At 63.1% G+C, this 114203-nt stretch carries 102 protein-coding genes and 1 other RNA gene (2 of these 103 only partly in view); 56 read left to right on the forward strand and 47 right to left on the reverse strand.

Going from position 1 to position 114203, the window contains the following annotated elements; genetic code table 11:
* Window positions 1-591: the start of a cytochrome-c oxidase, cbb3-type subunit I gene (gene ccoN, locus BM173_RS09170; RefSeq protein WP_090480492.1), read on the reverse strand. 1056 nt of this gene lie to the left of the window's left edge; the window shows 591 of its 1647 coding nt (coding positions 1-591); its start codon is at window positions 589-591; its stop codon lies beyond the left edge, outside the window.
* A gap of 110 nt (window positions 592-701) precedes the next feature.
* Window positions 702-1403: a helix-turn-helix domain-containing protein gene (locus BM173_RS09175; protein WP_090480494.1), complete on the reverse strand. Its 702-nt coding sequence runs from the start codon at window positions 1401-1403 to the stop codon at window positions 702-704.
* 143 nt (window positions 1404-1546) lie between these two features.
* Between BM173_RS09175 and BM173_RS09180 the strand changes: the two genes are divergently transcribed.
* The 4 genes from BM173_RS09180 (at window position 1547) to BM173_RS09195 (ending at window position 6581) form a co-directional block, all read left to right on the forward strand.
* Window positions 1547-2221: an OmpW/AlkL family protein gene (locus tag BM173_RS09180; RefSeq protein ID WP_090481532.1), complete on the forward strand. Its 675-nt coding sequence runs from the start codon at window positions 1547-1549 to the stop codon at window positions 2219-2221.
* A gap of 147 nt (window positions 2222-2368) precedes the next feature.
* Window positions 2369-3589, forward strand: coding sequence for an MFS transporter (locus BM173_RS09185; RefSeq protein ID WP_090481535.1), 1221 nt, complete (start codon window positions 2369-2371; stop codon window positions 3587-3589).
* A gap of 46 nt (window positions 3590-3635) precedes the next feature.
* Window positions 3636-5657 carry a TonB-dependent receptor gene (locus tag BM173_RS09190; protein ID WP_090480497.1) on the forward strand — a complete coding sequence of 674 codons (2022 nt, stop codon included), beginning with the start codon at window positions 3636-3638 and terminating at the stop codon, window positions 5655-5657.
* A 30-nt stretch (window positions 5658-5687) separates the two neighbouring features.
* The gene (locus BM173_RS09195) at window positions 5688-6581 is read left to right on the forward strand and encodes an HpcH/HpaI aldolase/citrate lyase family protein (RefSeq protein WP_090480500.1); all 894 of its coding nucleotides are present in this window, start codon (window positions 5688-5690) and stop codon (window positions 6579-6581) included.
* Here BM173_RS09195 and BM173_RS09200 read toward each other — a convergent pair.
* The 6 genes from BM173_RS09200 to BM173_RS09225 all read right to left on the reverse strand — a co-directional run bounded on the left by BM173_RS09200 (window position 6578) and on the right by BM173_RS09225 (window position 17207).
* Window positions 6578-7312 carry a 3'(2'),5'-bisphosphate nucleotidase CysQ gene (locus BM173_RS09200; RefSeq protein WP_090480503.1) on the reverse strand — a complete coding sequence of 245 codons (735 nt, stop codon included), beginning with the start codon at window positions 7310-7312 and terminating at the stop codon, window positions 6578-6580. The two genes, BM173_RS09195 and BM173_RS09200, sit on opposite strands and share 4 nt — an antisense overlap.
* Before the next feature lie 91 nt (window positions 7313-7403).
* Window positions 7404-8834, reverse strand: coding sequence for a sugar MFS transporter (locus BM173_RS09205; RefSeq protein WP_090480506.1), 1431 nt, complete (start codon window positions 8832-8834; stop codon window positions 7404-7406).
* A gap of 102 nt (window positions 8835-8936) precedes the next feature.
* Window positions 8937-11315: a glycoside hydrolase family 3 protein gene (locus tag BM173_RS09210; RefSeq protein ID WP_090480509.1), complete on the reverse strand. Its 2379-nt coding sequence runs from the start codon at window positions 11313-11315 to the stop codon at window positions 8937-8939.
* A gap of 86 nt (window positions 11316-11401) precedes the next feature.
* The gene (locus BM173_RS09215) at window positions 11402-12631 is read right to left on the reverse strand and encodes an MFS transporter (RefSeq protein ID WP_342741975.1); all 1230 of its coding nucleotides are present in this window, start codon (window positions 12629-12631) and stop codon (window positions 11402-11404) included.
* Window positions 12603-13652, reverse strand: a complete 1050-nt coding sequence (locus BM173_RS09220) for a LacI family DNA-binding transcriptional regulator (protein ID WP_090480514.1) — start codon at window positions 13650-13652, stop codon at window positions 12603-12605. The genes BM173_RS09215 and BM173_RS09220 overlap by 29 nt, the downstream gene beginning before the upstream one ends.
* Before the next feature lie 168 nt (window positions 13653-13820).
* The gene (locus BM173_RS09225; RefSeq protein WP_090480519.1) at window positions 13821-17207 is read right to left on the reverse strand and encodes a TonB-dependent receptor; all 3387 of its coding nucleotides are present in this window, start codon (window positions 17205-17207) and stop codon (window positions 13821-13823) included.
* A 154-nt stretch (window positions 17208-17361) separates the two neighbouring features.
* Between BM173_RS09225 and BM173_RS09230 the strand changes: the two genes are divergently transcribed.
* The 6 genes from BM173_RS09230 to BM173_RS09255 all read left to right on the forward strand — a co-directional run bounded on the left by BM173_RS09230 (window position 17362) and on the right by BM173_RS09255 (window position 23645).
* A complete protein-coding gene (locus tag BM173_RS09230) occupies window positions 17362-18864 on the forward strand; it encodes a tryptophan halogenase family protein (RefSeq protein WP_090480522.1) in 1503 nt (500 codons plus the stop codon).
* Window positions 18865-18905: 41 nt separating this feature from the next.
* On the forward strand, window positions 18906-19496 hold the full coding sequence (locus BM173_RS09235; protein WP_090480525.1) for a flavin reductase family protein: 591 nt from the start codon (window positions 18906-18908) through the stop codon (window positions 19494-19496).
* 60 nt (window positions 19497-19556) lie between these two features.
* On the forward strand, window positions 19557-20534 hold the full coding sequence (locus BM173_RS09240; protein ID WP_090480527.1) for an NAD(P)H-dependent flavin oxidoreductase: 978 nt from the start codon (window positions 19557-19559) through the stop codon (window positions 20532-20534).
* Window positions 20535-20546: 12 nt separating this feature from the next.
* Window positions 20547-21689: an acyl-CoA dehydrogenase family protein gene (locus BM173_RS09245; RefSeq protein ID WP_090480530.1), complete on the forward strand. Its 1143-nt coding sequence runs from the start codon at window positions 20547-20549 to the stop codon at window positions 21687-21689.
* A gap of 10 nt (window positions 21690-21699) precedes the next feature.
* A complete protein-coding gene (locus BM173_RS09250; RefSeq protein ID WP_090480533.1) occupies window positions 21700-22437 on the forward strand; it encodes an SDR family NAD(P)-dependent oxidoreductase in 738 nt (245 codons plus the stop codon).
* A gap of 182 nt (window positions 22438-22619) precedes the next feature.
* Window positions 22620-23645 (forward strand): aldo/keto reductase, encoded by a 1026-nt coding sequence (locus BM173_RS09255; RefSeq protein WP_090480535.1) that lies wholly within the window; start codon window positions 22620-22622, stop codon window positions 23643-23645.
* 93 nt (window positions 23646-23738) lie between these two features.
* Here the strand turns inward: BM173_RS09255 and BM173_RS09260 are convergent, their stop codons facing one another.
* The 5 genes from BM173_RS09260 to BM173_RS09280 all read right to left on the reverse strand — a co-directional run bounded on the left by BM173_RS09260 (window position 23739) and on the right by BM173_RS09280 (window position 28136).
* On the reverse strand, window positions 23739-24302 hold the full coding sequence (locus BM173_RS09260; protein WP_090480538.1) for a fasciclin domain-containing protein: 564 nt from the start codon (window positions 24300-24302) through the stop codon (window positions 23739-23741).
* 88 nt (window positions 24303-24390) lie between these two features.
* Complete coding sequence (locus BM173_RS09265; protein WP_090480540.1) at window positions 24391-25329, reverse strand: cation diffusion facilitator family transporter; 939 nt, start codon at window positions 25327-25329, stop codon at window positions 24391-24393.
* Window positions 25330-25425: 96 nt separating this feature from the next.
* A complete protein-coding gene (gene mtgA / locus BM173_RS09270) occupies window positions 25426-26094 on the reverse strand; it encodes a monofunctional biosynthetic peptidoglycan transglycosylase (RefSeq protein WP_090480543.1) in 669 nt (222 codons plus the stop codon).
* A 69-nt stretch (window positions 26095-26163) separates the two neighbouring features.
* Window positions 26164-27069, reverse strand: coding sequence for an RNA polymerase sigma factor RpoH (gene rpoH / locus BM173_RS09275; RefSeq protein ID WP_177201865.1), 906 nt, complete (start codon window positions 27067-27069; stop codon window positions 26164-26166).
* 122 nt (window positions 27070-27191) lie between these two features.
* Window positions 27192-28136: an RluA family pseudouridine synthase gene (locus tag BM173_RS09280; RefSeq protein WP_090481538.1), complete on the reverse strand. Its 945-nt coding sequence runs from the start codon at window positions 28134-28136 to the stop codon at window positions 27192-27194.
* A 17-nt stretch (window positions 28137-28153) separates the two neighbouring features.
* Between BM173_RS09280 and BM173_RS09285 the strand changes: the two genes are divergently transcribed.
* The 4 genes from BM173_RS09285 (at window position 28154) to rnpB (ending at window position 30429) form a co-directional block, all read left to right on the forward strand.
* Entirely contained in the window at window positions 28154-28549 is a 396-nt protein-coding gene (locus BM173_RS09285) for a M67 family metallopeptidase (RefSeq protein ID WP_090480548.1), read from the forward strand.
* Between the two features lie 37 nt (window positions 28550-28586).
* On the forward strand, window positions 28587-29246 hold the full coding sequence (locus tag BM173_RS09290) for a histidine phosphotransferase family protein (RefSeq protein ID WP_090480550.1): 660 nt from the start codon (window positions 28587-28589) through the stop codon (window positions 29244-29246).
* Between the two features lie 86 nt (window positions 29247-29332).
* Complete coding sequence (locus tag BM173_RS09295; RefSeq protein WP_090481541.1) at window positions 29333-29968, forward strand: N-acetylmuramoyl-L-alanine amidase; 636 nt, start codon at window positions 29333-29335, stop codon at window positions 29966-29968.
* Between the two features lie 42 nt (window positions 29969-30010).
* Window positions 30011-30429, forward strand: an RNA gene (gene rnpB / locus BM173_RS09300) — RNase P RNA component class A.
* An 18-nt stretch (window positions 30430-30447) separates the two neighbouring features.
* Here the strand turns inward: rnpB and BM173_RS09305 are convergent.
* Entirely contained in the window at window positions 30448-31239 is a 792-nt protein-coding gene (locus tag BM173_RS09305; RefSeq protein ID WP_090480553.1) for a metallophosphoesterase family protein, read from the reverse strand.
* Between the two features lie 268 nt (window positions 31240-31507).
* On the opposite strand from BM173_RS09305, the gene BM173_RS09310 reads away from it, so the two are divergent.
* Both BM173_RS09310 and BM173_RS09315 read left to right on the forward strand, forming a co-directional pair.
* On the forward strand, window positions 31508-32257 hold the full coding sequence (locus BM173_RS09310; RefSeq protein WP_090480556.1) for a TorF family putative porin: 750 nt from the start codon (window positions 31508-31510) through the stop codon (window positions 32255-32257).
* A gap of 87 nt (window positions 32258-32344) precedes the next feature.
* Entirely contained in the window at window positions 32345-32782 is a 438-nt protein-coding gene (locus BM173_RS09315) for a VOC family protein (protein ID WP_090480559.1), read from the forward strand.
* Between the two features lie 10 nt (window positions 32783-32792).
* Here BM173_RS09315 and nhaA read toward each other — a convergent pair whose 3' ends face one another.
* Window positions 32793-34022 carry a Na+/H+ antiporter NhaA gene (gene nhaA / locus BM173_RS09320; protein WP_090480562.1) on the reverse strand — a complete coding sequence of 410 codons (1230 nt, stop codon included), beginning with the start codon at window positions 34020-34022 and terminating at the stop codon, window positions 32793-32795.
* Window positions 34023-34049: 27 nt separating this feature from the next.
* Between nhaA and BM173_RS09325 the strand changes: the two genes are divergently transcribed.
* The 5 genes from BM173_RS09325 to BM173_RS09345 all read left to right on the forward strand — a co-directional run bounded on the left by BM173_RS09325 (window position 34050) and on the right by BM173_RS09345 (window position 40420).
* Window positions 34050-35624, forward strand: coding sequence for a glycosyl transferase family protein (locus BM173_RS09325; RefSeq protein ID WP_342741976.1), 1575 nt, complete (start codon window positions 34050-34052; stop codon window positions 35622-35624).
* Between the two features lie 25 nt (window positions 35625-35649).
* A complete protein-coding gene (locus tag BM173_RS09330; RefSeq protein ID WP_090480568.1) occupies window positions 35650-36621 on the forward strand; it encodes a hypothetical protein in 972 nt (323 codons plus the stop codon).
* A 46-nt stretch (window positions 36622-36667) separates the two neighbouring features.
* The gene (locus BM173_RS09335) at window positions 36668-37573 is read left to right on the forward strand and encodes a sulfite exporter TauE/SafE family protein (RefSeq protein ID WP_090480570.1); all 906 of its coding nucleotides are present in this window, start codon (window positions 36668-36670) and stop codon (window positions 37571-37573) included.
* Between the two features lie 5 nt (window positions 37574-37578).
* The gene (locus BM173_RS09340) at window positions 37579-38319 is read left to right on the forward strand and encodes a TIGR02186 family protein (protein ID WP_090480573.1); all 741 of its coding nucleotides are present in this window, start codon (window positions 37579-37581) and stop codon (window positions 38317-38319) included.
* A gap of 97 nt (window positions 38320-38416) precedes the next feature.
* Complete coding sequence (locus BM173_RS09345; RefSeq protein ID WP_425438806.1) at window positions 38417-40420, forward strand: ATP-binding protein; 2004 nt, start codon at window positions 38417-38419, stop codon at window positions 40418-40420.
* A gap of 149 nt (window positions 40421-40569) precedes the next feature.
* On the opposite strand, the gene BM173_RS09350 is transcribed toward BM173_RS09345, so the two are convergent.
* Both BM173_RS09350 and BM173_RS09355 read right to left on the reverse strand, forming a co-directional pair.
* Entirely contained in the window at window positions 40570-41304 is a 735-nt protein-coding gene (locus BM173_RS09350) for a 7-carboxy-7-deazaguanine synthase QueE (protein WP_090480576.1), read from the reverse strand.
* A 180-nt stretch (window positions 41305-41484) separates the two neighbouring features.
* A complete protein-coding gene (locus BM173_RS09355; RefSeq protein WP_090480579.1) occupies window positions 41485-44193 on the reverse strand; it encodes a valine--tRNA ligase in 2709 nt (902 codons plus the stop codon).
* Window positions 44194-44296: 103 nt separating this feature from the next.
* On the opposite strand from BM173_RS09355, the gene BM173_RS09360 reads away from it, so the two are divergent.
* Genes BM173_RS09360 through BM173_RS09375 form a run of 4 tightly spaced genes read left to right on the forward strand, consistent with a single transcriptional unit; the run spans window position 44297 to window position 47852 of the window.
* Entirely contained in the window at window positions 44297-45406 is a 1110-nt protein-coding gene (locus tag BM173_RS09360) for an ABC transporter permease (protein WP_090480583.1), read from the forward strand.
* Window positions 45406-46302, forward strand: a complete 897-nt coding sequence (locus BM173_RS09365) for an ABC transporter ATP-binding protein (protein ID WP_090481547.1) — start codon at window positions 45406-45408, stop codon at window positions 46300-46302. The genes BM173_RS09360 and BM173_RS09365 overlap by 1 nt, the downstream gene beginning before the upstream one ends.
* Window positions 46303-46305: 3 nt before the next feature.
* Window positions 46306-47253: an MlaD family protein gene (locus BM173_RS09370; RefSeq protein ID WP_090480586.1), complete on the forward strand. Its 948-nt coding sequence runs from the start codon at window positions 46306-46308 to the stop codon at window positions 47251-47253.
* Window positions 47254-47267: 14 nt separating this feature from the next.
* Window positions 47268-47852, forward strand: coding sequence for an ABC-type transport auxiliary lipoprotein family protein (locus tag BM173_RS09375; RefSeq protein ID WP_224802734.1), 585 nt, complete (start codon window positions 47268-47270; stop codon window positions 47850-47852).
* Window positions 47853-47960: 108 nt separating this feature from the next.
* On the opposite strand, the gene BM173_RS14785 is transcribed toward BM173_RS09375, so the two are convergent.
* Window positions 47961-48218, reverse strand: a complete 258-nt coding sequence (locus tag BM173_RS14785; protein ID WP_245755841.1) for a hypothetical protein — start codon at window positions 48216-48218, stop codon at window positions 47961-47963.
* On the opposite strand from BM173_RS14785, the gene BM173_RS14900 reads away from it, so the two are divergent.
* Window positions 48162-48380 (forward strand): T6SS immunity protein Tdi1 domain-containing protein, encoded by a 219-nt coding sequence (locus BM173_RS14900; protein WP_425438809.1) that lies wholly within the window; start codon window positions 48162-48164, stop codon window positions 48378-48380. The two genes, BM173_RS14785 and BM173_RS14900, sit on opposite strands and share 57 nt — an antisense overlap.
* Before the next feature lie 102 nt (window positions 48381-48482).
* Here BM173_RS14900 and BM173_RS09385 read toward each other — a convergent pair whose 3' ends face one another.
* From BM173_RS09385 to crcB, 7 genes are read right to left on the reverse strand one after another with little or no spacing between them, the layout of a single operon-like run.
* Window positions 48483-49730 carry a class I SAM-dependent methyltransferase gene (locus tag BM173_RS09385; protein WP_090480596.1) on the reverse strand — a complete coding sequence of 416 codons (1248 nt, stop codon included), beginning with the start codon at window positions 49728-49730 and terminating at the stop codon, window positions 48483-48485.
* Window positions 49731-49775: 45 nt separating this feature from the next.
* Entirely contained in the window at window positions 49776-50468 is a 693-nt protein-coding gene (locus BM173_RS09390; protein ID WP_090480599.1) for an ATP12 family chaperone protein, read from the reverse strand.
* Window positions 50468-50677, reverse strand: coding sequence for a hypothetical protein (locus tag BM173_RS09395; protein ID WP_090480602.1), 210 nt, complete (start codon window positions 50675-50677; stop codon window positions 50468-50470). Before BM173_RS09395 ends, BM173_RS09390 begins: the two co-directional genes overlap by 1 nt.
* Window positions 50667-51323: an HAD-IA family hydrolase gene (locus BM173_RS09400; protein ID WP_090480605.1), complete on the reverse strand. Its 657-nt coding sequence runs from the start codon at window positions 51321-51323 to the stop codon at window positions 50667-50669. Before BM173_RS09400 ends, BM173_RS09395 begins: the two co-directional genes overlap by 11 nt.
* Window positions 51320-51919 carry an FMN-binding negative transcriptional regulator gene (locus BM173_RS09405; protein WP_090480608.1) on the reverse strand — a complete coding sequence of 200 codons (600 nt, stop codon included), beginning with the start codon at window positions 51917-51919 and terminating at the stop codon, window positions 51320-51322. The genes BM173_RS09400 and BM173_RS09405 overlap by 4 nt, the downstream gene beginning before the upstream one ends.
* Window positions 51919-53046 carry an RluA family pseudouridine synthase gene (locus BM173_RS09410; protein WP_090480611.1) on the reverse strand — a complete coding sequence of 376 codons (1128 nt, stop codon included), beginning with the start codon at window positions 53044-53046 and terminating at the stop codon, window positions 51919-51921. Before BM173_RS09410 ends, BM173_RS09405 begins: the two co-directional genes overlap by 1 nt.
* Window positions 53043-53453: a fluoride efflux transporter CrcB gene (gene crcB, locus BM173_RS09415; protein WP_090480614.1), complete on the reverse strand. Its 411-nt coding sequence runs from the start codon at window positions 53451-53453 to the stop codon at window positions 53043-53045. The genes BM173_RS09410 and crcB overlap by 4 nt, the downstream gene beginning before the upstream one ends.
* A gap of 205 nt (window positions 53454-53658) precedes the next feature.
* Here crcB and rpsU point away from each other — a divergent pair, with 205 nt between their 5' ends.
* From rpsU to gatA, 4 genes are all read left to right on the forward strand, one after another.
* Window positions 53659-53865 (forward strand): 30S ribosomal protein S21, encoded by a 207-nt coding sequence (rpsU, locus tag BM173_RS09420; protein ID WP_006834591.1) that lies wholly within the window; start codon window positions 53659-53661, stop codon window positions 53863-53865.
* Between the two features lie 79 nt (window positions 53866-53944).
* A complete protein-coding gene (locus tag BM173_RS09425; RefSeq protein ID WP_090480617.1) occupies window positions 53945-54520 on the forward strand; it encodes an FKBP-type peptidyl-prolyl cis-trans isomerase in 576 nt (191 codons plus the stop codon).
* A gap of 49 nt (window positions 54521-54569) precedes the next feature.
* The gene (gene gatC, locus BM173_RS09430) at window positions 54570-54872 is read left to right on the forward strand and encodes an Asp-tRNA(Asn)/Glu-tRNA(Gln) amidotransferase subunit GatC (RefSeq protein WP_090480620.1); all 303 of its coding nucleotides are present in this window, start codon (window positions 54570-54572) and stop codon (window positions 54870-54872) included.
* Window positions 54872-56365, forward strand: a complete 1494-nt coding sequence (gatA, locus tag BM173_RS09435; protein ID WP_090480623.1) for an Asp-tRNA(Asn)/Glu-tRNA(Gln) amidotransferase subunit GatA — start codon at window positions 54872-54874, stop codon at window positions 56363-56365. Before gatC ends, gatA begins: the two co-directional genes overlap by 1 nt.
* 4 nt (window positions 56366-56369) lie before the next feature.
* On the opposite strand, the gene BM173_RS09440 is transcribed toward gatA, so the two are convergent.
* Window positions 56370-57152: an FkbM family methyltransferase gene (locus BM173_RS09440; RefSeq protein ID WP_090480626.1), complete on the reverse strand. Its 783-nt coding sequence runs from the start codon at window positions 57150-57152 to the stop codon at window positions 56370-56372.
* Window positions 57153-57197: 45 nt separating this feature from the next.
* Between BM173_RS09440 and gatB the strand changes: the two genes are divergently transcribed.
* From gatB to BM173_RS09455, 3 genes are all read left to right on the forward strand, one after another.
* The gene (gene gatB / locus BM173_RS09445) at window positions 57198-58697 is read left to right on the forward strand and encodes an Asp-tRNA(Asn)/Glu-tRNA(Gln) amidotransferase subunit GatB (protein ID WP_090480630.1); all 1500 of its coding nucleotides are present in this window, start codon (window positions 57198-57200) and stop codon (window positions 58695-58697) included.
* 29 nt (window positions 58698-58726) lie between these two features.
* Window positions 58727-59182 carry a tRNA (cytidine(34)-2'-O)-methyltransferase gene (locus BM173_RS09450; protein ID WP_090480633.1) on the forward strand — a complete coding sequence of 152 codons (456 nt, stop codon included), beginning with the start codon at window positions 58727-58729 and terminating at the stop codon, window positions 59180-59182.
* Between the two features lie 122 nt (window positions 59183-59304).
* Window positions 59305-61467 carry a S46 family peptidase gene (locus tag BM173_RS09455; RefSeq protein ID WP_090480635.1) on the forward strand — a complete coding sequence of 721 codons (2163 nt, stop codon included), beginning with the start codon at window positions 59305-59307 and terminating at the stop codon, window positions 61465-61467.
* Window positions 61468-61544: 77 nt separating this feature from the next.
* Here the strand turns inward: BM173_RS09455 and BM173_RS09460 are convergent, their stop codons facing one another.
* From BM173_RS09460 to BM173_RS09470, 3 genes are all read right to left on the reverse strand, one after another.
* Window positions 61545-61850, reverse strand: coding sequence for a hypothetical protein (locus BM173_RS09460; RefSeq protein WP_090480638.1), 306 nt, complete (start codon window positions 61848-61850; stop codon window positions 61545-61547).
* An 86-nt stretch (window positions 61851-61936) separates the two neighbouring features.
* A complete protein-coding gene (locus BM173_RS09465; RefSeq protein WP_090480640.1) occupies window positions 61937-64840 on the reverse strand; it encodes a M16 family metallopeptidase in 2904 nt (967 codons plus the stop codon).
* A 41-nt stretch (window positions 64841-64881) separates the two neighbouring features.
* Window positions 64882-67077 (reverse strand): acylase, encoded by a 2196-nt coding sequence (locus BM173_RS09470; protein WP_090480643.1) that lies wholly within the window; start codon window positions 67075-67077, stop codon window positions 64882-64884.
* A 119-nt stretch (window positions 67078-67196) separates the two neighbouring features.
* Here BM173_RS09470 and BM173_RS09475 point away from each other — a divergent pair, with 119 nt between their 5' ends.
* The 4 genes from BM173_RS09475 to BM173_RS09490 all read left to right on the forward strand — a co-directional run bounded on the left by BM173_RS09475 (window position 67197) and on the right by BM173_RS09490 (window position 77357).
* Window positions 67197-68645, forward strand: a complete 1449-nt coding sequence (locus BM173_RS09475) for an ATP-binding protein (protein WP_090480647.1) — start codon at window positions 67197-67199, stop codon at window positions 68643-68645.
* Window positions 68646-68782: 137 nt separating this feature from the next.
* On the forward strand, window positions 68783-71359 hold the full coding sequence (clpB, locus tag BM173_RS09480) for an ATP-dependent chaperone ClpB (RefSeq protein WP_090480652.1): 2577 nt from the start codon (window positions 68783-68785) through the stop codon (window positions 71357-71359).
* A gap of 372 nt (window positions 71360-71731) precedes the next feature.
* Window positions 71732-75244 (forward strand): TonB-dependent receptor domain-containing protein, encoded by a 3513-nt coding sequence (locus BM173_RS09485; RefSeq protein ID WP_090480654.1) that lies wholly within the window; start codon window positions 71732-71734, stop codon window positions 75242-75244.
* 109 nt (window positions 75245-75353) lie between these two features.
* Window positions 75354-77357, forward strand: a complete 2004-nt coding sequence (locus BM173_RS09490; RefSeq protein WP_090480657.1) for an alpha/beta hydrolase family protein — start codon at window positions 75354-75356, stop codon at window positions 77355-77357.
* Window positions 77358-77429: 72 nt separating this feature from the next.
* Here BM173_RS09490 and BM173_RS09495 read toward each other — a convergent pair whose 3' ends face one another.
* The 4 genes from BM173_RS09495 to BM173_RS09510 all read right to left on the reverse strand — a co-directional run bounded on the left by BM173_RS09495 (window position 77430) and on the right by BM173_RS09510 (window position 82715).
* A complete protein-coding gene (locus tag BM173_RS09495) occupies window positions 77430-78887 on the reverse strand; it encodes a 2OG-Fe(II) oxygenase family protein (RefSeq protein ID WP_090480660.1) in 1458 nt (485 codons plus the stop codon).
* Between the two features lie 39 nt (window positions 78888-78926).
* The gene (locus tag BM173_RS09500) at window positions 78927-79250 is read right to left on the reverse strand and encodes a hypothetical protein (protein WP_090480663.1); all 324 of its coding nucleotides are present in this window, start codon (window positions 79248-79250) and stop codon (window positions 78927-78929) included.
* Between the two features lie 164 nt (window positions 79251-79414).
* Complete coding sequence (locus BM173_RS09505) at window positions 79415-79735, reverse strand: hypothetical protein (RefSeq protein WP_090480668.1); 321 nt, start codon at window positions 79733-79735, stop codon at window positions 79415-79417.
* 109 nt (window positions 79736-79844) lie between these two features.
* Window positions 79845-82715 (reverse strand): TonB-dependent receptor domain-containing protein, encoded by a 2871-nt coding sequence (locus tag BM173_RS09510; protein ID WP_245755842.1) that lies wholly within the window; start codon window positions 82713-82715, stop codon window positions 79845-79847.
* Window positions 82716-83043: 328 nt separating this feature from the next.
* Between BM173_RS09510 and BM173_RS09515 the strand changes: the two genes are divergently transcribed.
* Together BM173_RS09515 and BM173_RS09520 are read left to right on the forward strand one after the other, a co-directional pair.
* On the forward strand, window positions 83044-84216 hold the full coding sequence (locus BM173_RS09515; RefSeq protein ID WP_090480673.1) for an acetyl-CoA C-acetyltransferase: 1173 nt from the start codon (window positions 83044-83046) through the stop codon (window positions 84214-84216).
* Window positions 84217-84240: 24 nt separating this feature from the next.
* Window positions 84241-85026 carry an SDR family NAD(P)-dependent oxidoreductase gene (locus BM173_RS09520; protein ID WP_090480675.1) on the forward strand — a complete coding sequence of 262 codons (786 nt, stop codon included), beginning with the start codon at window positions 84241-84243 and terminating at the stop codon, window positions 85024-85026.
* Window positions 85027-85030: 4 nt separating this feature from the next.
* On the opposite strand, the gene BM173_RS09525 is transcribed toward BM173_RS09520, so the two are convergent.
* Together BM173_RS09525 and BM173_RS09530 are read right to left on the reverse strand one after the other, a co-directional pair.
* Complete coding sequence (locus tag BM173_RS09525) at window positions 85031-86104, reverse strand: copper resistance protein B (protein ID WP_090480678.1); 1074 nt, start codon at window positions 86102-86104, stop codon at window positions 85031-85033.
* Window positions 86101-87789 carry a copper resistance system multicopper oxidase gene (locus tag BM173_RS09530; RefSeq protein WP_090480680.1) on the reverse strand — a complete coding sequence of 563 codons (1689 nt, stop codon included), beginning with the start codon at window positions 87787-87789 and terminating at the stop codon, window positions 86101-86103. Before BM173_RS09530 ends, BM173_RS09525 begins: the two co-directional genes overlap by 4 nt.
* A gap of 85 nt (window positions 87790-87874) precedes the next feature.
* On the opposite strand from BM173_RS09530, the gene BM173_RS09535 reads away from it, so the two are divergent.
* Window positions 87875-88144, forward strand: a complete 270-nt coding sequence (locus BM173_RS09535) for a metal-sensitive transcriptional regulator (RefSeq protein WP_090480684.1) — start codon at window positions 87875-87877, stop codon at window positions 88142-88144.
* Window positions 88145-88155: 11 nt separating this feature from the next.
* The gene (locus tag BM173_RS09540; protein ID WP_342741977.1) at window positions 88156-88635 is read left to right on the forward strand and encodes a DUF411 domain-containing protein; all 480 of its coding nucleotides are present in this window, start codon (window positions 88156-88158) and stop codon (window positions 88633-88635) included.
* Here BM173_RS09540 and BM173_RS09545 read toward each other — a convergent pair.
* Window positions 88632-89237, reverse strand: a complete 606-nt coding sequence (locus BM173_RS09545; protein WP_090480687.1) for a DUF305 domain-containing protein — start codon at window positions 89235-89237, stop codon at window positions 88632-88634. The two genes, BM173_RS09540 and BM173_RS09545, sit on opposite strands and share 4 nt — an antisense overlap.
* Window positions 89238-89551: 314 nt before the next feature.
* Between BM173_RS09545 and BM173_RS09550 the strand changes: the two genes are divergently transcribed.
* The 3 genes from BM173_RS09550 (at window position 89552) to BM173_RS09560 (ending at window position 94098) form a co-directional block, all read left to right on the forward strand.
* Window positions 89552-92545, forward strand: a complete 2994-nt coding sequence (locus tag BM173_RS09550) for a TonB-dependent receptor domain-containing protein (RefSeq protein ID WP_245755843.1) — start codon at window positions 89552-89554, stop codon at window positions 92543-92545.
* Window positions 92546-92687: 142 nt separating this feature from the next.
* Window positions 92688-93560, forward strand: coding sequence for a crotonase/enoyl-CoA hydratase family protein (locus BM173_RS09555; protein WP_090480693.1), 873 nt, complete (start codon window positions 92688-92690; stop codon window positions 93558-93560).
* A gap of 67 nt (window positions 93561-93627) precedes the next feature.
* Window positions 93628-94098 (forward strand): MarR family winged helix-turn-helix transcriptional regulator, encoded by a 471-nt coding sequence (locus BM173_RS09560; RefSeq protein ID WP_090480696.1) that lies wholly within the window; start codon window positions 93628-93630, stop codon window positions 94096-94098.
* A gap of 50 nt (window positions 94099-94148) precedes the next feature.
* Here BM173_RS09560 and BM173_RS09565 read toward each other — a convergent pair whose 3' ends face one another.
* From BM173_RS09565 to BM173_RS09595, 7 genes are all read right to left on the reverse strand, one after another.
* A complete protein-coding gene (locus BM173_RS09565) occupies window positions 94149-95150 on the reverse strand; it encodes a type II secretion system F family protein (protein ID WP_263617748.1) in 1002 nt (333 codons plus the stop codon).
* A 19-nt stretch (window positions 95151-95169) separates the two neighbouring features.
* Window positions 95170-96141, reverse strand: a complete 972-nt coding sequence (locus BM173_RS09570; RefSeq protein WP_090480701.1) for a type II secretion system F family protein — start codon at window positions 96139-96141, stop codon at window positions 95170-95172.
* Window positions 96142-96226: 85 nt separating this feature from the next.
* Window positions 96227-97510 (reverse strand): nucleotide-binding protein, encoded by a 1284-nt coding sequence (locus BM173_RS09575; RefSeq protein WP_090480704.1) that lies wholly within the window; start codon window positions 97508-97510, stop codon window positions 96227-96229.
* Between the two features lie 3 nt (window positions 97511-97513).
* Complete coding sequence (locus BM173_RS09580) at window positions 97514-98167, reverse strand: CpaD family pilus assembly protein (protein WP_090480707.1); 654 nt, start codon at window positions 98165-98167, stop codon at window positions 97514-97516.
* An 11-nt stretch (window positions 98168-98178) separates the two neighbouring features.
* The gene (locus BM173_RS09585) at window positions 98179-99753 is read right to left on the reverse strand and encodes a type II and III secretion system protein family protein (RefSeq protein ID WP_090480710.1); all 1575 of its coding nucleotides are present in this window, start codon (window positions 99751-99753) and stop codon (window positions 98179-98181) included.
* A 39-nt stretch (window positions 99754-99792) separates the two neighbouring features.
* Window positions 99793-100911, reverse strand: a complete 1119-nt coding sequence (gene cpaB / locus BM173_RS09590; protein ID WP_090480714.1) for a Flp pilus assembly protein CpaB — start codon at window positions 100909-100911, stop codon at window positions 99793-99795.
* 91 nt (window positions 100912-101002) lie between these two features.
* A complete protein-coding gene (locus BM173_RS09595; protein ID WP_090480717.1) occupies window positions 101003-101716 on the reverse strand; it encodes an A24 family peptidase in 714 nt (237 codons plus the stop codon).
* Window positions 101717-101824: 108 nt separating this feature from the next.
* Here BM173_RS09595 and BM173_RS09600 point away from each other — a divergent pair, with 108 nt between their 5' ends.
* The 3 genes from BM173_RS09600 (at window position 101825) to BM173_RS09610 (ending at window position 104120) form a co-directional block, all read left to right on the forward strand.
* Window positions 101825-102787 carry an alpha/beta fold hydrolase gene (locus BM173_RS09600; RefSeq protein WP_245755844.1) on the forward strand — a complete coding sequence of 321 codons (963 nt, stop codon included), beginning with the start codon at window positions 101825-101827 and terminating at the stop codon, window positions 102785-102787.
* On the forward strand, window positions 102784-103881 hold the full coding sequence (locus tag BM173_RS09605; protein WP_090480723.1) for an NAD(P)/FAD-dependent oxidoreductase: 1098 nt from the start codon (window positions 102784-102786) through the stop codon (window positions 103879-103881). The genes BM173_RS09600 and BM173_RS09605 overlap by 4 nt, the downstream gene beginning before the upstream one ends.
* 62 nt (window positions 103882-103943) lie before the next feature.
* Window positions 103944-104120: a YegP family protein gene (locus tag BM173_RS09610; protein ID WP_090480726.1), complete on the forward strand. Its 177-nt coding sequence runs from the start codon at window positions 103944-103946 to the stop codon at window positions 104118-104120.
* Window positions 104121-104123: 3 nt separating this feature from the next.
* On the opposite strand, the gene rnhA is transcribed toward BM173_RS09610, so the two are convergent.
* The 3 genes from rnhA to ispH are packed head-to-tail and all read right to left on the reverse strand — an operon-like array spanning window position 104124 to window position 106545.
* Window positions 104124-104570, reverse strand: a complete 447-nt coding sequence (gene rnhA / locus BM173_RS09615; protein ID WP_090480729.1) for a ribonuclease HI — start codon at window positions 104568-104570, stop codon at window positions 104124-104126.
* Window positions 104571-104597: 27 nt separating this feature from the next.
* Window positions 104598-105554: a homoserine kinase gene (gene thrB / locus BM173_RS09620; RefSeq protein WP_090480732.1), complete on the reverse strand. Its 957-nt coding sequence runs from the start codon at window positions 105552-105554 to the stop codon at window positions 104598-104600.
* 13 nt (window positions 105555-105567) lie between these two features.
* Window positions 105568-106545, reverse strand: a complete 978-nt coding sequence (gene ispH, locus BM173_RS09625) for a 4-hydroxy-3-methylbut-2-enyl diphosphate reductase (protein ID WP_090480735.1) — start codon at window positions 106543-106545, stop codon at window positions 105568-105570.
* A 93-nt stretch (window positions 106546-106638) separates the two neighbouring features.
* On the opposite strand from ispH, the gene BM173_RS09630 reads away from it, so the two are divergent.
* The 9 genes from BM173_RS09630 (at window position 106639) to tatC (ending at window position 113892) form a co-directional block, all read left to right on the forward strand.
* On the forward strand, window positions 106639-107292 hold the full coding sequence (locus BM173_RS09630) for a hypothetical protein (RefSeq protein WP_090481552.1): 654 nt from the start codon (window positions 106639-106641) through the stop codon (window positions 107290-107292).
* 84 nt (window positions 107293-107376) lie between these two features.
* A complete protein-coding gene (gene argS / locus BM173_RS09635; RefSeq protein WP_090480737.1) occupies window positions 107377-109116 on the forward strand; it encodes an arginine--tRNA ligase in 1740 nt (579 codons plus the stop codon).
* 2 nt (window positions 109117-109118) lie between these two features.
* Window positions 109119-109826 carry an SPOR domain-containing protein gene (locus tag BM173_RS09640; protein WP_090480740.1) on the forward strand — a complete coding sequence of 236 codons (708 nt, stop codon included), beginning with the start codon at window positions 109119-109121 and terminating at the stop codon, window positions 109824-109826.
* 81 nt (window positions 109827-109907) lie between these two features.
* The gene (gene nagZ / locus BM173_RS09645) at window positions 109908-110927 is read left to right on the forward strand and encodes a beta-N-acetylhexosaminidase (RefSeq protein ID WP_090480744.1); all 1020 of its coding nucleotides are present in this window, start codon (window positions 109908-109910) and stop codon (window positions 110925-110927) included.
* Entirely contained in the window at window positions 110924-111724 is an 801-nt protein-coding gene (locus BM173_RS14790; RefSeq protein WP_090480747.1) for a segregation and condensation protein A, read from the forward strand. The genes nagZ and BM173_RS14790 overlap by 4 nt, the downstream gene beginning before the upstream one ends.
* Window positions 111721-112311 carry an SMC-Scp complex subunit ScpB gene (gene scpB, locus BM173_RS09655; RefSeq protein WP_281247534.1) on the forward strand — a complete coding sequence of 197 codons (591 nt, stop codon included), beginning with the start codon at window positions 111721-111723 and terminating at the stop codon, window positions 112309-112311. Before BM173_RS14790 ends, scpB begins: the two co-directional genes overlap by 4 nt.
* 59 nt (window positions 112312-112370) lie before the next feature.
* Entirely contained in the window at window positions 112371-112601 is a 231-nt protein-coding gene (gene tatA, locus BM173_RS09660) for a twin-arginine translocase TatA/TatE family subunit (protein ID WP_090480753.1), read from the forward strand.
* Window positions 112602-112625: 24 nt separating this feature from the next.
* Window positions 112626-113084 (forward strand): Sec-independent protein translocase protein TatB, encoded by a 459-nt coding sequence (gene tatB, locus BM173_RS09665; protein ID WP_090480755.1) that lies wholly within the window; start codon window positions 112626-112628, stop codon window positions 113082-113084.
* A gap of 1 nt (window position 113085) precedes the next feature.
* Window positions 113086-113892, forward strand: coding sequence for a twin-arginine translocase subunit TatC (gene tatC / locus BM173_RS09670; RefSeq protein ID WP_090480758.1), 807 nt, complete (start codon window positions 113086-113088; stop codon window positions 113890-113892).
* Here tatC and BM173_RS09675 read toward each other — a convergent pair.
* Window positions 113877-114203, reverse strand: the final stretch of a protein-coding gene (locus BM173_RS09675) for an amidohydrolase (protein ID WP_090480760.1). 1323 nt of this gene lie beyond the right edge of the window; only the last 327 of its 1650 coding nucleotides appear in the window; its start codon lies beyond the right edge, outside the window; the stop codon is at window positions 113877-113879. The genes tatC and BM173_RS09675 overlap by 16 nt on opposite strands.

Consider the following 114203-nt stretch of genomic DNA (forward strand, 5'->3'; position numbering starts at 1 on the left):
GACGATGAAATAGGCCACCCACACGATGGTCAGCCACAGGTCGACGTACCATTCGGGCTCTGCATATTCGCGCGATTGCGTGACGCCGAGCAGGTAACCCGTCGCGGCCAGCACGATGAACAGCTGGTAGCCCCAGAACACGAAGCGGGCGAGGCCGGGGAAGGCCAACTGCGCACGGCAGGTGCGCTGGACGACATAGAAGCTCGTCGCGATCAGGGCATTGCCGCCGAATGCGAAAATCACTGCGCTGGTATGGAGCGGACGAACCCTGCCGAAGTTGAAATAGGGCTCGAAATTGAGCTGCGGGAAGGCCAGCTGCAAGGCGATGAAGAGGCCGGCGGCAAGGCCCGCAATGCCCCAGAACATGGTCGCCAGCACGCCCCAGCGAATGGGGTCGTCGTCATATTTTGACGGCGTATCGGGCATCTTGAAGAAGCTGTTGAGCTTGCCCGCGGGATCGTATCGCGATGCGCTCATCCACATCAGGACGAAGCACACCAGCGCCACGATTACCGCGTGTGCGGCAAAGCCCCCGTCGGCCGCCGTGGCGACGACCACGATCGAGACCAGGAACAGGACAAACCACAGCATTGTGCGGCCTAATGCGGTTTCCGCTTGCATATTACCTCCCGTGCAATCCCTGCGCGCCTAACGCGGCCACCGGGATCCTGCATTGATGTGGATCAAATTTGAAGGATTTTTCACGCCGCGACCCTGAGGTGGCCTGCGCGGCGATCGAGTTCGTCGACGCGTAGCAGCGTCACTCCGGAGCGGCCCTGCGTCCGGATCAGGCCCTGGTCGCGTAGCAAGGTGAACTGGCGGCTGACGGTTTCGATGGTGAGGCCGAGACTGTCGGCGATGTCCTTGCGCGACATGGGCAGGTCCAGCTTCACCTCGGACCCTTCACCGCGTCCGATCCGCTCTGCCATGGAGAGCAGGAAGCTTGACACGCGTTCGAGCGCCGACTTGCGCCCCAGCGTGAGGGTCTTCTCTCGGCTGCGCTGCAGTGAGACGGTGCTGCGCTCAAGCAATTGCGTGAGGACCTGCTGGTGCTTTTCGGCAGCCTGCAGAAATTGGGCGTAGGGGAAAGTCATCAGGTCGCAATCGACCAGCGCTTCCAACGTGTAGCTGTGCGCGCCATGGGCGGGCAGCGTCAGCAGGTCCCCGGTGAAATGGAAGGCGAGCACCTGCTCGCGATGGTCCGAGGCATGGGCGACCAGTTTCGTCGCACCGTCGCACAGGAAGACGAGGGTCGGCTCGTCGTCGGGGTAGTGGAGGTGCCGGTCCGGTTTGAGGTGGACGTGCGAACCGAGCGTGCGGAACAGGCGCACGGTTTCGGGCCCCGTGCGCTTGGGCAGAACGCGGCTTACGAAGCAGTCGAAGGCGTCGGTGCAAGTGTGCATGGACGCCCTATCGCGCGGCGAAAAGCGTATCTCATTGATCCAGATCAAGGAGCGCCATGGAAAGCTGGTGCAGTTGCCTTGCCACGCGATGCAACAACCTGGGCCGCATGGGGTGGCCGCTGCATCGCGCCAAGGAATGCGAAATGAAGAAACTGCTTGCCGGAACCGTCGCGGGGCTCGCGATGCTTGCCATCCCCGCCCAGGCGCAGGCACAGGACGCCAAGGGCGCCATCCAGGTGAAGCTGCTGGGCACGGCCGTGCTTCCCGATGGCAAGATCACCGAGGTGAAAACCGATATCGTCGGCCTGCCCGCCGGGACGCAGACCGAGGCCAACGACAATGTCGTGCCGACGCTCGCGATAGAATATTTCGTCTCGCCCAATTTCTCGCTGGAGACGATTTGCTGCATGACGCAGCACGATGTCGACGCCGTCTCGGGCCTGACTGGCGCCGAGCTGGTGTCGGATGCCAAGCTCATCCCGGCGACCGTCACGGCAAAATACCACTTCGACCTCGGCGGTGCGAAGCCCTACGTCGGCGCGGGCGCGACCTATTTCCTCTGGGTGGACGTGGACCCGGGCGAAGCGACCCTGCCGCTGGGTGTGACCAGGACCGATCTCTCGGACGAATTCGGATTCGTGCTGCAGGCCGGCCTCGATGTTCCGGTCAATGATAGCGGCCTCGCCTTCAGCGTCGATGCGAAGCGCTATTTCGTCGGCACCACGGCCAGCTGGTACGCAGGCGACACGCTTGCCATCCAGACCGAACACGATCTCGACCCATGGGTCCTGAGCGCAGGCGTCGCCTACCGCTTCTAAAGGGATCGGCCGGCTCTCGCACGCCAGCCGGCCCGCCTTGCGCGGCCTTGCGGGAAGTCCCGCAGGGCCGCGTTTTTTATGCCAGGTCCGGGCCTGCGATTTCCGCAGCACCTTGAAGCGTGTGCCATGAGTGTTAGGGGCGATTCGATGTTATCTTCGGCCCTTCCGATCCGGTCCCTCTTGTTCGCCATCTTCATCCTGATGGCGGGAAGCGGTTTCCTTTCGACCCTCATCGCCATCCGGCTGGAAGAGGCGGGCGCGGCTGCGCTGCTGATCGGTATCGTGGGTACGGGCTATTTCGCAGGGCTCACCTGGGGATCGCTCAAGGTCGAAACGCTGATTGCCCGTATCGGCCACATCCGCGCCTTCGCCGCTTTCGTGACCGTGTTTTCGGCCAGCAGCCTGACCTATGCGATCGTCGATTTCCCGTACCTCTGGATCGCGCTGCGGCTGGTGGACGGTTTTGCCATGGCTGGCGTCTTCGTGTGCCTCGAAAGCTGGCTCAACAAGCAGGCCCAGCCGCACAACCGCAGCACGATCCTCGCGGCCTATATGATCGCGCTGTATTGCGGGCAGGCCGGCGGCCAGTTCCTGCTGAATTTGGGCGACAATTCGCCGGACCTGCCCTTCATGGTTTCGGCAGTGCTGCTGTCGCTTGCGCTGCTGCCGGTCTTGCTGACCCGGATGGAGCAGCCGCATATCGAACGCACCGTGCCGTTCTCTTTGAAGCGCCTGTATACCGCATCGCCGCTCGGCATCGTCGGCACGCTGACGACCGGCGCCATGCTGGGCGCGTTCTACGCCATGGGTGCGGTTTACGTGCAGCGGATCGGTATGGACCTTTCGCAGGTCGCCTTTTTCACCTTCAGCGTGATCGCGGGCGGCGTGCTGCTGCAATACCCGCTCGGATTGCTGTCCGACCGGTTCGACCGTCGCAAGGTTATCGTGTGGTGCAGCCTGATTGCGGCGGCGATCTGTGCGGGGCTGGCCCTGCTCGATTTGCCGAACGAGGGGACGATCCTGCTCGGTGCCATGTTCGGTGGCTTCGCCTTCGCGCTCTATCCCCTGTGTGTCGCACATACCAATGACCACCTCGAAGAAGACGAGAGGATCGGGGCGAGCAGCGGCTTGGTGCTAACCTATTCGGCAGGCGCGGTTGCAGGACCGCTCATCGGGTCGACCGCGATGAGCCTTGCCGGACCGGCGGGCCTGTTCTTCGCGATCGGCACCCTGGCGCTGCTCGGCGGATTGTTCGGCCTCTGGCGTATGGCCGCATCCCCTCCCGTTGCAGCCGACGACCAGCAACCTTTCCAAAGCCTTCCGCGCACATCGCCCATGGCCGCCGTGCTCGAATCCGAAGAAGACTGAGGACATTGGCTTGACCGGCTGGCGAGGGTCCCCGAAAGCACCGCCGATGAAATCGCTCGCTCCAGCTTCTCTCACGCTCCGTGCAGGCCTTCTCGGGGCGGCAGCCGCTGCCGCAACGCCTGTAATCGCACAGGATGCCGAGGAACCTGTGATCGTCGTCACCGGCGAAGGTCTGGAGGAAACGCCTGCCAGCCCCGCCTACGACACACAGACCATCGAGCGCGAGCAGATCGTCTCGGCTCCCTCAGGTCGGATAGAGGACGTGCTGTCTTCGGTCGCGGGGTTCCAGCAATTTCGCCGGTCCGACAGCCGCTCGTCCAATCCCAGCGCACAGGGCGCGACCTTGCGTGCCCTCGGCGGCAATGCGACCAGCCGCGCGCTGGTGCTGCTCGACGGCGTGCCGATGGCCGATCCTTTCTTTGGCTTCATTCCTTTCACCGCGATCGCCCCCGAACGCCTGGGCGAAATCAGGGTGACGCGCGGGGGCGGTGCGGGTTCGTTCGGCGCCGGCGCCCTCGCCGGAACCATCGAACTGGTGAGCGCGGGCGCTGCCGATCTCGACGGCTTCGGCGGCCAGGTTCTCGTCAACGATCGCGGCGGTACGGAAAGCGCGCTGCACACATCGTCGCAATTGTCCGACGGGTTTGGTGTGATCTCGGCACGATGGGACCGGGGGCCGGGCTTCTTCACCACGCCGAAGGCCGACCGCGTCGATGCGAGCGCCAAATCGGCTTACGACAGCTGGTCCACTCAGCTTCGCGGGGTTGTTCCCGTTGGCGAGGATGCAGAACTGCAGGTGCGCGGCCTTGTCTATGACGACCGCCGAACCTTGCGCTTCGATGGAGCGGACAGTTCCAGTTCCGGCCAGGATGCCAGCATTCGCCTCGTCGGGCGGGGCGACTGGCAATATGAAGCGCTCGCCTATGTGCAGGCGCGCAACTTCACCAATACGGTCATCAGCTCGACGCGGTTCGTGCCGGTCCTCGACCAGCGCAACACCCCCTCGACCGGGCTGGGCGGCAAACTCGAAGTGCGTCCGCCGGTCCAGGACGACCAGGTGCTGCGTCTGGGGGTGGATTACCGCCGCTCCGACGGGGAATTGTTTGAAACCGCGATCAGCGCCTTCAGCGGCAGGGTTAACGAGCGGCGCAATGCCGGCGGGACCAATTCCGATCTCGGCTTCTTCGTGGAGCATGAATGGTTGCTCGGCCCCGTCACACTGACGGGCGGTGCGCGGCTGGACCGCTATGCAATTTCGGACGGCTTCTACGAGGCGCGCGATGCTTCGGGCAATATCATCCGCTCGACCCGGTTCGAGGATCGCTCCGGATGGCAGGATTCCTATCGCGGCGGGGTGCTCTTCAGGGTTTCCGATGCCTTGCGCCTGCGGGCGGCAGCATACACCGGCCTGCGCCTGCCCACGCTGAACGAACTTTACCGGCCCTTCGTCGTCTTCCCAGTCACGACCAATGCCAACGCCTCGCTGCGGAACGAGCGGCTGGAGGGCGTGGAGGCAGGCTTCGACCTGACCCCGGCAGAGGGCATGGAACTGTCGGCAACGGTGTTCGACAACAAGGTCGAAGGGGCGATCGCCAACGTCACGCTCGATGCCACCACCCGCCAGCGCCAGAATATCGACGAAATCAGGGCGCGCGGCGTGGAGGTCTCCGCTGGCCTGTCCCTCGACACGCTGCGCTTCGATCTCTCGCTCGCCTATACCGATGCAGAGGCACGCGATGCAGGTGCAGTCTTCGACGGCAACCGGCCTGCGCAAACGCCGCGGTGGGCGGGCGGGGCGACGCTTAGTTGGCGTCCCGCGGCGGACTGGCTGCTTGCAGCATCCCTGCGCCATACGGGCGACCAGTTCGAAGACGATCTCGAGACCGACGTGCTGCCGGCCACGACCACCTTCGGCGTTTACGCGCAGGCGCCCGTGACCAGGCGCCTTGCCGTTGTGCTGCGCGGCGAGAACCTGTTCGACGAGGAAATCGTGACCCGAAACCAGGGCGGCTCCATCGACCTCGGTGTGCCGCGCACCGTCTGGGCCGGCATCAAGCTGGGCCTGTAGAATGCAGAATGTGACGAGAGGTTTGCCCACGTGACTACCCAGCCATCGCTTCCCAATCGCTTTCGCTCCTGGCTCTTCGCGCCCGGCGACAGCGAGCGTAAGATGACCAAGGCGGCAGAGGGCGAGGCGGACATCGTTATCTTCGATATCGAGGACGCTGTTGCCGAAGATGCCAAGCCCGCCGCGCGCGAGGCCATTCGCGCCTTCCTGCTGGCACGCAGCGAAGAGGAGCGCTCGCGCCTGTGGGTGCGGGTCAACCCGCTCGACGGACCGCACACGGCAGACGACATTGCCGCAATCCTGCCCGGCAGGCCAGGCGGCATCATGCTGCCCAAATCGCGCGGGCGGCACGATGTGGAGGCGCTCGATGCGCTGATGACGCCGCTGGAAATGGAGCTCGGGATCGAACCGGGCTCAACCCCGGTAATCGCGCTGGTGACCGAAGTTGCCGCCGCCATGTTCACGACCGGCGATTATGCCGGTGCCCCGCGGCTCGCAGCGATGACTTGGGGGGCAGAGGACCTCGCCGATTCCATCGGTGCCGTGTCGAACCTTGGCGAGGACGGGGCCTATACCTTCACCTATGAACTGGCGCGCAGCCTCACGCTGCTCGGCGCTGCGGCGGCCGGGATCCCGGCTATCGAGACCATCGACGGTGATTTCCGCAACCTCGAAGGCCTCAAGGACCGCGCGCAGAAGGTGCGCCGCGACGGCTATCGCGGGATGCTGGCGATCCATCCGGCGCAGGTCCCGATCATCAACGAGGCATTCTCGCCCAGCGCCGAGGAAATCGCCGAAGCACGCGAAATCGTGGCGCTGTTCGACGCGAACCCGGGGGCAGGGACCATCGGCCATAACGGCAAGATGCTGGATCGCCCGCACCTCTCCCGCGCGCGCCAGTTGCTTGCGCAAATCGAAGGCTAGGACGAAAGCTTCGCCACTTCGGCAAGCACCGTTTCGGCATATTCCGCGCGACAGATCAGCAGGTCCGGCATGTAGGTGTCGGCCTGGTTGTAGATGAGCGGGCTGCCGTCGATCCGGCTGGCGTGTAGGCCATGGGCGAGGGCGACGGCGACAGGTGCCGCGCTGTCCCATTCGTATTGGCCGCCGGTGTGGAGATAGATTTCCGCTTCGCCGCGCACCACGGCCATGGCCTTGGCTCCGGCAGACCCCATGGGCACAAGCTCAGCGCTGATGGCGTCTGCGACGGCAACTGCCTCAGCTGCGGGGCGCGTGCGGCTGACGACCATGCGGGGCTTTGCGGCCATTTCGGGCAGTTCGCCCGGTTTGCCGGTGCAGAGCACCTTGCCAAGGCCGGGCAGAGCGACTGCACCCACTTCCGGCCTGCCATCCACGCATAGCGCGACGTGCACCGCCCAGTCGCTACGCTCTTCGCCGAACTCGCGGGTGCCATCCACGGGGTCCACAATCCACACCCGCTGCTTGGACAGGCGTTCGCTGGTGTCCTTGCTCTCTTCGGACAGGAGACCGTCGTCGGGGCGCTGGTGACGCAGGGCGTGGCACAGGAACTGGTTTGCGGTCTCGTCGCCCGCATTGCCCAGCGCCTTGCCTTCGAACATGCCGCTCGCGCGCACTTCCAGCAGGATCTTGCCTGCGCATTCGGCGAGGTGGGCTGCCAGTTCGGCGTCGGTCATGCGAAATCCCGTCAGTGAAAACCAGTTCGGGGGCCGCATGGCAGACCGAAGCCTCCATGCGAACCCCCGAAAGTGCCGGTCATGGCCGGTATCAGGCTACGGCAGGCCTTCTTGCGAAGATGCCGAAGGCTGCAATGATGGCGTAGCAGATGATCGGGATGACCATGGCGAAGGCCAAGTCGCCGCCGGTCGCATCGGCTACCACACCGTAGAGCAGCGGGACCACCGCGCCGCCGAAAATGGCGACATTGATGATGCCCGAGCCGTCTGCCGCACGCGGGCCGAGCTTTTCGCAGGCCAGCGAGAAGATGGTCGGGAACATGATCGAGTTCATCAGGCCGACTGCAAGCAGGCTGTAGGCTGCCACTTCGCCCGAGGTCATCGTGCTGATGAGGATCAGCAGGATCGAACCCGTCGCGTTGAAGGCCAGGATCTTGCCCGGGCTGAAGATGCGCAGGAAGTAAGAGCCGATGAAGCGGCCGACCATTGCGCCGCCCCAGTAAAGACCGATCATCCAGCCGATGACGCTTTCCGGCTCACCCAGAACGCGTTCCTGCGACAGGTAATTGATGATCACCGACCCGATCGAGACCTCGGCGCCGACATACAGGAAGATGCACAGCGCGCCGAAGCTGAAACGCGTGCGGGTCAACAAGGGGTTGTCGTAGAGCCACACGGCAGGAGCCGCCAGGATCAGCGCAACGCCGAGCCATGGGCTGATCTGGATCGCCGAGAAAACGCCGGCAATCACCAGCGCGAGACCGACGAGATAGCGGCCCCAGGTGACCAGTTCGCCATCGCCCATGATCTTGGAATCATGCGGCAGGCGGTTGCGGAACAGCCAGACGGCGATGGCCACGACGGCGATCAGCGCTGCAAGGCCGAGATAGCCCTGCCAGATCGCTTCGCTTTCGGCCTGGCGATATTCCATCAGCGCCTGTCCCGACAATTCGTCGGCGCTCACGGTTGCAAGGCTGCCGAGGATTACCACCGCACCCACGATCGGGAAAACGGTCGTGCCGAGCGAGTTGAACGCCTGGGCGAAGGTAAGACGGCTATGCGTCGTGCTGGGCGGGCCAAGTAGGGAGATCAGCGGATTGGCCACGACCTGAACGATCACGACCCCGCTGGCGAGGACGAAAAGTGCGCCCAGGAAAACGATATAGGTCGCTGTTTGGCTGGCGGGGATGAAGAGAAGGCAGCCGACCATCATGGTCAGGAGACCCGCAACCGCGCCGCGCATATAGCCCAACTTCTTGACCAGCTTTGCACCCGGAATGCCGATGATGAGGTAGGCTGCGAAGAAGCAGAACTGCACCAGCATCGCTTCGGTCCAGCTGAGCGTGAAGAGCTCTTTCAGTTTCGGGATGATGACATCGTTTAGGGACGTGATCCCGCCGAAGATGAAAAACAGTCCGAAGACGAAATATTGCAGTCCCGGTGCATCCACCGGGGGAGTGTCATCGTCGATCTCAATCGGATTGGGATCGGTGCTTGACGCAACGTCAGGTGCCAAAGCCATTCAATTTTCTCCCCAATGATCGCCGGTCAAACGCCGTGCGACCCGTTATCCCTATCGGTGTGCCAGCACAGCGCCGCTGCGCAAAGCAAATACGAATGCCCGTCAGAACGAGCAGTCGGTCCCCTCTGCAAATTCTTCGCGCACGATCGATCCGATATTGATCGTGAAATCGCCTTCGGAACCCAGTGCCAGCGTCGGGCCGAGGTCCGTTGCGCAGGCCGAAGTGATGATCATCTCGCGATAACCCTTGCCTGCCGCGACAGCCAGTTGCTGCGTGATGTCGAGCGGTTCGCCCGAGCCGACCTTGACATAGAATGGCGCAAGCGGCCGGTTCTCGACTTCGTAGACGATGCGATAGCCATATCCATCGTCGCCGTCCCCCTGCACAAGCTCGAGGATGGAGCCTGCGTTGAACGTAAGCTCGCGCGCATCTTCCTGGGCAGTGCGGTCGATCCCGCGGGCGGTGATGCCGCCTGCCGAGCCGCGCAGGTTGTCGAGCTTGCCGGTTGTCGTATTGGCGAGCACGCCGTCGGCCAGACGGCCGCTGACATACCAGTCCTTGGCGGCGCCCTGTTCGAGCGGAGCGCAGGTTTCATCGAGGGTCGGCAATGCGCTGGTGTCTGCCAGCGTGCGGCCATAGCCCACGGTGAACAGCGCCCCGTCGGGCCCGTTGAGCGGACCGAAATCGCACGTGGCGGGCCAGCTAAAACCGAGCTTGCCGGTCGCGGGCATGGCGCCTGTCAGGACGTCGGCAATGCCTGCGCCTTCGCCGCCCGGAAGCCAGGATGCCACGAAGGCATCGGCGATGTTCAGTTCGCGGTTCATCCACATGGGACGCCCCGAAAGGAAGACGGCCACGGTCGGCACGCCTTCGGCCTTGAACTTGCGCAGCAGTTCGAGCCCTTCGGTGTCCGGGAAGCCGAGGTGCTTCCGGTCGCCTGCGAATTCCGCATAGGGTTCTTCGCCGAAGACCACGACTGCAACGTCCGGCTTGGCCGTGTAACTGCCGTCCTGCGACAGCGTGGCGCTACCGCCGCTTGCTTCGACGGCACTTTCGAGCCCCGACCAGATCGAGGTCGCGCCCGGGAAATTCGCATTGGTCAGGTCGCCGCCGCCCTGCCAAGTCAGCGTCCAGCCACCCGAAGCCTGCGCGATGCTGTCGGCAGCGCTACCGGCAACGAGGACATTAGCCCCTTCCTTCAGGGGAAGGACGCCATTGTTGGTCAGGATGACCTGCGACTTGGCGACCGCTTCGCGCGCGATGGCGCGGTGTTCGGCAGAGCCCAGTAGCGCATAATTGCCTGCGTTCGGACGGTCGGAAGGCTTCACGAACTCGTCCAGCAGCCCTGCGCGCATCTTCATGCGCAGCACGCGGCCCACGGCTTCGTCGAGGCGCGCCATCGGGATCGTGCCGTCTTCGACCTGTGCGACCAGCGTTTCGAGCAAGCCCTTCCAGTCGTCGGGGACCATGTAGATGTCGAGACCGGCGAGAAGCGACTGCGGGCAATCGGTGTTGGTGCAGCCCTTGACCTGTCCGTGGCCGTTCCAGTCGCCGACCACCAGGCCGTCGAAGCCCAGTTCGCCTCGCAGGAAATCGGTCAGCAGCGCTTCGTTGCCGTGCATCTTTCGACCATTGACCGAGTTGAAGCTTGCCATGATCGTTTCGACACCGGCGTCGATCGTTGCCGGATAGGGATAGGCGTGCAGCGCCTTCAGATCCTCAATGTCGCCGTTGACCTCGCCCTGGTCGACACCCTGATCGGTCCCGCCATCGCCGAAGAAATGCTTCGCGGTGGCGAAGACGTGGCCTGCGCCCAGACGGTCGGGATCGCCCTTGGCGCCCTGCAGGCCCTCGACCAGCGCCGCGCCGAGCGGGGCGACGATCTTCGGATCTTCGGAATAGCTTTCGTAGGTACGACCCCAGCGGTCGTCGCGCGCGACGGCCACGGTGGGCGAGAAGTTCCAGTCGATGCCGGTCACTTCGATCTCGACGGCCGTGGCATGGCCGATCCGGCGCAGCAGGTCGGCATCGCGGGTCGCGCCAAGGCCGATATTGTGCGGGAAGATCGTGGCCTGGACGACATTGGTGTGGCCGTGGACGGCATCGGTGCCCCAGATGGTCGGGATGATCGGTTCGCCGTTTTCCTGCGGCTGGACCGAGGCGAGATAAATCTCGTCGGCATAGCGCAGCCATTCGGAAGCAGGGGCGAATTCCTCGCCATAAGGGCCGCCGTTGCCGCCGTTGAGATAGCTGCCGAAACGATAGCGGCGCATGTCTTCGGGCGTGAACGAGTTGATCTGCGGCTGGATGAGCTGCGCGACCTTGCGTTCAAGGCTCATGCGCGAAAGCAGGTCGGCGACACGGGCGTCTTCGGACCCCTCGGCGACTGCCACTGGGGTGGTTTCGACCTCTGCCGGAATTGCCGAACAGCCAGCCAGGGCAAGGGCCGCCGCCGATGCCGTCCAAAACGCCTTCTTCATTGTGTCCCTCCGCGTCCTCTTTTAATTGAGAACGTTATCAATCGCGAGAAGTGACACGACTTAAAAGGAAAATCAAGCCATCAGATTCAACGCTTGGCTGTGAGGAGAAGCACGGTCGCGAGGGCTGCCAGTCCTGCCAGAAGCAGGAACAGCGCATCGAAGCCGAACAGGGGCACAAGCGCCAGCGTCAGCCACGGCATGATGAGGCTGGGCACGGTGTTCGTCAGGTTGAAGATGCCGAGGTCGCGGCCGCGTGTCGCGGGCTTGGGCAGGAAACGCAGGGTTTGGCTGGAATGGAGAGCCAGGAACACGCTGGTCGCCAGGCCGAAAACCACATAGCCGAAAATCGCGCTCGCCAGCGTGTCGGCGAGCCCCATGATGATCAAACCTGCCGCGCCTACCCCCGATCCGATTGCCAGCGGCAGCAGGGGCCTGTCGTTGCGGTCGGACCAGCGCCCGGCAAGCATCGCCAAGGGTATCGACAGGCCCAGCACAAGGGTGAAGACCGTTGCGGTCCGGTTGTCGCCGAAATCGGCGTCGATCGTTGCGAACCATACCAGCAGATAGGCGAATAGCGCGGCCTCGGCGATCTGGACGAGCAGGCGCGCGAGCCACATCCGGGCTACCGTGCTCCGCGGCTGCCTGCGCGCCGCCGCCGCGTCGCTTACGCTCGCCGCCGGTGCAGCGGTGAGATGCGGCATGGCAACCGGCTTTCCGAACAGGAGGACCGGCAACACGCATAGCGCCACGATCGCAGCGACCAGACTCAGGCGGGCATCGGCACCCGCCAAGCCGGGGATTGTGATAAGCGCGCCGGATAGCGCGCCCAGCGCAGGTGCGAAGGCGAGCAGGCCGCCAAGCTTGCCTTTCTGTTCATCGGGCACGCAGTCGCCCGCCCAAGCGGCAAGGGGGGCGAGCATCATGTTGAGGCCGATCTGCCAGACCACGATGAGACCGAGCAGCTCGGCCGCGCTGTCTGTCCTGCGCACGCCGACAAGCAAAACCGACGAAAGCGCAAGCCCGGCCAGGATCCATCCGCGGCGATTGCGCGTGATATCGCTGAGCCAGCCGAATGCGATGTTCGAAATGCTGGCCGAAATGGCCCCGGCGAACGCAATATAGGCCAGGGCGCCGATCGTATCGGTAGCTTCCAGCTCGCCCACCCGCACCGGGAGGAGCAGGGTAAGGAAAGGCACATAGGCGACCGCACCGCCTGCCGTTGCCAGCGCGTAAAGCCACAGGAAGCGGCTGGTCTGCCGGTGACGGGTGTCGCCTGGTTCCATCCGGTCAGGCTGGGGCAGGGCCGGTCGATCCACGAACGACCAATTCGCCCTTCACGCGGACCGGCTCGGTCGGGAGCTGGCCCTTCTTCGCATCGATCAGCAGTTCGACCGCCCGAGATGCCGTTGCGGCGATCGGCTGGTCGACCGCGGTAAGGGGCGGCTGCGTAAAGCGCACGATTGGCGAATTGTCGAAGCTGATGACCGAAAGGTCTTCGGGAATGCGCAGGTCCATTTCCCTTGCCACTTGCATGGCGGCGAAGGTCATCTGGTCGCTGCTGGCGATGATCGCGGTGGGGCGCTCGGGCAGGGAAAGCAGCTTTCGTGCCGCCTCCAAGCCGCTATCGAACCCGAAGTCACCGCGTTCGCACAATCCCTTGGTCGGGAGCTTCGCGGCGAACATGGCTTCCTTCCACCCGGCGATACGCCAGTCGGAAAGGCTGAATTCGGAGGGGCCGGCGATGAAGCCGATCCTTTCGTGGCCGAGGTCGAGCAGGTGCTCGGTCGCGATCCGCGCGTTGTGCGTATCGCCCATGGTCATGGGGATGCCCGGACCCGGGTCGGTCGAGCCGATCCGCGCAAACGGTATGCCGCGTTCGGCGAGAAGGCCGGTGATCAGCGGATTGCCGGAGTGGGGCGGGGTGAGAATTACGCCATCGGGCTGCAGGGCCGCGATGGCCGCACCCAGTTCGCGCTCGACATGGTCGTTATGGGTATCGACGAGCTCGATCAGCATGCGGTAGCCGTGCTCGGCACAGGTCAACATTCCGCCGAGCAGCATCTGGTCGACCCAGTCGCGGCCTTCGCGTGCACGCCAGTCGGCGATGGTAAGGTCGCGGTCGTTGATCGCGAGAATGAGGTAGGAGCGCGAGCCGCTCATCCGCTGGGCCGCGATGGACGGGACATAGCCGAGCTTGTCGATGCTCGACTGTACCCGCTCTTTCATGGCCGGCCGGACATTGGGCTCGTTGTTGATGACGCGGCTGACGGTCTGGAGCGAAACCCCAGCATCTGCTGCCACATGCTTGATGGTCACGGCCTGACGGCGCCTGCCCATAACGAAACCCCCGAATGGTCAATTGGATATCGACCGGTCCGCAGCCAACCTAATCCTAGCGGTCAGGATTTGGAATGGTCCGGTTGCGTTTTTCAAGAGAGGAAAGACAAACGGGCCCCGGTCTCGCAACCGGGGCCCGTAGTGTTTTCCTGCCTTCAACCCCGGTGCTTAGAAATTGAACCGGGCGAGGAAGGTGTAACGGCGGTCGTTACGGAAGGCGTTGCTGATGAAGCGCGTGCCATCGTAGTCGACCACTGTCGAGAGCTTGGTCACTTCGTCGAGCAGGTTCACGCCCTGTACGCCGATCTTCAGGTTCTCGTTGACCGTGTAGAAGATCGATGCGTCCAGCTGGCCGCCCGCTTCCTGGAAGGTCGGCGAGAACGGGAAGAGATCGTCTCGCGGCGTCACCAGGAACTCGCTGCGCCAGTTGTAGGCGGCACGGGCCGAGAACGGTCCTTTCTCGTAAAAGATCACACCGTTGATGGTGGATTCGGAGAAACCACGCAGCGGCAGCTGTGCCTGGAACGGTCCGACGTTCTGCGGCGAGGCACCGTCTGCGACCGACGGGTTGCCGATGTCCGACAGGGTCGGGTTCGTGAAGTCGCCGGCATCGATATAGGTGTAGGAAGCCTGCACCCCGAAGCCGTCGAGCGGACCCGGCAGGAAGTCGAACTTGTGCTGGTAAGCCAGTTCGAAGCCCTTGAGCGTGCCGTCGTAATCATTGGCAGGGCCAGTGATGATGACGTCGGCCGTCGTGCCGCTTTCCGCGGTGTAGGTCTGCAGACCCGTACCCTGGTCGATCAGGCCGGTGATGTCCTTGATGAAGAAGGCCGCCGTAAGCGAGCCGACTTCGGCGAAGTACCATTCTGCCGAGACATCGTAGTTCCACGATTCGACCGGGCGAACGCCGCGGTTACCCGTGGTGATCGACAGCAGCGGACCGCTGTCGACACGGCCGCTGAAGCCGAACACGCCGCCCGCACTGAAGTTGTTCAGGTCGGGACGGACAATGCCCTTCGAGACAGCGCCGCGAAGGACGAAGCCGGTGCCGGTGTCGAGCCTGATGTTGAAGCTCGGCAGCCAGTGGTCGAAGGTGATATCGCGGTTGTCGCGGATGACTTCGCCGGTGAACAGCGAGGCATATTCCGCGAGGCGTGCGCCTTCCAGATCGCAATAGAGGATTTCCGGACCGAATGCGGAACCCGTGTCCGGGTCGACCGGTGCGCCCGGCGGTATGGTCGGGCAGGAGCCGGAGATTTCGTCCGGCTGGACGACACCGTCGCCATTGCCGCCATTAGCCACTGCATCGAATTGTGCCGGATCGGGGAATGCGACCAGCGCATCGGTGCGTACGAGTGTGTCCGCATAGCGAAGGCCGATGTTACCGCCGATCGACCAGCCGTTGTCGAAGTCCATGCCGTAATCGACACGGGCATAGGCAGCGGTGGTGGTTTCGGCGACGTCGGAGATTTCCGACGGGCAGAACGGATCGCAATCGACGACAGTGCCGTCGAGCAGCGTGCGCTGGCGGCCGTTCACGCCGAGGTTGAAGCGTTCCGGCGTCTGCGAGAAGGTCGTGATCTCGTCCCACTGACCGTCGATCACACCATCGAGGTAGTCCTGCAGGAAGTCGTCGCCGCCGTAGAACCAGGCTTCGCCGCCCGGGATCGGGGTCGCGACTTCACCGCGCTGGAAACCGTCCGCGAAGGGCGAACGCAGCTGCGAATAATTCGGGAATTCATCCGTGAACGCACCGCCGGCGATCGCGAATTCCTGATCCGGCAGGCCGGTGTAGAAACGACCCGGCGTGAAGCCCGACCAGTCCGCCGTCCACGGCTGGGGACCGGTAAAGCAGCCCGGACCTTCGCCCCACGGCGCACAGCCGCCACGGCCGGCCCACGGAGCCGACAAATTGCCCCATGTGCTGAAGTTCGTGTTGCGCGTCGTCCGCTCACGAGCAGCCCAGCGCGCGCCGAAGCGGGCTTTCTTGAAGAAGCCGTCGTCGCTGATGTCGTACTCGAAGTCGCCGCGCAGGCTGAACATGTCGGCATCGTTGTCTTCGCGGCTGTCGAGGCCGAACCAGTAATAGGTGTAGAAGCCCGAGCTGAAGTAGTCTGCCGGTGCCCCGAGCGGAGCGATGAACTGGACGTTCGGGGTTTCACCCGAAAGATCGAGGTCGATGTCGGCCCAGGTGCTCATCGCGCCGAAGACGGAATCGCGGGTCAGGTCCGACTTGATGTACTGCGCTTCGAAGTTGCCGCGGAAGCGGTCCGAGAAGATCGTGTCGATGTCGAACGAGATGTCCTGGGTGACGCTCTTGGTGTCACGCAGGAAGCGCAGGCTGTCCATCGGGATGCCGCCGAGGCCGAAGGGCGTCGCATAAGGATCGCCGACATTGTCGGTGAGGATGCCGCTGACGAACTTGCCATCTTCGAACTGCCAGTTGCTGTCCGAACGCGGTTCGGGCGAGGCGACGCCGTCGTCCATGCGGCCGATCAGCGCGAATTCCTCGGTCGAGAAAGTCGTTTCCGAACGCAGGTATTCCAGCGTCATCAACAGGCCGCCGTCGAGCGTTTCGAACTGGGCGACACCCGAGATCGCTTCGCGGTCACGGTCGAGGTCGGTGGTACGAACACCGGCGTACTGCGGCACCAGGACGGAGCCGGAGGGCGGGAATTCATTGGGCTGGTAGTTCGGTTCGTCACCGAAGCCGCCGGAATTGAGGTCGAATACGCGCTGGCATCCGCCGCTCAGGTCGGCCGGACGGTAGCAGGGATCGATCGCCTGCGAGGAGTCCGTGCGGCTCTTGAGCTTCGAGTTCGAGTAGCTCAGCTGGACGCCGAAGGTGCCGTGCGCGCTGTCGAACGTGTCCGAAACCAGCAGGTTGTAGGTCGGCGACCACTTTTCACGCAGATCGCCGTAGTTCGCTTCGATCGAGCCGGCGACATTGAGGCCGGGGTTGTCGAGCGGCTTGCGCGTGACGAGGTTGACGAGGCCCGAGATCTGGCCTTCGATCATGTCTGCGGTGACGTTCTTGAAGACTTCCACGCGGCCGACGAGTTCGGGCGATACGTCTTCGAAGCTCAGGCTGCGGCCACCGGTCGCGGAGAAGATGTCGCGACCGTTGAGTTCCGAACGGCCGAAATTGTCGGGCAGGCCGCGGATGATGACGCCGGTGCCTTCGACGGAGAAGCGGGTCGGGTCGGAGGTTTTCTCGAAGCGGCCGATGTTGACGCCGGGGACGCGCTGCAGCGCTTCTGCGACCGAACGGTCGGCCAGTGCGCCGATGTCTTCTGCGGTGATGACGTCGACGACGGTGTCGGCGCGTTCCTTGAAGTCCTGTGCGCTGCGCAGCGAAGCAGCGATACCGGTAACGATGATGACGTTATCCTGATCGAGCTCTTCCGGAGTGCCGCCGGCACTTTCTTCGGTGAGATCTTCATCCGCATCCTGTGCGAAGGCGGGCTGCGCGGCGACGAGCGCAAGGCTCGACGCGGTCGTCAGTGCGGCAATCCGGCGCCCGAACGTGGCGCCACCTGTTTTGGTGCGAGACATGTATCCTCCCTGGTCCCAAGCGATATGTCAGGACGAATCCTGCATTCATTCTGTCATATATCGCCACTTGTTAGCGTTCACAACATACAATATGAACGTTCACAACAATCGTGGTAGACTGGCAACAGCTGCTCTTTGGTGGCATGGGGTTTCAATGGCTATCGAACATATCGTCATCGTCGGTGGTGGTACGGCTGGCTGGATGGCTGCCGCCGCCCTTTCGCGCATCCGCGAGGGGCGCAACCTGAAGATCACGCTGCTCGAATCCGAGCAGATCGGTACGGTCGGCGTGGGCGAGGCAACGATCCCGCCGTTCGTCGAATTCAATCAGGCGCTCGAAATCGACGAGCGCGAGATGCTTTCGGCGACGCAGGGTACGTTCAAGCTGGGCATCCAGTTTAGCAACTGGGGCCAGGTCGGCGAAAGCTATATCCACCCCTTCGGCAATTACGGTTACGATATCGGGGGGATCAATTTCCACCAGGTCTGGCACGCCATGCGCCAGCGCGGCGACAAACGCCCGATCCAGGCCTTCAACCTCGAAACCATGGCCGCCTATTTCGGCCGGTTCTCGCGCACGCAGGACTACAACCGCGACGACCTGCCGCCGATGAACTACGCCTATCATATCGACGCCTCGCGCTATGCGGGCTTCCTGCGCCAGTACGCCGAGAAATACGGCGTCGTGCGCCAGGAAGGCCGGGTCGATGACGTAGCGCTTCACCCCGAAACCGGTTTCGTGACCTGCGTCACCCTGCAGAGCGGAGAGAAGATCGAAGGCGACTTCTTCGTCGACTGTTCGGGATTTCGCGGCTTGTTGATCGAGCAAGCGCTCGAGACGGGTTACGAGGAGTGGACGCATCTCCTCCCGTGCGACCGTGCGGTGGCACTGCCGTGCAACCGCGACGACGGGTCTCCGCCTCCGCCATTCACCAAGGCAACGGCGCATTCGGCAGGCTGGCAGTGGCAGGTCCCGCTCCAGCACCGCAACGGGAACGGACACGTCTACTGCAGCGAATTCATGTCCGATGACGAGGCGCACGACATCCTGGTCAAGAACCTCGCCGGCAAGCCGACGGCGGAACCCAATTTCCTGCGCTTCGTGACCGGGCGTCGCAAGAAGTTCTGGAACAAGAACGTGGTCGCGCTGGGTCTCGCGTCAGGCTTCATGGAGCCGCTGGAATCCACCTCGATCCACCTCATCAACACGGGCGTGAACAAGCTGATCGCCCTGCTTTCGCTCGACGGGGTCAACGAGGCGCAGATCAGCACCTACAACCGCCTAACCCGCAAGGAATACGAGCGGATCCGCGACTTCCTCGTGCTGCATTACAACGCGACCCGCCGGACCGATTCCCCCTTCTGGGATTACGTGCGCACGATGGACGTTCCCGAAACGCTCACCGAGAAGGTCGAGATATTCAAGGCGAACGGACAGGTCTTCCGCGAAGAGGACGAGCTGTTCACCACGACCAGCTGGGCGGCGGTCATGATGGGTCAGGGCATTGCGATGGAAGGCAACAGCCCGATGGCCGACGATGTCGCGACGCATATGGCGGGCGAAGTCGACGAGATGGAGAAATCCATCCGCTGGCTGGTGGAAAGAATGCCCGGTCACGGCCAGTATCTCCAGAAATACAGCCCCGCTCCGGCGTAATCCTTGCCCTTGGCCACCGCGCGGGTTAGCGCTCACCGGCAATGTTCGACCCGCAGGCTTTCCGCAGCGCACTCGGCTCCTTCGTTACCGGCGTCACCATCGTGACGACGCGGGACGAGAGCGGGCGCCCCATCGGCCTGACGGCGAACAGCTTCAACTCGGTCAGCCTCGACCCGCCGATGGTCCTGTGGAGCCTGTCGCTGCATTCTGGGAGCCTGCCGGTCTTCCGCGAGGCGAAGAGCTGGGCCGTTCATGTGCTCGCCGCAGACCAGCAGGCCATGTCGGATCGCTTCGCCCAGCCGGGGCAGGACAAGTTCGACGGGCTGAAGGCGGCAGACGGGCCGGAAGGCGCGCCGTTGATCGAAGGGTATGCCGCGCGCTTCGGATGCCGGGCGCGCTTCGAATACGAGGGCGGCGATCACGCCATCTTCCTTGGCGAAGTGGTCGATTTCGAACGCCGCGATGCAGAGCCGCTGATCTATCATTCGGGCAATTACGGCCGCGTGATGCGCTCTCCCACCGGCGAAGACCTCGAGCATGAAGGCCTGGCGGAGAAAACTTCCGGCGGCCTTGCCCTTACGGAACGCGGGGCGGAACTGATGGAAGCGCTGCAACGCCTGTCGAAGCGCTAGACTCGGCTCTCTCGCCCCGATACCGGTTGCGAAAAGCAACCAGCAGGAGAGGCAGCCATCATGAAAACGCGCATCACCGAAATGTTCGGCATCGAGCATCCGATCATCCAGGGCGGCATGCATTATGTCGGCTTTGCGGAAATGGCGGCGGCGGTTTCCAATGCGGGCGGCCTCGGCATCATCACCGCGCTGACGCAGGGCACGCCCGAAAAGCTGGCGAACGAGATCGCGCGCTGCAAGGACATGACCGACAAGCCGATCGGCGTGAACCTGACCTTCCTGCCGACGGTCAATGCGCCCGACTATCCGGGCCTCGTGCGCACGATCATCGAAGGCGGTGTGAAAATCGTGGAGACGGCTGGCAACAACCCGGCGCAGGTGCTGCCCTTCTTCAAGGATGCGGGCGTCAAGGTGATCCACAAATGCACCAGCGTGCGCCACAGCCTGAAAGCCCAGTCGATCGGCTGCGACGCGGTCAGCGTCGACGGGTTCGAGTGCGGCGGCCACCCGGGCGAAGACGATATCCCGAACATGATCCTGCTCCCGCGCGCTGCGGACGAGCTGGAAATCCCCTTCGTCGCCAGCGGCGGCCAGGCCGATGCGCGCAGCCTCGTTGCCAGCCTCGCCATGGGCGCGGACGGCATCAACATGGGCACGCGCTTCATCGCCACCAAGGAAGCGCCGGTGCACGAGAACGTGAAGAAAGCAATCGTCGCGGCGAGCGAGCTCGACACCCGCCTCGTCATGCGTCCGCTGCGGAATACCGAACGCGTGATGACCAACGACGCGGTCGAGGAACTGCTCGAGATCGAGAAGCAGAAGGGCGACGATCTCAAGTTCGAGGACATCATCGAACAGGTCGCGGGCGTCTATCCGCGGATCATGACCGAAGGCGATATGGATGCAGGTGCATGGTCGTGCGGCATGGTTGCGGGGCTCATAAACGACATCCCGACCTGTAAGGAACTGATCGACGGCATCATGGCCGATGCGGACAAGATCATTCGCCAGCGCCTCGCAGGCTTCATCGACGCCTAGGAGCCGCACGCCATGCTCGATACCGCCAAACGTTTCGCCTATAACGAAGACCACGAGACTTTCCGCGATACGGTTCGCAGGGTCTTTGCCGAACACATGACCCCCTTCCTTGACAAGCACGAGGAAGAGGGCATTGTCGGGCGCGAAGCATGGAAGGCCCTGGGCGATGCAGGAATGCTGTGCCCCACGGTCGCCGAAGAGAACGGCGGCCTCGGCCTCGACTTCGGCTTCAACTGCGTGATCGCCGAGGAACTGAGCTACCTCGGTTCGTCCGCTGGCTTCACCCTGCAGAACGACATTACCGTCAATTACTTCGAACGGCTCGGCACGGACGAGCAGAAGAAGAAATACCTGCCCGGCATGGTGTCGGGAGACATCATCACTGCTATTGCCATGACCGAGCCGGGCGCGGGTTCCGACCTGCAGGGCGTGCGCACCACCGCTGTCCTCGACGGCGACGAATGGGTCATCAACGGCTCGAAAACCTATATCACCAACGGCCAGAATGCCGATGTCGTGATCGTGGTCGCCAAGACCGATCCTTCGCAAGGCGCAAAGGGCACCTCGCTGATCCTGGTGGATGCCGATACTCCCGGGTTCGAGCGTGGGCGCAATCTCGACAAGATCGGCCAGCATGCCGCCGACACCTCGGAACTGTTCTTCCAGGACTGCCGTGTGCCCAGGGACAATCTACTCGGCGGGGAAGGGCGCGGCTTCATCCACCTGATGGAGGAATTGCCGCAGGAGCGCCTCTCCATCGCGGTCGGTGCGCAGGCCGGTGCCCAGCGCGCCTTCGACGAAGCGGTCGCCTTCACCAAGGACCGCAAGGCATTCGGCAGGACGGTGTTCGAATTCCAGAACACGAAATTCGTGCTCGCCGACCTCGCTGCCAAGCTGCAGGTCGGCTGGGCCCATCTCGACTGGGCGATCCTGCGCCATCTCGAAGGCAAGCTGACCACGGACGAAGCCAGCGCGGCGAAGCTGTGGCACACGGACCTGCAATGGGAATGCTGCGACAAGGCCCTGCAACTGCACGGCGGCGCGGGCTACATGAACGAATATCCCATTGCCCGCCTGTGGCGCGATGCCCGCGTCCAGCGCATTTACGGCGGCACGAACGAAATCATGAAGGAAGTCGTGAGCCGCGCGATCTGAGGAGAATAGCATGACCGACCCGCTGGATTTTTCAGGCAAGAGCGTCCTCGTGATCGGGGGGACGAGCGGGATCGGCAACGGTATCGCGCACGGCTTTCGCGATCACGGAGCCGACGTCCACGTCACCGGCACGCGCGCGAAAGCCGAAGATTATGCCGAGGCCGACGGCAGCGTGATGGAGGGACTGACCTTTCATTCGCTCGACGTCAGCGACCGCGAAGCCGTCGATGCGTTCGAATGGCCCGAACGGCTGGATGTAGTGGTGCTGTGCCAAGGCATCGCCCGCTACAATCGCGAGGAATTCACCCGCGAAGGCTGGGACGCCGTAATGGCGGTCAATCTCGATTCCCTGCTCGACTGCGCCAATGCGGTGCGCGTGAAGCTGGCCGATACGGGCGGCTCGCTGCTCATCGTCAGCTCCATCGGAGGCTATCGCGGACTGATCGGCAATCCGGCTTACGGAGCCAGCAAGGCGGCCGCGATCAGCATGGTCAAATCGCTGGGCGTGGCTTTCGCTGAGGAGGGTATCCGCGTGAACGGCATTGCTCCGGGCTATGTCCATACCAAGATCAACGACGCTTTTCTCGGCAACGAGAAGTTCCGCGATGCCACTATCAAGAGCACGCCGCGTGGCCGCCTCGGGCTGCCGCAGGATATGGCAGGGGTGGCCCTGTTCCTCTCCTCTCCGCTTGCCGATTACGTCGTCGGCCAGACAATCAGCGTCGATGGCGGCTTGTCGCTGGCCTGACCGCGCCCTTTGCCTTTCCTACTCGAGCGGTAAATGCCAGTCCTGATGAGTGGGTATGGACGAAAGAAAACATCGAGGTGTCAACCGGATGTCGTTTTGAAAATATGTCTTAAAACAAACACTAAGGGCCGATTTGTGAAGGCGACACAGTGTCGCCTTCGTCACCCGGCAAGGATGTGAACATGGAATACGTCAATCTCGGCCGCTCCGGCCTCAAGGTCTCCCGCCTGTGCCTTGGCTGCATGAGCTATGGCGACACCAGCAGGGGCTGGCACGGCGATTGGGTGCTGTCCGAAAAGGAGAGCCGTCCCTTCATCCGCGAGGCGGTGGAGGCAGGGATCAATTTCTTCGACACGGCCAATATGTATTCGATGGGCGCGTCCGAAGAGGTGGTCGGCAGGCTGCTGCCTGAATTTGCCAAGCGTGACGAGATTGTCGTCGCGACCAAGGCCTTCCTTCCGTGGCGGCAGGCACCCAATGCAGGCGGGCTTTCGCGCAAGAGCCTGATGCAGGCGATGGACGACAGCCTCGACCGGCTGGGGATGGATTATGTCGATCTCTACCAGATCCATCGCTGGGACGAGAGCACCCCGATCGAGGAAACGATGGAGGCGCTGCACGATATCGTGAAGTCGGGCAAGGCGCGTTATATAGGCGCGTCCTCCATGGCGGCATGGCAGTTTGCCAAGGCGCAAGAGGTGGCGCGCGCGAACGGCTGGACGCCGTTCATTTCGATGCAGAACCACGTGAACCTGCTCTACCGCGAAGAAGAGCGCGAGATGATCCCGCTATGCCGGGACCAGGGCGTCGGGATCATTCCATGGTCGCCGCTCGCACGCGGAAAGCTGGCAAGGGCGTGGGACGAAAGCACCGTGCGCAGCGAAACCGATGGTTTCGGCAAGATGCTCTACACGCAGAACGTCGATGCCGACCGCGCGATTGTCGAAGCGGTCGGCAAGATCGCGGAGGCGCGCGGCGTGTCGCGGGCGACCGTGGCGCTCGCATGGCATTTCGCAGTCGACGGGATCACCGCGCCGATCATCGGGGCGACCAAGGATGGTCACATTGCAGCGGCAGTCGCGGCAATGTCGCTCGACCTGACGGAAGAGGAGGTGGAAAGCCTCGAAAATCCCTATGCGCCGAAAACGCCGGTCGGCGTCGCCTCGACCGCTCCGCGAAACTGGTCACTGACGCTCAAGGGCAAATAAAAGTCCCGCCCGGCGCTTTGCGGAACCGGGCGGGACAGTCGGCACTGGGCGCGAAGGGGATGCAACGCTCACGGCAGTGCCGGGAGCTTGGCATCAACCGGGCAGGAAGACGCTGTCCGTGACGTGGATGACGCCGTTGGTGGTCTTCACGTCGGCCTGGATGACTTCGGCTTCGCGGCCGGCGGCATCGGTGACGACGATCGTGCTGCCGTCGAAGCTGGCAGTCAGCGTTTCGCCGGCCAGCGTCTCGAATTCATAGCTGCCGCCCGACTGGCGGATGGCCTGCGACAGGCGTGCTGCCGGGATGCGGCCGGCCACCACGTGATAGGTGAGTATGTTGGTCAGCGTGTCGCGGTTTTCGGGAATCAGCAGGCTTTCGACCGTGCCGTCCGGCAGTTCGCCGAACGCATCGTCGGTGGGTGCGAAGACGGTGTAGGGGCCGGGCGACGACAGCGTCTCGACGAGACCTGCGGTGTCGACGGCGGTGACCAGCGTCTCGTGGATGCCGGTGCTCATGGCGGCTTCTACGATGTTGGGCTGCGATTTCTTCGCGCCGTGATTATGGGCCAGGGCCGGCGCGCCGGCGGCGAGGGCGAAACCGCCCATGGCCAGGACCGAAGCTGCGGCAGCGGCTTTGACTTTTTTAGAAATAGGCAAGGAAACTCTCCGAATTTTCTGCCCGTCCAGTGACACAAGCACTCGGCAGGACTGACGTTCCGGAGAAACGGCTGAATTCTGCGGTTTTCTAGGCGCAGAAATTCGATTTCTGTGACCGTGTTTTCTCGATCTGAATCGTGGCGTGGTGGATCCGGTGGTGATGTTCCAGTTCGTCCGCGACTTCGGAGAGGAATTCGTCGCCGGGATGGCCGGCTGGCATCACGAGATGCGCCGTAAGCGCGGTCTCGGTGGTCGACATCGGCCAGATATGGAGATCATGGACGGCCTCCACCCCGTCGAGCGAGGCGAGGTAAGTGCGCACGGACTTTTCCGAGATACCTTTCGGCACCGCCAGCAGGCTCATTGCGACACTGTCCTTCAGCAGGCCCCAGGTACCCCACGCGATAACGGCGACGATGACGAGGCTGACCGCCGGATCGATCCACAGTGCGCCGGTATAGATGATGGCGATACCGGCGAGGACGACACCAAGGCTCACCAACGCATCGGCTGCCATGTGCAGGAAAGCGCCGCGAATGTTGAGGTCATGTTCCCGACCGCGCAGGAAGAGGAGGGCAGTGCCGGTATTGATGGCGATGCCGATACCCGCGACGATGACCATGGTCATGCCCTGGACCGGCTGGGGATCGGAAATGCGGTGTGCCGTCTCGAACGCTATCGCGCCGATCGCGACCAGCAGCAGTGCGGCATTGGCAAGGGCCGCCAGAATGGTCGAGCTCTTGTAGCCATAGGTGAACCGCTCGTTCGGCGGACGCTTGGCGGCAACGCTCGCGCCCCAGGCCAGCAGCAGCGCCAGCACGTCGGAGAGGTTGTGCCCGGCATCCGCGATCAGCGCCATCGAGCCGGAAATCCACCCGTACACCGCCTCGACGATGACGAAGCCGGTGTTGAGGATGATGCCGATCAGGAATGCGCGGCCGAAATCCTTCGGCGCATGGGAATGCCCGTGCCCCGAATGGTCGTGGTCATGCCCGCCTGTATGATCATGGCTGTGGCCGATGCCCAAGTGCCGGTGCCTTCCTTGCGTTGCTTCCTGCCCTCAGACCATCACTGGCCCCGAAAGGCAAACAATACAGCAAGATATCCTGTCAGGAGAAAGAGTCTATTCGTAGATGCAGCTGTCGAGCCCGTCCCGCGCCACAACGCCAATGCGCGCCGAAATCGTATTCCCGTGCCTGCGCAGCCAGCCGCCGGGATTTGTCACGGAGCGTTCCTGCGGCAGCGGAAGGGCAGCGGCCATGCGTGCCGCCTCAAGAGGCGTGAGGCTCGCCGCCGACTTGCGGAAATAACGCTGTGCTCCCGCTTCGGCGCCATAGGTCCCGATGCCCGTCTCCGCGACATTCAGGTAGACTTCCATGATCCGCCGCTTGTCCCAGATATTCTCGATCAGGACAGTGAACCAGGCTTCCAGCCCTTTGCGGAAATAGCCGCCACCCTGCCACAGGAAGACGTTCTTCGCGGTCTGCTGGCTGATCGTCGATCCGCCGCGGATCCGGCCACCCTTGGCGTTCTGCTCGATGGCATTCTCGATAGCCTCGCGGTCGAAGCCGTCATGCGTACAGAACTTGCCGTCCTCAGCCGCGATAACGGCCCTCACAAGGTTCCGGTCGATGTTCGACAGCGGCTCCCAATCCTTGGTGATCCCGTCACCGTTCATCACCATGGTCGCCGTCACCGGTACGGGCACGAACTTGAACGTCAGCACCAACAGCAGGCTGAGGGCGACGAAGCCGAGCAGGAACTTGAACAGGAAGCGGACGAGAAAACGCATGGATTGCCCTTGGATAAAAAAACGGCGCGAGGAAAGCCCCGCGCCGTTTCGATGTCATATGGTCGCGCTTCAAGCGGCGCCCGGCAGAAGCCTTTCGCCGGCAATGGCCTTCATCGCCTTCTGCAGCTTCTCAAAAGCACGGACCTCGATCTGGCGGATGCGTTCGCGGCTGACCGAGTAGACCTGGCTCAGCTCCTCGAGCGTCTGCGGATTGTCCGTCAGGCGACGCTCGGTGAGGATGTGCTTTTCGCGGTCGTTCAGGCTGTCCATCGCTTCCACGAGCATTTCGTGGCGGACTTCCTTTTCTTCCGCATCGGCAACCGTCTCGTCCTGCAGCGGACGATCGTCGGTCAGCCAGTCGAGCCATTCGCCCGAGCCTTCTTCGCCATTGCGCATGGAGACGTTGAGCGAACCGTCGCCGCCCATCATCATCCGGCGGTTCATGTTGATCACTTCCTGCTCGGGCACGCCGAGATCGGTCGCGATCTTGTTCACATCGTCGGGATGAAGGTCCGTATCCTCGTAAGCGTCGAGATTCTTCTTCATGCGGCGCAGATTGAAGAACAGCTTCTTCTGCGCGGCGGTGGTACCCATTTTCACGAGCGACCAGCTGCGCAGGATGTATTCCTGGATGCTCGCCTTGATCCACCACATCGCATAGGTCGCGAGGCGGAAGCCGCGGTCGGCTTCGAACTTCTTCACGCCCTGCATGAGGCCGACGTTACCTTCGGAAATGAGATCGGAAACCGGCAGGCCATAGCCGCGGTAACCCATCGCGATTTTCGAAACGAGTCGCAGGTGCGACGTCACGAGCTGCGCCGCAGCATCGGGATCGTCGTGTTCCTCGTAGCGCTTCGCGAGCATGTATTCCTGCTCTTGCGTCAGCACCGGGAACTTCTTGATTTCGGAAAGATAGCGGTTGAGGCTCTGCTCCCCGCCGAGCGCCGGAACGCTCAAAGATTTGGTGTTGCTCACTTATTCCTGACCTTTCTAGCGTCGACCTCGTTTGCCGGACCCCTGATGGGCATCCGGTCTATCGGGCCACTGCGTTACTTATACCGCAATCCGCGGAAAAATGCATCTGTCTTTCGTCGATTTCAACGTGCGGTTTCGTCGATAAGTTCCCGCATATCGGCAGGCATTTCGGCGCGGAAATCCAGGGTTTCACCGTTGATAGGATGCCTGAATCCCAGACGTGCCGCATGGAGGGCCTGGCGTTCGAAATGCAGTTCGTCGAGCAAGGCTCGCAGGGGCTTGGGAGTGCGGCCGTAGACAGGGTCTCCTAATAGCGCATGACCGATTGATGCACAGTGAACGCGGACCTGGTGTGTACGCCCTGTTTCGAGCCTGCATTCGATCAATGCGCAGTGGGTGAGCAGGCGCAGCGTCTCGTAATGGGTAACCGCGTGTTTCCCGCGCGAAGAGGTGTTGGGCAGCACCGCCATCTTCTTGCGGTCACGGTCGGAGCGGCCAATCCTGCCCGATACGGTGCCCGAAGGAGGTTTGGGGTGGCCTGCGCATATCGCGAGGTAACGGCGGGTAATCGAGTGATCGGCGAATTGCGCGGCGAGCCCTTCGTGGGCGGCATCCGATTTGGCCACGACCAGCAGGCCACTCGTATCCTTGTCGATCCGGTGGACGATACCGGGCCGCTCGACCCCATTGATCCCGGACAGCTTGCCCCTGCAATGATGGAGCAGCGCGTTGACCAGCGTTCCGTCCTGGTTTCCCGCAGCGGGGTGGACCACCATCCCGGCCGGTTTGTCGACGACGAGCAGGTCGTCATCCTCGTAAACGATCACCAGCGGAATATCCTGCGCGGGCGTGTCGAGCGGCGTCGGAGCGGGCAGGGCAATGCGCCAGTTCTCCTCGCCCTGCACCTTGGCGGAGGCCGATTTCGCGACGGTCTTGCCGATCGTCACCGCGCCTTCGGCGATCAGCGCCTTGATCCTCTCGCGTGACAGGCTGGACGCTTCGGCCAGCGCCTTGTCGAGCCTTCCGGGCGAAGTCAGCACTCCAGTGAGGATTTCCGGCGAAGACATGCTATCGGCCATGGGCGATGACGCTCGAACTCTCAAGCCGCCTTGTCGAGGCCATGCTATCCGAAGCTGCCGGGGCGCACCCGCGCGAGTGCTGCGGCTTGCTCTTGGGCGAGGACGAAAACATCGTCGAAATTCGCCCCGCGGCGAACGTCCATCCAAATCCCGAAAAGCACTTCGAGATCGACCCGCATCAGCTTGTCGACGCACACCGCGATGCCCGCAACGGCGGCTGGCAAGTGCTGGGATATTATCACTCGCACCCGAACGGCCGCGAAGGCCCTTCACCCGAAGATGCGGCCATGGCTGCAGGCGACGGGGCGGTCTGGGGGATAATCGCGCTGGATCGAGTCACCTTCTGGCGGGCAGGGGATGGCGGCTTCACAGCGCTTCCCTATGTGGTTCGCGAACGCTAGAAGAGCGCAACCGATTTCCACTCCCGACGGGGCTTTAATGACCGACAGCAATCCCACCGATCTTGCGGCAATGCTTTGCTCGCGCCTTTGCCATGACATGTTGAGCCCGGTGGGGGCCCTGAGCAACGGGCTCGAATTGCTGGCGATGGAAACCGATCCGGAAATGCGCAAGAGCGTGATGGAACTGCTCGAACAGAGCGCGACGATTTCCACCAACAAGCTCAAGTTCTTCCGCCTCGCGTTCGGTGCGGCAGGCGGCTTCGGCGACCGCGTCGACGTGGCGGAACCGCGCTCGCTGATCGAGGCGCTGGCGGGCGATAACGACAAGATCCAGATCAACTGGGCGATCGAGACCGCCAATCTTTCCAAGCCTTCCGTGAAGGTCCTGCTCAATTTCGCCCAGATCGCAATCGATGCACTGGTGCGGGGCGGCACGCTGGATGTCGGCGCGGAAGTGCGCGACGGCAATTGCGAGATCGTGGTTCGCGCCACCGGGCCCAAGATCGCTTTTGACGAAACCATCGGGAAGGCGATCGAAGGCAGCCTGCCGTCCTCCGAGCTGTCGAGCCGCACTGCCGCAGCGCACATGATCGCTCTGCTGGCCGAGGAATCGGGTGGCGGTCTGCAATATGCGCGCACCGACGAAGCCCTGGTGCTTGGTGCGGTCCTGCCCGAGCCGGAAGGGCTGATCGGTTGAGCGGCGAGGGCGGCTCGACCGGAGACGAACTCGTCCACCACGAGCGTCTCTCGCCCAATTTCGACGAGCGCACCCTGCCGGTCTCGATGGTGGTCATCCATTATACCGAGATGACCGGCCCCGATGTCGCGCTGGAGCGTATGTGCGATCCGGAAGCCAAGGTTTCTGCACATTACCTCATTTCCGAAGCGGGCGAGGTGACTCGTCTCGTCCCTGAAGAAAAGCGCGCGTGGCACGCAGGCCTGTCCTACTGGCGTGGCCACAAGGACGTGAATTCAGCCAGCATCGGGATCGAACTGGATCATCCCGGCCATTTGCACGGTTACAGGGACTTCAGCGAAGCGCAGTTCGAAGCCCTCGTACCGCTGGTCGCGCGGATGGTGAAAGAGCACAATATTCCCCGCGCCAATGTGGTCGGCCATTCCGACGTCGCGCCGGCGCGCAAGATCGATCCGGGCGAGCTCTTCCCGTGGGAAAGGCTGGCCGAATACGGGCTGTGCCTGCCGACACCCAAGATCGAACTCGGCGATCCGTTCGACAATGACGGCGCGTTCTATCTCGCGCTCGAACGGTTCGGTTACGACATTACCGATGGACACAAGGCGGTCGAAGCCTTCCAGCGCCGCTGGCGTCCGCGCAAGATCGATGGCGAGATCGACGGCGAAGTGCGCGCGATCCTCTTCCAGTTGCTGCTCGACCGCGACCGGGGCGTGACGCGCTAAGACGCTTTCCCTTCTGGTCATCCCTCCTTATATGAACGCGTGCCAGGGGGCCGGGCAGCCGCGGGTGCTTGCATCCGAGGAAAGTCCGGGCTCCACGAAACGAGGGTGGCGGGTAACGCCCGCCGCGGGCAACCGTAGGGAAAGTGCCGCAGAGAGTAGACCGCCGATGGCTCTTTCGGGAGATCAGGCAAGGCTGAAAGGGTGCGGTAAGAGCGCACCGGGGTTCTGGTAACAGCGCTCGCATGGCAAACCCCACCCGGAGCAAGGCCGAATAGGGGTGGCGCGCTCTCGCAAGAGGGCCGGGGTGTTTCGCCCCGAGTGTAACAGCTGCGACCGCCCGGGTTGGCTGCTTGAGCCGCGGAGCGATCCGCGGCCCAGACGAATGGCTGCCGCCGCGGATACGGTCCGGTTTCGGATACCGTCTGCGGAGACAGAACCCGGCTTACAGGCCCCCTGGCGCTTTTACCGACTAACCGGATTTACGAAGCGGTGATGCTGCCGTCTTCGGCCTGCGTGGCCTGGATCGTGCGCCGTTGATCACCTTCGAGAACGAGTGCGGTCAGGCGGCCGGTACGAAATGCCCCGGTATCGACCCCGATCCGGTTGCCATTGTCTTCGACCTCTTCGAAAATCGTATGGCCGTGCACCACGACATGGCTGAGCGGCTCTGCGTGGGAAAGGAAGCGGTCGCGGATCCACAACAGGTCCTTGCGCTTCTGGTCGTCGACGGCGCGCTTGGGATTGATCCCGGCATGGGCGAGGACATAGTCGCCGACGACGATGATTTCTTCGAAGCTTTCGAGGAATTCGCGATCCTTGGCAGGCACTGCCTTCTGCATAACCTTCTGCACCTCTTCGAGCTGCATGCGGTTGTATTCCTTTTTCTTCACTCCGTAGCTGAGCACCGTCTCGCGCCCGCCATGACGCAGGAAATGCCGCAGCGTTTCCTTGTCGGTGAAGCTGTCGAGGAACATCTCTTCGTGATTGCCCGCCAGATAGCGGACCTTGCGCTTCTTGCCCCATTTGCGGGCAAGCTTGATGACGCCCGCGCTGTCGGGGCCACGGTCGACGAGATCGCCAAGGAAGACGACCGTCGTGTCTGCCGCGCCCGCCTGCGCATCGTCTTCCTCGATGGCAGCCTGCAACGCCTCGAGCAGGTCGAGCCGTCCGTGAATGTCGCCGATCACATACCAACGCTCGCCCTCGGGGACGCGCGCGATGCGGCGGTCCTTTTCAGGTTTGCGGAAGAGATTGCGTAGGGACTTGATCATGGTTTCTCTGGCGGCACGCTCGTGCTGTGCGCATCTAGTGCACAGCCGATATAGCAGCAAGCGCTGAGCCGCAGCTTAACACCTTCGCAGTTGCACAATAGCCACGCTTAACGTCACGATAGACAAAAGTATCTCAAGTAATCTTGCGCCGAATCAAGCGTTGCTGCACGATCATTGCGATTTCGACCGAGGAGCCCTTCTTAAAAACCGGGACCCGGCGAGAACGCAGGTGGGACGAAGCACCAAACCGAACCCAAGGAGTTCGAATATGCTCACGTCCTTTCGCGGCCGATTGGCCGTTTCGCTCGCCGCTCTTGCATGCGGCCTTTCTTCTCCCGCACTCGCGCAGGACGATGCCGACACTGACGGTGTGACCGTTTCGGCGAATGTCTCGCTCGTGACCGATTACCGTTTCCGCGGCGTTTCGCTGTCCGGCGGCGATCCGGCTATCCAGGGCGGTCTCGATGTGGCTCATGACAGCGGCTTCTACGCCGGTGTGTGGGCGTCTTCGATCGATGGTGGCCCATCCTACGGCGAGATGGAATTTGACATCTACGGCGGCTGGTCGGGCCAGCTCAGCGAAGGTGTCAGCGTCGATGTCGGCCTGCTCTACTATCTCTACCCCTCCGAAGAACTTGGTCTCGATACCGACTACTGGGAGCCTTACGCCTCGATCGGCTTCAACCTTGGTCCGGCAGAAGCGACTGTGGGTGCCGCCTACGCCTGGGAACAGGATTCGCTTGGCGGGGACGACAACCTTTACGTCTACACAGACCTCAGCACCGGCCTGCCCGGAACTCCGCTAACCGTAACCGGTCACCTCGGATATACCGACGGCGTACTCGCGCCGCCGCTGCTCGCTGGCGATACGGACGACAGCGGTCTCGATTGGTCGATCGGTGCCAGCTATGCTGCAGGCCCGCTTGAAGTCGGCATTTCCTATATCGGCGTCGAAGGCCCCTCGATCGACGGCTTTACCGACGATGCGATCGTGGGAACCGTGACGGCCAGTTTCTAAAGCGAGGCTTCACGCCAACAAATCGGGGGCGCGTCCTTTCGGGCGGGCCCCCTTTTTCTTGGTCAGGCTGCTTCCTAAGTAGGCCGCATGACCCAATATCTTCACTCCATGATCCGCGTCACCGATCCCGACGCCACTGTCGCCTTTTTCGAACTGATCGGACTGAAGGAAGTGCGCCGCAAGGACAGTGAACAGGGTCGCTTCACCCTGATTTTCCTTGCCGCGCCGGGAGAAGAAGGCGTTGCCGAGGTCGAGCTGACCTACAACTGGCCGCCCGAAGACGGCAGCGAGGGGGAGCAATACGACGGCGGCCGCAACTTCGGACATCTCGCTTACCGGGTCGACGACATCTACGACACCTGCCAGCGGCTGGTCGATGCGGGACACACGATCAACCGCCCCCCGCGTGACGGGCACATGGCCTTCGTCCGCACGCCCGATGGCATTTCCATCGAGCTGCTGCAGGACGGTTACCTGGAACCTGCCGAACCCTGGGCCAGCATGCCGAACACCGGCAGCTGGTAAACCTCCGACCTCAGAGATCTTCCTTGTCGATATAGGGCGACTTCTGATCGTCCGGGTGGTCCGTCGTCATGCGCAGGATGGTGTAGCCGACCACTGCCGAAATGAACGAGCCCATCAGGATGCCGATCTTGGCTTCCTCAATCAGCAGCGCATTTCCGACAAATGCCAGGCCGGAGATGAAGAGCGACATGGTGAAGCCGATACCGCACAGGATCGATACGCCCCATATTTCCGTCCAGCTGGCGCCATCGGGGCGCGGCGCGAAGCCGAGCCGGTCGGCTGCGTAGATTGCCGATAGAATGCCCACCTGCTTGCCGAAGAAGAGGCCTGCGGCAATCGCCAGCGGCAGCGGTGCGATAATGCCTTCCATGCCCAGATTGCCAATCTCGACACCTGCATTGGCAAAACCGAAGACCGGTACGATGAGATAGGCGCTCCACGGCGCGAGACCATGCTCGAGATGTTCGAGCATGGTGTCGTCGTCCTTGCCGCGCATAGGAATGGTCAGCGCAGCGACGACGCCTGCAATCGTGGCGTGAACGCCCGAATTGAGTACCAGGAACCAGAGCACGACGGCCATCAGGATGAATGGTGTGTAAGCCGAAATGCGCGCTCGGTTCATGACCATCATGATGCCGACAACCACTGCTGCGGCCAGCAGCCACATGACCTTCAAGTTGGCGGTGTAGAACAGCGCGATCACCAGCACCGCGCCGATGTCATCGACGATGGCGACGGTAAGCAGGAAGAGCCGCAGCGAAGCGGGCACCCGGCTGCCGAGCAGGCCCAGAACACCCATGGCGAAAGCAATGTCGGTCGCCGCCGGGATCGCCCAGCCGCGGGTCAATTCGCCTGCGCCTTCGGCATTGACGAAGAACAGATAGACCAGCGCGGGAAAGATCATCCCCGCAGCAGCCGCAAGGACCGGCATCTTGCGCTGGTCGTTGTCCGACAGTTGCCCTTCGATCCACTCGCGCTTCACCTCGAGGCCGACGACGAAGAAGAAGATCGCCATCAGTCCGTCGTTGATCCACAGGTGCAGGGTGTTCAGCTTGAACACGTCGGCGCTGAACAGCTCACCGTGGAACAGGTGATGGTAATCCTCTGCCAAAGCGGAGTTGGCGGCCAGCATTGCAGCGATGGCAACCAGGATCAGCAGGATACCCGCGGACGCATCGCTGACAAAGAGCGCGCGTACCGGTGCGAAAACGAGGCGGATGGGTGAAGGACGGTTACTCATATCGCGTGCTCTCTTTCGCAAAGCATCGTGCGTTGCAAGGGGCTATTCTGCAGGTTAGGGAAGCGACAGGGGGATAAAGGGTTGCCGGTCGCACAATTTACGTCTGCCGAATGGCTTGCGTTGCTTCAGCACGAGCTGTTGCTTCTTGCCGCGGTGTTCTTCGCCATTGGACTGATCGATGAGCTTGCAATCGACCTGACCTATCTATGGTTGAGGCTGACGGGCAGGGCGAAACCGATGGAAGTCGGGGGGAGAGGCTACTTCCGTCAAGAACTGTCCGGAATGGCCGCGATCTTCATCCCGGCCTGGCAGGAGGACGCAGTGATCGGGCCGACGCTGGCCCATGCGCTGTCAGCCTGGCCCCAAGACGACGTGCGGATCTACGTCGGCTGCTATCGCAACGATGCGGCCACGATCGCATCGGTAGCAGTGGCCGCGCGCAGCGATGAGCGGATCCGCGTGGTAATCGTCGGGGCGGATGGCCCGACCAGCAAGGCTCATTGCCTCAACCGGCTCTATCGGGCCCTGTGCGACGACGAGGCACGCCTATGCGTCAAGGCACACATGGTGGTGTTGCACGATGCCGAGGACATGGTCGACGAAGCAGCGCTGGTCACGCTGGACCGGGCGATATGGCATGACGATTTCATCCAGTTGCCGGTCATGGCCCTGCCGCAATCGGATTCGCCGTGGATCGCCGGCCACTATTCCGACGAATTCGCGGAATCGCACGCCAAGGCGATGGTAGTTCGCGATGCGCTTGGCGTGTCCGTTCCCGGAGGTGGTGTCGGCTACGCGATCAGGCGGCCCATGCTGGATGAACTGGCCAGGCTCCACGAAGGAGAGCCCTTCGCTTCCGCCTCGCTCACCGAAGATTACGAACTGGGCCAGCGGATTTGCGCTGTCGGAGGAACCGGACGGTTCCTCAGGGCAAGGACACCTGACGGCCGCCTTGTTGCCACCCGCGCATTTTTCCCTTGTGATCTTTCCGCCGCCTTGCGCCAGAAGACCCGCTGGACCCACGGCATCGCACTTCAGGGGTGGGATCGCCTCGGCTGGCGCGGGACGGTGGCAGAACGCTGGATGACGCTGCGCGACCGGCGTGGCCCCCTGGCAGCCTTGGTCTTGGCGATCGCCTATCTCCTTGTCCTCGCGGCGATAGTCTCGCAGGTTTCGATCGCTGCAGGCTTGGTCGCGACGTTGGAGCCTTCACCAATCCTGCGCGGCCTGCTGGTTTTCACCATGTTCGGCCTGGTCTGGCGGCTGGCGGTGCGCGGGTTGTTCACGGGCAGAGAGTTTGGACTGAAGCAGGGCCTAATCGCTGTTCCGCGAGTCCTCGTTTCCAATGTCATCGCCATCATGAGCGGTCGACGCGCATTGGTCGCCTATTGGCGCAGTCTGCGCGGTGCGCCGGTCGTCTGGGACAAGACCGAACATCACGATCACCCCTCGCTCGCACGCCCAGGGCAGCATTCGCATGATCGGGGCATCGGCCAAGCGCCGTGGGCAGCCGCTCGTGTTCCTGTTCGTGCTGCTAGGCGGATGGATGACGCTGAGGCTCATGACATGGGAAAATCCCTGGCCGCAGGAATTGCTCCGTAGTCTGGAATTGCCTGTGGTCGAGCAAATGGCCGCGGGCGAACCAGTCGAACATGCAATGCCCTATGAAAGCGCAGGCGACCCGGACCTGCTTGAAATAGCGCCTCGCGACATGCCTGTCTCGCTGGATGCGCCGCCGCTGCAAATTCTGCCCGCCAGCGCGGAACAGCCTCCGCATTTCGTTCAGGACCGCAGCGTAACTGGACACAATCTGATGTGGATGGCCGCGATGTCGCGCTTGCCCATGCCCCAGAGTGTTGCCGCGGCTCTCGAGCAGAAAGAGGGTAGCGCGCAAGCTGCCATTCCCTTGCCGGAAGGGGCGCAAAGGAAAGCAAGGCCCTGGCGTTTCGACGGCTGGCTTTTGCTTCGCGGCAATGGCCGTAGCTCGATCTCTGGCGGAGACCGCCCCTCGAGCTATGGTGCGAGCCAGGTCGGTGGCGTGCTCTCCCATCGCTTGGCCCATTCATCAAGTCACCAGCCAGCGGTTTATCTCAGGGCAAGCGCCGCGCTGCGGGAGCCGCGGGAAAGCGAGGCCGCTTTCGGACTGCGCGCGCGTCCGTTTGCCGGCATGCCTGTGCAGCTTCATGCAGAGGCGCGATTGTCCGATCGATCGGGCCAACTCGAAATCCGCCCCGCGCTCTTTGCTACGGCAGGGGTGGAGCGGAACGGTTTGCCGCTTGGCGTGACGGTGCGCGGATATGGCCAGGTCGGCTATGTGGCAGGAAGCTATTCCAGCGCTTTCGTAGACGGGATGGCGGTGGCGGAGCGCGAGGCGGCGCGCTTCGACCTTGGAAAGGTCGAGGCCGATCTCAACGCGGGGGCCGGCGCTTGGGGCGGGGCGCAGAAGGGCGCGAGCCGCCTGGATGTAGGGCCAACCGCCAGCATGGACGTACGCATGGGCGAGGTGTCCGCACGCCTCTCGCTCGATTACCGCGTCCGGGTTGCAGGCGATGCCGAACCAGGGAACGGACCGGCATTCACCCTTTCAACGGGCTTTTGACACGGTTCAGCTTTAATAGAGAGTGACGCTGCGATAGGGCGGGGCAATGGATGTCTATCTCCCCATTGCAAACCTGTCCGTCGACGGACTGGTAATCGTCGCGCTTGGGGCGCTTACGGGCATCCTGTCCGGCCTGTTCGGCGTGGGCGGCGGCTTCCTGACGACACCGCTGCTGATCTTTTACGGCATCCCGCCGACCGTGGCTGCAGCATCGGCATCGACCCAGGTGACCGGCGCCAGCGTTTCCGGCGTGATCGCGCATTCCAAGCGCCGCGGCGTCGATTACCGCATGGGAGCGGTGATGATCGGCGGCGGTGTGATCGGGTCCGGCTTCGGCGCGCTCCTGTTCAATTTCTTCCGCTCGATCGGCCAGATCGATGTGGTCATCAACGCGCTTTACGTTGTCCTGCTTGGATCGATTGGCCTGCTGATGGCGAAGGAAGCGATCCAGACCCTGCGCGGGACGGGCGGTGCACAGGCCGCAAGGCGTCGCCATCACCCACTCGTCGCCAGCCTGCCTTTTCGCTGGCGATTCTACGGATCGGGGCTTTACATCTCGCCGCTCGCGCCGCTGATCGTGGGCATCGTGGTGGGCATACTCACCATGCTAATGGGGGTGGGCGGCGGCTTCATCCTCGTGCCCGCCATGCTTTACATCTTGGGCATGAGCGCCAACGTCGTCGTTGGCACCAGCCTGTTCAACATTCTCTTCGTGACCATCGCGACCACGATCATGCACTCGGTCACGACGCGGGCGGTGGACATCGTGCTGGTCGCGCTGTTGCTGCTGGGATCGGTCTCGGGCGCGCAGATCGGGTCGCAATTCGCGGTCAAGGCGAAGCCGGAAGCGCTGCGCCTCGTCCTTGCCGCCATCGTGTTGCTGGTTGCCTTCCGCATGTTCCTCGGCCTCTTCTACCGGCCCGATGAAATCTACACGGTCTACCCGCTGTGAGGGCGATGCTGCTCCTCTTCGCGGCCTTCTTCCTGATGGGGCAGCGCGATCCCGTTCTCGTTCCGGAAGTCTCGCAGCACGAGGTGCAGGTGAGGCAGGGTTTCGTCGGGCAGGAATTACTGCTGTTCGGCGCCGTGCTCGATCCGGCCGGACGTGCGGGCCAGGACTATGACATCGTGGTGGTTCTCAAAGGGCCGAGCGAGCCGATCCGCCTGCGCGAGAAGGAGCGCTTCATCGGCGTCTGGGTCAATGCGGAGAGCAGTGACTTCCGCTCGGTGCCGAGCTATTTCGCAGTCGCTTCCTCGCGTCCGATCACCGAGATCGTCGACGACAAGACAGCCGCGATCTACGAATTCGGCACGGACTATATCCAGCTGTCGCCCAGCGGGTCGATCGATCCCGAAGAGCAGCGGCGGTTCGCAGCAGGTCTCGTCGACCTGAAGCGTAGGCTCGGCCTCTACCGCGAGGATTTCGGCGGCGTGCAGATCAGCGAGAGCGTGCTCTACCAGGCGCGTATCGAATTGCCGTCCAACGTGACCACGGGGACCTACACCGCAGAGACGTTTGCCGTAACGCGGGGCCGTGTGATCGCGTCCGCTGTCTCCGAGGTCGAGGTAAAGAAGGTCGGCTTCGAGCGATTCGTGGAAGATAGCGCGAACCAGTGGGGGCTCGCCTACGGCCTGATCGCCGTGCTCCTCTCGGTCGGGATGGGCTGGGGGGCAGGCCGACTTTTCGCTCGTCTCTGAGGCGCTTTCCAGTTCATCGTTGACGCGATTTTAACCGTTCTGCGGCATTCCACCCCTGCAATTTTGCGTGATCTGCACGAGGGATGTGGGCCGAATTATGAACGACATGAGCAAGGGCAACTTCCGGACTTTCGACCCGGCGAAGGAAGACGGGGCAGAGCCGCCGCAGCCGCGCGGTAACAGCCTGCGCGACCGTATCCGCCGTTCCGAACAGGCCCAGCAGCCCGCTCCCGCTGTGTCGCGCTCCGGCTATGTGCACCAGCCGCAAGCGCAGCCCCAGCCGCAGCCGCAGGTCGAACATCCGCCCGCAGCCACGCAGCAAGCCGCGCCTCAGGAAGCTGCCACTCCGCAGCCTGACTATGCGCCGGCACCCGCCCAGGAACAGGCCGAACGCCCCGCGCCGCAGCCAGCACCCCGGGAAGAAGCGGTAGCAGCACCTGCCGACGCTGCTCCCGAAAAGCAGTCCAGCCCCGAGGAAACTCCCGAGCAGACCGGCGATGGCGATAACGCGATGCAGCCCATCGGCGTAGTTCTCGAAATCGCAGGTTCCGGCTCGCAAGTCGCCATCGACCTCCAGCGCCTGACCGAATGTGCCGACGACAAGGACCCTTCCGTCGCCATGGCCGGGCAGGTCGGCTCGCAGATCAAGATCCGCGTCGGCAACAGCTGGCTCCTAGCCAGCGTTCGCAACCAGAAGCGCGACCGCAAGGCTGGCAGCATTCTCGCCAATATCGACTTCCTCGGTGAAGGCGTGGAAGAGAAGCTGACCGGCAGGCTCCACGGGTTCCGCCGCGGTGTGACCCGTTACCCGGTGCCTGGCGCGATGGTATATCCCGCCAGCACCGCCGATCTCAAACAGGTCTACGCTAGCGATGGCCGCAGCGCGGTCACCATCGGCAAGGTCTACCCGACAAAGGACATCCGCGCCGGCATCTCTGTCGATGCGATGCTGGGCAAGCACTTCGCCCTCCTCGGTTCGACCGGTACAGGTAAATCGACCAGCGCCGCCCTGATCCTTCACCGGATCTGCGAGGCAGCGCCCGAAGGTCACATCGTCATGATCGACCCCCACGGCGAGTATGCATCCGCGTTCCGCCAGACCGGTGTCATCCTCGACGTCTCGAACCTCCAGATGCCGTATTGGATCATGAACTTCGAAGAGCATTGCGAAGTTCTGCTCACCAGCAACGGCAACGACCGCCAGATCGATGCGGACATTCTCGCCCGGTGCCTGCTGAAAGCGCGGCAGAAGAGCCGTCTTGCCGAACAGATGGGCAAGATCACGGTGGATTCGCCCATTCCGTACCTGCTGTCGGACCTGTCGAACGCGATCCAGGACGCGATGGGTAAGCTTGACAAGGCGACGAACTCCGCACCTTACATGCGGATCAAGAACAAGCTCGAAGAGCTCAAGACCGACCCGCGTTATCAGTTCATGTTCTCCGGGATGCTCGTCGCCGACACGATGGCGGACTTCATCTCCAAGATCTTCCGCATGCCCGCTGGCGGCAAGCCGATCTCGATCATCGACGTGTCGGGCGTTCCTTCGGATATCACCTCGACCGTGGTCGCCGTGCTCAGCCGCCTGGTCTTCGACTTCGCGATCTGGGGCCGCGAGGAAAAGACCACGCCGATCCTCCTCGTCTGCGAGGAAGCCCACCGCTATGTGCCGAGCGAGAAGAACGCCGACGGCAACTCCGTCGGCACCATCCTGTCGCGCATTGCGAAGGAAGGTCGTAAGTACGGCATCAGCCTCGGCCTCATCACGCAGCGTCCGTCCGACCTTGCCGAAGGCGTGCTGTCGCAGTGCGGTACGATCATCTCCATGCGTCTCAACAACGACCGCGACCAGGACTTCGTGCGCGCCGCGATGCCCGAAGGTGCACGCGGTTTCCTCGATGCCATCCCCGCGCTCCGCAACCGCGAGTGCATCATCTGCGGCGAGGGTGTCGCCATTCCGATCCGCGTCAGCTTCGACAATCTCGAAGAGGTCAAGCGCCCGGCTTCGGAAGATCCGAGCTTCGTCGAGATGTGGAGCCAGAGCGGCGGCGAGGAAGACATCGTCCAACGGACCGTCCAGCGCTGGCGCAGCCAGGGTTAGGAAGGAAGGGGGGGCTGGCGATCGTATCGATCCTCCGCTGGCCCGATCCCAAGTCGCGGCAGCCAAAGCGCGACCGCGCGTCGCAGCCTTTGCGGCGAAACCAAGCCGCACGGAGGTGCGGCGCCCGGCGTCTGAGGGTCACAAGAGGGCTACGTCCCTCTTGTGTCTCCAAAGAGGTGTATATGCAGGCGGTCGCTCATGCGGAAGCCGTGCTTCAAGCATAGGTCCGCGAGCCATTTCTCGCGGGTGCGCAGCGTTTCGCTGTCGGTGCCCTCGGGCATCAAAAAGACATGGCCCGGGCGGAAGCGATAGCGTTCGTGAAGAGCCAGCACCTCGTCCACGTCGGAAGGTTCCGCGATCACGAATTTGAAGAAGGCGCGCGGGTCGGTGGCGTAAGCGTCGAGCCGCTCGGGCAGCAGCGCGAGATCCGCCGGGTTTCCGCTATGCGCCAGTTTGGGGCTGACGTTGAACTGGTCGATGCGGATGTCGAGCGGGACCGGGGCCTTGGTGGTGCCGTTGGTTTCGATCTCCACGCTGATATCGGGCAGGTGGTCCAGCAACTTTGCAAGCGCCGGAGCCTGCAGCAGCGGCTCCCCGCCGGTAATGACCAGCCGGTCCTGACCCAGCGCCAGTATGCGTTCGGCGACCTCGGCCTCGTCGAGAGTGACCTGGTTGGCTTTTCGCTCGAAGGTGCGATCGTCGCGGTGCGGGCGATTATCGCCTTCGAAATGCCAGGTGTAGGCCGTGTCGCACCACACGCAGGCAAGGTTGCAGCGCGACAGGCGCATGAAGGCGACGGGCCGGCCCATGCTCGGCCCTTCGCCCTGCACGGAGGCGAAGATTTCAGGTCCGCCCGTATCGTCCGTGGAGAGGACTAGCGCCATCGGGCGTTCCCAGAAGGCGACGAAGGCGACACCGTGTCACCCGGCGAAACAGCCATCAAGGCACTGGATTTGCTGACAAATGCAGCGCCCTCGCCAGGGTGACAGCTGGCGCGGCGGATATCGGGACGAGCGGTGTTCATGCCTGTCTTGTGCCACAGCCGGGCCGGGTAGGAAAATTTCCTAGCCCAGCCTCGCCAGTGCTGCCTTCAACCGTTCGATCTCGGCAGTATGATGCGCGAAGTCGGCGCGTGCCTTTTCGACTGCCTCGGGCTTGGCGCGTTCGACGAAGTTCGCGTTGTTCAGGCGACCATCGAGCGATTTGGCTTCCTTCGTGGAGGCTTCCATCGCCTTGGACAGGCGCGCCTTTTCCGCCTCGATGTCGATGACGCCTTCGAGCGGCACGATGAAGGCATCGTCGCCCGCTGCGACCTGCATGGCCGCGCCTCCGGGTGCCTCTTCGAAGCGGACCGGCGTGAGGCGCGCGAGACGCTCGATCGCGGCGGCGTTCTCTTCCACGACCTTGCGGCCCAGCGCCGACGGGGCAGGGCAATAGGCTTCCAGTTTCGCCCCCGGCGCGATGCCGAGTTCGTTCTTCGCCGTACGGACCGCGCTGGTGAGCGCGATAAGCCAGTCGATCTCGGCCTTGGCGCCCGCGTCGACTTCAGCCTGCGGATCGGGCCATTTGGCAGTGATCAGCGGATAGGCGGGCCGGTCGCCCTGCTTCGACCACAGCTCTTCGGTGATGAAAGGCATGAAGGGGTGGAGCATGACGAGGATCTGGTCGAGCGCCCAGCCGGCGACGGCCCTGGTTTCCTCGTCGAAATTGCCCTTGATAAGCTCGATATACCAGTCGCAGAAACGGTCCCACACGAAGTGGTAGATCGTGTTTGCGGCGGCATCGAAGCGCAGGTCGGCCATTGCCTGTTCGAGCGCGTGTTTGGTCTCGACGACTTCGCCGATGATCCACTTGTTGACCGCCTGCGTCGCAGCGGGCGCGGCGATGCTCGTGCTCGCGCCGATGCCGTTGGACTGGCAGAAACGCGTCGCATTCCAGAGCTTGGTCGCGAAGTTGCGATAGCCCTCGACACGGCGTTCATCCATCTTGATGTCGCGGCCCTGGCTTTCCATCGCCGACATGAAGAAGCGCAGTGCATCGGCGCCGTACTGGTCGATCAGGCCCAGCGGATCGACGACATTGCCCTTGGACTTGGACATCTTCGCCCCATCGGCGGCGCGGACGAGGCCGTGGAGGTAAAGCCTCGGCCACGGTGCCTTGCCGGTCAAATGCATGCCCTGCATCATCATGCGCGCATCCCAGAAGAACAGGATATCGAAGCCGGAAATGAGCAAGTCGTTGGGATAGTGCTTGTGGAGCAGGTCGGTCTTGTCCGGCCAGCCGAGCGTCGCGAAGGGCCAGAGCGCGGAGGAGAACCACGTGTCGAGGACGTCGTCGTCACGGGTGAGGGCGGCGCCTTCTCCCGCCTTCGCCTGCGCTTCTTCCTCGGTCATGGCGACATAGGGATTGCCATCCGCGTCATACCAAGCCGGGATACGGTGGCCCCACCACAGCTGGCGGCTGACGCACCAGGGCTGGATGTTCTCCATCCAGTTGAAGAAGGTCTTTTCCCAGCTCTTCGGGACTATCTCGATCGTGCCGTCCTTCACGGCCTCGATAGGTGCCTTGGCGAGGGTTTCGGCATCGACATACCACTGGTCGGTCAGCCACGGTTCGATCACCACGCCGCCGCGGTCGCCGAAGGGCGTTGCGATGGTGCGCGGCTCGGCGTCGTGTTCGACCTCGTTGCCTTCCTTGTCCTTGGTGATGTGCGGGATGAGGAAGCCGAGCTCCTTCATGCGCGCCACGACCAGTTCGCGTGCGCCGTCGACGCCGTCCCGCTTGAAGCGGTGGAGGCCGAGGAATTCGTCCGGCACCAGCCCGTCGGCGGTCTGGCAGACATTGCCTTCCGCATCGAGCATGTTGAGCATTTCGGCAGGAGCGAACCCTGCGCGCTTGCCCACGTCGAAGTCGTTGAAGTCGTGGCCCGGCGTGATCTTCACGCAGCCCGAACCGAGTTCCGGATCGGCATGCTCGTCGGCCACCACCTTGAAGCGGCGACCGGTGATTGGCTGGAGGATATCCTTGCCCACAACCGACTTGTAGCGCTCGTCATCGGGGTGAACCGCCACGGCCATATCGGCCAGCATTGTCTCGGGACGCGTGGTGGCGACGACGAGGTAATCCTTGCCTTCCGACGTCGTGACGCCGTCTGCCAGCGGGTAGCGGAAATGCCAGAAGCCGCCCTTCACATCGACCGTCTCGACCTCGAGGTCGGAAATCGCGGTCTTGAGCTTGACGTCCCAGTTCACCAGCCGCTTGTCGCGGTAAATCAGGCCGTCATTGTAAAGGTCGACGAAGGTCTTGAGCACGGCATTGGAAAAATGTTCGTCCATCGTGAACTGCTCTCTGGACCAGTCCATCGAGCAGCCGAGACGGCGCAGCTGGCGCGTGATCGTGCCGCCGCTTTCTTCTTTCCATTCCCAGACCTTGCCCACGAAATCCTCGCGCGAGTAATTCGTGCGCTTGTCCTGGCGTGCTTCCATCTGGCGCTCGACCACCATTTGCGTGGCGATACCGGCATGGTCGGTGCCGACCACCCACAGCGCATCCTTGCCGCGCAGGCGCTCGTAGCGGATCACCACGTCCTGCAACGTGTTGTCGAGCGCGTGGCCGATGTGGAGCGAGCCCGTCACGTTCGGCGGCGGGTTCACGATGGTGAAGGGCTCGGCATCGGGCCGCTCGGGCCGGAAGAGGCCGTTTTCCTCCCAGTGCGCGTACCAGCGCTGCTCGATATCGGCGGGATCGAAGGTCTTTGAAAGCTCGGTGGACATGCTGGTGCCAATGCCAGTGCGCATTGTGCGATGCAACGGGATATAGCCTTCGCACGCTTACGTGCTTGTTTGGCGACTGAAATCCGCCCATACGGGGAGCCGAATGACAGGGCTTGCACAATTCGAGATCGTCGAGGGGGACGGGGGTTCCGCACTGGTACTTACCGGGCCCTATCTCGTGTCCACGATCGGCTCGATCGACGACGACCTGCGCGGCATGGATGGCGGCGTGGCCACGATCGACCTGTCCGGAGTGTCGGAAATCGACACGGTGGGAGCATGGCTGGCCTGCACGCTCGCGACGGAGCACGATGCCGAAATCACCGGGGCGAGCTCGCGTGCGCAGCGATTGCTGGACGCGATTTCGGGTCTTGGCGGCGAAGAAAAGCTCGGCGCGCCGCGCCTGCCGTTCTGGAGCCGGGTGCCCGATGCGATGGGCGAGAAGATCTTCAATGCCCGCAGCGGGATCATCGGGGTCATCAGTTTCCTCGGCGCGCTGCTGATCTCTGCCGGTTCGCTGATCCGCAATCCGCGGCGCTTCCGCACGGTCGCGTTGTTCCGCCAGATGGAGCTGGTGGGCGTGTCGGCCTTGCCGATCATCGGCCTGATGAGCTTCCTTATCGGCATCGTTATCGCACAGCAGGGCGCGGTCCAGCTGGCGCAGTTCGGCGCGGAAACGCTGACGATCAATCTCGTCGGGCGAATCACCCTGCGCGAACTGGGCGTGCTGATGACCGCGATCATGGTCGCCGGCCGCTCGGGCAGCGCCTTTGCCGCCGAAATCGGCACGATGAAGCTGACCGAAGAAATCGATGCCATGCGCACGATCGGCATCTCCCCGATGGAGGCGCTGGTCATCCCGCGCATCCTGGCGGCCGTCCTGATGATGCCGCTGCTCGGCTTCTACGCCTCGTGCATGGCGATCATCGGCGGTGCGGTCATCGGCGACACCATGCTGGGCATTCCCTTCTGGACATTTCTCAGCCGCATCCAGGAAGTGGTGCCGACCTACGATCTGTGGGTCGGGCTGGTGAAGGCGCCGGTGTTCGGCCTGATCGTGGCGCTGGCGGGCTGCTATAACGGGATGCAGGTGAAGGGTAATTCCGAAGAGGTCGGCAAGCGCACCACGCTGTCGGTCGTCGCTGCCATCTTCGCGGTCATCGTGCTCGATGCCTTCTTCGCCGTCTTCTTCACCGAAATCGGGTGGGCGTGATGGCAGAGGGCAGCAAGGCCACACACGAACGCTTTCGCGGCGACTATCCCATCGTCGTCGACGGGCTGGTCAACCGCTTCGGCACGCAGACCGTGCACGAGGACCTCGATCTCAAGGTCCGGCGCGGCGAAATCCTCGGCGTGGTGGGCGGTTCGGGGACGGGCAAGTCCGTCCTCATGCGCTCGATCATCGGCCTGCAACCGCCATCGGGCGGCAGTATCGAGGTGTTCGGCCAGTCGATCACCGAGGCGGAGCCCGACGAGGTGCTGGGCGTGCGCGATCGCTGGGGCGTATTGTTCCAGGGCGGCGCGCTGTTTTCCACCCTGACGGTGGGCGAGAACGTCGAAGTCCCGCTCAAGCAGTTCTACCCCGACATTTCCGACGAATTGCGCCACGAAATCGCGCGCTACAAGGTAATGCTTTCGGGCCTTTCCGAAGAGGCGGTCAGCAAATACCCGAGCGAGCTTTCGGGCGGCATGAAGAAGCGCGCAGGCCTGGCGCGCGCGCTGGCGCTCGACCCGGAACTGCTGTTCCTGGACGAACCGACCGCGGGCCTCGACCCGATCGGCGCATCGGCCTTCGACCGCCTGACCAAGGAACTGAAGGAAACGCTGGGACTGACCGTGTTCCTCATCACCCACGATCTCGATACGCTGCACGAGATCTGCGACCGGGTGGCGGTGCTGGCGGACAAGAAGGTCATCGCCGTCGATACGGTGCCGAACCTGATGGAACTCGATCATCCCTGGATACAGGAATATTTCAACGGACCGCGCGGTCGTGCCGCACTGACGGCGCAGGCGCTCGACGAACTGCGCCAGCACATGGACCGGCCGGTCGCCGCCCATGCGGTCAAAGCGTTGGACAAAACGCCTCCGGGCAAGGATAAGGCCTAACCAATGGAAACGCGGGCAAATTACATCTGGGTGGGGGCTGTGACGCTGGCCGTATTGGCCGCGCTTGCGCTCTTCATCGTTTGGCTGGCGCGCTGGGGCGAAGGCGCCCAGAAGGAATACGACATCTTCTTCAAGCAGTCGGTCGCAGGCCTCGCCAATGGCAGCCAGGTCAGCTTTGCGGGCGTGCCCGTGGGGCAGGTCAACCAGATCGTGCTGTGGGACAAGGACCCCGAATTCGTCCGCGTCCGCATCAGCGTGAAGGAAGAAGTGCCGATCCTGGTCGGCACCACCGCGACCATCCAGGGCAGCTTTACCGGCGTTTCGACCATCCTGCTGGATGGCGCGCGCAGCGGTGCGCCGCCCATCACCTGCGAGACCACGGCCTGTACCGAAGGCGTGCCGATCATCCCGCCGCAGGACGGGGGCCTCAATGCGCTGCTGTCCAACGCGCCGCTGCTGCTTGAACGTCTGGCGACGCTGACCGAACGCCTGACTCAGCTGCTGGACGAGGAAAACCAGGGCGAGATCGCCGGTATCCTTGCCAATACCAACCAGATGACGCGCAGCCTTGCCGAAACGGCCCCGCAGATCGAGCGGACCATGGCCGAATTGCAGGTCACCCTGCGCGAAGCGGCCGAAGCGCTGGACGAATTCGAGAAGGTCACGGCATCGACCGACCGCCTGATCAACACCGAGGGCGAGCAGCTGGCGCGGGAACTGCGCAAGACGCTGGCTTCGGCTGGCGGCGCGGCCAAGGCGCTGGAACAGACGCTTGAAGAAGCGCGCCCGGCGACCAAGCAGCTGACCGAAAGCACGCTGCCGGCCGCCGAAGCGACGCTGCGCGACCTGCGCGCCACCAGCAAGGCGCTGCGCAGCGTGACCGAAAAGATCGACGAGAAGGGCGCAGGCTCGCTGCTTTCCAGCCAGCCGCTTCCGGAATACGAACCATGAGACGGGATCGCGCGATGAACACGACCAAAACCCTCGCCATCCTTGCCCCGGCCCTGCTCCTGGGCGGCTGCATCAGTTTCGGCGCAGAACCGCCCGAAAGCCTGCTGACCCTGACGCCTACGGCCACCGCACCTGCCGGAACCGGCGGCTCGAGCGATGCGGGCACCGCCCTTGCGCTGACCGAGTTCGAAGCGCCGGCCGCGCTCGACGTGACGCGTGTGCCCGTGCAGGTCAACGCCACCGAGCTCGCCTATCTCAAGGATGCGGTGTGGGTGGAAAAGCCCGCCCGCCTGTTCCGCCGCCTGATTGCCGAAACCATCCGCACGCAGTCGGGCCGCGTGGTCGTCGACGGTGACGATCCGGGCGCGATGGCGGTCAACCGCATTTCCGGAACGCTGCGCCAGTTCGGCTACGACGCCTCGACCTCCAGCGTGGTGGTCGTCTTCGACGCCGTGCGCGCGGGCGAGGGCAGTGCAGTCGAAACCCGCCGCTTCGAAGCCGTGGTCCCGGGCGTGACGCCAGACGTCCAAGGAGTCGGCCCCGCGCTGAACCGCGCGGCAAACGATGTCGCCGTGCAGGTCGCGGAGTGGGTTGGCTAGGCCGTAAGGTCGCTGAAGTCCGCTCGCGACCCGATTGCGGAAGTCGAGTAATTGCTTCATTCCGCCAATGTGGACGTGAACGGATATTTCTTACCGAGAGCTGCAGATCTAGCCGACCTCGGCGCATGGACGTCGATACTGCCAGACCAGCCTCGCATTCTTCGGACCAACCTTTTCGGTGACGCCTTTATCGTTGGCGCAGATGGCTACGTCCATTTGCTCGAAAGGGCCGGATGTTGCGCGGAACGTGTAGCCGATAGCGAGGAGGAATTCTGGCATCGTGTAGGCAACGACGATCAGGGCTGGCTGATGACCCAACTGGCAGATGACTGCCACTCGAGCGGTCTCACCCTCCGGGATGGCCAATGTTATGCGTTCACCGTCCCGCCAATTCTAGGTGGCGAGTATATTCCGCAAAACGTTTGGGTAGCACCATGGGACGAGCGGTTCTCTGTCACCGGAGACCTATTTGCGCAGGTGAAGGACTTGCCGGATGGGGCGACAGTCTCGTTCAAAGTGGTCGATTAGACGACGTCCGGTTTTCGCACGTTAGGCGTCTGTTTCGACAGCCTATTCCGGCACCAATAATGTAACCAAGCCATCGACCCGCTTGCGGCGGTCCGAGTGCCGCTAGCGTGACGCCAGCTCCTGCTCGCATTGCATCATGTAATCGCGCGTCAGCGGCAGAACGCGGCGGTCGCGGCAGTACTGGATCTGGTAATTGCACATGCCGCCGTTCTCGAAGCTCGACGTCGCTCCCGCGAGATAGAAGGTCCACATCCGGAAAAAGCGTTCGTCGTACATGCCGACAATCGCTTCCCGGTGCTTCATGCAGTTCGCGTACCATGCGCGCAGCGTTCTTGCGTAATGCAGGCGCAGCATCTCCGTATCGCTGGCGATCAGGCGGTACTTCTCGCTCGCGGCGACAGTCTCGGACAGCGCCGGGATATAGCCGCCAGGGAAGATATACTTGCGGGTGAAGGCATCCGTCATGCCGGGCCCACCGATGCGGCCGATGGTGTGGAGCAGCATCACCCCGTCGTCAGCCAACAGGTTCGCGCAGGTCTGGAAGAACGTATCGAACTGCGGCCTGCCGACATGTTCGAACATGCCGACCGAAACGATCCGGTCGTACCGGCTGCCCCGCTCGGTCAACTCGCGATAATCCACCAGTTCGAAGGTTATCCGATCGGCCACGCCTGCCTGTGCGGCGCGTTCTCTGGCAAGTTCCAGCTGTTCGCGCGACAGGGTGATCCCGTGCACTTTCAGGTCGAAATGCCTGGCAAGGTAGATGGCCATGCCGCCCCAGCCGCATCCGATGTCGAGCACGCTCTGCCCATCGGCGAGCGCGAGTTTGGAGGCAATGTGTGCGAGCTTCGCTTCCTGCGCTTCGCCCAGCGTTTCTACCCCGTCGGCCCAGTAGGCGCAGGAATACTGCATATGCTCGGGGTCGAGCATCAGTTTATAGAGATCGTTGCCGATATCGTAATGGTGCGACACGTTGCGCTGCGAACGGATGCGGTCGTTCACCGCCTCGCGCGCGAAGCCGATGCGGTTGGCGATCCGTCGCACAAGCTTCGGCGAGCCGATAGTGCCACCCTTGTCCCACGGCTGGTTGGAACGGAGCAATTCGACAAGCTCCATGATCCCGCCCTGCTCGATGACCAGGCGCCCGTCCATGAAGGCTTCCGCCGCACCCAGCCGCGGATCGAGCACGATGTCCCGTGGGACCTTCTTGTCGGCGAGCCGGATTGCAACGTCCGGGAAGCCCTCTGCCGGAGAGCCGAAGCAGGAAACCGACCCGTCGGCGAAAGTGACTTGCAGCGTGCCGCGATCGATGATCCTGCCGAGGTATCGCGTGAACAAGCTCGTGCTCATGTCACGACCATATGCTGCCGGCGGCTATCGCGCCAGACATCATGATCAGGAGGCGGCCTGCGCAAACTCAATCGCCGCGAGGAAATCGCCCTTGCGCTTGGCGCGGCGTTCTTCGGCTTCTTCCTCGCGGCCCCAGAGGTCGGCCTGCCACTCTTCTTCGAGGCTGGCCGCGGCCCATAGGCCCTCGCCGTCGGCGGCCTCTTCCAGCGCTTCGAGCCCAACGCATAACGATGCGGCGAGCGCGGTGATCTGTTCCAGCGCGGCGAGGTGGAATGGGCCGAGCGCGGCGAGGCGCTGGCGTAATGTGTTGAGGCTTGTGGCGGGCTGCGCCTTGTGGACGATCCCGCTCACGCGGTGGAGCGTCACGCCTTCGCGCGCTTCCATCGCGGCAAGGATCGGCTCCCACACCTCCTGCTGGCGGCGGTAGAGCGGCTCTTCGGGATCGGCGCGGTAGCACAGCGTATCCGTCTCGGCATAGCCGACCAGCTTGTCGATCACGCTCTCCGCATCGCGTGCGACCACGTCGAGCGCATAGTCCGCCATGTCGCGAAAGCGGAAGGAGGAGGGGTCGATCTTTTCGCCCTGCGCGCACCATTCCGCGGCGAGCATTTCGGCCATCGCCTCGCTCGGCAGGACCTGCGGCTGGCCGCCCTGCGTCTTGATCGGCCGCCCGTCGAGGTGGACCGTCCAGCCGAGGTCGGTCTCAGCGACGCTCACGTCCTTGTAGAAGCGTTTCATCACTCGCCCGATTTCCAGCGCTTGGAGAGAACTGCGGGCACCACGAAGAACTCGGCGAGGCCGATCACGAGGATGATGTAGCCGACGAAATCGGGCAGATCGATGATCTTGCTGACGATCAGCGCGCCGATGAACACCATGACGAAGGCGCTCAGGCGGGCCATCTGGATCACCCAGAAACGGCGTGCGACAGTCTCTTCATCGGCCACGGATCATATTCTCCAGTTCTTCCATGGTGGAGGCGACGGACTGCGCGCCCGCCGCCATGAGTTCTGCAGGATCGTGATAGCCCCAGGCGACGCCGATGGCGCGCACGCCCGCAGCCCCGGCCATCTCGATATCGAAACTCGTGTCGCCGATCATGACCGCGTCGTCGGCGCCCACGCCTGCTTCGTCGAGTGCGGCTTCGAGCATGGCGGGATGGGGCTTGGACGGATAGCGATCCGCGCCGTGCAGCGTCACGAAATGCTGCTTGATCCCATGCGTTTCGAGGCAGGAATGAAGGCCCCGGTCGCTTTTCCCCGTGGCGACGCCGAGCAGCCAGCCATCCTCGTCGAGCCGGGCAAGCAGGTCGGCCATGCCGTCGTAGAGAGGTTCGTGCAGCGCGCCCGACAGCCGCGTTTCGCGAAACAGGCGCTTGTAGGCCTCGACCACCTGCAACCGGTCCGCTTCGCGCCCGTCCGTCATCAGCTGGCGCATGGCAAGCGGCAGGCTGAGGCCGACGGTGCGGCGGATGGCGTTGCGTTCCGGAGGGGGGCTGCCGATTGCCGCGAAGGCGCGTTCCATCGTCTCGCACACGGCGGCCTGGCCATCGACGAGTGTGCCGTCGCAGTCGAATACGGCGAGCCGGGTCATGCCGGCACCTTGCGCATCCAGCGCGCCAGATGCGGATTGCCGTGCGCTGCGTGTTCCTCAGCGATCCGCTCGCGGACAGGGGCGGGCTGCTTTTGCGAGAGCTTGAGCGTGGGGCGCTTGGTTTCCAATGCGAATTCGAAGCCGACGATACCCTTGAACAGTTTCGCCCAATGGCTGTCCGGCGTTTCGCTCGCCTGCCAAGGTTCTCCGCTGAGACCATCCTCGAACTGCGTTATGGAAGTGTGCAGCAACGCCTCGAGCCCCTCGTCATCGAGGCGCGTCACGGCGCCTTCGAGTTCGATCGCGACATAATCCCAGGTGGGGACGGAAGCGCGGTCGGCATACCAGCGCGGACTGACATATCCGTGCGGCCCGTTGACGACGATCAGCGCTTTCGCCCCGTCGAGATGGGCGGCCAGCGCGTTCGATCTCGCGATGTGGAATTGCAGAGCGCCATCGCCGCTCGCGATCAGCGGGACATGGGCGACGCGCGGTCCGTCCGGCGTGGTCAGAAACACCATCCCGAAGCCGGCCTCTGCCACGATGCTCTCGATCAGCTTCCGGTCGTCGGTTCGGAAGAGCGGATTGGGATGCATCAGCGCTTGCCCTTGCCCTTTGCCGGGCCCTTTCCGCCGGTTCCGCCACGCGCCCTGCGCGGGCCGCGCTGGGACTTGCGGTAATTCTTGGCGTGCTGGCGGGCCTGCTGCTTCTTCTCTTCGCGCGATTTGGGCGGCGGATCGTCGCGCATCGGCGTGGCGTCGCTGGCGTTCTCGTCGAAGCCAAGCTGTTCGAGCGAGGCAGCGAAGTGTTCGGGCAGGTCGGCGGTGACATCCAGCTTTCCGCCATCCGGGCTGTCGATGATCAGGCGGCGCGCATGGAGGTGCATCTTGCGGCTGATAGAGCCGGTCAGGAAGGCATCGCGCCCGCCGTATTTGCCGTCGCCGACGATGGGATGGCCCATGGCCGCGCAATGGACGCGCAGCTGGTGGGTGCGACCGGTCATCGGCTGGAGTTCGAGCCACGCGGCGGTCTTGGCCGCCGTTTCCACCACGCGGTACTTGGTTTTGGCAGGCGCGCCGCCTTCATGGTCGACATGCATCTTCTCGCCGCCCGATCCGGGCTGCTTGGCGAGCGGTGCCTCGATCACGCCCTGCTTGATGTCGGGCACGCCGACCACCAGCGCCCAGTAGATCTTCTTGGCGCTGCGGCCGGAGAATCGCTTGGAAAAGAACGCCGCGCTACCGGGCGTCCGCGCCACGAGCAGGACGCCCGAGGTATCCTTGTCGAGCCGGTGCACGAGGCGCGGGCGGACATCGTCCTCGCCCTCGACGAAGGCATCGAGCAACCCGTCGACATGGTTGAAGGTGTTGGTGCCGCCCTGAGTGGCGAGGCCCGCCGGCTTGTTGAGCGCGATTGCGGACTTGGTCTTCTTGATGACCATGTCGTGCGCCTGTTCGATCTCGGCCTGGCTCAGCTCGCGCTTGGTCTTAGGCTTCTTGTGCGCCGCATCGCCGCCCGGGGGCACACGGATCTGCTGGCCCTGTTCGAGCCGGTCGTCGGGCTTCACCCGCTTGCCGTCGACGCGGACCTGGCCGGTGCGCGCCCACTTGCTGACGGTGCCGAAGCCCACTTGCGGCAGGTGCCGCTTGAACCAGCGGTCGACACGGATGCCGTCATCGTCGGCCTCGACCGTGAACTGGCGTACTTCGTCGGAGGTTTTCATCCTGCCATCCTCATGACTGCAAGCCCGACCATCAGCCCGGTGATGCCGAGCGCGAAGGAAAGGACGGCATATAGCGTTGCGAAGAGATATTGTCCGCGCTCGATCAGCATCACCATTTCCAGGCTGAAGGCGCTGAACGTGGTGAAGCCGCCCAGAACGCCAGCGCCAAGCAGCAGGCGCGTCTGCTCGCTGGTGTCGGCTCCCGATCGCACCAGCCAGCCGGCCAGCAAGCCCATCAGCAGGCTGCCGATCGCATTGACGGCGAGGGTGGCGAAGGGGAAGGCGCCCATGATCGGCGCGCCGAGCCATTGCGTCATGGCGCGCCCGGTCTGGTAACGCATGGCCGCGCCGATACCGCCGCCGATGGCGACATGCAGGGTTGCGGCAAGGGGGGAGAGGGTGGACATTGCGCGATCCCCTAGCCGCTCGCGCGGGTTTGCGAAAGGCGGCACTGCACGCTTGCCTTTTATGGCTCGAATCCGTATGTGGCCGCCATTCGAGCCGGTCCGGAACGGATTCGGCGCGCTTTTCGTTGATAAAGCGAAACCCTATTCAAGGAGGCATACCCCGCAAGAAGCGGGCTCTGGCCCGTAAGTCGAGGTATTGAATTTTATGCAGATCATGGTTCGCGATAACAATGTCGACCAGGCCCTCCGCGCGCTCAAGAAGAAGCTGCAGCGTGAAGGCGTCTATCGCGAAATGAAGCTGCGCCGCCACTACGAAAAGCCCAGCGAAAAGCGCGCCCGTGAAAAGGCTGCTGCAGTTCGCCGCGCTCGCAAGCTGGAGCGTAAGCGCATGGAGCGTGACGGCATCAAGTAAGCCGTTGATTGCTTCTGCAAGCTAAGCCATGAGGGCGCGGAGAAATCCGCGCCCTTTGCGTATTACAGGCGAATTTTACATGACCGAGATCACCCGCGTACCGCTCCGCCCCATCAAGAAGGGCTCGCTCACCAAGCTCTGGCTGGGCGTCATCGTCGCCATCCTGCTCGGTGCAGGCCTGGCGTGGGCTGCCGTGCCCAAGGGCGTGGAAGTGGAAACGCTGACCGAGGGTGTCGGTCCTTCGCCGCAGATGGGCGATGTGGTCTTTGCCAATTACGTCGGCACGCTGCCCGATGGCACCGAATTCGACCGTTCGCAGCCGAGCCCGTTCCCGCCCGAGATCTTCCCGGCGGGCACGCCGTTCCCGCTCGACGAGCAGGGCGGTATCATCGAAGGCTTCGCCGAAGGCCTGATGCAGACGCAGAAGGGCGGCAAGTACCGCATCGAAATCCCGGCAGAGCAGGCCTATGGCGCAACGCCGCCTCCCGGATCGGACATTCCGGCCAATAGTGACCTCATTTTCGAGGTCGAAGTGACGGAAATCATGTCGCTCGAAGAAGCGCAGCAGCGCTTCATGCAATTGCAGGCGCAGATGGGTGCGCAGGGCGGTCCCGGCGGCCCCCAGGGTGCCCCTCAGCAAGCGCCCGTCGAATAAGGCGCAAAGCCTGCTTGAAGCGCGCGCGCCACACGGCTAACGCGCGCCCATGTCAGTTACCCGAGAAGAAGTGGCGAAAATCGCCTCTCTGGCCCGCATCCGGATGGAGGATGCGGAGCTGGATCGCATGGTGCCCGAGCTGAACAACATCCTCGACTGGGTGGAGCAGCTGGGCGAAGTCGACACCTCCGGCGTGGAGCCGATGACCGCGGTCATTCCCAACACGCTGCGCCTGCGCGACGATGTGGTCGACGCCATTCCCGAAACGTCCGGCGGACGGCGCGACGATGTGCTGGCCAATGCCCCGGCGGCCGAACACGGCTTCTTCGGCGTACCCAAGGTGATCGAGTAATGCCAGAGACCGCAAACGACCTTACGAATCTCGGCGTGAAGGAAATCCGCGACGGCGTGGCCGGCGGCGATTTCACCGCGCGCGAAGTGGCCGAAAGCTTCAACGCCGCTGTCGCAGCCGCTGCCGAACTCAACGCGTTCATCGTCACGACGCCCGATCATGCACTCGCAGCCGCCGATGCGGTCGATGCGAAGCGTGCCAAGGGCGAAGACCTCGGCAAGATGGGCGGCGTGCCTATCGGCATGAAGGACCTGTTTGCAACCCACGGCGTCCAGACCACGGCCGCCAGCCACATCCTCGAAGGGTTCAAGCCGCAGTACGAAAGCACTGTCAGCCAGAACCTTTGGGATGCAGGCGCGGGCATGCTGGGCAAGCTCAACCTCGACCAGTTCGCGATGGGCTCCTCGAACGAGACCAGCTACTTCGGCAATGTCAATTCGCCGTGGAAGAAGGACGGCACCAATACCGCGATGAGCCCGGGTGGTTCGTCCGGCGGTTCCTCCTCCGCCGTCGCTGCGCGCATTGCGCCTGCCGCCACCGGCACCGACACCGGCGGTTCGATCCGCCAGCCTGCAGCATTTACCGGCATTTGCGGCATCAAGCCGACCTATGGCCGTTGTAGCCGCTGGGGCGTCGTCGCCTTTGCCAGCAGCCTGGACCAGGCAGGCCCGATGGCGCGCAGCGTCGAAGATTGCGCGATCATGCTCGAAGCCATGGCCGGTTTCGATCCCAAGGACGCGACGTCCCTCCAGATGGACGTGCCGAACTGGGAAGCCGCGCTCGATGCGGACCTCAAAGGCAAGAAGATCGGTATCCCGAAGGAATACCGCATGGACGGCACCGACCAGGCCATTCTCTACAGCTGGGAACAGGGCAAGGCATGGCTGCGCGATGCAGGAGCGGAAATCGTCGATATCTCGCTGCCGCATACCAAGTATGCGCTGCCGGCCTATTACATCATCGCCCCCGCAGAAGCCTCGTCCAACCTCGCGCGTTATGACGGCGTGCGCTACGGCTTGCGCGACCTGCCCGAGGGCGCTGGCCTGCAGGACATGTACGCCGCCACCCGCGCCGCCGGTTTCGGTGATGAGGTGAAGCGCCGCGTGCTGATCGGCACCTACGTGCTCAGCGCCGGTTTCTACGACGCCTATTACACGCAGGCGCAGAAGATCCGCACGCTGGTGGCACAGGATTTCGAGAAGGCTTTCGGCCAGTGTGACGCGATCCTTGCGCCGACCACGCCGACCGCCAGCTTCCCGCTGGGTTCGCTCAACGAAGATCCGCTGACAATGTATTTGAACGACGTTTTCGCCGTTCCCGCATCGCTGGCCGGCCTTCCCGCGATGAGTGTGCCGGCCACGATCAACGAGGACGGCCTCCCGCTCGGCCTGCAGATCGTCGGCAAGCCCTTCGACGAGCAGGGCGTGCTCAACGCCGGTCTCGCTATCCAGCAGCGCGCCGGGTTCGAAGCCAAGCCGGACAAGTGGTGGTAATCGCCTAGCGGACGAGGACGTACCAGTCGTCGAATTGCGACAGGTCCTCGAAGCGCCGTTCGTAGCCCTGCGATGTCAGCAGCATGTGGATGCGCTCGCGGTCGGGCGTGTAATTATGCTCGACCGTGATGCAGCCGATAGGGCGCGACGCGAAGTCGTAGGCCTCGAGGATGGCGAACTCGCTGCCTTCTGTGTCGATCGACAGGTAATCGATCGTGGCAGGCGCATCATGCCGGTCGAGTAGGTCGCCGAGGGATACGGTGCGCACGTCATAGCGCTTCGCCGCGCGCCGCTCGTGATGGTCGCGCGCGCTGAAGGCCTCGATAGTGGACGTTTCCGACCATTCCGCTTCGCAAAACGACAGCGTTTCTCCGGTCTTAGCCCACACGCAATCGTAGTCCTTGGCCGCGCTGCGTCCGGAGTTCTCCAGCCGCCCGCGCCAGACCCGGCCCGGTTCGGCAAGGATGCCGCGCCAGCCGAAGTGTTTCTCCAGGAGGTAGGAATTGCTGAGCGTGACGCCGTCGGTCGCGCCGAATTCCACGAAGAACCCGCTGCGTTTCCAGCCGGTTGCGGACAGGGCGAAGAAGTCCTGGTTCAATTGCGACGGACTGTGCGGGAGCAAATCCAGCGCCTCGCGCAAGCGCCCGTCTTCCACCATCGGGAGCAGCAGCGCCTTTTCACCGAGCAGCACCTTGTCGCTCATTTCGGCAAGCGTTCCGGCAGGTACCAGCTCTCTCCCGGCCAAGGCGGCCAGGCGGCGTGCCAGAAACTTTGCAATCGGTCGCATCCAGCCCCTTCCATCGTGCGCTGCAAACGCTTATCGGCATGCACCATGACTAGCTACACAATTCAGGGCGCAACGGGCGAATGGGAGGTCGTGATCGGCCTCGAAGTCCACGCGCAGGTCACGTCCAACGCCAAGCTGTTCAGCGGCGCCTCCACCGCATTCGGGGCCGAACCGAATACGCAGGTGAGCCTGGTCGATGCGGCCATGCCCGGCATGCTGCCCGTTCCCAATCGCGAATGCATCCGCCAGGCCGTGCGCACCGGCATGGCGATCGAGGCGCAGATCAACAAGTGGAGCCGGTTCGACCGCAAGAACTACTTCTACGCCGACCTGCCGCAGGGCTACCAGATCAGCCAGCTCTACCACCCGATCGTGGGCGAGGGACAGCTCGTGATCGAGGCGGACGAGAAGGCCGGTATCGCGCAAGACAAGGTCATCGGGATCGAGCGCATCCACGTCGAACAGGACGCGGGCAAGCTGATGCACGACCAGCATCCGACCATGTCCTATGTCGACCTCAATCGCACGGGCATCGCCCTGATGGAGATCGTCTCCAAGCCCGACATGACCTCGCCTGCAGAAGCGGGCGCCTATGTGCGCAAGCTGCGTTCGATCCTGCGCTATGTCGGCAGTTGCGACGGCAATATGGAACAGGGCTCGATGCGCGCCGACGTCAACGTCTCGGTCCGCAAGGTCGGCTCCAGCGAACTGGGCACCCGCACCGAAACCAAGAACGTGAACTCGGTCCGCTTCGTGATGGCGGTGATCGAACAGGAAGCGCGCCGCCAAGTCGACCTGATCGAGGACGGCGGCAGCGTTGTGCAGGAAACGCGGCTTTACGATCCGGACCGCAATGAAACGCGCTCCATGCGCAGCAAGGAAGACGCGCACGATTATCGCTACTTCCCCGATCCCGATCTCCTCCCGCTGGAGCTGGAAGACAGCTTCATCGAGGAATGCCGCGCCAGCCTGCCGGAACTGCCCGACGCCAAGCGCCAGCGTTACGAGAAAGAGCTGGGCCTCACACCCTACAATGCGCGCGAACTGACGGCAGAAGTCGAAACCTTCGGCCGCTTCGAGACGCTGCTTTCCGCAACGGCCGGCCAGATCGGCAAGCCCGAGGTCAAGGTCGCGACGCAGGTGGCGAACTGGGCGCTTTCGGTCGCTCCCGGCGTCATGAAGTCGCTGGGCGATGAAGCCGATCCGGCCAATGCCACTGCCGAAGCGCAGGCGAAGATCCTGGCAATGCAGGACAAGGGCGAGATCTCCGGCGGTCAGGCCAAGGAAATTTACGAACACGTCCTTCGCACCGGCGGCGATCCCGAAGCCATCGCGGACGAGAAGGGTCTCAAGCAGGTCAGCGACACCGGCGCCATCGAGGCGGCGATCGACGAAATTATCGCTGCCAACGCCGACAAGGTAGAAGAATATTGCGGCGGCAAGGACAAGCTGTTCGGTTTCTTCGTCGGCCAGACCATGAAGGCCATGCAGGGCAAGGCCAATCCGGCGGTCGTGAACCAGATCCTCAAGGACAAGCTGGGCTAAACACCCGGCCAAGAACAGGGGGGAGGGCGATGACCTCCATCGTCCTCGTCCATCCCGAGATACCCGGCAACACCGGCGCGGTGGGGCGCACCTGCGTGGCGCTCGACATGGAGCTGGTGCTGATCCACCCCCTCGGCTTCGAGATTTCGGACAAGCGGGTGAAGCGGTCCGGACTCGACTACTGGCCGCATATCCGGCTGGTCGAATTCGCCAGCTGGGAGGACTTCCTGGCCGAGCGTGATCCGCGCGCGGACCAGATGTTCCTGTTCGAGGAATATGCCAAGCGCAGTTTCTACAAACCCGACTATCCCGAGGACGCCTATCTTGTCTTCGGCCGCGAGACGAAGGGGTTGCCCGCCGACATAGTTTCCGCCCACGAGGCTCAGCTGGTCGGCCTGCCGATGCGATCGGACAAGGTGCGTTCGCTCAACCTTGCGAACACGGTGGCGGCTGCAGCGTACCAGGCGGTTCGCACCCACATCTGAACGCCGTTCGTCGGTCGGCCATGTCCCCGACAGAAGTCTTGCTTGCGCAAGCCCTTGCCAGCTTTTAGCCCTCTGCGCGTTTCGCGCGCATTCTCGCGCGCCATGTGAGGGACTGAAAACCAATGCGTAAGACCGCCACCATCGCGGCGCTGCTCGCTTGCACCGCGACCGCGCCGATTGCCGCCAAGGAAGGCATGTTCACGCCCGGCCAGCTGCCGGAAATCGCCGAGGACCTGAAGGAAACCGGGCTCGAAATCGATCCGGAAACGCTGACCGACCTGACCGGCTTCCCGATGGGTGCGATCGTGTCGCTCGGCGGCTGTTCCGCCAGCTTCGTTTCGCCCGAAGGCCTGGTGGTGACCAACCACCACTGTGCGCGCGGTTCGGTCCAGTACAACTCCACCGCCGAGAACAACTATCTCGAGAACGGCTTCCTCGCCAAGGCGAAGGGCGACGAACTGCCTGCCGCACCCGGCTCGCGCATCTATGTCACGACCGAGATCACCGACGTGACGGCCCGCATGCGCGACGGCGTCGATGCCCTTTCGGCGACCGAGCGTTACGACACGCTCGAACAGCGCATGAAGGACATCACGGCAGAGTGCGAGCAGGATGCCGGATCGCGTTGCCAGGTCGCCAGCTTCTATGGCGGCGCGGAATATACGCTGATCAAGCGCCTCGAAGTGCGCGACGTGCGCCTCGTCTATGCGCCTGCCGACTCCATCGGCAAGTATGGCGGCGATATCGATAACTGGATGTGGCCGCGTCATACGGGCGACTTCGCCTTCTACCGCGCCTATGTCGCACCCGACGGTTCGGCTGCGGACTATTCCGAAGACAACGTGCCTTACCAGCCCGAGCACCATCTCAAGGTCAGCGCGGCCGACCTCGATGACGGCGATTTCGTGATGGCTGCAGGCTATCCCGGATCGACCCAGCGCTATGCGACGCTGGCCGAGGTGGAAAATACCTTCAGCTGGACCTATCCGACCTACGTTACGCTGGTGAACGACTGGATCGACACCATCGAAGAGGCCGCTCCCGAAGGATCGGACGCGCGGGTGAAGTATGAATCGCTGCTCGCCGGTCTCAACAACTTCGAAAAGAATACGCGCGGCCAGCTCGAAGGCGCGCGCCGTGTCGGTCTCGTCGACCGCCGCCGTGCCCGTGAAGAGGAACTGGCTGCGTGGATTGCCGCCGATCCTTCGCGCGCGAATTACGGCGAAGCGATCACCGGCCTGCAGGCGCTGAACGAAGCAGGTGCGGCCGCCGCGAAGAAGGCCTTCTGGTACAATTTCGCGACCCGTCCTGCCCTGCTTTCGGCGGCGCAGCGCCTCTATCGCCTGTCGCAGGAACGGCTGAAGCCCGATGCGCAGCGCGAGCCCGGCTACCAGGATCGTGACATGACGTTCTTTGCGCAAGGCCTGCAGGCGCTCGATCGCCGGTACGAGGCCTCGGTCGACAAGGCACAGTGGCTGCTGTTCCTCGATACTTATCTTGAAGAACCCGCTGAAAACCGCGTGGCCGTGTTCGACGATGCGCTGGGGCTCGCCGGCGATGTCGATGCGGCGGCCCTCTCGGCCAAGCTCGACAGCTATTATGCCGGCACCACGCTGGACGACAGCGAAACGCGCCTTGCGCTGATGGACGCCAGCCCGGCCGATTTTGAGGCGAGCGAAGACCCGTTCATCCAGCTTGCCGTCGCGCTTTACGAATACGAGCGCGAGCAGGAAGCCGAAGCGGAAGAGCGTGCAGGCCGTGCGCAGGCGCTGCGCCCCGCCTACATGAAGGCGATCACCCAGTGGCAGCGTTCGCAGGGCCTTTCGACCTATCCCGATGCCAACTCCACGCTTCGCGTGACCTATGGCACTGTGATGGGCGGATCGCCGAAGGACGGCATGGCCTATCTGCCGTTCACGACGCTGGAAGGCATCCTCGAAAAGGACACCGGCGAAGACCCGTTCAACGCTCCGGCCAAGCAGCTGCAGGAAATCCGCGAGAAGGATTACGGGCCTTATGCGCTCGACAGCATCGGTTCGGTTCCGGTGAATTTCCTGTCCGACCTCGACAGCACCGGCGGCAATAGCGGCTCGGCCACGCTCAACGCGCGTGCAGAGCTGGTCGGCCTGCTTTTCGACGGCACGTTCGAAAGCGTCAACTCGGACTGGGACTTCGACCCGCGCACCACGCGCACGATCCATGTCGACACCCGCTACATGCTGTGGGTGATGGACAAGGTCGACGGGGCCGAGGGCCTGATCGAGGAAATGGACATCGTAGAGTAACGTCGCCCATACCGAGGCAAAAGAAAAGGCCCGCCGGATCGCTCCGGCGGGCCTTTTTTTCGGTTTGACCTGCGGGCTTAGCCCTGGCGTTCGCCGGTCAGCGCCATGTCGCCGAATGCGCCGGCGTTGACGGTGCCGGTCAGCTGGTCGCCGTCGACCGTGGCGTTGCAGTTCAGCGTCATCGGCATGGGGACGGTCATGTCCATCTTCCAGCTCAGCGCATTGCCGTCGATGGTGCCGTCCTTGACGTCCATCGAACCCATGCCGCCGGCCATCGAGCCGGTGAAGGTCTTGCCGTCATCGCCCGGAACGACGGTGAAGGTGCCCTTCTGGTCACCCATCGGGCTCTTGACGACGGTGTCATAAGTACCGGCTACGGACATGCATATTCTCCTTTTGCGTGACCCGCTGGTGCGGGCCGGATCTGGTGGTGCAGACATCGGCGTTACTTACACCGATGTCAACAAGCTCATTCCTGCGGTTCGATCACCTCGACTTCGAGGCCGAGCGTGTCGAGCTGCGGGGCGACGACTTCGGCGTCGCCTACTACGATATAGACGATGTCACCCTCGTTTATGTTCCGCCGCGCCTCGAGGTCGAGTTGCGATGCGGTGAGGGTGTTGTAGCGCGAGGCCAGCGTCTCGTAATAATCGTCCGGGCGGTCGTAACGCACGATGTTGACCAGCCCGCCGAGCACGTCGCCCGCGGTTTCGAACTGGCCGGGCAATTCACGCATATTGGAATTGACGATCCGCTCCAGCTCATTCGGCTGGACGCCGCGCGCATCCACGAAATCGTTGATCTCGCGGCGGATCTCGCTGATCGAATCCCCTGTGCGGTCCGACTGGACCGGAGCGCGCACGCCGTAGAAGACGCGGTCGAGGCCGCTCGCGATCTGGCTGCCGGCGCCATAGGACCAGCCCTTTTCCTCGCGCAGGTTCATGTTGATGCGCGCAAGGAAGCCCCCGCCAAGCGCTTCGTTCGACGCGATGAGGGGGATGAGGTCGTCGCGGCCGGTCAGGCCCAGCACCTGGCCGCCGTAGATCACCGATTGCGGCGAGTTGGGGCGGTTGACCAGAATGATGCGCTGGCGCGGCTCGGGTATGGCGGCGCTGTAATTGCGCTCCGGCTTGGCGGTGGCAGGGGCCTGCCAGTCGCCGAAGCTTGCCTCGAGCAGGCGCGTCACTTCGGCCAGCGAGGTGTCCCCGACCACGAAGATGCGGGCATTGTCGGGCCGCAGCCAGGTGGCATGGAAAGCGCGCAGGTCCGCTTCGGTCAGCGCTTCGAGCCGGGCTGCAGAACCAAGGCCCGAGGTTGGCAGGCCATAAGGATGCGGTCCGAAAATCGCGCGGCGACCGGTGCGATCGGCGATGGAATTGGGGTTCTTCAGTTCCGACGAGAGGGCGTTGAGCAATTGCGCACGCTCGCGCTCGATCACATTGGCGCGCAGGCCCGGCTGGCGAATGGTTTCGGCCAGCAGTTCCAGCGACGGCGCGAGGTTCGGGGCCAGCGCGGCGAGCGAGAAGTTAGTGTAGTCCGCATCGAAACCGTTGAAAATATTCGCGCCCAGACGTTCCTGCGCGATCGCATAATCGGTCGCATCGAGGCGCTCGGTCCCTTCGCCCATCGTACTCAGAAGCAGGCGCTGCGTGCCGAGCGTCTCCGCAGTTTCCGCAGCGCGGCCGGCATCGAATTCGACGCGGACCGAAACGGTCGGCACGGCATCGCGGTGCGCGAAATAGACTTCCATGCCGTTCGACAGGGTCGCACGCTCGATATCCGGGAAGTCGAGACCTTGTAGCGGCTGGAGTTCCGGCAAGGTGTCGCGATCGGCCTGCGCCTGAGTGGCGATCTGCGAAAGGTCGCAGGTTTCTTCGGCGCAGTAATTGGCCTGCGCGATGTCTTCTATGGAATCGGGCCCGGTCACGGCACCGCCGCGGTCTTCGCCGCCTTCGGTACGTTCGCCCGGATTGAAGACGAGGTTGAAGACCGGACGCGAAAGCCACTTGCGAGCCAGCGCGTGGACCTGCTCGGGCGTCGCGGCGGCCATCTGGTCGAGCTGGCGTTCGACATAGCCGGGATCGTTCGCGAACAGTTCGCCCGAGGCAAGCTGCGGCGCCTTGCCGCCGAAGCCGCCGACCGATTCAAGCCCGCGGATCACGCCCGCCATGGTCGATACCTTGGCACGCTGGAGCTCGTCTTCCGTCGGGCCAGTGGCAAGGAAATCGGCGATCTGCGCGTCAAGCTTGGTGGCGACCTGGTCGGGATCGACGCCGGGCTTCACATCCGCCTGGACGACGAAGATACCCGCATCTTCCAGCGTGTAGTTGAAGGTGCTGACCGAGACCGCGACAGGGTCCTCGCGCACGAGCGAATTGTCGAGCCGCGAGCTGGACAGCCCGCCCAGCACCGCAGAGGCGAGGTTCATCGGGACCGACTCCGCCGAATTGGAACCGGGCACGGTCCACATGCGATAGAGGCGCGTGGTCGAGATCTGGTCGGTCGTGACCTTGGTCTTCTCTTCGGCGAGCGTGGGTACGTCGACGGCGGGATGGACCACTTCCGGTCCGCGCTCAATATCGCCGAACCACTTCTGTACCTTCTCGCGCGCGGTGGCCGTGTCGATATCGCCAGCCAGCACCAGCACGGCGTTGTTCGGGCCGTAATGGTCGATGAACCAGTTGCGCACATCGTCCATGGTCGCCGCGTCGAGATCGCCCATCGAGCCGATGGTCGAGTGATGATAGCGGTGGCCCTTGGGGAAGAGGTTTTCGAAAATTTCGTACCGCAGCAGGCCGAAGGGATTGTTGTCGCCCTGGCGCTTCTCGTTCTGGACGACGCCGCGCTGGTTATCGAGTTTCTCCTGCGTCACCGCATCGAGCAGGTGACCCATGCGGTCGCTTTCCAGCATCAGCACGCGGTCGAGCGCGCCGGTCGGCACGGTCTGGAAATAGTTCGTGCGGTCGGGGTTGGTCGTCCCGTTCACATCGGTGCCGCCCATCTGCTGGATATATTCGAACCAGTCTTCGGGCGCGTTTTCCGTACCGTTGAACATGAGGTGTTCGAACAGATGGGCAAAGCCGGTCTTGCCCTTGGGTTCGTGCTTCGAGCCGACGTCGTACCACACGGATACGCCGACCAGCGGCGCCTTGCGGTCTTCATGGACCACCACGGTGAGACCGTTGTCGAGGACGAACTTGTCGTAGGGAATGTCCACTTCGGCGACGAGCTGCGAGAGCGGGGCGGGCTCGTAACTGACGGCCTGCTCGGTAACGGCGGCTTCGATGGAAGCGGTGTCGACGGGTTCCTGCGAATAGGTCGAGCAGGCCGATACGGCGAGAGCGATGACGCTGGCGGAAATAATACGTTTCATGGGGGCTCCGAAGGGTATTCTTCTTTGAAGTGCCTGGACGCTCAGCGACGGTTTGTCACGGTTTTGCGGCTCTTCGCGTTTTCCAGCACGTCTTCGCGCCAGAAATGGACCGGTTTCAACCGGTGCTGGACGAACAGCGTAGACTGATCGGCGTAATGCGGTGAATCGGGCCGCGTGGTGGCGGAACCGAAGGGCTGGATCGAGCGCGAGGTGACCCGCTCGCCCGCGTTCCACTCGACCCACTGGATGAAGCTGTCGCCATGGCGGACCGACAGCCTGCCATCCTCGTCGACATCCCACAGCGTCGATGCGCGCAGCGTGTCCGATCCTCCGTCCAGAGGCAGGTCCACGTCTCCCTGACGCAGGCGAAGCAGGTCGCCCATCGGCGGGTCGATGCGGCCGAAATGCCTTTCCAGGTGATCGACCGATTTCACCAGCTCGTCGCGTGCGCTGGGGCAGGCCTTGTTCTGGTACCGGCAGGACATGAACTCGCGGATCATCAGCAGGGCGAGGCTGTCGCCGCGCCCGATATTGTCGGCGGTGAAATCCCAGTCGAGGAGTAGCTTGCGGGCCTCGGCTAGGCGCGGTTCGTCCGACAGGTCGAGTGCTTCCAACTCGTCCCACAGGTCTGCCACATAGCCTTCGCGCGCATAGCCGGTGTCGTACTTGATCTCTTCCAGCGTGGCGCGGTCGAGCCGGTCGGCTTCGCTCAGCAGTTTCCAGGCCCTGCGCGAACGGTTGGTCTGTTTCAGTTCGACACCGAGTTCGGGCGCGAAGTCTCCGGGCGAGAGATCGCTTCCCGCCCCTGCAGCGGTGTAGGGCGCATTGTTGGCATTATAGAGCCAGCCTGATGCCGGGTTCAGGTAACGCGGCAGTTCGCCGTACTCAACCAGACCGCTCCAGACGAGGGCCGGATCGCTCCCGTCCAGCACGGTCCGCCAGTTCGGCCCCTCGCTACGGTCGGGCAGGGCGGCGTTGTAGATATAGGCAATATTGCCGGTCTTGTCGGCGTAGATGAAGTTGGTCGAGGGGATGTCCATCCGGGCAAGGATGACCTCCCATTCTTCCAGCGTTTCGGCCTTGTTGAGGCGGTAATAGGCATCGAGCTGGCCGAGATTGTCGATCCCGCCATAGCGGAAAGCGAAGTAGCCATTGTCGTTCTTGATGACCGGGCCGTGGACGCTTCGCAGCACTTCGCGCTGGACCGGCAGGACGAGCGGGCCGAACCGCACGGGCAGGGTCACCGTCTTGCGCTCGAGTTCGCGCCATTCCTCGCCGAAGCGGTAGCGATTGCCATCTGCGTCCATTTCCAACTGGTAGACGTCGATCATGTCGGGGGTGTTGACCGTATTGGTCCAGCCCAGATCACGGTTGTGGCCGAGGAAGGGGAAGGGCGAGCCGGGGAAATTGGCCCCGGCATAGTGCCAGCCTTCGCCGCTCTCCACGACGAGTTCGTACCACGCCACACCGCCGCGCCAGGGCTGGTGGCTGTTCGAGACGAGGATGGTCGGTCCGCCAGACTTTTCCGGCGTGACGGCAAAGGCGTTCGACCCGCTCATGCCGTTATCCTTGCCAAGCGGTGACATCGCTACCTCTTGCGAGGGCAGGGCGGCATCGACCGTGTCGGCCGGGCGCGGGAAGCCGGGAATGTCGGGGCCGTATTCGCGGCGCAGCGGCTCGCCCGTGACCAGCGGTTCGATCACGCCGTTGAGGCCGAAAAAGAACGGCTGGCGCAGCGCAAAACCTGCCGCCACGTCTTCGCCTTCAACCGGAAACAAATTGCCGAGCTTCAGCTCGTCTGGGTTCTCTTCTGCGAACTGGTTGAGCCCTGCCGCATAGGCATCGAACAGCGCGCGGGTGTCTTCGGGCAGGTCCGGATAGTGGCGCTCTGCCGTGCCGCGCGCGTCGAGCAGGTGGTAGACATAATCGATTGCCGCGCCGTCCTGGCCGGCGATCGCGCCATAGCGGCCCCGGGCCATGGCGATCACGTCCTGCAGGGTCGAGAAATCGTCTTCCGAATGGGCGATGGCGACGCCGTAAGCGACGTCCGCGTCGGTATCGCCATAGATATGCGGCACGCCGAATTCGTCACGAACGATCTCTGCGGTGTAGGCGCGCTGCGGCTCGACAACATCGTCGCGCTCTGCCCACAGCGGTTCCCAGGTTGCCAGCGCGACGAATGCGACAAGCACGAGCAACAAAAGGGCGAAACCGATGCGCCCGAACCATTTGGTCATGAAATCCAGTCCTCTCTCGCAACCGATCTAGCGTCGTGCGACGAGCGGTGCAATCGGTCTGGGCAAAACCTGTCGCGGCCTATTCCGCTTTGGGGATTCGGCTGTCTAGCCATGTGCGTGTGACTGCCAACATCACCATCGGCCATGAAACGTCCGGCAAGCCGGTCGAGTTCGATATCGAGGAGCTTCTCGCGACCCGCCTGCTCGTCCAGGGCAATTCGGGCAGCGGAAAGTCGCACCTTTTGCGCCGCCTGCTCGAAGAAAGCGCGGGGATGGTGCAGCAGGTGGTGATCGATCCGGAAGGCGACTTTCCCTCGCTTGCGGAAGAATTCGGCCATGTGGTGATCGACGGGGCGGCCTATTCCCCGCCCGAGATAGAAGCGCTCGCCCGCCGCATCCGCGAGCACCGCGCCAGCGTCGTGCTCGACCTCGACGGGCTGGAAGTCGAACAGCAGATCCGCTGTGCCGCGCAGTTCCTCTCCGCCCTGTTCGATGCCCCGCGCGAACATTGGTATCCCGCGCTGGTCGTGGTGGACGAAGCGCAGATGTTCGCGCCTGCCGCAGCTGGCGAAATGGCCGAAGACACGCGCCGCATGACGCTGTCGGCGATGACCAACCTCATGTGCCGCGGCCGCAAGCGCGGGCTGGCCGGCATCGTCGCCACTCAGCGGCTGGCGAAGCTGGCGAAGAATGTCGCGGCAGAAGCGTCGAACTTCCTGATGGGTCGCACCTTCCTAGATATCGACATGGTGCGCGCGGCCGACCTGCTCGGCATGGAGCGGCGGCAGGCGGAGCGTATCCGCGAACTCGAACGCGGGCATTTCCTTGCGCTGGGCCCGGCGATCACGCGGTTGCCGGTCGCCTGCAAGATCGGTCCGGTAAAGACCGGCCACCAGGCGCGCAGTGAAGGGCTGATGGCGCTTCCCGATACCGCGCCCGAAGACATGGCCGACCTGCTGACGCGCGATCTTGCCAGCGATGTCGCCAAGGCTCCGCCGCCTCCCGCCCCTCCGCCCGCACCGCGACTGGAGGAAATGGAGGACAGCATCGCCCATGCCGAGGAGCGGCAGGTCGAGGCGCCTGCCGAGAAGCCCGACAACTCTGCCGTTGCGCAGCGGATCGAGGAACTGATCGGCGAGCTGGCGGGCGAAGAAGGCATCGCCTTCCAGTCGGCCAGCGCGCAGTACCAGACCTTCCTCACCCGTTGCCGCCGCGAACGGCTGATCGGGCCGATGCCGGATATGCACACCTTCCGCCGCCGCTTTGCTATCGCAGGCGCAGGCCTTGCCGAACTGGGCGAGGATTTGCAGGCGCGGATTATGCACCTCGCAAGCGCCGTGGACGACGACCTGCTGGGACCTTTCCTGGTGATCGCCAAGGCGGCCCATGCGGGCGAAACGCAGGTCGACGAGGATGAACTCGCCCGCGCCTATGGCACCAGCTCGCCCGGACGCATCCGCCGCCTACTCGACCACCTCGCACGGCAGGGCCTGATTGTCGTCCGCGAGGATTTCGGCGGTGGCCGCACGGTCATGGTGCCGGACCTCGAAGGGCTCCCTGCGGAATAAATTTCGCCTTGCCTCTCGCCAAGCGCGCAGGCACCCCTATATTCGACTAACACACCTCGCATATTTTTGCGGGAGAGGGCTTGTGTTGCAAATTGGCAACACCATATCCGGGCGGCAATTCTTTTTGAGGGACCAGCATGAATCTCGAGAAATTCACCGATCGCGCCAAGGGCTTCCTGCAGAGCGCGCAGACGGTCGCCATTCGCATGAACCACCAGCGCATTACATCGGCGCACATCCTGAAAGCCCTGCTCGAAGATAATGAGGGCATGGCCGCGCAGCTGATCCAGCGCGCAGGCGGCAATCCCGGCGTGGCGATTACCGAAATCGATACGGCTTTGGGCAAGATTCCGGCTGTATCCGGCGGGGGAGCACAGCAGACGCCCGGCCTCGACAATGATGCCGTGCGCGCGCTCGACCAGGCAGAGCAGCTGGCAGAGAAGGCCGGCGACAGCTTCGTGCCTGTGCAGCGCCTGCTGCAGGCACTCGCGCTGGCGGACAACGATGCCGGCAAGGCGCTCAGGTCGGCTGGCATCGACGCGAAGTCGCTCGAAGCGGCGATCCAGGAAGTTACCGGTGGCCGCACCGCCGACAGCGCGGGCGCGGAAGAGAGCTACGATGCGATGAAGAAGTACGCGCGCGACCTCACGCAGGCGGCGCGCGACGGCAAGCTCGATCCCGTAATCGGGCGCGACGAGGAAATCCGCCGCACGGTCCAGATCCTCGCCCGCCGCACCAAGAACAATCCCGCGCTCATCGGCGAACCCGGCACCGGCAAGACCGCGATTGCCGAGGGCCTTGCGCTGCGCATCGCCAATGGCGACGTGCCCGACAGCCTGAAAGGCCGCACGCTCATGTCACTCGACATGGGCGCGTTGATCGCGGGCGCGAAATATCGCGGTGAGTTCGAGGAACGCCTCAAGGCCGTGCTCGACGAGGTGAAGGGCGCCGAAGGCCAGATCATCCTGTTCATCGACGAGATGCACACGCTGATCGGCGCCGGTGCGTCCGAAGGCAGCATGGATGCAGGCAATTTGCTCAAGCCCGCGCTGTCGCGCGGCGAGCTCCACTGTATCGGTGCCACCACGCTCGACGAATACCAGAAGTATGTCGAAAAGGACCCCGCACTCCAGCGGCGTTTCCAGCCCGTCTTCATCGACGAGCCGAGCGTCGAGGATACGATCTCGATCCTACGCGGCATCAAGGACAAGTACGAATTGCACCACGGCGTGCGCATCACCGACGGGGCGATCGTCGCCGCGGCGCAGCTGTCGAACCGTTATATCCAGAACCGCTTCCTGCCCGACAAGGCCATCGACCTCATGGACGAGGCGGCCTCGCGCATCCGCATGGAAGTGGAGAGCAAGCCGGAGGAAATCGAAGGCCTCGACCGCCGTATCATCCAGCTGCGGATCGAAGAGCAGGCCCTGCAAAAGGAAACCGACAGCGCGTCCAAGGACCGCCTTGAGGCCTTGCGCAAGGAATTGTCCGAACTCGAACAGCAGTCGAGCGAACTGACCACCCGCTGGCAGAACGAACGCGACAAGATCCACGCCGAGGCGCGGGTCAAGGAAGAGTTGGACCAGGCGCGGATCGAACTGGAGCAGGCCCAGCGCGCCGGCGACTTGCAGAAGGCGGGCGAGCTGCAATACGGCAGGATCCCCGAGCTCGAGAAGCGGCTCGAGGAAGCGAGTGGCCACACCGACAATGTGCTGCTCAAGGAAGAAGTGACAGAAGACGATATCGCGGGCGTCGTGAGCCGCTGGACCGGCATTCCGGTCGACAAGATGATGGAAGGCGAGCGCGAGAAGCTGCTCGACATGGAGAATATCCTGTCGAAGCGGGTGATCGGCCAGTCGCAGGCCATCGACGCGGTGTCGAAGGCCGTGCGCCGCGCACGTGCAGGGCTCCAGGATCCAGGGCGTCCGCTCGGCTCATTCCTGTTCCTCGGCCCCACGGGTGTCGGCAAGACCGAGCTGACCAAGGCGCTCGCCGGATTTCTGTTCGATGACGACCAGGCGATGGTCCGCATCGACATGAGCGAGTTCATGGAAAAGCATGCGGTCGCTCGCCTGATCGGTGCGCCTCCGGGCTATGTCGGATACGAGGAAGGCGGCGTCCTGACCGAAGCCGTGCGGCGCAGGCCATACCAGGTCGTGCTGTTCGACGAGGTCGAGAAGGCGCATAGCGACGTATTCAACGTGCTCCTCCAGGTGCTCGATGACGGACGCCTGACCGACGGGCAGGGCAGAGTCGTGGATTTCAGCAACACGCTGATCATCCTGACCTCAAACCTAGGCAGCCAGTACCTTGCCAACATGGACGACGACCAGAAGGTCGAGGATGTCGAGCCCCAGGTGATGGACGTGGTACGCGGGCATTTCCGCCCCGAGTTCCTCAATCGCCTGGACGAGATCATCCTGTTCCATCGCCTAGCGCAGGAACACATGGCGCCGATCGTCGATATTCAGGTGGCTCGGGTGCAGAAGCTGCTCAAGGATCGCAAGATCGTGCTGGACCTGACCGAAGCGGCGAAGAAGTGGCTCGGCCGGGTGGGCTACGATCCGGTCTACGGTGCGCGGCCGCTCAAGCGAGCCGTCCAGCGCTATGTCCAGGACCCGCTGGCCGACATGATCCTGTCGGGCAATGTGCCGGACGGATCGACCGTCAAGATCGACGAGGGCGACGGCTCGCTCGAGATGCAGGTCACCTAAGAAACGAGAAGAGGCGGGTCGAAAAGGCCCGCCTCTTTTGCATTCGGACGCTGGTGATTCGCCCGTCGTTCAAATGACTACAGCGTTGGATAGGTTTTCATGCGAAACAAAATTCTGCGTGCCAGCCGTTCGCGCGACTGAATATTTCACGCCTCAACGCCGGATCGGCAAATGTGTGGGATTTGCGCAACAAGGGATTCTAAAGCGCTCCAGTGCTTTGACACTGCATCGTTAATCCCGCAGAAACCCGTGTGTTGGGACTGGGGGTCTATCCACCCGGACAATTCGAGCGAACCGGACGCCGCTAGGGGTGCGTCCTTTTCGTCGTCCGGATGGGAGACGCAGTTCCAGTTGTCGCGACTGGAGTAATCAATGCGAAAAATTCACACGAAAACAATCCGGGGTCTCGCCTTCTCGGCATCGGCGCTCGCGCTGACTGCGGGTAGCCAGGCATATGCGCAGGACGCAGACTGCCCCGAAGGCCAGGAAGAAGTAGCCGGCGAATGCGTCATCCAATCGGATGGCCCCGACGGCGTCACCACCAACGATCCGACCGCACAGGACGTTGTCGACGTAACCGACACCGGTGCCACCGGCCAGAGCGCTCCGGGCGCCATCGTCGTTACCGGTTCGCGTATCAAGCGCGACACCTACAGCTCGATCTCGCCGCTCCAGGTCATCACCTCGGAAGTCGAAAACGAAGCTGGTCTGTTCGATCCCTCGCAGATCCTGCAGCGCTCGGAAAGCGCATCGGGTCAGCAGATCGACGCAACCTTCCAGGGCTTCGTCCTCGATAACGGCCCGGGTTCGCAGACGCTGAACCTGCGCGGTCTCGGTGCAGACCGTACCCTCCTCCTGCTCAACGGTCGCCGCCTGGCTCCCGCCGGTGTGGAAGGCGCGCCTTCGAGCCCGTCGATCAACCTGCTGCCGGGTTCGCTCATCGACCGCTACGACCTCCTGCTCGACGGTGCTTCGTCGATCTACGGTTCGGACGCAGTTGCCGGTGTGGGTAACGTCATCCTGCGCAAGGACTTCGACGGCCTCGAACTCTTCGCTCGTGGCGAAATCAACCCGATGGGCGCCGGTGAAGATTACACCATCAGCGCTGCATACGGCATCAACTTCGACCGCGGCTTCATCGGCCTGGGCGCAGAATTCGATCACCGCGACACCATTCGTCTGCGTGACCGCGACTTCTTCGAAGGTTGCGATACCGAGTATGAAATCACCGATTCCGGTGAGATCCGTACCGTCAACGTCCGTAACGACGCGATCATCCGTTCGCAGACCGGTGGCGACATCGGCGTGCGCCAGGATCCGTGTAAGTCGTTCGTCGGCGCTGCCGCGATCATCGTTCCGGGCCTTTATGACTCGGTTTTGTTCTTCCAGGACGCCAACGGCAATGTCGGCGTACCGGGCGGTAACACGGGCATCCCGAACTTCAGCGTCCGCAGCGACGCGTTCGGCGATTTCCGCGACGACAACAACGACGGCATCCTCGACGTCGACTATGCCGACTACAACGTAGCGGGTCTCAACCCCGGTCAGACTTTCCAGAGCGGCCAGGACCTCTACAATGTGATGGCTTACGGTGAGTACACCTTCCCCGGCGAGATGAACCTCACGCCGTTCTTCGAAGCGAACTACACCCGCGCCGAGATCACGTCGAACAACAACGGTGCCGGCAACATCGCGGTCTATGCACCCCGCGACAACGCGTTCAACCCGTGTAACTTCTCGGTAAATCCGAACGGTGTCGACTGTGCTGCTGCTGACAACGAGTTCCTCGGCATCACCGGCGCCTCTTTCGCACTGCCGACCGGCCGCGATCTTGCCGCGCGTTCGTTCTTCTCGATCGCTGGCGACCGCGACAACGTCGAAGTCACGCAGGAACAGTACCGCGGCGTTATCGGTCTGAAGGGCGACCTGCCCTTCATCGCTCCGAGCTGGACCTTCGAAATGGCGGGCGTCTACTCGCGTTCGGAAGGTAAGTCGGTCCGTCTTGGCATTCGTGAAGACAAGCTGGCCTTCGCCCTGGGCGTCGATCCGACCGCAGACTTCAACAATGACGGCATCGCCGATCGTGACGGTGACGGCATTGCCGACGACTACAACGGCAACGCCTCCAACCCGCCTCTTACGGGCGGCGCGTGTAACGCGGCTGGCCTCGCCAATCCGGAGCTTGCAGCACCCGACCTTCTCGAAGGCTGTGTGCCGGTCAACATCTTCGCCCCGAGCGTTTACGGTCTGCCCTTCGGCGACTTCGCGACGCAGGCGGAGCGTGACTATGTCTTCAGCCCCAAGCTGTTCGACACGGTTTACGAACAGAAGCTGTTCAGCGCCTTCGTCACCGGCGACCTGTTCGAGCTTCCGGCCGGTCCGGTCGGTGCGGTGTTCGGTGTCGAATATCGTCACGACAAGATCGACTCGCAGGCTGACTTCGTCACCACCAACGGTCTGTTCATCCAGTTCGCTTCGGACGCAGGCACCACCGGTGACAAGTCGACCAAGGAAGCGTTCGCAGAAATCGACATCCCGCTTCAGTCAGGCAAGGAATGGGTCCGCGAACTCGACCTGAACCTGTCGGGCCGTATCACGGATGACGAATTCTACGGCACGAACTACACCTATGCGATCAAGGCCGGCTGGCGTCCGATCGATCCGCTGCTCCTGAAGTTTAGCTATGGTACGTCGTTCCGTGCGCCGAACCTGCGTGAAAACTTCCTCGGCGGTCGTACGGGCTTCGGCAGCATCATCGATCCCTGCGCCGTTCCGCCCGAAGCGTATGACGCTCTTGGCGACGGCTACAACGCAGAAAACGACGATCGCGAGCAGACCACGCTCGATGCCTGCCGCCGTGAAGGCCGTGATCCGACCCGCGTCGGTATCAGCCCGCTCGGCACCAACTCGACGCAGCAGGCGAGCCCGGAAGTGCTCACCGGTGGTAGCCTCGACATCGATCCCGAAACGTCGCGTTCGATCACGGCAGGTGCCGCGTTCGAAGAAACCTTCGGTGACGGCTTCGATGTTGCGCTTGGCATCAACTACTACGACATCAAGCTGAAGGATTCGATCATCAGCCCGTCGTCGCAGTTCATCGTCAACGACTGCTTCACGCGCCAGGATGGCACGCGCAGCCCGTTCTGTGATCGTATCACCTACGATACGGATGCAGACAACACGCGCCTGCTGATTTCGGACATCGACTCCGGGTTCATCAACCTGAACCAGGAAAGCGTCCGCGGTCTCGACATCAATGCCAACTTCGGCAAGGAAGTCGCGCTGTTCGGTACGCTGGTCGATCTCGGCATCAACGTTCGTGCGAACCACCTCATCGAGCGCAGCAACCTGTTCATCGGTGACAATGGTGACCCGAGCATCGACAACGATGAAGGCGAATTCGGTTTCCCGAAGTGGACCGGCCGTTCGACCTTCACTGCAGATGTCGACAAGTTCCGCGTCACCTACGCCGTTCGTTACACCGGTCCGGTGGAACAGCAGGCTGACGGTATCGACCCGCTCAGCGATGCATTCGGTCGCGGTCCGGACGGTCAGCCGACCGGCTTCGACGGCAACACCTGCCTCGGTAACGGTTCGGGTTCGAACGATCCGGTCACCGGCGAATTCATTCCCGACGGCATCGTGCCCGGCGACGGTGTATTCTGCCGCGACATCGGCTTCGCGGATGGCCAGTTCCTGCACAGCGCTTCGGTGCGTTACCGTGCAGAGAAGTTCACCATCCTCGTGGGCGTCGACAACATCTTCAACACTGCTCCGCCGCTGGTGGACGGTAACGAAGTGTTCGCGATTGCAAACACCGCAATCGGTAACGGTTACGACTACGATGGACGCGAATTCTTCGCATCGATCACCTATGAGTTCTAATTCGGTTAATCTGAGTTAGTATAGGAAAGGGCGGTTCCGTGTTTTGGACACGGTGCCGCCCTTTGCTATTGAGGGTCACCCTTTTTGAATATCTTGTGAGAGTCGCTTCATGAAAATCATCAAATCCGCCTTGCTGGCTGCCGGTGCAGTCGCATCTCTCGGAATTGTCGCCGCCCCGGCCGCGGCGCAACAGAACACCACCGGCATGCCGACCGTTCCGATCGAGGTCTGGGCGCTGCGCGACGTCGTCAACGCCGTACAGGTTTCGCCGGACGGCAAGCATGTCCTCGTCCACGTGGTCGAAAGCAAGGAGGGCGAATACCTCCTCAAGATCTACAAGACCGAGGACATGTCGAAGCCCTTCCGCGTGCTAAATGCGGACCCGATGGAAATCATCAGCGCCTCTTGGGTCAGCGATCGCTATATCTTCGGATCGGCGTGGCAGCAGAACCGCAGCAAGGTCAACGGCCCGGAGCAGGGCACTTATGACTATGCCGGCTACGCCTATGACCTGAAGACCAACAAATTCCAGAAGATCGACGGTAACTTCGGCATCGCGAACCGCCTGCCGAACGACCCCGATCATATTCTCGTCGAGACCGGCACGGCCATCCCCGATCCCTCGGGCGTCGATCCGTTCGAAGCTTTCCGTCCGCGCTCCTACTACAAGGTCAACCTGGCACGCGGCACGCGGAGCCTGGTGCTGAAGGGCAGCGAAAAGTATCCGACTGCGCAGTTCGACAACGAAGGCAATCCGCGTTGGACCGTCGGCTACGATAGCGGCACCAAGGAAGCGATCACCTATTACCGTAAGCCTGGCGAAGGCTCGTGGACGGAACTGATGCGCTACGATCAGGACAAGCACGAGAACCTGTATCGCACGCTTTCGGGCTTTATGGGGCTCGCCGGTTTCGATCCCGACAACCCCAGCATCGGTTATGTCATCGACAACCGCGGCGAAGACAAGGCTGCCCTGTGGGAGTTCAACTTCGACACCGGCCAGTTCGGTGAAAAGCTCGCCGGCACGGACCAGGCCGACATCATGGGCATTCGCACCAGTTCGATGCCGGGCGACGAAACGCTCGTCGGCGCGATCTATCCGTGGGACAAGTATCGCACCATCTGGTTCGATGAAGGCGAAAAGGCGCTCTACGAAGCGCTCGAAGCCCAGATCCCCAACGCCCACCAGGTCAGCATCACCAGCCGTTCTACCGATGGCGGCACGATGATCGTATCGAACCGTGGTCCGCGCGATCCCGGCTCCTACTGGCTGGTCCGCAACGGCACCATGACCAAGCTCGGCAGCCGCAACCCGCTGGTCCAGCCCGAGCAGCTCGCGGATGTCGAATTCATCCGTTATCCGTCGCGTGACGGGAAGCTGACCATCCCGGCCTATTTCATGCGGCCGAAGGGCGAAGGCCCCTATCCGCTGATCGTTCGTCACAACGGCGGCCCGCACGTCAATGGCGTGGTCGGCTACGACGAATGGGACCAGATGCTGGTGAACGCCGGTTACGCCGTGCTTCGTCCGCAGAACCGTATCTCCACGGGCTGGGGCCAGAAGCACTTCGACGCAGGTTACGGCGAACACGGCCTGGCCATGCAGGACGACAAGGATGACGGCGCGCTCTATCTCATCGAAAAGGGTCTCGTCGATCCCGATCGCGTTGCCTTCATGGGCTGGTCTTACGGTGGCTACTCGGCGCTCGTCGCAGCGTCGCGTTCGCCGAACATCTACCAGTGCGTGATCGCCGGTGCGGCAGTTTCCGATCCGGAAAAGAGCTACAAGCAGCGTCGCAGCCCCTATTCGCCCAAGGCGATCGACGATTGGGCGCAGCGCCGCGGCATGATCGGCATCAACCCGATCAAGGAAGTCTCGAACGTCAACGTGCCGATCCTGATGGTTCACGGCGATGTCGACGCGCGTGTCCTCTACTTCCACTACGAAGACTATAAGGATGCGATCGAGAAGGCCGGTATCCAGGACGCCCAGTTCCTGACCCTCAAGGGTGCCGACCACTTCTATACGACGCTGATGTTCGAGCATCAGCAGCAGTTCTATACGAAGATGTTCGACTTCCTGAAGAACGATTGCGGCCCGGGCGGCCTCTGATCTGATCTTCAGCCACCAATGCGAAAAGGGCCGGTATACCTTCGGGTATGCCGGCCTTTTTTTTGGGCGCGCCTAGGGAGCGATGTCGAAGGCCACGCTCAGCCTCTCTCCTTCGGTGAAGGGCGTAGTTCCGTGGAAAAGGATCGAGGGGAAGAGAGCAAGCCTGCCTCGTCGCGGCAATATCTTGCGGAACGGCTCTTGCTCTAGGCCGAGTTCTTTCGGTGGTTCCCCGAGAACCAGCATGCCCTCTTCGCTCGATTGTCCGAGCGTCTCGGGCAGGTCGATGTAAAGCGCCGAACTGAACAGGCCGTTGGGGTGGACGTGATTGGTGTGATAGCCAGACCCTGCGCGCAACAGCACCGACCATGATCCGATGATGCGAACCTTATCCGGTTTGCGCTGCAGGACAGGATGGCCGGGCACCATCGGCAGAGCCTCTATATGGCTGCCGACGGTATCGATGAGCTTAAGCCGCAGCGACTGTATTTCGGGTTCCGATCGAGCCAGCAGAGGGCCATCGGTTTGCGTGCCTCCCCTGACAGACTGGCCCAGAAACCCTTCGCGCGCAGTATGGATCGCCCTTAGAATGCTGCCCAGTTGCTGAACCTCGTCGCTATCGAGGACATCGTAGGTTTCGATAAGTCCGGGCTGGCCGAACAGCCAGTCCGCACGCGGGTCGTCCGCCATTTGCCATGCGAGCCCAAGCCAGGGCCACACATGCTGGTCCCCGTCCTGGCCGGTTACTGCTGTTCCGAGGGCAATCGCCGCGTCTATCCTGCCATCCCGCACGAGATGCCGCATGACGTGGCTGGCGAGGGCGGGGGCGCTCACCGGTTGGAGCGAGGAGAAATGGCGGTCCGCGCGCTCAGTCCGCCCGGTCTCCGAAGCCGCGATCGCCTGATAGGTGGCAAGGCCAGGCCCAGGCCCGAGGCGCCTCTCCAGTTCATCGGCGAATTGCAGCAGGCGCTCGAAGTCTTCGCCGGCGTGCAACAGGTCGAGCTTCAGCGTCAGCAGGCCGATGTCGTTGGGGCTTGCATCAATCGCTGCATTCAGGGTCCTGAACGCTGCCGGGCCTTCGCCCCTCGCGACGCGGGTCTCCACCAGCTGGCGGTGGGTATCCAGATCGTTGGGGCTGTTTTTGAGGTAACTCTCGAGCAGCGCGATCGATCGATCGGCCTCTCCAAGCCCCGCAAGAGCAGACGCCTTGCCCAGCACCAATGCCTGGTTGCCGGGATCCAGCGCCAAGGCAGCATCGTAAAGCGCGACCGCAGGCTGGCCGGATTCGAGGGTCGCGCGTGCCAGCGCGTGGCGGCTGACCAAAGAGCTTGGATCGAGCTGGACCGCCTTATTGAAGGCCGCGATTGCCCGCTCGCTGTCCAGCTCTGCACGAAACAGCGTACCGAGCGTGTGCCACAGGCGGGGATTGGCCGCGTCCAGCTCGATCCCCGATTGCAGCCTGGCAATCCATTCACCGCCGAGGCCTGCATTGCGGGCCGCGATGGCATTCTGAATCAGGGCTTCGCTATCCATGCTTGCGGCTATGAAGGAACAGCGCCGCAAGCCAAAGAATTATCCGCCGCGTTGAGAGTTGACGAGACCTGCCTCCTGCATCTTGGTCGCCCCGTCCCGGCTCATCCGGCCATGGTCTTCCCACTGGGCGACTGTCATGCAGATGCGCTTCTTGCGGACGCGCGATCCCGTCACCTTGATGCGACGACACACGACTTCTTCTGTGTCGGACGCGCCGGTTTCCGAATCTGTCTTTGCCGTGGATTGAGCGGCAGAAGGTTGTGCGACGGCCGCAGGAGGCGTGTCGGCGTAGGCTGTGCTCGCAAGGCCAAGAGCGCCGAGGCCGAGTATTGCAGAAAGCGTGAAGGTGGTGGGAGTGCGCATGAAAATCCTAACAATAAGAATGTCTTGAGCAGTCCGCACTTCTGCTTAGGGCAAAAGAGAACGGCGGGCAACAGCCCGCCGTCTTTTCTAAGCAGCCGATCCAAATCGGAGGGAGAGAAGGATTAGATTGCCAATCTAGTGCAATCTCGAAAACAACTTTCCGGTCAGGGTCCAGGATCGCCAGCGGGGTCGATGGAGCCAGCATCCTGCATTTCAGTCGCCGCGTTACGGCTGTTGCGGCCGTAGGCTTCCCACTGCGCGAAGGTCATACAGATTTTCTTCTTGCGGACGCGCGAACCGGTCACCTTGATCCGGCGGCAGTCCACTTCATTCTGATCGACCTCGGCATCCTCGGACGCTTCTTCTTCGACGGGCTGGTTCGAAGCCGCGGGCGTCGCTTGGGCGGAAGCGCTGCTCGCGCTGATCAGGAAGGGCGACGCGATAAGGGCTAGGATCGCTGCAAAAAAACTGTGCGAATACTTCATGAATTTTCTCCTTGGGGTGAAGCTTATGGCACTGAGCAACGCTTGTCACGGGCGAAAAAAAAGCGGCGGGCCGGAGCCCGCCGCTTCTATTTTCGTCAATCCGTGAGGATTAGAACGAGATATTTGCCGTGACCGAGTAACGACGTCCGAGAACGTCGTAGGTCGACGGATAGGTGTTACCCGAGTTCTGTGCGGTCGTACCGATGTACGAGCTCACGCTCGGCGGCTCCTTGTCGAGCAGGTTGAAGACACCGAAGGTCAGGCTCATGCGGTCGTTCACATCGGCCCGGACGTTCAGGTCGAAGTAGTGGTACGACGGGATCGACAGATACTCTTCAAGGATGCCATCGGTGGACAGCGCCTCTTCGTAGTTGACACCGTCGATCCAGCGCCAGCGGAGCGAGACCGCACCGAAGTCGTCGAGGTTTGCGGTAACGCGTGCGTTAGCCGACCATTCCGGAACGATTTCGCCGTTGAAGAAGCTGCAGTTCGAGCTGTACTGACCAACGCATTCGCGGTTGATCGAGGTCGGGCTCGCCTGGAACTTGATCTCGTCGACCCAGTTCACACCGAAGTCGAAGCCGAGACCGCCGAAGCCGGTGGGCATGTCGTAGGTCAGACGTGCGTCGACGCCGCTGGTCTCGATCGTGCCTTGGTTCGTGAGACCCAGGAACAGACCCTGTGTATCGCCACCACCGTTCAACGAACCGTTGAGCGGGTTACGACCGATAAGGCCGCACTCTTCTGCCGATGCGTCCGGCGTGTTGCCGTTCGGACCGAAGCAGGGGTCGAGGATGTCGTTGGTCGTCGGGTTGGTAATCGCGTCTTCGACCTTGATGCTGTAGTAGTCGGCCGTGAAGGCGAGACCTGGGACGAAGTTCGGGGTGAAGATCACGCCGAGCGTGTAGCTCTTCGCGGTTTCCACATCGAGGTTCGGGTTACCACCGCTGGTGGCGTTGACCTGACCTGCCGACGGAGCGGGAATGCTGCCGATCGAACTGGCCGGTGCACCCTGCGCCTGACAGATGCTGGCGAGAGTTGCGTTGGTCGTCGGAGCCGCTCCCTGACACGGGTCCACAGCGAGTGTTGCCAGACCGGTCGTAACCGGCAGGAACAGTTCGGCAATGTTCGGCGAACGAACAGCCTGCTGATAGATGCCGCGGAATACGAAACCTTCGAACGGCTCGATGCTACCACCGGCCTTCCAGGTCGTGCTCGTTCCGGTGTTCGAGTAGTCCGAAACACGGATACCGGCCTCAAGGGTAGCACCGTAGATGAACGAATTCTCGATCAGCGGGACGATGACTTCGCCGAAGATTTCCTTCACGCTGTAGCCACCCGAGTAGCTCGGCGACGGGGCGCCGGTACCGAGGACTTCGTCCTGCGTGCCGAAGGAAACGTCCGAACGCTGCGATGCACCGTAGTCACGGTATTCCGCACCGATTGCGAAACCGATCGGGGTTTCAGCGGCGAGGAAGCCGGTTTCCGTCAGGTCGCCCGAGATGCTGCCGCTGACGACTGCAAGCGAAGTGGAAACGGTGTTGCCCGCAGGCTGGTTGAAGAAGGCAATCGATTCTGGCGAGATCGAGGTGCCGTCTCCGAACAGGTTGATCGGCGAACAGCCGTTCGACGGGTCCGAACAGGTAGTCGCGTCGTTTGCACGAAGCGCCTGCTGGACACGCGACTTGAGGCCCCAGTTGAGGTTGGTCTGGGCACGATCGGATTCGCCATAGGTGGCGTAAACATCGTAATCGAGCAGATCGGTCAGACCGCCGCGAACACCGGCCCACAACTGGAACTGGTTCGTGGTGTAATCGGTCTCACGTGCGCCCTGTTCGACGAGGCGACGATTGATGATCGTCGGAACTTCAAGATAGTTTGGATCTTCCGGGCTCGTTGCATTGCCGGCGGCAATACACGTTGCGGGGTCGATCTCGTTGTCGGCACAGATTTGGTCGCGGATCGCGTCAGTCAGGAACGGGTTGTTCAGGGGGAACTGCCAAGTGTCACCGAACAGGCCCGAAGGGGCGAGCTGCAGCTTCACAGAAGCCTTGGTGAACATGCCCTTCGTGTAGAATTCCACGCCCGGCGACACTTCGTAATTGGCCGTCGCGAAAGCGTTGAAACGCTCGAGCGGGGTCTGGAAGTAGTTGAACGGTGCGAAGTTGAAGGAGTTGTAGGTCGGAACCAGCGTTCCGGTTTCCGGATCGTACTGGTCGCCATTGATGCGGGTCGGGACCGAGGTGCCCGAGCCGATTTCCTGGCCGCCGACGAAGAAGGTTTTCTTCGAAACGTCGCGATCGCCCTGCAGGACGGGCGAGATGTTCTGGTAGCCGAGGCTCAGCGTTGCGTTGCCGCGACCATCGTCGAAGCCTGCGCCGAGGGTGATGTCTGCGCGAACACGCTCGCCGTCACCCTGTTCGGTGATGCCTGCCGTGCCCGAGAATTCGGCACCGACGAAGTCATCCTTGAGGATGAAGTTGGCAACACCGGCGATAGCGTCTGCACCGTACACCGACGAAGCACCGCCGGTTACGACTTCGACGCGCTCGACGAGTGCGACGGGGATGATGTTAAGGTCGGTCGTGCTGGTCAGCGTGCTGGGAACAACGCGCGTACCGTCGACGAGGACGAGGTTACGGTTGGTGCCGAGGCCGCGAAGGTTGAGAGCCGAGAAGCCGCCCGAACCGTTGTTGACGTTGTTACCGAAGCCGGGAACCACGCCCGGAAGGTCGACCAGCAGTTCTTCAGCGTTGGTAACCTGCTGAATGCCGATGTCTTCCGAAGTGACGAGCTGGATGGGGCTCGACTGTTCGAGGTTCGGGTTCGAAATACGCGAACCCGTAACGATGATGGCGGTAGGCGGAGTCTGCTCTTCGTCGGCGACGGTTACGTCGGCGTCCTGAGCAAAGACCGGCTGCGCACCAAGCGCGACACCGAGCGCCAGGGGCGCCGCTGCCAGCTTAAGCTTGCTTTGCATTCTCATAATGCTTCAATCCTTATTCTTGCTCTCACCGGAAGGAACCCGGTGAGAAACCCCTCTAAATTTATACCGCGGCAGGCACCGGGGAGGCACCTGGATTTGCGGATGCCGCATGTGCTCAAATGTGTCTTCAAATTGCAAAATGTTTATCCCGGGCCGATGCGTTCGGGCATGGTGTGTTGCGAAATTGACACAACTGCGAAATGGCGGAATTGCGGCAATTTTTCGCAGAGAGGTTCAATGCTCCGTAGACCTTTCCCGATTGACCTTTACGTCAACGGAACGTAGCCAGTAGCAAACAGCAACTCGAATCCGGAGATGGACTATGCCCGCCGCCTATATCGTTGAAGCCGTACGTACCGCAGGCGGGAGGCGCGGGGGGCGGCTTGCCGGCGTCCACCCCGTCGATCTGGCTGCGAAGTCGCTCGATGCGGTGATGGAGCGCTCGGGTCTTGAGGCCAAGGCAATCGACGATGTCGTGATGGGCTGCGTCAGCCAGGGCGGTGAACAGGCGATGCAGGTCGGACGCAATGCCGTGCTCGCATCCAAGCACCTCGGCGAAGGCGTGCCCGCCGTCACCATCGACCGCCAGTGCGGGTCTTCGCAGCAGGCGATCCAGTTCGCCGCGCAGGCCGTGATGAGCGGGACGCAGGACGTGGTCATCGCCAGCGGCGTGGAAAGCATGACACGTGTACCCATGGGCTCGACGGCGATGTTCCACATGAAGGAGGGCCTCGGGAACTACAAATCGCCGGGCCTCGAGGAGAAATACCCCGGCATCCAGTGGTCGCAGTTCATGGGCGCGGAAATGATCGTGAAGAAGCACGGCTTCACCAAGGGCGATCTCGACCGCTTCGCCCTGTCGAGTCACGAGAAGGCAATCGAAGCCACGCGTTCGGGCGCTTTCGAGGCCGAGATCGTGCCGGTCGAAATCGAGACCCCGGAAGGCACGGAAATGCACACGGTGGACGAAGGCATCCGCTTCGATGCCACGCTCGAAAGCATCCAGTCGGTCAAGCTGCTCAGCCCCGAAGGCACCATCACCGCCGCCTCCAGCAGCCAGATCTGCGACGGCTCCAGCGCAGTACTGGTGGTCAGCGAAAAGGCGCTGAAGGAATACGGCCTCACCCCGCTGGCGCGCATCCACAATTTGACCGTGACGGCAGGCGATCCGGTCATCATGCTGGAAGAGCCGCTGTTTGCGACCGACCGCGCCCTGGAACGGGCGGGCATGAAGATTTCCGACATCGACCTGTTCGAAGTGAACGAGGCCTTCGCGCCCGTGCCGCTGGCATGGCTCAAGCACACCGGCGCCGACCCGGAAAAGCTCAATGTCAACGGCGGGGCTATTGCACTTGGCCACCCGCTCGGTGCATCGGGGACCAAGCTGATGGCCACGCTGGTCCATGCGCTGAAGGCGCGCGGCAAGAGATACGGCCTGCAGACGATGTGCGAAGGCGGCGGCGTCGCCAACGTGACCATCGTCGAGGCGCTTTAATTACCTGAATTGAGAGGATTTTTCATGGAAGTTTCAGCAAATACCCCCGCAGTCGTGACCGGTGGTGCATCGGGCCTCGGCGAAGCCACCGCGCGTGCACTCGCCGCCAAGGGTGCCAAGGTCGCCATCTTCGACATGAACGAGGAAAAGGGTGAAGCGGTCGCCAAGGACATCGGCGGCGTGTTCTGCAAGGTCAATGTGACCAGCGACGAAGACGTCGATGCAGGCTTCGCCAAGGCGCGCGAGGCGCACGGCCAGGAACGCATCCTCGTCAATTGCGCCGGTATCGGCAACGCCATCAAGACCGCCAGCCGCGACAAGCAGACCGGCGAGATCAAGAGCTTCCCGATCTCTGCCTTCGATTTCGTGATCCAGGTGAACCTGATCGGCACCTTCCGCTGCATCGCCAAGTCGGCTGCAGGCATGATGAGCCTCGACCCGCTGACGGACGAGGGCGATCGCGGCGCGATCGTCAACACCGCATCGGTCGCTGCCGAAGACGGCCAGATGGGCCAGGCTGCGTACTCGGCCTCGAAGGGCGGCGTGGTCGGCATGACGCTTCCCATCGCGCGCGACCTGATGCGCGAAGGCATCCGCGTGAACACCATCCTGCCGGGTATCTTCAACACCCCGCTGATGAATGCCGCACCGCCGCAGGTGAAGGAAGCGCTGGCTGCCAGCGTCCCGTTCCCCAAGCGCCTCGGCAATCCGGAAGAATACGCCAAGCTCGCCATGTGCATGATCGAGACCGGCTATTTCAACGGCGAAGACGTCCGCCTCGACGGCGCGATCCGCATGGCTCCGCGCTAAGCGGTCAGAACCAGGCCCTCAGGCCGACCAACAGTTTAAGGCCGTCGGGGTCCTCCCCGGCGGCCTTTGCTCTGTCGGCCGTCTCGCCCAGCTTGGCTTCGTATTCGACGCCGACATAGGGCGCGAATTCGGGCGTGAACTCGTAACGCAGGCGCAGGCCCGACTCGACCTTGGTAAGGCCTGCGCCGATCTCGCGCTCAGGGATGTCCTGCGCGGACAGTTCCAGTTCCACGCGCGGCTGCAGGATCAGGCGCTGGGTGATTTTCTGGTCGTATTCGCCCTCGATGCGCGCCGTAAGGTCGCCCTGGTCGGACAGGAATACCGCGCCGTCGACATGGAACATGTATGGCGCGAGACCCTGCACGCCGATCACGGCGTGGGCGCGGCTGTCTGGCTCGATATCGTAGCGAACACCTGCCTGAAGGTCGAAAAACGGCCCGATCGCACGGCTATAGAGCGCCTGGATTTCCGCGTCTTCCAGCTCTGACCCGAACTCGCCTTCGCCTTCGGACTTGAAGACGAAACGGTTGAGATCGCCGCCGTACCAGCCCTGCGCATCCCAGACATAGCCGGTGTCGCCGCCATCTGTCGGAACGCGGGCCTCGAGCCGCTCCAGCATGATCATGCCGGTCTTCATGCCACCGTTTTCATGGGCCAGCTGCGCGCGGCTGGGCGCCATGGCACTCTCGCCCCAGATCAGGTCGGCCGCGTGGCGCGGGCCTTCCAGGGCGCGCAGCGGGACGGCACTTTCGGGTGCCGCACCGGGGGTGGATTTGTCGGTCATCGCACCATGGGCCGAGTGGTCGACCGATGGCTGCCCCATCGCCGAATGATCCATGGTCGAGTGGTCCATCTTGGAATGGTCCATCGCCGAGTGGTCCATCTCGGCGGCTGGTTCAGCTTCGCTCTTTGCCGGACACTTTTCCGGCGGCAGATGCCCCATCGCGCAGTGATCCGGCTCCTGTGCCGCAGGAGTTGGTTCTGCCGAATGACCGGCATGAGCTGCGTGACCCGAATGATCCTGCGCGGCGAGTGGCGCGGAAAGAAGCACGAGAGGGAGGACGACAACGCGCATCATGCTTCTCCCGGTGCGGGGAAGGGACGCACCGTCACCACCTGCATCATGCCTGCATGCATGTGGTAGAGGAGGTGGCAGTGGAAGGCCCAGTCGCCCGGCTCGTTCGCGGTCAGGTCGAAAGTGGCGGTCCCACCTGGCTGGACCACGACAGTATGCTTAAGCGGCTGGTTCATGTGATCGGCCCCGTTCACCAGCTCGAAGAAATGGCCGTGCAAGTGGATCGGGTGGGCCATCATCGTGTCGTTGACCAGCTTGACGCGCACCCGCTCGTCGAAACCGAAGCGGATCGGGTCGTCGGTGACGGAAGTGAACTTCTTGCCGTCGAAGCTCCACATGTAGCGCTCCATGTTGCCTGTGAGATGGATCTCCATCTCGCGGTCCACCGTGCGATGCGGGTTCATCCGCTTGGCCTTCAAGTCGGTGTAGCGCAGCACGCGGTGCTTGACCGTGTCGAGGCCGAGGCCGGGGAAATCCATCCGGTCCATCGGCATCGGCGCGATCATGTCGACGCCGGGGCCGACCTTCACATCGTCCGGCACCGCGCTCTTGTCGCGCATGGAATGATCCATCGAACCGCCGCCGCCATGGGCGGAATGGTCCATCATGCCCATGTCCGTCATCGACAGCGTCACCGGCTCTCGCAGCGCGGGCGGGGCGGCGATATGTCCCTTGTGCGAGGTGAGGCTGGCAACGCCCATGCCGCTGCGGTCCATCGCCTCTGCCACCAATGCATGGCTGCCTGCGGGCGGCGTAACGATCACATCGTAGGTTTCTGCGACGCCGATCTGGAATTCGTCCACCTCGACATCGGCGACATCCTGACCATCGGCTTGGATCACGGTCATCGGCACGCCGGGAATGCGGACGTTGAAGAAGGTCATGGCCGAGCCGTTGATGACGCGCAGGCGCACACGCTCGCCCGGCTGGAATTCCAGCTGGAGATCGTCGGCCGGGCCATGCCCGTTGATGAGATAGGTGTAGGTCGTGCCTGTCACATCGGAAATGTCGCGCGGGTTCATCCGCATTTCACCCCACATGCGGCGCATTTCACCGGACATTTCGCCGTCGGTCGCGGTCTGCATCTGGCGGTTGAAATAGTGCTCGCCGACCTTGAGCTTGCGCATGATCTCGTGCGGGTGGATCGGCGTGAACTCGCTCAGCAGGACGACGTAATCGCGGTCGTAACGCGGATCGGGGTCGGCGCTTTCGACAACGATCGGACCATAGTGCCCCGCCTGCTCCTGCAGGCCCGAATGGCTGTGCCACCAATACGTGCCGCTCTGCCGGATCGGGAATTCATAGGTGAAGGTTTCGCCCGGCTTGATACCGGGGAAGCTGACCCCCGGAACCCCGTCGAACTGGAACGGGACCAGTAGGCCGTGCCAGTGGATCGAGCTGTCTTCTTCCAGGTGGTTGGTGACGTGCAGTTTGACGTTCTGGCCTTCGCGCAAGCGCACCAGCGGCCCGGGAACCGTGCCGTTGACAGCCACGGCGTGGCCCGACCGGCCGCCGGTCATGAAGTGATGATTGCCGATGGCAAGGCGGATGTCTTCACCCGAAACTTCGCCGAAACCGCGTTTCGCATGGGTCAGAGAACCGCCTTTGGCCCATGCGGGCATCGATAGCGAAGTGGCCGCGGCGAGGCCTGCTGTGCTGGTGATGAAACGGCGGCGATTGATCTGCATGACGGGGGAGATTTTCCGGCTCTGTTGATCCGTTGACGCGCTGCACATATATACCCCCGCAGGGTATTTCAACGGGATCGGAATTATGGCCGACAGTTCGACCGCGAAAATCAATCGACTCAACCGGATCGCGGGTCAGGTGCGCGGGGTTGCGCAGATGATCGAGGACGATCGCTACTGCATCGACATCCTCACCCAGATCCAGGCGATCAAATCCGCGCTGGCCAAGGTCGAAACGCAGGTCTTGAAGGACCACGCGGCCTGCTGCGTCGCCGAAGCGATTGCGAGCGGAGATGCCGAAGACCAGCGCCAGAAGTTCGAGGAACTGGTCGAGTTGCTACAGAAGAAAAGGTGATCGGGATGACCATGAATAAGACAACACGCCTCAACCTTCGCCTCGCTTTAGGGCTCGCGCTTGCAGGCTGTGCCGGTGCAGTGCAGGCGACCGAGATCGCGATGTACCGCGATCCGAATTGCGGGTGCTGCCTGTCTTGGCTCAAGCATGCGCATGAGCACTTCTCTGCCGATGGCGACGCGGTGGCAGCCAAGACCGTCGAGAGCGAGAATATCGCCGCGGTCAAGTCGGCCAATGGCGTGCCGGCTGACCTGGTGTCCTGCCACACCGCCATCGTCGACGGCATGGTGATCGAGGGTCATGTCCCTGCAGCGGATATCGAGCGCCTGCTGGAAGAACGCCCGGCGGGGATCACGGGCCTTGCCGTTGCCGGCATGCCGCTCGGTTCGCCCGGAATGGAAATGGGCAACCGGCGCCAGGCCTATCAGGTCATAGCCTTCGGCCCCGACAAGCGGTTCGTTTGGTCGAGCTATCCGGCCAGCGGCAACTAGCGCGCGACTTCGACTCCCTCGCGAATGTCGGGCGTAATCTCGCGCTCGACCGCCTTTTCGGCCTCGTCCATGAGTTCGGGCGTCAGCTTGGCCGTGCGCGGGGGCAGGGGGGTACCATCACCCATTTCCCCGTTAGCCTCGATGTCGGCGAGCAGGAGCTTCATTTCCGCGATTTCCTTCACCTGCGCTTCGATGATCGCGTCGGCCAATTCGCGCACACGCGGATCGCTGATCTCGGCGCGGCGGCTGGTGAGGACCGCGATCGAGTGGTGCGGGATCATTGCCTTCATCCACGCTTCGTCTTCGACCGTCGCCTGACTGCGGGCGAGGAACAGGAAGAGGAAGAAGCCCGCAATCGCGCCGATCATGACCAGCACCTTGGTCATGAATGTCTTGTACATGCCCCACATGAAACCCAGCATGATGACGATCATCGCCATGCCCATCATCAATGCCATCCACATGCGGGTCTGGCTGAAGAATGCGTGATCCGCCTCGTAGATGTTGGAATATTTCAGCACGAACATCGTCACGATCGACGTTGCGATCATGGCGAAGAAGGTGGTCCATTTGCCGCCGTGGCTGGAGCTGTCCTGGTTCATGGTTTCCCCGTTGGTTGACAATCCAATCTGAATTCAAAGCGTTTTTCGGAGCCGGACGGTTCCGGTCCGCCTGATTGGAGTTGCCGACTCACCTGCTCAATACTTGGATCTTTCGAGGCGCGATGCCGAACGCAAGAAATTGTCAAGTTAAATTACAAGTAGCGAAAATTCGCTAGGGACTGCGGCCGTTTTTTGTTGCCGAAGAAATCCGCCGGGACAAGCATTGATGCGGGTTGCTTTTGCAGGGGTGAGTCATGTCCCAGAAACTGTCAAAATTCCGTTCTTTAGTTACTTCGACTGCCTTTCTCGCGCTGATGCATGGAACGGCATATGCGCAGTCGGAGGCAGCGCCCGCTTCTCCCGAAGAAGCCGACGATTCCAACCAGATCGTGGTAACCGGGACACAGATCAGGGGTGCCCAGATCAACGATGTCCTGCCGGTGACCGTGCTCGACGAAACCGCGATCGAGAACACCGGTGCGGCATCGGGCGACGAACTCTTCCGCTCCATCCCGCAGGCGGGCACGGTGGCCTTCAACGAACAGAACGCCACCACACAGAACAGCGCGCGCGGCGACGTCGGCTCGATCAACCTGCGCGATCTCGGCACGGGCAATACGCTGCTGCTGATCAACGGGCGGCGTATGACGCTGCACCCGGGTTTCCAGACGGAACTGCTCGTTCCCGTCGTGAGTGCCGATACCAATGAAATCGCACCCGGCAGCGTACGGCGCCTCGAAGTTTTGCGCGACGGCGCATCGGCCATCTACGGCGCCGATGCCGTGGCCGGCGTCATCAACACCGTGCTGCGCGGCAATCGCACCGGTGGCTTCCTGGAGGCCGACTGGCGCGCGTCGCAAGGCACCAGCCTCTACAACTACTCGATCAGCGGCGGCTACGGCTTCGATTTCGGCGGAGGCCGCGGGAATCTGACCGTCTACGGCGGCTATTTCAAAGAAAACGGCATGCTGGCTTCAGAGCGCGATTACGCGGGCGAGGACAATCGCCTCCCGCTGGTCGAGGGCACGGACTTCGAAGGCGATGCCTCGTTCAACAACCGCAACACATTCGGCCCGTTCGGCCAGTTCGACATCCAGGCCCCGTCCAGCCGCACCCCGATCGGCGATGACGACTTCTACCTCCAGCCCTCCACTTTCCCGGGCTGCCGCCTCGATTTCGGCAACGGCATCTGCGCGCGCAACGGCACCACGCCGACCACCGCGGTCCGTTACAACACCAATTTCGGCAACAATCTGATCAGCGCGAAGAAACGCTACAATGCGATGGCCCTGCTCAGTTACGAGCTGTCGAACAATGTCGAGGCCTATTTCGAGGGCAGCTACTACCGCTCCGAAAACCGCCGCAATATCGAGGCTTCTGCCATCCTGAGCGCGGTGCCGGTCGGCATTGCGCGCGATGCCTATTGGAATCCCTTCGGCCCGACGACGCTGGCGGACGGTTCGCCCAATCCCAATCGCCTGCCGGGCACGACCATTGCCGCAGGCGGGGCCGATCTCATCATGGAACGCTATCGTTTCGTCGATGTCGGCAACCGCGACGTGACGGTCGACAAGGATACCTATCGCCTCGTCGCTGGCTTGCGCGGGTCGCTTGGAGCGTGGGACTTCGACACCGGCTTGCTCTATTCCGAGGCCGACCTGATCGACCTTGCCCGCAACCGCGTGTCGCTCACGCTGATGCAGCAGCAGATCAACCTGACGACGCCCGACGCCTACAACCCCTTCAACGGCGGTTGCCTGGACGATCCGGGCGAGGGCGATTGCACGCCCAATCCGGCTTCCTCGATCGATCCGTTCCGCATCGACGTGTTCCGCAAGGGCGGCACCAGCCTCGCGCTTGCCGACTTCAAGCTCAGCCGCGATGACCTTTTCACCCTTCCGGGCGGCGATGTCGGCGTGGCGACAGGCATCGAGTTCCGCCGCGAGACTTTCTACGACGATCGCGACCCGCGCCTCGACGGGACGGTCACCTTCACCGACAGCGTGACTGGCGATTTCAACGGCAGCGATGTCGCGGGCACCAGCCCGTCACCGGACACTGACGGCACGCGCGATGTCTATTCGGCCTTTGCTGAAGTCTTCGTCCCGCTGGTCGCGCCCGACATGAATATCCCGCTGGTGGAGGAACTGAACCTCCAGCTTGCTGGCCGTATCGAGCATTTCGACGATATCGATGCGACGGCAATCGTGCCGCGCGTTGCCGCGTCCTGGACCACCTTCCCCGGCGTCACCTTGCGCGGTGCATGGTCGCAGGGTTTCCGTGCGCCGAACCTCGTACAGGTGAACGATGAAGGCACCACGCGTTCGAACACGCGTGACGACTTCGTGGTCTGCCAGGCCCGCGTCGAAAAGGGCACGCTGGAAAACCTCGGCGCCTGCCCGGGTGCAGGGACGATCAGCTTCCGTTCGGGCGCACGCGACCTCGAACCCGAAGACAGCACCAGCATCAACCTCGGCGTGGTGCTGGAGCCGGTCTTCATCCCCGGTCTGACGCTGACGGCGGACTATTGGCGCGTGAAGCAGGAAGGGCTGGTCGGCACTTTCGGCGATGACAATGCCATCGCGCTCGACCTGCTGCGCCGTCTCAACGGCAGCACCAATCCGAACGTGATCCGCGAAGATCCGACGGCGGATGATATCGCCCTGTTTACCGGCACGAGCCTTGCCCCGGCAGGTGCGATCATCCAGGTGCTCGATCCCTACCTCAACCTCGACAGCCGCGTGTCGAAGGGCTGGGACTTCGGAATGTTCTACGACGTGCCGAACTTCGGCCTCGGCGACTTCCGCCTGCGCTTCAACGCCGCCCGCCTCGAAAGCTTCGTCCAGTCCGCCGGTCCGCAAGGGCAGGAATTGCTCGACGCAATCGAAGCCGGAACGCTGCCGCCAGATGTGAGCGTAGAGGGCCTGGGCGAACTGCTCGAGATCGAGGGACGCCCGAAATGGCGGTTCAGCAGCGCCATCAACTGGGAGAGCGGACCGGTCGATGTCGGCCTGTTCGGTTCCTATGTCGGCGAGGTTTGGGACACCAGCGTCACCCGCGACGAATTGATCGAGACCGACGATCCGAACGGTAATTTCTATCGGGTCGACGACTTCTTCACCGTGAACTTCTCGATCTCCTACACGATCAATAACGACACCGCGCTCGACGGGACGCGGCTGCGCTTTGCGATCAACAACCTGTTCGGTGAAGATCCGCCGCTGGCGGACGAGACCTATGGCTACTTCAGCGAACTGCACTCCGCACGCGGCAGGCAGTTCCATGTGGAGCTGCGCAAGTCGTTCTGATCCGGGCGTAGGAAACACCCGCAAATTCGCGAGGCGCGTCCACCGGGCGCGCCTCGTTTGCTTTGGCGATAGGCTTTCCCACTTGCCACGACGCTGTTCCCCGTGTTCCATCCCGTTCGAGAGAGACACGAGGGAAAGCAAAATGACCGACTACACGCAGATCAAGCTCGACATCGCCGACGGCGTCGCCACCGTCACGCTGCACCGGCCCGAGAAGATGAACGCCTTCACCCGCACCATGATGGCGGAATTCATCGATGCGCTGGATGTGACCGATGCCGACGACAGCGTGCGCGCGGTGATCGTGACCGGCCATGGCGACCGGGCATTCTGTGCAGGAGCCGACCTGACGCCTGAGGGCGGGGGTCACGTCTTCTCCGACCCCAATCCGGTCGAGGACCTGTCGGACGAGCGCGTGCGCGACGGCGGCGGACGGCTGACCTTGCGCCTGTTCAATTCCAAGAAGCCGCTGATCGGTGCTTGCAACGGTGTAGCCGTGGGCGTGGGCGCGACCATGCAGCTGCCGTTCGATATCCGGCTGGCGAGCGACAATGCGCGTTTCGGCTTCGTGTTCGCGCGGCGCGGGATCACGCCCGAAGCGGCCTCCAGCTGGTTCCTGCCGCGCCTCGTCGGCATGCAGACCGCGCTGGAATGGTGTATGACGGGCCGCGTGTTCGATGCGCAGGAAGCACTTGATCGCGGGCTGGTGCGATCTCTCCACCCCCAAGGCGAACTGATGGATGCCGCGATGGGGCTCGCGCGCGAGATCGCGGACAATACCTCGGCCGTGTCGGTGGCCATGACCCGTGCCATGCTGTGGCGCCTGTCGACGACGGATCATCCGATGATGGCCCACCGCATCGACAGCCGCGCAATCTATCGCCTCAGCCGCAGTGCGGATGCCAAGGAAGGCATTGCGAGCTTCCTCGAAAAGCGGCCGCCCGCCTATCCGGACACGGTCGGCGAGAACATGCCCGACTTCTACCCGTGGTGGGACGAGCCCGGCTTCGAGTAGTTGCAGATGTGATAGTCACACGCGCAACGGCCTTGTCATGTCGGGTGAGGGCATTACAGCTACGCCCATGCCAAGCCGCCAGCCAGCCAAACGCCTCGCCGATTTCCTGCCGTACCAGCTTTCGGTCGCATCCAATGCGGTCTCGACCCGGATTGCGGAACAGTATCGCAAGCGTTTCGCGCTCAAGACGACCGAGTGGCGCATCATGGCCGTGCTCGGCGATAGCGGCCCGCTGACACAGCGCGAACTGTCGCAGCAGACGCTGATGGACAAGGTGCCGGTCAACCGCGCCTGCAAGACGCTGGAAAGCCGCGGGCTTGCCGAACGCACGCCCAATGCCAAGGACGGACGCTCGCACCTGCTGGCCCTGACCGCGGAAGGCAAGGCGGTCCACGCGGGGATCATGCCGTTGGCGCTGAAGATCGAACAGGAACTGTTCTCGGTCCTCAGCGAAGACGAGCGCGTGGCGCTGCGCGACATGCTCTCGCGCGTACGCGACAATGCCGGGGACTTCGACGCAGAAAGCCTGGCCGACTAGGCAGTCGACCAGGCTTTCCTATAGCGACCCGTTTTCGGGTTTGGTTTCTGTTACTTCCCGACCCCGCCGCTGAAGGCGTCTGCGATCGAACAGGCTGCCGGTCCGAGAATGACCACGAACAGCACGGGCAGGATGAACATGATCAGCGGAACGGTCATGATGGCCGGAAGACGCGCGGCCTTCTCTTCGGCGCGCATCATGCGCTCGTTACGGAATTCTGCCGACAGGACGCGCAGTGCGCTGGCCAGCGGCGTACCGTAGCGTTCGGTCTGGATCATGGTGGTCACCACGCCCTGCACCGCCTCGAGGTTCACGCGATAGGCGAGATGCTGGAAGGCGGTTTTGCGTTCGTTGAGGAACGACAGCTCGATCGCGGTCAGCGCGAATTCGTCGCCCAGTTCCGGATAGGCGCGGCCCAGTTCCTTGGCGACGCGGTTGAAAGCGGCGTCGACGGTCAGACCGGCTTCGGCACAGATGACCAGGAGGTCGAGCGCGTCGGGCAGGCCCTTGCGGATCGCATCGGTACGCTTGGCCGCCTTGTTCGACAGGAAAAGTTCCGGTCCCTTGTAGCCAGCAAAGACCGCTGCAGCGAGTGCTGCCACGCGCTTGAACTGCCAGTCAGGCTGGATTTCGACGACATAAAGCAAGGTAAAGGCGATACCGCCGAGGATGATCGGCAGGATCATGCGCAGGCCGATAAGCACGACCGCGATTTCCTTGTTGCGATAGCCGGCCCAGGCCAGCTTCTGCTGCATGTCCTCGACCTGGCTCTGCTGCAGCACCTTCATGCTGCCCAGCGTGTCTTTCACCTTGTCGGCCGTGTCGTTCTTGCGGACGAGGCTCTGGCGCTTACGGGCGCTGGTGGTGACGAGGCCGTGCTTGAGCTCCTCGCGACGACCTTCGAGCGCTTTCACGCGCTTGGCCATCGGGTCCTTGATCGTGACGGCCGAATAGATCGCCACGAACACGGCCAGTGCTGCGATCCCGGCAAGGATCGAGCCGACGAGGATAACGTCGAAGCCGAGGAGGGTAGGGCCGCTTGCGGGTTCCATGATATCGCTTCCTCGTGCCTTAGATTTCGAAACTGACCATCTTGGCCATGATGAAGGCCCCGATGCTCATCCAGACCAGGCCGCCAAGGCCGGCTACGGTGAGACGATCGTCGGTGAAGAACGCGCCGATGTAGGACGGGTTGATCCACCAGATCAGGCCGAAGACGATGAAGGGCAGGGCGCCGACGATATAGGCCGAAGCCTTCGATTCCGAGCTCATCGCCTTGATCTTGAGCTTCATCTGGGCACGCTTGCGCAGCACGTCCGAAAGGTTGGACAGCGTCTCTGCCAGGTTACCACCGGTTTCGCGCTGGATGGCGAGCGTGATGCAGAAGAAGTTGAATTCCGGGATGCCGAGGCGGTCGGCGGTCTGCTGGAGCGAATCCTCCATGGTGCGACCGATCTTGATGCGCTCGACGATGCCCTTGAATTCGACGCCGACCGGGCCGGGAACTTCCTGCGCCACGACGGCGAGGGTTTCGGTAACCGGAAGACCTGAGCGAAGACCGCGAACGAGCAGTTCGATCGCGTCCGGGAATTTCACGTTGAACTGGTTGGTGCGCTTCTTGATCGCGCGGCTCACCACGAAGTGCGGAATGCCTGCGCCGACGAAAACGCCGATGCCCAGTGCCAGGCCGAGCGAACCCGACTTGAGGAAGATCGCGAGAGCGGCGACGAGGCCGAGGCCGAGCGATGCATAGCCGTACTGGCTGAGCGTCCAGCCTTTGCCGGTCCGGTCCAGGCGGATGGCGAGCGCTTCGATACGCGAACCCGAACCGGCCTGCTTGAACTGCTTGGGCTTGCGGGCTGCAATCGCTTTCTTCAGCTGGGATTCGACTTTCGCGTCGGTGCTTTCCGAGTGGCGGAAACGCAGCTGCTGGAGACGGCGCTGGCTCTGCTTGCCGGCATCGGGGCCGGCGAAGGCCACGTATCCGAGCACGAGCAGCGCGAGGATCCCGCCGGCTACCAGCATGAGCTGGACAATGTTCATCGTGTCTCTCCGTCCCGTACCGTAAACTTACCGTGAGGATGGAGTGACGCGGCCGATCAGAGCCAGGTCACTCCTCGATCCCCGTTCAGGCCTCTTCGACCTGGCCCTTGTCCTTCTTGGCGAGCAGTGACTTGATGTCGAAGCTGCCCAGCAGCGACTTCTTGCCGCCACCGACATGCGCCGCTTCTTCGCTGTCCTCGTCGCCAAGGCCGATGATGCGCGACGACAGCTGCTTGATCGCAGCGGTGGCCTTGCTCGAGCCGTTGGCGTCGACGAAGGTCTTGCCGAGCTTTGCAGCATTGGCAGCGGCCTTCTGGTCGTAGGGGATCGAGATATCGATCTCGCGTTCGATCGACGCTTCGAAATCGGCCTTGCTGATTTCCGCGGCACCGGGCTGGACCTTGTTGGCGACGACCACCGGAGTGGCGTGCGCCGCATTGGTCTTGAGCCAGGACAGGATGCGGATCGTGTCGCGGGCAGAAGCCAGCGTCATTTCCGTGACCAGCGTCACGACATTCACGTCGTTCAGCAGGTGCGGGAAGTTGATCAGCATGTTGCGCGGCATATCCACCAGCGTCATTTCGAACGCGTGGCGGAACTCTTCCTGCAGCTGCAGGAAGGCCGAGCCATCGGTCATCAGCGGCGAATTGATCGGTGCTTCAGCCGACAGGATGGCCAGATTGTCGTTCGCGCGGATCATCGCGCGTTCGATGAACAGGCCGTCGATGCGGCTGGGATTGTCGATTGCATCGGTCAGGCCGCGACCCGGTTCCAGGTCGAGCGTGAGCGCGCCGGTGCCGAAATGCACGTCGAGATCGAGCAATGCGGTCGGCATCTGCTTTTCCGCGTACATCCACGCCAGCGAGGTCGCGATCGTCGAGGCACCGACACCGCCGCGGGTACCGACCACTGCGGTCGAGATATGGCGCTGGGTCTGTTCGCCTTCGCCGCCGCGCGGGGCCATGAAAACGGCCTGTGCAGCGTTAAGGGAATCGCGCAGGACCGAAGCCGAAAGCGGCTTCAGCAGGTAATCGTGGATGCCGCTGGCAAGCAGGTCGCGATAGAGGCGCACGTCGTTCACCTGGCCGACCGCGATCACCACCGTGCCGGGTTCGCAAACCTCGGCAAGTGCGTTGATGTCGTTCAGCGGGTCGCCGCTTTCCGACAGGTCGACCATCAGGATATTCGGGCTGGCCGAAACCGACAGGGACTGGATCGCGTTACGCAGACCGCCCTTGTTGCATTTCTCAGGCTGCCAGCCGAGTTCGATGACGACCGGACGCAGGACATCCAGCGCCGTTTCGTCGCACATGAAGGCGGCGAACGGATCGCGATTGCCCGGCATGCTGGATTTCAAGGAAGCGCTCATGGTTTAGGACCCTCCTTCGGTCGTGCTGATCGTCGCCAGGCCGTCCACGCCGGTCGGCTCTGCGTCACGATAGGCCCTGATGGCCTTGGTCGAGGTGGTAACGACGGTCTCTCCAGTGCCCTGCTGGCCCTGGATCAGGTCTTCCGGATTGGCGACCATGCCGGCGAGATTGCCATAAACGGCGCATCCGTAATTCGGATTGGTGGCGTTCTTCTCGTTGGCTTCGGCCGTGTGCGACCAGTCCGGGCATTGCGGCATCGAAGCGGTAGAACGCGTGATGACGATGCGGGCCTGGCCGGGTTCGGCGTAGCCGGTCGTGACCGGGGTGCCTTCCGCGAGCAGGATGCCATAGCGGCCTGCCAGTTCGGCAACATCCTCGCGCACGGCAGCAGAAGCGGTGGCGTCTTCGACGGCAACGCGGTCGCCGTAACGAAGGTCCATGCTCTCGAACCAGCCGGCGAGACGCTGCTGTTCGGAGATCGGCAGGCCATCGGCGTTGGTGGCCACGTCGAGCGTATAGTTCGAGCGTTCAACGACCGGCTGCTTCACGCTGTAGAGCGTGCGGTTGTCCATGTTCATGCCGCCACAGGCGCCCAGTGCGAGGGCGAGCGAGGCTGCGAACGAAGCGGTAAGCTTGCGATTGATTGCTTTAGGCATGTCTCGTCCCCTTATTCGAAGCTGAAGCCGGGCTTGGCAGCGGCGGTCTTCTCGTCGCGGCGTGCCTCGGAAGGCATGGCGACCTGTTCACCGGTTTCCGATCCCTCGTAGGAGATCTGCGGTGCCGAACCGGCAGCGCCGCTGACGGTCGGGACCGGACGGCCCGTCCCACCGCTTACGCCGTCGGCTTCGCGATAGCGCAGCAGGCGGTCGAATTCGGTCGGCTTCTGGAAGCCGTCGGTCGGCAGGCGGATGTCGCTCGCATTGACCGGCTTCACCAGATACGGCGTGATCACGATGACCAGCTCGGTTTCGCCGCGACGATAGTCGGTCGAGCGGAACAGGTTGCCCAGGATCGGGATGTCACCGAGGCCCGGAGCCTTTTCGATCTGGTTCGATGCGTTGTTCGACAGCAGGCCGGCGATCATGAAGCTCTGGCCGGAGCCGAGTTCCACGGTCGTTTCCGCACGGCGCGTGATAAGCGCGGGAACGCGGAAGCCTTCGAACTCGATCGCGCCCTGTGCCGACAGTTCCGAGACTTCCGGACGAACGCGGATCGAGATCCGGCCGTTCGAAAGGACCGTCGGAGTGTAGGCGAGGCTCACACCGTAGTTCTTGTATTCGATGGTCGTTGTGCCTAGGCCCTGGTTGAGCGGGATCGGGAATTCGCCACCGGCAAGGAATTCGGCGGTTTCGCCCGAGAGCGCGGTCAGGTTCGGCTGCGACAGCGTGGTCACGAGGCCCTGCGTTTCCGCAAGGTCCAGCGCGCCGCCGATATCGAGGCCGAGCAGCTTGCCGGCAAAACCGAGCGTGCTGCCGAGGTCGGCGCCGAGGATCGAGGTAGCCGGAGTTTCGATTACTTCACCTGTTCCCGGGTCGGTAAACACGTCCACCGTGTCGGCGTTCATGCCGAGCGTCGTGCCGGGCGAGAACAGCTTGGCTGCACGACCCTGGCCGATGCCGAACTTGAAACCGCTGGTGCTGTCGAGCGACTGGAGGTTCACGCCAAGAGCGCGAACGACCGAGCGGCTGACTTCGGCGATGCGGACCTGCAGGTTGACCTGCAGCGGCGTCGCCATGCGCAGGCGGCTGATGACGTTGGTTTCCTCGCCGACGAATGCTTCGACGAGAGCCTGGGCCTCGGCGGCATCTTCGGGTGCGGCAACCGTGCCCGTCAGAAGGACGACGTTGCTGCCCATGGTAGCGACGTTGATCTTCGCTTCCGGCATGGCGAGGGCGAGCATCTGGTCGATGCTGCCGATGTTGGAACCGACGCGGACATTGGCCGACCAGATGATATCACCGCGAGCGTTGCTGGCGTAGACCGTGGTCTCGCCGCCCGAACGGCCGAACAGGTACAGCTGGCGCTGCGACTTGACCTGGACATCGGCAACATTCTCGTTGGAGATGAACACATCGGTCATCGCGCCGGGCACGTTGATGAGCTCACCGCGACCGATCGAGAGGACGATGTCCTGGCTCGGGCTAACGACCGACTGGGCCGTGGCCGTGGTCGTCGGAGCGGCAGCCAGCGGCGCGAGGGCCAGTCCGGCAAGCAGCAGTTTGGTGGAGAGACGACGTTTCATGGAATTGCCCCCTGAATGGCTTCCTGAGCTCTTGAATTCTTAGCGAAGGGTGCTGAGTGCGACCGGGGCGGTTTCCCCGACGCGGCCTGCACCGTTACCGACTGCAGCGTTCATGCCGCGCACTGCACTGCCCATCGAAAGCGGAACCGCTTCGGTGGTCTTGCCGCGCGTCACGCGAACCATCGGACCGCGGCTCACCGGAGCCGATGTCGTAGTGGCGGCACCCGACGTGTTCGAGAAAGTGCGACCGTCGTCGTTCGACTGCGGTGCAGCCCCGCCGCGCGGCGGCATCGAGCTGCGCTGGAAGCGCGAGACATCGCCGCCCGTGACATAGGTGCCGCGGCTGTCGTCGGGACGACCCATGGCGGTGCGAAGGATACGCTCTTCCTCTTCGGGCGTCGCATCGTCGGGGATGCTGACTTCGCCCGCGGCGAGGGCACGTTCGAGTTCGCCTTCGCTGTCGGCAATGGCGCGCAGAGCGAGGCTCAGCGTACCGATCGTCTGCGCAACGGCGACCTTTTCGGCGATCTTCGGGGTCACTTCCATAGTGACCGTGCGGAAGGCCTTGACCTGCGTCACACCATCGACGGTCTCCTGCGTGGTCGACTGGTCGGTTGCCAGCACGCGAAGGTTACGAAGGATGGTTTCCGACGTTTTCAGCGCCTGGCCGTTGGTGCCCTGGACCGTCTGGGTCAGGACCATGTCGACGCGGTCGCCCGGGAAGACGAAGCCGGCAACGCCGCTCTTCGCATCGACGGGCACCGTGATGGCGCGCATGCCGGGAGTGAGGGCCGCAGCCAGGAAGCCGCGGTCGCCCGGGCTCACCAGTGAACCCTGGGTCACCGGTTCACCGGCAGTCACGGGATGGCGGACAACCGTACCGATCAGCTTGGTGATGTCGGCTTCGCCGTCCAGGAAGTAGGCATCCTGAACCAGCTCTTCCGGCCACAGCTGATAGCCGATGGCATCTGCAGTGATGATCGTACCGGTCGGCAGCGCACGCTGCGCAACCAGGACCTTGGGCCCTGCAGCTTCGACTTGCGATGCCGCGTTGGCCTGCGGAGCGGATGCTCCTGCGAACATGCTGCGGGCAACAAGTGCCGTACCGATCGCAACGACCAGTGCACCAACCAGCAGAACCAGCTTCTTCCTATCCATGGCTTTTAAGCCCCCTCATATGGCCCGCGTGATCTATGTGCGGACAGCTATGGTTTCCGTGTCTAGACCCCGATTGGTTAAAATCGGGTTGTCACCCGATCCCGGCTTCAGAAATTTGTGTGACGAACCCGCCGCCGGCGACCCAGAGCCCTGCGACGGCAATGGCGAGTCCGTAAGGAATGCGTGGTTGCTGGTCGTGTCGGCGGATGATCTTGATCGATGCCAGCGTGACGAATGCGAGAATCGCGACTGGCACCAGGGCGACCAGTATTGAGGTCGCGCCATTGGCTGCCAGCGGCTCTATGATTGCGGAAGGAATGGCCAGCTTCGGGCCGCCAAGGACGGCGCTGGCGAAATTGGCGGCGACCAGGGTGAAGGCACCCAGCAGTACCGTATCGCGGACCGGCTTGCCGCCGACGACGCGCGAATGGGCAACGCCCCACATGCCCATGGCAAGCGTCAGGACCCAGCCTGCCATCGCCATGATGATGACGAGGACCACGAAATTTGTCGGCGGGAACCACAGCGCCAGCGCGGTCAGCAGCTTCACGTCGCCGCCGCCCATCTGGCGCAGGGCAAAGAACAGGCAGCACACCGCAAAGGTCGCCGCAGCCAGCCCGAACTGCATTGCAACGCCCGGCCACAGGTCCAGTCCCGTAGCCCACCAGAACAGCGGAGCGCCGGCCGCGATCGCAATGTTCAGGCGGTTGCCGATGGTGCGGCTGCGCAGGTCGGTAAACGCCGCCCACAGCAGGCCGATTGCCAATCCGGCAAGCAGAACGTAGGTGAAAATCTGGTCGTGCATGACGTCCCCGAACGTAAGTATCGAGGGCCCGTGCTACTCAAACATGCTTACCAAATAGTAACCATGCCCTTTGCGCAGAACCGGGAGACACCCATCAGCCAGGCCGACTTGCAGACAGATAACGCCGCCATCGACCGGCGCGCCATTCCGGCCAGCGCCAGCGAAAGCGTGTGGCAGGCAGCCGACGGTCACACGCTGCGCCGAATCGACTGGCCGGGAGCGGGCGGGGAAGAGCGCGGATCGATCCTGTTCCTGCCGGGGCGCGGCGACTTCTACGAGAAATACCTCGAGACGCTGGACGGCTGGCACCGCGGCGGCTGGCGCGTCACCGCTGCCGACTGGCGCGGACAGGCAGGATCGGGCCGCCTCGGCGATGATCCCATCACAGGCCATGTCGAAGATTTCTCCGACTGGGTGGCCGATCTCGACCATTTCTGGTCGGACTGGGTGAAATCCACGCCCGGGCCGCACGTGCTGGCAGCGCATTCCATGGGCGGGCACATCGTCATGCGCGCGCTGGTCGACGGGGTGGTATCGCCCGACGCGGTCGTGCTGTCCGCGCCCATGCTCGGCATGAGCGGTCCCCCGCTACCCCTGCCCGTGCTCCACGGCGTTGCAAAGCTGATGACACGAATCGGTGCCCCGACGCGTCCGGCATGGAAATGGAGCGAAAAGCCGGGCGAGGTCCCGGCAAGACGGCGCGACCTGCTGACCCATGACGACGATCGGTATGAAGACGAATTGTGGTGGCGCGAACACCGCCCCGAACTGGTGATGGGCCCGGGAAGCTGGGGCTGGGTCGAACGCGCCTATGCCTCGACCCGTGTTATCGAGGCGCCCGGCGCTATGGAGAAGGTCCAGGTGCCTGTATTCATCGTCTCGACCGCGAACGACAAGCTGGTCAGCCACAAGGCCGCGGTGCGCGCCGCACAGCGCCTGCCACGCGGCGAGGTCCTCGTGTTCGGTGACGAGGCGCGGCACGAAATCCTGCGCGAAGTCGACGCGGTGCGTGACAAGGCTCTCGCCGGTATTGCGGAATTCCTCGACCGGGTAGTACCGGCGAAGCAGTGACCGTCTACGATTTCGCCATTGTCGGAGCCGGCATCGCCGGTGCGAGCCTCGCGGCCGAACTTGCCGAGGCGGGCGCCAGCGTGCTCATCCTCGAAGCGGAAGACCGGCCGGGCTATCATTCGACCGGGCGTTCGGCGGCATTCTGGGAGGAATGCTACGGCGGGCCGGAGATCGTGCCGCTCACGCTCGCATCGGGAAAGTATTTGCGCGACAACGGGTTTCTCTCGCCGCGCGGCGCGCTCTACATCGGGCGCGGAGAAAACCGGACAGCTCTCGATGCCTTCATGACGCGCTTTCAGGACACCGGGGCGACGATCGAACGGATCGGTGCAGAGGACCTGGCAGGCAAGATCCCCGGAATCAGGCCGCAATGGTCGGACGCGATCTGGGAACCGGCGTGCGCGGATATCGACGTGGCGGCGCTCCATGCGCATTACCTCGCGCGGGCAAATGCTTCGGGCGTAACGCTCGAATGCCGGTCGAGGCTGGCTGGAGTTGCCCGCGAAGACGGAAGCTGGACGCTTCGAACCGAACGGGGTGGCAGCTTTGCCGCATCGGTCCTCGTCAATTCGGCAGGGGCATGGGCTGACGAGGTCGCATCGCTCGCGGGGGCGAAACCGCTCGGTATCCAGCCTTACAGGCGCACGGTGATCCAGCTGCGGACCGATCCCGCGCCTGCGCCCGACCAGCCGCTGGTGCTGGATATTTTGGGCAAGTTCTACTTCAAGCCCGAGAGCGGGCGGGTGTGGCTGAGCCCGCATGACGAAGAACCGAGCGCGGCCTGCGATGCTGCTCCCGAGGAACTGGCCGTGGCAGAAGCGATCGACCGGCTGCAGGGCGTGGTCGATTGGAAGGTCCAGGCGGTGGAGCGCAAATGGGCGGGCCTGCGCAGTTTTGCGCCCGACCGCGCCCCGGTCTATGGCTATGACCCTAAGGTCGAAGGCTTTGCGTGGTTTGCAGGGCAGGGGGGCTTCGGCATCCAGACCTCGCCTGCAGCAGCGCGGCTCGCCTCGCAGCTGCTTCTGGACAGGCCGCGGGACGAGATGACAGAAGCGATCGACGCCTCGATCTACTCTCCGGCTCGCTTCCCCTAGCCAAGACTGCATCATTTGTTAGTGTGGGCGGCGAATCCAATCCACCAAGGGAGAGAATGCCGATGGGACATCATTTCGAAATCTATAAGGACAAGGCTGGCGAATACCGCGTGCGGTTCAAGTACAATTCGGAAACGATGTTCTCGACCGAAGGCTACAGCTCGAAGGACAGCGCCAAGAACGCCATCGCTTCGATCCAGAAGAACGGCCCCGGCGCGGAAACCGTCGACAACTGCTGATATTCAGCCCTCGTCGACGAGCGCGCGATCCGCGGCTGCGTTGGCGAGGGCATCCACCCGCTCGTTTTCCGGGTGACCCGAATGGCCCTTGACCCAGTGCCATTCGATCTGGTGCCGGGCTACGGCCTCGATCAGGTCGTGCCATAGCTCCGCATTCTTGACGGGCTTCTTGCTGGCATTGACCCAGCCGCGCTTCTTCCAGCCGTGTACCCACTTCGTGATCCCGTCGATCACGTATTTGCTGTCGGTATAGATATCGACCTGGCACGGCTCGATCAGCGCCGAGAGGCCGCGGATCACGGCCGTCATTTCCATGCGGTTGTTGGTCGTTTCCGGATCGCTGCCCGACAACTCCTTCTCGTGCCGCCCCATGCGCAGCAATGCGCCCCAGCCGCCGGGGCCGGGATTGCCCTTGCACGATCCATCGGTGAAGAGTTCGATCTGTTTCATCGGCGCGGCCCTAGCGTGCAAAGCGCCTCAGGCGAAGAGCGCGGCGCCGTTTTCGGCGTAGAAATCCCACCGGCGCACGAAATCCATCGGATCCTTGCGCGTGACCAGCGCATCCGCAGGCGTTTCGATCCAGTCCTCTGCGCGGCTGGCGACGAAGCGCAGGCAGGCGGCCTGGGCGAGCAATGGCATGGCCGCGCGCTCGTCGTCGCCAAGCGGTCGGACTGCACAATATCCTTCGACGAGGGCGCTTCCGATTGCAGGATCGTAGGTGCGGCCTGTGCCGTCGAACGCCCATGCGGCGTGGGTCACGGCAAGGTCGTAGGCCATTGCGCCCTGGCACGCGAAATAGAAGTCGATCATGCCCGATACCGCATCGCCCAGCATCAGGACATTGTCGGGGAAGAGGTCGGAATGGATAATCGAGGATGGCAGGTCGTCGGGCCATGCCGCCACGACCTCGCGGCCCCTGTCGATCGCAGAGGGTAGCGCGGGATCGATCGCGGCCAGCGCATCGGCGTCCAGCGCTTCGAGCATGGCGAGCGTGCCAACGGGCGCGAGGTCGTTTTCGCGCGAAAGGGCATAATCCTGCGCGGCAAGATGCATCTCGGCCAGTGCCGTGCCAAGGGCCTGTGCCTGCGTCGCGGTCGGCTGGTTGGGGGAAACGCCGGGCAAGAATTCGATGAGCGCGACCGCCTTGCCATCGACGGTGCGGAACGCCGCGCCAGACCGATCGTGGATGGTTGCGGGCACGGGACAATCACGCTCCGCCAGATGATCGAGCAGGCCGAGGAAGAAGGGCAGTTCTCCCGTGTCGATCCGCCGTTCGTACATGGTGAGGATGTAGCGCCCGCCGGTCGTCTCGATCAGCCAGTTCGAATTCGACACGCCTTCCGCGATGCCCTTGGCCGAAACCAGGTCACCGACATCATAATGCCCGATCAGCTCCGCCAGGTCCTCGGCACCGAGATGGGTGTAAACAGCCAAGCTATCCGGCCAGTTATTCCGTCAGCTGGCGCGGCAGCTTGAAGACCATTTTCTCTTCCGTGGTAGTGATGACCTCTTCGGTCACCACACGCCAGTCGGACAGCCGGTCGACAACTTCGCGAACCAGTTTCTCTGGCGCAGAAGCGCCAGCGGTGAGGCCCAGCGTGCCGACGCCTTCGAGCCATTTGGGCTCGATCTCGGATGCGCGCTGGATCAGGCGGGCATCGGTCCCCATGCGCTGGGCAACTTCGACGAGCCGTAGCGAATTGGAGGAGTTGGGCGCGCCGATCACCAGTACCAGATCGCAGCCGCTGGCGATTTCCTTGACCGCGGCCTGCCTGTTGCTGGTGGCGTAACAGATGTCTTCCGCCTTCGGCGCGACGATCTGCGGGTATTTCGCCTGCAGCGCTTCCACGATTTCGCGGGTGTCGTCGACCGACAACGTCGTCTGGGTCAGGAACGACAAATCGTCTTCCTGCGTGAAGGGCAGGGTCGCCACGTCTTCGACGGTTTCGACCAGGGTGATCTGGCCGTCGGGCACCTGGCCCATCGTGCCGATGACCTCGGGATGGCCTTCGTGGCCGATGAAAAGGATGTGCTGGCCCTTTTCGATCTGGCGTTCCGCCTGGCGGTGCACCTTGCTGACCAGCGGGCAGGTGGCATCGACGTAGAGCAGCTTGCGGCGTTCGGCCTCTGCGGGGACCGATTTCGGCACGCCATGGGCGGAAAAGACCACCGGCGCATCGTTCGGCACTTCATCCAGCTCTTCGACGAAAATCGCGCCCTTGGCTTTCAGGCTGTCCACGACATACCGGTTGTGGACGATCTCGTGACGCACGTAGACCGGGGCGCCATACTTCTGGAGCGCGCGCTCCACGATTTCGATGGCACGGTCTACTCCGGCGCAGAAACCGCGCGGTGCGGCGATCAGCAATTGGAGCGGCGGGCGCGGGTCGTTACCCGAAGCGGTGGATGGAAAGGGGGCGTTCATGCGCGCCCCTCTAGCGCTTTGCATCGCGCCAAGCTAGGGCACGCACGCCCCGGCAGGGTCATTGAATACGAACACATGAGGAATGCCGCCGACATGATGAACCGCTTTCGCCTCCTTACTGCTCTTGGAATGGGTCTCGCACTCGCCGGATGCAAGAGCGACGGGCAATTGGTCGTGGCCGGCAATGCGGTGGGTATCACCGCGGTCAGGACGGCATGTCCGGCCGTGGGCATTCCTGATTATACGGGTGACGTAACGCTGTTCCGCAGCGCCGATTCCCGCACGCTTTCCGATCTCGACGTGACGGCGGCAATCACCAACCTCACCTCGACCTGCAACGAACAGGGCGAACAGGTCTATTCCGAAGCCAGCTTCGATGTCGTTGCACGCCGCGCCGATGTGCGAGGCGCGCGCACGGTGGAACTGCCCTATTTCTCGACCGTCCTGCGCGGCGGCAGTGCAGTCATTTCCAAGCGTGTCGGCACGGTCACGCTGACCTTCGCTGACGGACAGGAACGCGCCAGCGCAAGCGGCAAGGCGGCTGCTTTCGTCAATCGCGCGGAAGCGACCCTGCCCACCGACATTCGCGAGCGCATTACGCGCAAGCGCCGTGCGGGCGATCCCGATGCAGCGCTCGACCCGCTGGCCGATCCCGAAGTGCGGGCCGCCGTCCAGCGCGCGACTTTCGAACTGCTAATCGGCTTCCAGCTGACGCAGGAACAGCTGGGCTACAACGCCACCCGCTGATCCCCGGTAGCAGGGACGCGCGATCCGGGGGCGGCAACGCCCTCGCATCTTGCCATTTCGCCTGATTCGTTTAGGCGCGCGGACATGGCTGAAATGCAGACACTCCACGCCTCGTTCGCGGCGAAAATCGACGCCGTTCTCAATGCGCTAGAGATGGAAGGGCACCTTCCCGCGGGCGCTAACCGTGCAAACGTGACAGTCGAACCGCCGCGCGATCCCTCGCACGGCGATCTGTCCACCAATGCCGCCATGGTGCTGGCCAAGCAGGCCAAGACCAATCCGCGCGCGCTGGCGGAACTTATTATCGAGCATCTCGGCCGCGAGCCCGACATCACCGAGGCGAGCATTGCCGGACCGGGCTTCATCAATATGCGCCTTGCCGACACCGCGTGGCTGCGCGAGCTCGAAGCGATTGCGGCCCTCGGTCCGGATTACGGACGCTCGGCCATGGGCGGCGGGCGCACGGTCAATGTGGAATATGTCTCGGCCAATCCGACCGGACCCATGCACATGGGTCACTGCCGCGGCGCCGTCGTCGGCGATGCGCTGGCCGGATTGCTGGAATTTTCCGGCCACGGCGTCACGCGCGAATATTACGTCAACGATGCCGGCGGCCAGGTCGATACGCTCGCCCGTTCGGCGCATTTGCGTTATCGCGAAGCGCTGGGCGAAGACATCGGGGGCATTCCCGAAGGCCTCTATCCCGGCGACTATTTGAAGCCGGTCGGCAAGACCCTGGCCGCCAAATTCGGCGATAAATACGCCTCCGCCCCCGAAGCCGAGTGGTTGCAGCTCTTCAAGAAGAAGGCGGTCGCCGCGATGATGGACATGATCCGCGCCGACCTGGCGCTGCTCGGTATCAACCACGATATCTTCGCTTCCGAAGCCGAATTGCAGGCGGCGGGTAAACCGGAAGACGCCGAGAAGTGGCTGCGCGAACACGGCTATGTCTATGACGGCGTGCTCGAAGCGCCCAAGGGCAAGGCGCCGCCCGAAGACTGGGAACCGGTGGAGCTGCCGCTGTTCCGCTCGACTCAGTTCGGCGACGACCAGGATCGCCCGATCAAGAAGTCGGACGGCTCGTGGACCTATTTCGGGGCCGACCTCGCATACCACTTCCAGAAGGCCGAGAAGGCCGATGCCATGATCGACATCTGGGGTGCGGACCACGCCGGCACGGTGAAACGGATCAAGGCTGCAGTCGCCGCGCTCACGCAGGGTGCCGACCGCGATGTGCCCTTCGACGTCAAGCTGGTGCAGATGGTCAACCTGATGCGCGATGGCGAGCCGGTGAAAATGTCCAAGCGCTCGGGCAATTTCATCACCATCGCCGACATGGTCGAGGAAGTGGGCAAGGACGTGGTGCGTTTCACCATGCTGACCCGCAAGCCCGAAGCGCAGATGGAATTCGACTTTGCCAAGGTGGTGGAAGCCTCCAAGGATAATCCTGTCTTCTATCTGCAGTATGCCCATGCGCGTATCCGTTCGACCCTGCGCAAGGCGGGTGTCGAGCCGAGCGATGCCCATCTCGACCGGCTGGGCGAAGGCGAATTCGCGCTGGTGCGCGAAGCCGCGCAATTCCCGCGTATCGTAGAGGCCGCGGCACGTGCCCGCGAACCGCATCGTATCGCCTTCTTCCTCGGCGAACTTGCCGCCGCCTTCCACAGCTACTGGAATGCGGGTAACGACGATCCGGCAAAGCGGATCATCCAGGAAGGCGATGCCGAACTGACCGGAGCGCGCCTGTTCGTGGCGGCGCAGGTCGGACAGGTGATCCGCAACGGCCTAGGGATACTGGGGGTCGAAGCGGTCGAGGAGATGTGAGCATGGCGGGCGGCGAATACGACCGGGACGAAGACTGGGACGAGGGCGAGAACCTCGAACTGCTCGAAGACGACGAGCGGCTGCCCTGGCTCGAAGCGGACGACGAGGATGACGGCGACACCGGCTTTGCCACCTCGCGCATCGTGCTGCTCGGCGTGCTGGCGATCCTGCTGGTCGGCTCGTTCCTCGGCGGGGCGTGGTACTGGCTCGGCAGCCATGCCGACGAACCGCCGGCCGATGGCAGCCTGATTGCCGCGCCGGACGAACCCTACAAGACTCGCCCGGAAAATCCCGGCGGCAAGACCTATGCCGGAACCGGCGACACCAGCTTCGCTGTCGGCGAAGGCCAGACGCGGGAAGGGCGCTTGGCGGACGATCCGGCTCCATCTGCTGCCGGACCTTCAATCGCGACTACGCTGAACGATGAAGATGCTACACCATCGACTACCTCCTCTACACCTGTAGAGCCGGCCCTATCCGGCGTTGCGGTGCAGGTCGGCGCGTTTCCCACGCGTTCGGATGCGCAGGATGCCTGGGTCAGACTGATGCGCCAGACCGAGGCGCTGAACGGCGTGCGCCACCGCGTGGTAGAAGCGAAGGTCGATATCGGCACGGTATACAGGCTCCAGGCGGTTGCCGGTGACCGTGCTTCGGCCAATCGCCTGTGCAATGCGCTGAAAACCGACGGATTGCCCTGTTTTGTGAAATAAGCCGCCCAAGCGCCGCTATTTCCACACTTCCTGCCTCCAAGTCGCTTGCCAGTCGGCGGGAAGAAGCGCACTTTTACGCCTATGTTGCCCGCAATCTTCGGCATTTCCGGCCTCGAACTGACGGCCGACGAACGCGCCTTCTTCAAGGACGCCGATCCGGCAGGCTACATCCTGTTTGCCCGCAATTGCGAAAATCGCGAACAAATGCGGGCGCTTACGGATGATCTGCGAAGCATTCACGGACGCGACAGCCTGATCGTATCGATCGACCAGGAAGGCGGCCGGGTCGTGCGCATGAAGCCACCCGAATGGCCGAAGTACCCCGCGGGAGAGGCGTTTGCGCGCTTGTTCGAAATCGCTCCCGCCAGCGCGATCGAAGCGGCGCGAGTGAATGCCGAGGCGATGGCTCGCGAACTGGCGCTGGTCGGCGTAAGCGTCGATTATCACGCGCCTTTCGACGTCCGCCGTCCCGAAACCGATGATGTGATCGGCGATCGCTCCCTTGGTAGCGACCCGATGCAGGTTGCCGCATTGGGGCGCGCCGTGCTCGACGGAATGAGCCATGCAGGCGTGGTCGGCTGCCTCAAGCATATGCCCGGACATGGCCGCGCCACCGTGGACAGCCACAAGGCTCTTCCCCGCGTGGAGGCGAGCGATGCGGAACTGGAAACGGACATCGAACCGTTCCGTACGTTGGCCGCACACCCGCTGGGTATGAGCGCGCATATCGTCTTCAGCGCCTGGGATGAGGAAAGGCCCGCCACCCTGTCTCCCACCGTGATCGACAAGGTCATTCGCGGCCGCATCGGCTTCGACGGTCTCCTGTTGACCGACGATATCGACATGCAGGCGCTCGATGGGAGCATTCCCGACCGGAGCGAGAAGGCCCTCGCCGCGGGGTGCGATATCGTCCTCAACTGCTGGGCGAAAATGGACGACCAACTCGCCATTGCCAAACGCCTAGGCGCCATGTCCGCCGAAACCGCCGGCCGCCTGGATCGGGTCCACGCAATGATGGGCGAACCTGCTGACTGCGCCGAAACGGAAGAGCTCCTCGCCAAGCGCGACGCCTTGCTTGCCATTGCGGAGGCCACTGCATGAGCGACGGCCTGCTGTTCAACGATACTGCTCCCGAACAGGAGGAGTGGGACGGGATCGCAGCGGAAGCGCCGGTCGATGAAGGCGCGCTTTATCTAGAGCTCGACGGGTGGGAAGGCCCGCTCGACCTCCTCCTCGACTTGGCGCGCCGCCAGAAGGTCGACCTGCGGGAAATATCGATCCTCGCGCTGGTGGAGCAATATCTCGACTACATCGAAACGGCAGAGGCGCTGAAGCTGGAGCTTGCCGCCGATTATCTCGTGATGGCGGCGTGGCTGGCCTATCTCAAATCGGCGATGCTGCTTCCCAAGGAAGAGCAGGAAGACCCGAGCCCCGAAGAACTGGCGCTGCGCCTGCAATTGCGGCTCCAGCGCCTCGGCGCAATGCGCGATGCCGCTGCGCGCCTGATGGGCGGCGACCGGATCGGGCGCGACGTATTCCTGCGCGGCGCGCCCGAGGGGCTCGACATCGTCCGCAAGACCAAGTGGAAGTGCGACCAGTTCGCCCTGATCGAGGCTTATGGCCGCGTGAAAGCGCGCACCGCACCCGCTGTCCACATGGTGCGCGAGCGACCGGTCATGACCCTCGATTCCGCGCTCGAGCGTGTGTCGAACATGCTCGGTGTGACGCTTGAATGGATGGAAATCCGCGACTTCCTGCCCCCGCATGCAGAACCGCGCCTGCGGCGGTCCGCGCTGGCGTCCAGCTTCGTCGCCGCGCTCGAACTGGCGCGCCTTGGCAAGGCGGAAATCGCGCAGGAAGACACGTTTGGTCCCTTGCGCCTGAGGCGGGTCACGTGACCGATCTGGAGCGCGCGATCGAGGCCGCCCTGTTTGCTGCAGAAGAGCCGATGACGGTCGAGGCCCTTGCCGGGTTCCTCGGCGATGCGGCCAATGCCGATGTGCGGGACGCTCTCAAATCGCTGGCAGAAATGTACAGCGAACGCGGCGTCCACCTGGTAGAGCGGGGCAAGCGCTGGCATTTCGAAACTGCCCCCGATCTTGCGCACCTGCTGCGCAAGGAGAAGGAACAGGTCCGCCGGCTCAGCCGCGCCGCGACCGAGGTCTTGGCGATCATCGCCTATCACGAACCGGTCAGCCGCGCGGAGATCGAATCGATCCGCGGCGTGCAGACTTCCGGCGGTACGCTGGACGTGCTGATGGAGGCGGGCTGGGTGAAGATCGCGGGCCGCCGCGAAGTGCCGGGCAGGCCGACGATCTACGCCACCACGCCTGAATTCCTCGACCATTTCGGCCTTACCAGCCGCCGCGACCTGCCCGGAATCGCGGAATTGAAGGCGACCGGCCTGCTCGACCCGGTAGACGATGCCTTCGAAGCGCTGACCGACAGCGGGGATGACGAGGAAGAGGCGGAAGACGTCGCCTGACTGGCGTATCGCCCGCAGAGCGCCTATATCCGTATCAACACTATCGAAAAGGTACTCTCATGTCGCTCGGCCCCTGGCAGCTTATCATTATCGCCATCGTCATCCTCGTCCTGTTTGGGCGCGGCCGGATTTCGGAGATGATGGGCGATTTCGGCAAAGGCATCAAAAGCTTCAAGCAGGGCATGAATGAAGAGGACGCAGCTCCTTCCAAGCGGATCGAGCACGAGGCGAAGCCTGCCGACGAAGGCCTGACCAAGGACCAGGTCGACACGCCCTCCGACACCAAGTAACTTCACGAGAAGGCGCACACGCGCATGTTCGATATCGGCGCCGCCGAACTGCTGCTGATCGTCGTGGTGGCGATCATCGTCATTGGCCCGAAGGAAATGCCGCGCGCGATGCGCACGGCGGGGCGCTGGATCGGCAAGCTGCGCCGCATGTCCGCACATTTCCGCTCCGGGATCGACGAGATGGTTCGCCAGGCCGAGATCGAGGACATGGAAAAGAAGTGGGCCGATCGTAACGCCGAAATCATGGCGAGATACCCGAACGGCTCCGAAGCGGCAGGCGGTGGTCCTGAAATCCACCCCGGCGCCGAGATGCAGCCGCTCGCCTCGGCGCAGGAAGTTCCGGACGCCGATGCCGCAGCAGAAGCCGCGATCAAGCGTGCCGCGCCGAAGAAGGCACCCGAGCACGGTGGCTCCGACGATGCCGAGCCTAGCCTTCCCCTGGGCGATCCGCCTGCGCCCCCGCCGGTAAAGGACGCCGATTGAGATGGCGTTCGAGATGAAGGATATCGACGAAAGCCAGGCTCCGCTGCTGGATCACTTGGTGGAGCTGCGCTCGCGCCTCGTAAGATGCGTCGCGGCATTGGTGGTGGCATTCGGCATTTGCCTGTTCTTTGCCGACCAGATCCTCGGCTTCCTGATCCAGCCGCTCAAATCGGCTTTTCCGGAAGGGCAGGGGCAGCTGATTTTCACCAAGCTTTACGAAGTTTTCTTCGTGGAGCTGAAGGTCGCCCTTTTCGCAGGGTTCTGCATTGCCTTTCCCTATATCGCGAACCAGTTGTGGGCCTTCGTCGCCCCCGGCCTCTATGCGCGCGAGAAGAAAGCATTCCTGCCGTTCCTGCTGGCAACCCCGTTCCTTTTCCTGAGCGGTGCGGCCCTTGCCTACTATGTCGTTATGCCGACCGCCTTCGAGTGGTTTCTCGGCTTCGAAGGGGAGGCGGGCGGGCTTGCCATCAACGCGCTGCCCGCTGCGAACGAGTATCTCGGCCTCGTCATGCAGTTCATCCTCGCCTTCGGGATGAGCTTCCTGCTGCCCGTCCTCCTGCTCCTCCTCCACCGCGCAGGGATCGTCACGCGCGAACAGCTGGTGGGCGCGCGGCGGTACGTCATCGTGCTGGTCGTGGCGCTGGCGGCGATCATCACGCCGCCGGACCCAGGGTCGCAGCTATTGCTCGCGATCCCGTTGATCCTGCTTTACGAAGGATCGCTCTTGCTCATGCGCTTGTTCGATAGCCGCGCATCCAAGGACAAGCCGGAAGAAGCCGAAGCTTCCGCCGATCAATCGGCCTCGTAGACCTTGCGGCCATTGACCCAGGTTTCGAATACCTTGGTCGCGCGGATTTCCTCAGGCGTTGCCAGCAGGGGGTCGTTATCCACCAGGATGAAGTCGGCGCGCTCGCCCGGCAAAAGGCGTCCGAACCGCCCCTCTGCAAAACCCGCATAAGCCGCTTTCGAGGTAAAGCCTGCCAGCGCCTGTTCGCGGTTCACGCGTTCGCTCGGCAGCCAGCCGCCGAAGGGCTCCCCATTCGCGTCCATGCGGGTGATGGCGACGGCATAGCCGGCAAAAGCGTCGGCAGGTTCAACCGGCGCGTCCGACCCGAAGGC

The sequence above is a fragment of the Qipengyuania nanhaisediminis genome (genome assembly GCF_900115585.1).
GTDB classification, from domain to species: domain Bacteria; phylum Pseudomonadota; class Alphaproteobacteria; order Sphingomonadales; family Sphingomonadaceae; genus Qipengyuania; species Qipengyuania nanhaisediminis.

Excerpts from the sequence above, each read along its gene's own strand:
- BM173_RS09175 (WP_090480494.1), bottom strand. The coding sequence starts at position 1,403 with ATGCACACTTGCACCGACGCCTTCGACTGCTTCGTAAGCCGCGTTCTG.
- BM173_RS09180 (WP_090481532.1), top strand. The coding sequence starts at position 1,547 with ATGAAGAAACTGCTTGCCGGAACCGTCGCGGGGCTCGCGATGCTTGCC.
- BM173_RS09185 (WP_090481535.1), top strand. The coding sequence starts at position 2,369 with ATGTTATCTTCGGCCCTTCCGATCCGGTCCCTCTTGTTCGCCATCTTC.
- BM173_RS09190 (WP_090480497.1), top strand. The coding sequence starts at position 3,636 with ATGAAATCGCTCGCTCCAGCTTCTCTCACGCTCCGTGCAGGCCTTCTC.
- BM173_RS09200 (WP_090480503.1), bottom strand. The coding sequence starts at position 7,312 with ATGACCGACGCCGAACTGGCAGCCCACCTCGCCGAATGCGCAGGCAAG.
- BM173_RS09205 (WP_090480506.1), bottom strand. The coding sequence starts at position 8,834 with ATGGCTTTGGCACCTGACGTTGCGTCAAGCACCGATCCCAATCCGATT.
- BM173_RS09210 (WP_090480509.1), bottom strand. The coding sequence starts at position 11,315 with ATGAAGAAGGCGTTTTGGACGGCATCGGCGGCGGCCCTTGCCCTGGCT.
- BM173_RS09220 (WP_090480514.1), bottom strand. The coding sequence starts at position 13,652 with ATGGGCAGGCGCCGTCAGGCCGTGACCATCAAGCATGTGGCAGCAGAT.
- BM173_RS09225 (WP_090480519.1), bottom strand. The coding sequence starts at position 17,207 with ATGTCTCGCACCAAAACAGGTGGCGCCACGTTCGGGCGCCGGATTGCC.
- BM173_RS09230 (WP_090480522.1), top strand. The coding sequence starts at position 17,362 with ATGGCTATCGAACATATCGTCATCGTCGGTGGTGGTACGGCTGGCTGG.
- BM173_RS09235 (WP_090480525.1), top strand. The coding sequence starts at position 18,906 with ATGTTCGACCCGCAGGCTTTCCGCAGCGCACTCGGCTCCTTCGTTACC.
- BM173_RS09240 (WP_090480527.1), top strand. The coding sequence starts at position 19,557 with ATGAAAACGCGCATCACCGAAATGTTCGGCATCGAGCATCCGATCATC.
- BM173_RS09245 (WP_090480530.1), top strand. The coding sequence starts at position 20,547 with ATGCTCGATACCGCCAAACGTTTCGCCTATAACGAAGACCACGAGACT.
- BM173_RS09250 (WP_090480533.1), top strand. The coding sequence starts at position 21,700 with ATGACCGACCCGCTGGATTTTTCAGGCAAGAGCGTCCTCGTGATCGGG.
- BM173_RS09255 (WP_090480535.1), top strand. The coding sequence starts at position 22,620 with ATGGAATACGTCAATCTCGGCCGCTCCGGCCTCAAGGTCTCCCGCCTG.
- mtgA (WP_090480543.1), bottom strand. The coding sequence starts at position 26,094 with ATGCGTTTTCTCGTCCGCTTCCTGTTCAAGTTCCTGCTCGGCTTCGTC.
- BM173_RS09280 (WP_090481538.1), bottom strand. The coding sequence starts at position 28,136 with ATGTCTTCGCCGGAAATCCTCACTGGAGTGCTGACTTCGCCCGGAAGG.
- BM173_RS09285 (WP_090480548.1), top strand. The coding sequence starts at position 28,154 with ATGACGCTCGAACTCTCAAGCCGCCTTGTCGAGGCCATGCTATCCGAA.
- BM173_RS09290 (WP_090480550.1), top strand. The coding sequence starts at position 28,587 with ATGACCGACAGCAATCCCACCGATCTTGCGGCAATGCTTTGCTCGCGC.
- BM173_RS09295 (WP_090481541.1), top strand. The coding sequence starts at position 29,333 with ATGGTGGTCATCCATTATACCGAGATGACCGGCCCCGATGTCGCGCTG.
- BM173_RS09305 (WP_090480553.1), bottom strand. The coding sequence starts at position 31,239 with ATGATCAAGTCCCTACGCAATCTCTTCCGCAAACCTGAAAAGGACCGC.
- BM173_RS09310 (WP_090480556.1), top strand. The coding sequence starts at position 31,508 with ATGCTCACGTCCTTTCGCGGCCGATTGGCCGTTTCGCTCGCCGCTCTT.
- BM173_RS09315 (WP_090480559.1), top strand. The coding sequence starts at position 32,345 with ATGACCCAATATCTTCACTCCATGATCCGCGTCACCGATCCCGACGCC.
- nhaA (WP_090480562.1), bottom strand. The coding sequence starts at position 34,022 with ATGAGTAACCGTCCTTCACCCATCCGCCTCGTTTTCGCACCGGTACGC.
- BM173_RS09330 (WP_090480568.1), top strand. The coding sequence starts at position 35,650 with ATGGCCGCGGGCGAACCAGTCGAACATGCAATGCCCTATGAAAGCGCA.
- BM173_RS09335 (WP_090480570.1), top strand. The coding sequence starts at position 36,668 with ATGGATGTCTATCTCCCCATTGCAAACCTGTCCGTCGACGGACTGGTA.
- BM173_RS09340 (WP_090480573.1), top strand. The coding sequence starts at position 37,579 with ATGCTGCTCCTCTTCGCGGCCTTCTTCCTGATGGGGCAGCGCGATCCC.
- BM173_RS09345 (WP_425438806.1), top strand. The coding sequence starts at position 38,417 with ATGAACGACATGAGCAAGGGCAACTTCCGGACTTTCGACCCGGCGAAG.
- BM173_RS09350 (WP_090480576.1), bottom strand. The coding sequence starts at position 41,304 with ATGGCGCTAGTCCTCTCCACGGACGATACGGGCGGACCTGAAATCTTC.
- BM173_RS09355 (WP_090480579.1), bottom strand. The coding sequence starts at position 44,193 with ATGTCCACCGAGCTTTCAAAGACCTTCGATCCCGCCGATATCGAGCAG.
- BM173_RS09360 (WP_090480583.1), top strand. The coding sequence starts at position 44,297 with ATGACAGGGCTTGCACAATTCGAGATCGTCGAGGGGGACGGGGGTTCC.
- BM173_RS09365 (WP_090481547.1), top strand. The coding sequence starts at position 45,406 with ATGGCAGAGGGCAGCAAGGCCACACACGAACGCTTTCGCGGCGACTAT.
- BM173_RS09370 (WP_090480586.1), top strand. The coding sequence starts at position 46,306 with ATGGAAACGCGGGCAAATTACATCTGGGTGGGGGCTGTGACGCTGGCC.
- BM173_RS09375 (WP_224802734.1), top strand. The coding sequence starts at position 47,268 with ATGAACACGACCAAAACCCTCGCCATCCTTGCCCCGGCCCTGCTCCTG.
- BM173_RS14900 (WP_425438809.1), top strand. The coding sequence starts at position 48,162 with ATGACCCAACTGGCAGATGACTGCCACTCGAGCGGTCTCACCCTCCGG.
- BM173_RS09385 (WP_090480596.1), bottom strand. The coding sequence starts at position 49,730 with ATGAGCACGAGCTTGTTCACGCGATACCTCGGCAGGATCATCGATCGC.
- BM173_RS09390 (WP_090480599.1), bottom strand. The coding sequence starts at position 50,468 with ATGAAACGCTTCTACAAGGACGTGAGCGTCGCTGAGACCGACCTCGGC.
- BM173_RS09400 (WP_090480605.1), bottom strand. The coding sequence starts at position 51,323 with ATGACCCGGCTCGCCGTATTCGACTGCGACGGCACACTCGTCGATGGC.
- BM173_RS09405 (WP_090480608.1), bottom strand. The coding sequence starts at position 51,919 with ATGCATCCCAATCCGCTCTTCCGAACCGACGACCGGAAGCTGATCGAG.
- BM173_RS09410 (WP_090480611.1), bottom strand. The coding sequence starts at position 53,046 with ATGAAAACCTCCGACGAAGTACGCCAGTTCACGGTCGAGGCCGACGAT.
- crcB (WP_090480614.1), bottom strand. The coding sequence starts at position 53,453 with ATGTCCACCCTCTCCCCCCTTGCCGCAACCCTGCATGTCGCCATCGGC.
- rpsU (WP_006834591.1), top strand. The coding sequence starts at position 53,659 with ATGCAGATCATGGTTCGCGATAACAATGTCGACCAGGCCCTCCGCGCG.
- BM173_RS09425 (WP_090480617.1), top strand. The coding sequence starts at position 53,945 with ATGACCGAGATCACCCGCGTACCGCTCCGCCCCATCAAGAAGGGCTCG.
- gatC (WP_090480620.1), top strand. The coding sequence starts at position 54,570 with ATGTCAGTTACCCGAGAAGAAGTGGCGAAAATCGCCTCTCTGGCCCGC.
- gatA (WP_090480623.1), top strand. The coding sequence starts at position 54,872 with ATGCCAGAGACCGCAAACGACCTTACGAATCTCGGCGTGAAGGAAATC.
- BM173_RS09440 (WP_090480626.1), bottom strand. The coding sequence starts at position 57,152 with ATGCGACCGATTGCAAAGTTTCTGGCACGCCGCCTGGCCGCCTTGGCC.
- gatB (WP_090480630.1), top strand. The coding sequence starts at position 57,198 with ATGACTAGCTACACAATTCAGGGCGCAACGGGCGAATGGGAGGTCGTG.
- BM173_RS09450 (WP_090480633.1), top strand. The coding sequence starts at position 58,727 with ATGACCTCCATCGTCCTCGTCCATCCCGAGATACCCGGCAACACCGGC.
- BM173_RS09455 (WP_090480635.1), top strand. The coding sequence starts at position 59,305 with ATGCGTAAGACCGCCACCATCGCGGCGCTGCTCGCTTGCACCGCGACC.
- BM173_RS09460 (WP_090480638.1), bottom strand. The coding sequence starts at position 61,850 with ATGTCCGTAGCCGGTACTTATGACACCGTCGTCAAGAGCCCGATGGGT.
- BM173_RS09465 (WP_090480640.1), bottom strand. The coding sequence starts at position 64,840 with ATGAAACGTATTATTTCCGCCAGCGTCATCGCTCTCGCCGTATCGGCC.
- BM173_RS09470 (WP_090480643.1), bottom strand. The coding sequence starts at position 67,077 with ATGACCAAATGGTTCGGGCGCATCGGTTTCGCCCTTTTGTTGCTCGTG.
- clpB (WP_090480652.1), top strand. The coding sequence starts at position 68,783 with ATGAATCTCGAGAAATTCACCGATCGCGCCAAGGGCTTCCTGCAGAGC.
- BM173_RS09485 (WP_090480654.1), top strand. The coding sequence starts at position 71,732 with ATGCGAAAAATTCACACGAAAACAATCCGGGGTCTCGCCTTCTCGGCA.
- BM173_RS09490 (WP_090480657.1), top strand. The coding sequence starts at position 75,354 with ATGAAAATCATCAAATCCGCCTTGCTGGCTGCCGGTGCAGTCGCATCT.
- BM173_RS09495 (WP_090480660.1), bottom strand. The coding sequence starts at position 78,887 with ATGGATAGCGAAGCCCTGATTCAGAATGCCATCGCGGCCCGCAATGCA.
- BM173_RS09500 (WP_090480663.1), bottom strand. The coding sequence starts at position 79,250 with ATGCGCACTCCCACCACCTTCACGCTTTCTGCAATACTCGGCCTCGGC.
- BM173_RS09505 (WP_090480668.1), bottom strand. The coding sequence starts at position 79,735 with ATGAAGTATTCGCACAGTTTTTTTGCAGCGATCCTAGCCCTTATCGCG.
- BM173_RS09510 (WP_245755842.1), bottom strand. The coding sequence starts at position 82,715 with ATGCAAAGCAAGCTTAAGCTGGCAGCGGCGCCCCTGGCGCTCGGTGTC.
- BM173_RS09515 (WP_090480673.1), top strand. The coding sequence starts at position 83,044 with ATGCCCGCCGCCTATATCGTTGAAGCCGTACGTACCGCAGGCGGGAGG.
- BM173_RS09520 (WP_090480675.1), top strand. The coding sequence starts at position 84,241 with ATGGAAGTTTCAGCAAATACCCCCGCAGTCGTGACCGGTGGTGCATCG.
- BM173_RS09525 (WP_090480678.1), bottom strand. The coding sequence starts at position 86,104 with ATGATGCGCGTTGTCGTCCTCCCTCTCGTGCTTCTTTCCGCGCCACTC.
- BM173_RS09530 (WP_090480680.1), bottom strand. The coding sequence starts at position 87,789 with ATGCAGATCAATCGCCGCCGTTTCATCACCAGCACAGCAGGCCTCGCC.
- BM173_RS09535 (WP_090480684.1), top strand. The coding sequence starts at position 87,875 with ATGGCCGACAGTTCGACCGCGAAAATCAATCGACTCAACCGGATCGCG.
- BM173_RS09540 (WP_342741977.1), top strand. The coding sequence starts at position 88,156 with ATGAATAAGACAACACGCCTCAACCTTCGCCTCGCTTTAGGGCTCGCG.
- BM173_RS09545 (WP_090480687.1), bottom strand. The coding sequence starts at position 89,237 with ATGAACCAGGACAGCTCCAGCCACGGCGGCAAATGGACCACCTTCTTC.
- BM173_RS09550 (WP_245755843.1), top strand. The coding sequence starts at position 89,552 with ATGCATGGAACGGCATATGCGCAGTCGGAGGCAGCGCCCGCTTCTCCC.
- BM173_RS09555 (WP_090480693.1), top strand. The coding sequence starts at position 92,688 with ATGACCGACTACACGCAGATCAAGCTCGACATCGCCGACGGCGTCGCC.
- BM173_RS09560 (WP_090480696.1), top strand. The coding sequence starts at position 93,628 with ATGCCAAGCCGCCAGCCAGCCAAACGCCTCGCCGATTTCCTGCCGTAC.
- BM173_RS09565 (WP_263617748.1), bottom strand. The coding sequence starts at position 95,150 with ATGGAACCCGCAAGCGGCCCTACCCTCCTCGGCTTCGACGTTATCCTC.
- BM173_RS09570 (WP_090480701.1), bottom strand. The coding sequence starts at position 96,141 with ATGAACATTGTCCAGCTCATGCTGGTAGCCGGCGGGATCCTCGCGCTG.
- BM173_RS09575 (WP_090480704.1), bottom strand. The coding sequence starts at position 97,510 with ATGAGCGCTTCCTTGAAATCCAGCATGCCGGGCAATCGCGATCCGTTC.
- BM173_RS09580 (WP_090480707.1), bottom strand. The coding sequence starts at position 98,167 with ATGCCTAAAGCAATCAATCGCAAGCTTACCGCTTCGTTCGCAGCCTCG.
- BM173_RS09585 (WP_090480710.1), bottom strand. The coding sequence starts at position 99,753 with ATGAAACGTCGTCTCTCCACCAAACTGCTGCTTGCCGGACTGGCCCTC.
- cpaB (WP_090480714.1), bottom strand. The coding sequence starts at position 100,911 with ATGGATAGGAAGAAGCTGGTTCTGCTGGTTGGTGCACTGGTCGTTGCG.
- BM173_RS09595 (WP_090480717.1), bottom strand. The coding sequence starts at position 101,716 with ATGCACGACCAGATTTTCACCTACGTTCTGCTTGCCGGATTGGCAATC.
- BM173_RS09610 (WP_090480726.1), top strand. The coding sequence starts at position 103,944 with ATGGGACATCATTTCGAAATCTATAAGGACAAGGCTGGCGAATACCGC.
- rnhA (WP_090480729.1), bottom strand. The coding sequence starts at position 104,570 with ATGAAACAGATCGAACTCTTCACCGATGGATCGTGCAAGGGCAATCCC.
- ispH (WP_090480735.1), bottom strand. The coding sequence starts at position 106,545 with ATGAACGCCCCCTTTCCATCCACCGCTTCGGGTAACGACCCGCGCCCG.
- BM173_RS09630 (WP_090481552.1), top strand. The coding sequence starts at position 106,639 with ATGATGAACCGCTTTCGCCTCCTTACTGCTCTTGGAATGGGTCTCGCA.
- argS (WP_090480737.1), top strand. The coding sequence starts at position 107,377 with ATGGCTGAAATGCAGACACTCCACGCCTCGTTCGCGGCGAAAATCGAC.
- BM173_RS09640 (WP_090480740.1), top strand. The coding sequence starts at position 109,119 with ATGGCGGGCGGCGAATACGACCGGGACGAAGACTGGGACGAGGGCGAG.
- nagZ (WP_090480744.1), top strand. The coding sequence starts at position 109,908 with ATGTTGCCCGCAATCTTCGGCATTTCCGGCCTCGAACTGACGGCCGAC.
- BM173_RS14790 (WP_090480747.1), top strand. The coding sequence starts at position 110,924 with ATGAGCGACGGCCTGCTGTTCAACGATACTGCTCCCGAACAGGAGGAG.
- tatA (WP_090480753.1), top strand. The coding sequence starts at position 112,371 with ATGTCGCTCGGCCCCTGGCAGCTTATCATTATCGCCATCGTCATCCTC.
- tatB (WP_090480755.1), top strand. The coding sequence starts at position 112,626 with ATGTTCGATATCGGCGCCGCCGAACTGCTGCTGATCGTCGTGGTGGCG.
- tatC (WP_090480758.1), top strand. The coding sequence starts at position 113,086 with ATGGCGTTCGAGATGAAGGATATCGACGAAAGCCAGGCTCCGCTGCTG.